At 45.7% G+C, this 115,343-nt stretch carries 111 protein-coding genes and 4 tRNA genes (2 of these 115 cut by a window edge); 32 read left to right on the forward strand and 83 right to left on the reverse strand.

Annotation, left to right across the window (positions count from 1 at the left end; all coding sequences use genetic code 11):
- The 3 genes from A7sIIA15_RS05980 to typA all read right to left on the reverse strand — a co-directional run.
- On the reverse strand, positions 1-161 hold the 5' end (the start) of the coding sequence (locus A7sIIA15_RS05980) for a hypothetical protein (protein WP_095686234.1). Its footprint begins 298 nt before the window's first position; only the first 161 of its 459 coding nucleotides appear in the window; its start codon is at positions 159-161; the stop codon falls past the left edge of the window.
- Positions 162-169: 8 nt separating this feature from the next.
- Positions 170-838 (reverse strand): hypothetical protein, encoded by a 669-nt coding sequence (locus A7sIIA15_RS05985; RefSeq protein ID WP_095686235.1) that lies wholly within the window; start codon positions 836-838, stop codon positions 170-172.
- 159 nt (positions 839-997) lie between these two features.
- Entirely contained in the window at positions 998-2,899 is a 1,902-nt protein-coding gene (typA, locus tag A7sIIA15_RS05990; RefSeq protein WP_095686236.1) for a translational GTPase TypA, read from the reverse strand.
- A 249-nt stretch (positions 2,900-3,148) separates the two neighbouring features.
- Here typA and A7sIIA15_RS05995 point away from each other — a divergent pair, with 249 nt between their 5' ends.
- The gene (locus A7sIIA15_RS05995; protein ID WP_095686237.1) at positions 3,149-4,576 is read left to right on the forward strand and encodes an esterase-like activity of phytase family protein; all 1,428 of its coding nucleotides are present in this window, start codon (positions 3,149-3,151) and stop codon (positions 4,574-4,576) included.
- A 52-nt stretch (positions 4,577-4,628) separates the two neighbouring features.
- On the opposite strand, the gene A7sIIA15_RS06000 is transcribed toward A7sIIA15_RS05995, so the two are convergent.
- Positions 4,629-6,113 (reverse strand): CoA-acylating methylmalonate-semialdehyde dehydrogenase, encoded by a 1,485-nt coding sequence (locus tag A7sIIA15_RS06000; protein ID WP_095686238.1) that lies wholly within the window; start codon positions 6,111-6,113, stop codon positions 4,629-4,631.
- 60 nt (positions 6,114-6,173) lie between these two features.
- Here A7sIIA15_RS06000 and A7sIIA15_RS06005 point away from each other — a divergent pair, with 60 nt between their 5' ends.
- Complete coding sequence (locus A7sIIA15_RS06005) at positions 6,174-7,526, forward strand: aspartate aminotransferase family protein (protein WP_095686239.1); 1,353 nt, start codon at positions 6,174-6,176, stop codon at positions 7,524-7,526.
- Here the strand turns inward: A7sIIA15_RS06005 and ychF are convergent.
- A complete protein-coding gene (gene ychF, locus A7sIIA15_RS06010; protein ID WP_095686240.1) occupies positions 7,523-8,596 on the reverse strand; it encodes a redox-regulated ATPase YchF in 1,074 nt (357 codons plus the stop codon). The two genes, A7sIIA15_RS06005 and ychF, sit on opposite strands and share 4 nt — an antisense overlap.
- Positions 8,597-8,647: 51 nt before the next feature.
- On the opposite strand from ychF, the gene A7sIIA15_RS06015 reads away from it, so the two are divergent.
- Positions 8,648-9,799 carry a DNA recombination protein RmuC gene (locus A7sIIA15_RS06015; RefSeq protein ID WP_095686241.1) on the forward strand — a complete coding sequence of 384 codons (1,152 nt, stop codon included), beginning with the start codon at positions 8,648-8,650 and terminating at the stop codon, positions 9,797-9,799.
- A complete protein-coding gene (locus A7sIIA15_RS06020; RefSeq protein WP_095686242.1) occupies positions 9,800-10,210 on the forward strand; it encodes a hypothetical protein in 411 nt (136 codons plus the stop codon).
- On the opposite strand, the gene A7sIIA15_RS06025 is transcribed toward A7sIIA15_RS06020, so the two are convergent.
- Positions 10,207-11,160: a 4-hydroxy-3-methylbut-2-enyl diphosphate reductase gene (locus A7sIIA15_RS06025; RefSeq protein ID WP_095686243.1), complete on the reverse strand. Its 954-nt coding sequence runs from the start codon at positions 11,158-11,160 to the stop codon at positions 10,207-10,209. The genes A7sIIA15_RS06020 and A7sIIA15_RS06025 overlap by 4 nt on opposite strands.
- Before the next feature lie 25 nt (positions 11,161-11,185).
- Here A7sIIA15_RS06025 and xseA point away from each other — a divergent pair, with 25 nt between their 5' ends.
- The 3 genes from xseA to A7sIIA15_RS06040 are packed head-to-tail and all read left to right on the forward strand — an operon-like array spanning position 11,186 to position 14,266.
- Positions 11,186-12,400 carry an exodeoxyribonuclease VII large subunit gene (gene xseA, locus A7sIIA15_RS06030; RefSeq protein ID WP_095686244.1) on the forward strand — a complete coding sequence of 405 codons (1,215 nt, stop codon included), beginning with the start codon at positions 11,186-11,188 and terminating at the stop codon, positions 12,398-12,400.
- 9 nt (positions 12,401-12,409) lie between these two features.
- Positions 12,410-12,607, forward strand: a complete 198-nt coding sequence (locus A7sIIA15_RS06035) for an exodeoxyribonuclease VII small subunit (protein ID WP_018225697.1) — start codon at positions 12,410-12,412, stop codon at positions 12,605-12,607.
- Positions 12,608-12,613: 6 nt separating this feature from the next.
- A complete protein-coding gene (locus A7sIIA15_RS06040; protein WP_095686245.1) occupies positions 12,614-14,266 on the forward strand; it encodes a fumarate hydratase in 1,653 nt (550 codons plus the stop codon).
- On the opposite strand, the gene A7sIIA15_RS06045 is transcribed toward A7sIIA15_RS06040, so the two are convergent.
- The 6 genes from A7sIIA15_RS06045 to A7sIIA15_RS07115 all read right to left on the reverse strand — a co-directional run bounded on the left by A7sIIA15_RS06045 (position 14,263) and on the right by A7sIIA15_RS07115 (position 18,425).
- On the reverse strand, positions 14,263-14,850 hold the full coding sequence (locus A7sIIA15_RS06045; RefSeq protein WP_095686246.1) for an aggregation-promoting factor C-terminal-like domain-containing protein: 588 nt from the start codon (positions 14,848-14,850) through the stop codon (positions 14,263-14,265). The two genes, A7sIIA15_RS06040 and A7sIIA15_RS06045, sit on opposite strands and share 4 nt — an antisense overlap.
- A gap of 232 nt (positions 14,851-15,082) precedes the next feature.
- Positions 15,083-16,399, reverse strand: a complete 1,317-nt coding sequence (locus tag A7sIIA15_RS06050; RefSeq protein WP_095686247.1) for a PhoH family protein — start codon at positions 16,397-16,399, stop codon at positions 15,083-15,085.
- Positions 16,400-16,537: 138 nt separating this feature from the next.
- On the reverse strand, positions 16,538-17,314 hold the full coding sequence (locus tag A7sIIA15_RS06055; RefSeq protein ID WP_095686248.1) for an isoprenyl transferase: 777 nt from the start codon (positions 17,312-17,314) through the stop codon (positions 16,538-16,540).
- Positions 17,295-17,594 (reverse strand): DUF3817 domain-containing protein, encoded by a 300-nt coding sequence (locus A7sIIA15_RS06060; RefSeq protein WP_095686249.1) that lies wholly within the window; start codon positions 17,592-17,594, stop codon positions 17,295-17,297. Before A7sIIA15_RS06060 ends, A7sIIA15_RS06055 begins: the two co-directional genes overlap by 20 nt.
- Positions 17,591-18,307, reverse strand: a complete 717-nt coding sequence (locus A7sIIA15_RS06065) for an SURF1 family cytochrome oxidase biogenesis protein (protein ID WP_095686250.1) — start codon at positions 18,305-18,307, stop codon at positions 17,591-17,593. Before A7sIIA15_RS06065 ends, A7sIIA15_RS06060 begins: the two co-directional genes overlap by 4 nt.
- On the reverse strand, positions 18,288-18,425 hold the full coding sequence (locus tag A7sIIA15_RS07115; RefSeq protein ID WP_190279125.1) for a hypothetical protein: 138 nt from the start codon (positions 18,423-18,425) through the stop codon (positions 18,288-18,290). The genes A7sIIA15_RS06065 and A7sIIA15_RS07115 overlap by 20 nt, the downstream gene beginning before the upstream one ends.
- A 14-nt stretch (positions 18,426-18,439) precedes the next feature.
- Here A7sIIA15_RS07115 and A7sIIA15_RS06070 point away from each other — a divergent pair, with 14 nt between their 5' ends.
- Together A7sIIA15_RS06070 and greA are read left to right on the forward strand one after the other, a co-directional pair.
- Positions 18,440-18,829, forward strand: coding sequence for a DUF4307 domain-containing protein (locus tag A7sIIA15_RS06070; RefSeq protein WP_095686251.1), 390 nt, complete (start codon positions 18,440-18,442; stop codon positions 18,827-18,829).
- Positions 18,830-18,868: 39 nt separating this feature from the next.
- The gene (gene greA, locus A7sIIA15_RS06075) at positions 18,869-19,345 is read left to right on the forward strand and encodes a transcription elongation factor GreA (protein WP_018225687.1); all 477 of its coding nucleotides are present in this window, start codon (positions 18,869-18,871) and stop codon (positions 19,343-19,345) included.
- On the opposite strand, the gene A7sIIA15_RS06080 is transcribed toward greA, so the two are convergent.
- On the reverse strand, positions 19,342-20,136 hold the full coding sequence (locus tag A7sIIA15_RS06080; RefSeq protein WP_095686252.1) for an ABC transporter permease: 795 nt from the start codon (positions 20,134-20,136) through the stop codon (positions 19,342-19,344). The genes greA and A7sIIA15_RS06080 overlap by 4 nt on opposite strands.
- Positions 20,133-21,116 (reverse strand): ATP-binding cassette domain-containing protein, encoded by a 984-nt coding sequence (locus tag A7sIIA15_RS06085; RefSeq protein WP_095686253.1) that lies wholly within the window; start codon positions 21,114-21,116, stop codon positions 20,133-20,135. Before A7sIIA15_RS06085 ends, A7sIIA15_RS06080 begins: the two co-directional genes overlap by 4 nt.
- Before the next feature lie 91 nt (positions 21,117-21,207).
- On the opposite strand from A7sIIA15_RS06085, the gene A7sIIA15_RS06090 reads away from it, so the two are divergent.
- A complete protein-coding gene (locus tag A7sIIA15_RS06090) occupies positions 21,208-22,431 on the forward strand; it encodes an MFS transporter (RefSeq protein ID WP_095686254.1) in 1,224 nt (407 codons plus the stop codon).
- On the opposite strand, the gene A7sIIA15_RS06095 is transcribed toward A7sIIA15_RS06090, so the two are convergent.
- From A7sIIA15_RS06095 to mfd, 9 genes are all read right to left on the reverse strand, one after another.
- Entirely contained in the window at positions 22,432-23,217 is a 786-nt protein-coding gene (locus A7sIIA15_RS06095; RefSeq protein WP_095686255.1) for a Bax inhibitor-1/YccA family protein, read from the reverse strand.
- Between the two features lie 94 nt (positions 23,218-23,311).
- A tRNA-Leu gene (locus A7sIIA15_RS06100) sits at positions 23,312-23,387 on the reverse strand.
- 31 nt (positions 23,388-23,418) lie between these two features.
- Positions 23,419-24,339 (reverse strand): Ppx/GppA phosphatase family protein, encoded by a 921-nt coding sequence (locus A7sIIA15_RS06105; protein WP_095686256.1) that lies wholly within the window; start codon positions 24,337-24,339, stop codon positions 23,419-23,421.
- Positions 24,330-24,875, reverse strand: a complete 546-nt coding sequence (locus A7sIIA15_RS06110) for a DUF501 domain-containing protein (RefSeq protein WP_223298247.1) — start codon at positions 24,873-24,875, stop codon at positions 24,330-24,332. The genes A7sIIA15_RS06105 and A7sIIA15_RS06110 overlap by 10 nt, the downstream gene beginning before the upstream one ends.
- A complete protein-coding gene (locus A7sIIA15_RS06115; RefSeq protein WP_223298248.1) occupies positions 24,823-25,221 on the reverse strand; it encodes an FtsB family cell division protein in 399 nt (132 codons plus the stop codon). Before A7sIIA15_RS06115 ends, A7sIIA15_RS06110 begins: the two co-directional genes overlap by 53 nt.
- A gap of 8 nt (positions 25,222-25,229) precedes the next feature.
- Entirely contained in the window at positions 25,230-26,507 is a 1,278-nt protein-coding gene (gene eno, locus A7sIIA15_RS06120; RefSeq protein WP_095686259.1) for a phosphopyruvate hydratase, read from the reverse strand.
- Positions 26,508-26,586: 79 nt separating this feature from the next.
- The gene (locus A7sIIA15_RS06125) at positions 26,587-27,237 is read right to left on the reverse strand and encodes a nucleoside triphosphate pyrophosphohydrolase (protein ID WP_095686260.1); all 651 of its coding nucleotides are present in this window, start codon (positions 27,235-27,237) and stop codon (positions 26,587-26,589) included.
- Positions 27,238-27,248: 11 nt separating this feature from the next.
- Positions 27,249-27,851 (reverse strand): putative periplasmic lipoprotein, encoded by a 603-nt coding sequence (locus A7sIIA15_RS06130; protein ID WP_095686261.1) that lies wholly within the window; start codon positions 27,849-27,851, stop codon positions 27,249-27,251.
- Positions 27,851-31,321 (reverse strand): transcription-repair coupling factor, encoded by a 3,471-nt coding sequence (mfd, locus tag A7sIIA15_RS06135; RefSeq protein WP_095686262.1) that lies wholly within the window; start codon positions 31,319-31,321, stop codon positions 27,851-27,853. The genes A7sIIA15_RS06130 and mfd overlap by 1 nt, the downstream gene beginning before the upstream one ends.
- Positions 31,322-31,431: 110 nt before the next feature.
- On the opposite strand from mfd, the gene ppc reads away from it, so the two are divergent.
- On the forward strand, positions 31,432-34,152 hold the full coding sequence (gene ppc, locus A7sIIA15_RS06140; protein ID WP_095686263.1) for a phosphoenolpyruvate carboxylase: 2,721 nt from the start codon (positions 31,432-31,434) through the stop codon (positions 34,150-34,152).
- Positions 34,153-34,335: 183 nt separating this feature from the next.
- Positions 34,336-35,184: a cytochrome b5-like heme/steroid binding domain-containing protein gene (locus A7sIIA15_RS06145; RefSeq protein WP_095686264.1), complete on the forward strand. Its 849-nt coding sequence runs from the start codon at positions 34,336-34,338 to the stop codon at positions 35,182-35,184.
- Here A7sIIA15_RS06145 and pth read toward each other — a convergent pair.
- The 10 genes from pth to rsmI all read right to left on the reverse strand — a co-directional run bounded on the left by pth (position 35,181) and on the right by rsmI (position 44,135).
- The gene (gene pth, locus A7sIIA15_RS06150) at positions 35,181-35,756 is read right to left on the reverse strand and encodes an aminoacyl-tRNA hydrolase (RefSeq protein ID WP_095686265.1); all 576 of its coding nucleotides are present in this window, start codon (positions 35,754-35,756) and stop codon (positions 35,181-35,183) included. The genes A7sIIA15_RS06145 and pth overlap by 4 nt on opposite strands.
- Positions 35,757-35,773: 17 nt before the next feature.
- Positions 35,774-36,394, reverse strand: a complete 621-nt coding sequence (locus tag A7sIIA15_RS06155; protein WP_095686266.1) for a 50S ribosomal protein L25/general stress protein Ctc — start codon at positions 36,392-36,394, stop codon at positions 35,774-35,776.
- A gap of 149 nt (positions 36,395-36,543) precedes the next feature.
- On the reverse strand, positions 36,544-37,524 hold the full coding sequence (locus tag A7sIIA15_RS06160) for a ribose-phosphate diphosphokinase (RefSeq protein WP_095658021.1): 981 nt from the start codon (positions 37,522-37,524) through the stop codon (positions 36,544-36,546).
- A gap of 3 nt (positions 37,525-37,527) precedes the next feature.
- Positions 37,528-38,946: a bifunctional UDP-N-acetylglucosamine diphosphorylase/glucosamine-1-phosphate N-acetyltransferase GlmU gene (gene glmU, locus A7sIIA15_RS06165; RefSeq protein ID WP_095686267.1), complete on the reverse strand. Its 1,419-nt coding sequence runs from the start codon at positions 38,944-38,946 to the stop codon at positions 37,528-37,530.
- A gap of 16 nt (positions 38,947-38,962) precedes the next feature.
- Positions 38,963-39,037: transfer RNA gene (locus A7sIIA15_RS06170), tRNA-Gln, on the reverse strand.
- Positions 39,038-39,089: 52 nt separating this feature from the next.
- On the reverse strand, positions 39,090-40,004 hold the full coding sequence (locus A7sIIA15_RS06175; protein ID WP_095686268.1) for a 4-(cytidine 5'-diphospho)-2-C-methyl-D-erythritol kinase: 915 nt from the start codon (positions 40,002-40,004) through the stop codon (positions 39,090-39,092).
- Positions 40,005-40,025: 21 nt separating this feature from the next.
- Complete coding sequence (gene rsmA / locus A7sIIA15_RS06180; RefSeq protein ID WP_190279126.1) at positions 40,026-40,868, reverse strand: 16S rRNA (adenine(1518)-N(6)/adenine(1519)-N(6))-dimethyltransferase RsmA; 843 nt, start codon at positions 40,866-40,868, stop codon at positions 40,026-40,028.
- Positions 40,865-41,725, reverse strand: a complete 861-nt coding sequence (locus A7sIIA15_RS06185) for a TatD family hydrolase (protein ID WP_095686270.1) — start codon at positions 41,723-41,725, stop codon at positions 40,865-40,867. The genes rsmA and A7sIIA15_RS06185 overlap by 4 nt, the downstream gene beginning before the upstream one ends.
- 5 nt (positions 41,726-41,730) lie before the next feature.
- Positions 41,731-43,296 carry a methionine--tRNA ligase gene (gene metG, locus A7sIIA15_RS06190; protein WP_095686271.1) on the reverse strand — a complete coding sequence of 522 codons (1,566 nt, stop codon included), beginning with the start codon at positions 43,294-43,296 and terminating at the stop codon, positions 41,731-41,733.
- Positions 43,293-44,135 carry a 16S rRNA (cytidine(1402)-2'-O)-methyltransferase gene (rsmI, locus tag A7sIIA15_RS06195; RefSeq protein ID WP_095686272.1) on the reverse strand — a complete coding sequence of 281 codons (843 nt, stop codon included), beginning with the start codon at positions 44,133-44,135 and terminating at the stop codon, positions 43,293-43,295. The genes metG and rsmI overlap by 4 nt, the downstream gene beginning before the upstream one ends.
- A 51-nt stretch (positions 44,136-44,186) precedes the next feature.
- Between rsmI and A7sIIA15_RS06200 the strand changes: the two genes are divergently transcribed.
- Positions 44,187-45,461 (forward strand): dolichyl-phosphate-mannose--protein mannosyltransferase, encoded by a 1,275-nt coding sequence (locus tag A7sIIA15_RS06200; RefSeq protein WP_095686273.1) that lies wholly within the window; start codon positions 44,187-44,189, stop codon positions 45,459-45,461.
- Here A7sIIA15_RS06200 and A7sIIA15_RS06205 read toward each other — a convergent pair whose 3' ends face one another.
- Genes A7sIIA15_RS06205 through A7sIIA15_RS06215 form a run of 3 tightly spaced genes read right to left on the reverse strand, consistent with a single transcriptional unit; the run spans position 45,462 to position 47,785 of the window.
- Positions 45,462-46,238 (reverse strand): hypothetical protein, encoded by a 777-nt coding sequence (locus A7sIIA15_RS06205; protein WP_095686274.1) that lies wholly within the window; start codon positions 46,236-46,238, stop codon positions 45,462-45,464.
- A gap of 48 nt (positions 46,239-46,286) precedes the next feature.
- The gene (locus tag A7sIIA15_RS06210; protein ID WP_095686275.1) at positions 46,287-46,865 is read right to left on the reverse strand and encodes a GNAT family N-acetyltransferase; all 579 of its coding nucleotides are present in this window, start codon (positions 46,863-46,865) and stop codon (positions 46,287-46,289) included.
- Positions 46,866-46,873: 8 nt separating this feature from the next.
- Positions 46,874-47,785 (reverse strand): molybdopterin-binding protein, encoded by a 912-nt coding sequence (locus A7sIIA15_RS06215; protein WP_095686276.1) that lies wholly within the window; start codon positions 47,783-47,785, stop codon positions 46,874-46,876.
- A gap of 68 nt (positions 47,786-47,853) precedes the next feature.
- Here A7sIIA15_RS06215 and A7sIIA15_RS06220 point away from each other — a divergent pair, with 68 nt between their 5' ends.
- Complete coding sequence (locus A7sIIA15_RS06220; RefSeq protein WP_095686277.1) at positions 47,854-48,402, forward strand: 5-formyltetrahydrofolate cyclo-ligase; 549 nt, start codon at positions 47,854-47,856, stop codon at positions 48,400-48,402.
- Here the strand turns inward: A7sIIA15_RS06220 and A7sIIA15_RS06225 are convergent.
- The 3 genes from A7sIIA15_RS06225 to A7sIIA15_RS06235 are packed head-to-tail and all read right to left on the reverse strand — an operon-like array spanning position 48,392 to position 51,911.
- Positions 48,392-49,537 (reverse strand): acyl-CoA dehydrogenase family protein, encoded by a 1,146-nt coding sequence (locus A7sIIA15_RS06225; protein WP_095686278.1) that lies wholly within the window; start codon positions 49,535-49,537, stop codon positions 48,392-48,394. The genes A7sIIA15_RS06220 and A7sIIA15_RS06225 overlap by 11 nt on opposite strands.
- Positions 49,537-51,384 (reverse strand): bifunctional copper resistance protein CopD/cytochrome c oxidase assembly protein, encoded by a 1,848-nt coding sequence (locus A7sIIA15_RS06230; RefSeq protein ID WP_095686279.1) that lies wholly within the window; start codon positions 51,382-51,384, stop codon positions 49,537-49,539. Before A7sIIA15_RS06230 ends, A7sIIA15_RS06225 begins: the two co-directional genes overlap by 1 nt.
- Positions 51,381-51,911 carry a copper resistance CopC family protein gene (locus tag A7sIIA15_RS06235; protein WP_095686280.1) on the reverse strand — a complete coding sequence of 177 codons (531 nt, stop codon included), beginning with the start codon at positions 51,909-51,911 and terminating at the stop codon, positions 51,381-51,383. Before A7sIIA15_RS06235 ends, A7sIIA15_RS06230 begins: the two co-directional genes overlap by 4 nt.
- Positions 51,912-52,024: 113 nt before the next feature.
- Between A7sIIA15_RS06235 and A7sIIA15_RS06240 the strand changes: the two genes are divergently transcribed.
- On the forward strand, positions 52,025-52,273 hold the full coding sequence (locus tag A7sIIA15_RS06240; RefSeq protein WP_095686281.1) for an FmdB family zinc ribbon protein: 249 nt from the start codon (positions 52,025-52,027) through the stop codon (positions 52,271-52,273).
- A 145-nt stretch (positions 52,274-52,418) separates the two neighbouring features.
- On the forward strand, positions 52,419-54,527 hold the full coding sequence (locus A7sIIA15_RS06245) for an MMPL family transporter (RefSeq protein ID WP_095686282.1): 2,109 nt from the start codon (positions 52,419-52,421) through the stop codon (positions 54,525-54,527).
- 12 nt (positions 54,528-54,539) lie between these two features.
- Here the strand turns inward: A7sIIA15_RS06245 and A7sIIA15_RS06250 are convergent.
- Positions 54,540-54,612, reverse strand: a tRNA-Arg gene (locus tag A7sIIA15_RS06250).
- A gap of 97 nt (positions 54,613-54,709) precedes the next feature.
- Between A7sIIA15_RS06250 and A7sIIA15_RS06255 the strand changes: the two genes are divergently transcribed.
- From A7sIIA15_RS06255 to A7sIIA15_RS06275, 5 genes are all read left to right on the forward strand, one after another.
- The gene (locus tag A7sIIA15_RS06255) at positions 54,710-55,921 is read left to right on the forward strand and encodes a saccharopine dehydrogenase family protein (RefSeq protein WP_095686470.1); all 1,212 of its coding nucleotides are present in this window, start codon (positions 54,710-54,712) and stop codon (positions 55,919-55,921) included.
- Entirely contained in the window at positions 55,884-57,581 is a 1,698-nt protein-coding gene (locus A7sIIA15_RS06260) for a GMC family oxidoreductase N-terminal domain-containing protein (RefSeq protein ID WP_095686283.1), read from the forward strand. Before A7sIIA15_RS06255 ends, A7sIIA15_RS06260 begins: the two co-directional genes overlap by 38 nt.
- Before the next feature lie 9 nt (positions 57,582-57,590).
- Entirely contained in the window at positions 57,591-58,361 is a 771-nt protein-coding gene (locus A7sIIA15_RS06265) for an SDR family NAD(P)-dependent oxidoreductase (RefSeq protein ID WP_095686284.1), read from the forward strand.
- Between the two features lie 107 nt (positions 58,362-58,468).
- Positions 58,469-59,077: a hypothetical protein gene (locus A7sIIA15_RS06270; RefSeq protein ID WP_095686471.1), complete on the forward strand. Its 609-nt coding sequence runs from the start codon at positions 58,469-58,471 to the stop codon at positions 59,075-59,077.
- An 88-nt stretch (positions 59,078-59,165) separates the two neighbouring features.
- Positions 59,166-60,533, forward strand: coding sequence for a GGDEF domain-containing protein (locus A7sIIA15_RS06275; RefSeq protein ID WP_095686285.1), 1,368 nt, complete (start codon positions 59,166-59,168; stop codon positions 60,531-60,533).
- Here the strand turns inward: A7sIIA15_RS06275 and A7sIIA15_RS06280 are convergent.
- The 6 genes from A7sIIA15_RS06280 to A7sIIA15_RS06305 all read right to left on the reverse strand — a co-directional run bounded on the left by A7sIIA15_RS06280 (position 60,499) and on the right by A7sIIA15_RS06305 (position 68,952).
- On the reverse strand, positions 60,499-61,869 hold the full coding sequence (locus A7sIIA15_RS06280; RefSeq protein WP_095686286.1) for a cryptochrome/photolyase family protein: 1,371 nt from the start codon (positions 61,867-61,869) through the stop codon (positions 60,499-60,501). The genes A7sIIA15_RS06275 and A7sIIA15_RS06280 overlap by 35 nt on opposite strands.
- A 93-nt stretch (positions 61,870-61,962) precedes the next feature.
- Positions 61,963-63,921, reverse strand: a complete 1,959-nt coding sequence (locus A7sIIA15_RS06285) for an alpha-amylase family glycosyl hydrolase (protein ID WP_190279128.1) — start codon at positions 63,919-63,921, stop codon at positions 61,963-61,965.
- 2 nt (positions 63,922-63,923) lie between these two features.
- Positions 63,924-64,775: a sugar ABC transporter permease gene (locus tag A7sIIA15_RS06290; RefSeq protein WP_095686288.1), complete on the reverse strand. Its 852-nt coding sequence runs from the start codon at positions 64,773-64,775 to the stop codon at positions 63,924-63,926.
- Complete coding sequence (locus tag A7sIIA15_RS06295; protein WP_190279129.1) at positions 64,772-66,310, reverse strand: ABC transporter permease subunit; 1,539 nt, start codon at positions 66,308-66,310, stop codon at positions 64,772-64,774. Before A7sIIA15_RS06295 ends, A7sIIA15_RS06290 begins: the two co-directional genes overlap by 4 nt.
- A gap of 99 nt (positions 66,311-66,409) precedes the next feature.
- Positions 66,410-67,669 (reverse strand): sugar ABC transporter substrate-binding protein, encoded by a 1,260-nt coding sequence (locus A7sIIA15_RS06300; protein WP_095686290.1) that lies wholly within the window; start codon positions 67,667-67,669, stop codon positions 66,410-66,412.
- Between the two features lie 167 nt (positions 67,670-67,836).
- A complete protein-coding gene (locus tag A7sIIA15_RS06305; RefSeq protein ID WP_095686291.1) occupies positions 67,837-68,952 on the reverse strand; it encodes a citrate synthase 2 in 1,116 nt (371 codons plus the stop codon).
- Positions 68,953-69,074: 122 nt separating this feature from the next.
- Here A7sIIA15_RS06305 and pdxH point away from each other — a divergent pair, with 122 nt between their 5' ends.
- On the forward strand, positions 69,075-69,740 hold the full coding sequence (gene pdxH / locus A7sIIA15_RS06310) for a pyridoxamine 5'-phosphate oxidase (protein ID WP_095686292.1): 666 nt from the start codon (positions 69,075-69,077) through the stop codon (positions 69,738-69,740).
- A gap of 79 nt (positions 69,741-69,819) precedes the next feature.
- Positions 69,820-70,974 (forward strand): MFS transporter, encoded by a 1,155-nt coding sequence (locus A7sIIA15_RS06315; RefSeq protein WP_095686293.1) that lies wholly within the window; start codon positions 69,820-69,822, stop codon positions 70,972-70,974.
- A gap of 60 nt (positions 70,975-71,034) precedes the next feature.
- Here A7sIIA15_RS06315 and A7sIIA15_RS06320 read toward each other — a convergent pair whose 3' ends face one another.
- Positions 71,035-72,300 carry an MFS transporter gene (locus A7sIIA15_RS06320; RefSeq protein ID WP_095686294.1) on the reverse strand — a complete coding sequence of 422 codons (1,266 nt, stop codon included), beginning with the start codon at positions 72,298-72,300 and terminating at the stop codon, positions 71,035-71,037.
- Between the two features lie 12 nt (positions 72,301-72,312).
- Between A7sIIA15_RS06320 and A7sIIA15_RS06325 the strand changes: the two genes are divergently transcribed.
- The gene (locus A7sIIA15_RS06325) at positions 72,313-72,501 is read left to right on the forward strand and encodes a DUF2530 domain-containing protein (RefSeq protein WP_029168574.1); all 189 of its coding nucleotides are present in this window, start codon (positions 72,313-72,315) and stop codon (positions 72,499-72,501) included.
- A gap of 1 nt (position 72,502) precedes the next feature.
- Here the strand turns inward: A7sIIA15_RS06325 and A7sIIA15_RS06330 are convergent, their stop codons facing one another.
- From A7sIIA15_RS06330 to A7sIIA15_RS06355, 6 genes are all read right to left on the reverse strand, one after another.
- Entirely contained in the window at positions 72,503-72,886 is a 384-nt protein-coding gene (locus A7sIIA15_RS06330) for a cold-shock protein (RefSeq protein ID WP_018207421.1), read from the reverse strand.
- A gap of 61 nt (positions 72,887-72,947) precedes the next feature.
- Positions 72,948-73,694 (reverse strand): DUF3027 domain-containing protein, encoded by a 747-nt coding sequence (locus A7sIIA15_RS06335; RefSeq protein ID WP_095686295.1) that lies wholly within the window; start codon positions 73,692-73,694, stop codon positions 72,948-72,950.
- 69 nt (positions 73,695-73,763) lie between these two features.
- The gene (gene groL, locus A7sIIA15_RS06340; RefSeq protein ID WP_095686296.1) at positions 73,764-75,386 is read right to left on the reverse strand and encodes a chaperonin GroEL; all 1,623 of its coding nucleotides are present in this window, start codon (positions 75,384-75,386) and stop codon (positions 73,764-73,766) included.
- A 117-nt stretch (positions 75,387-75,503) separates the two neighbouring features.
- Complete coding sequence (locus tag A7sIIA15_RS06345; RefSeq protein WP_095686297.1) at positions 75,504-75,767, reverse strand: DUF3263 domain-containing protein; 264 nt, start codon at positions 75,765-75,767, stop codon at positions 75,504-75,506.
- Between the two features lie 39 nt (positions 75,768-75,806).
- The gene (locus A7sIIA15_RS06350) at positions 75,807-77,153 is read right to left on the reverse strand and encodes a pyridoxal phosphate-dependent decarboxylase family protein (RefSeq protein WP_095686298.1); all 1,347 of its coding nucleotides are present in this window, start codon (positions 77,151-77,153) and stop codon (positions 75,807-75,809) included.
- Positions 77,146-78,627 (reverse strand): SDR family oxidoreductase, encoded by a 1,482-nt coding sequence (locus A7sIIA15_RS06355; protein WP_095686299.1) that lies wholly within the window; start codon positions 78,625-78,627, stop codon positions 77,146-77,148. The genes A7sIIA15_RS06350 and A7sIIA15_RS06355 overlap by 8 nt, the downstream gene beginning before the upstream one ends.
- A gap of 23 nt (positions 78,628-78,650) precedes the next feature.
- On the opposite strand from A7sIIA15_RS06355, the gene A7sIIA15_RS06360 reads away from it, so the two are divergent.
- Together A7sIIA15_RS06360 and A7sIIA15_RS06365 are read left to right on the forward strand one after the other, a co-directional pair.
- Positions 78,651-79,886 carry an NAD(P)/FAD-dependent oxidoreductase gene (locus A7sIIA15_RS06360; RefSeq protein ID WP_095686300.1) on the forward strand — a complete coding sequence of 412 codons (1,236 nt, stop codon included), beginning with the start codon at positions 78,651-78,653 and terminating at the stop codon, positions 79,884-79,886.
- The gene (locus A7sIIA15_RS06365; protein WP_095686301.1) at positions 79,886-80,662 is read left to right on the forward strand and encodes an alpha/beta fold hydrolase; all 777 of its coding nucleotides are present in this window, start codon (positions 79,886-79,888) and stop codon (positions 80,660-80,662) included. Before A7sIIA15_RS06360 ends, A7sIIA15_RS06365 begins: the two co-directional genes overlap by 1 nt.
- Here the strand turns inward: A7sIIA15_RS06365 and A7sIIA15_RS06370 are convergent.
- Both A7sIIA15_RS06370 and A7sIIA15_RS06375 read right to left on the reverse strand, forming a co-directional pair.
- Positions 80,643-81,155: a beta-class carbonic anhydrase gene (locus A7sIIA15_RS06370; protein WP_095686302.1), complete on the reverse strand. Its 513-nt coding sequence runs from the start codon at positions 81,153-81,155 to the stop codon at positions 80,643-80,645. The genes A7sIIA15_RS06365 and A7sIIA15_RS06370 overlap by 20 nt on opposite strands.
- Positions 81,156-81,179: 24 nt before the next feature.
- Positions 81,180-81,251 (reverse strand) — tRNA-Thr (locus A7sIIA15_RS06375).
- A 106-nt stretch (positions 81,252-81,357) separates the two neighbouring features.
- On the opposite strand from A7sIIA15_RS06375, the gene A7sIIA15_RS06380 reads away from it, so the two are divergent.
- Positions 81,358-82,275, forward strand: coding sequence for a Ppx/GppA family phosphatase (locus A7sIIA15_RS06380; protein WP_223298250.1), 918 nt, complete (start codon positions 81,358-81,360; stop codon positions 82,273-82,275).
- Here the strand turns inward: A7sIIA15_RS06380 and A7sIIA15_RS06385 are convergent.
- Both A7sIIA15_RS06385 and A7sIIA15_RS06390 read right to left on the reverse strand, forming a co-directional pair.
- Positions 82,272-83,171: an NUDIX hydrolase gene (locus tag A7sIIA15_RS06385; protein WP_095686303.1), complete on the reverse strand. Its 900-nt coding sequence runs from the start codon at positions 83,169-83,171 to the stop codon at positions 82,272-82,274. The genes A7sIIA15_RS06380 and A7sIIA15_RS06385 overlap by 4 nt on opposite strands.
- The gene (locus A7sIIA15_RS06390; protein ID WP_095686304.1) at positions 83,172-85,229 is read right to left on the reverse strand and encodes an RNA degradosome polyphosphate kinase; all 2,058 of its coding nucleotides are present in this window, start codon (positions 85,227-85,229) and stop codon (positions 83,172-83,174) included.
- A 108-nt stretch (positions 85,230-85,337) separates the two neighbouring features.
- Here A7sIIA15_RS06390 and A7sIIA15_RS06395 point away from each other — a divergent pair, with 108 nt between their 5' ends.
- Entirely contained in the window at positions 85,338-88,346 is a 3,009-nt protein-coding gene (locus tag A7sIIA15_RS06395; RefSeq protein ID WP_223298251.1) for a glycoside hydrolase family 2 TIM barrel-domain containing protein, read from the forward strand.
- Here the strand turns inward: A7sIIA15_RS06395 and A7sIIA15_RS06400 are convergent.
- From A7sIIA15_RS06400 to A7sIIA15_RS06420, 5 genes are read right to left on the reverse strand one after another with little or no spacing between them, the layout of a single operon-like run.
- Complete coding sequence (locus A7sIIA15_RS06400) at positions 88,338-89,123, reverse strand: SGNH/GDSL hydrolase family protein (RefSeq protein WP_095686305.1); 786 nt, start codon at positions 89,121-89,123, stop codon at positions 88,338-88,340. The two genes, A7sIIA15_RS06395 and A7sIIA15_RS06400, sit on opposite strands and share 9 nt — an antisense overlap.
- 4 nt (positions 89,124-89,127) lie before the next feature.
- Positions 89,128-90,120 (reverse strand): 23S rRNA (guanosine(2251)-2'-O)-methyltransferase RlmB, encoded by a 993-nt coding sequence (gene rlmB, locus A7sIIA15_RS06405; protein WP_095686306.1) that lies wholly within the window; start codon positions 90,118-90,120, stop codon positions 89,128-89,130.
- Between the two features lie 2 nt (positions 90,121-90,122).
- Positions 90,123-91,520 carry a cysteine--tRNA ligase gene (gene cysS / locus A7sIIA15_RS06410; protein WP_095686307.1) on the reverse strand — a complete coding sequence of 466 codons (1,398 nt, stop codon included), beginning with the start codon at positions 91,518-91,520 and terminating at the stop codon, positions 90,123-90,125.
- A gap of 9 nt (positions 91,521-91,529) precedes the next feature.
- Positions 91,530-92,648, reverse strand: coding sequence for a 2-C-methyl-D-erythritol 4-phosphate cytidylyltransferase (gene ispD, locus A7sIIA15_RS06415; RefSeq protein ID WP_095686308.1), 1,119 nt, complete (start codon positions 92,646-92,648; stop codon positions 91,530-91,532).
- 2 nt (positions 92,649-92,650) lie between these two features.
- Positions 92,651-93,133: a CarD family transcriptional regulator gene (locus tag A7sIIA15_RS06420; protein WP_018225626.1), complete on the reverse strand. Its 483-nt coding sequence runs from the start codon at positions 93,131-93,133 to the stop codon at positions 92,651-92,653.
- Positions 93,134-93,240: 107 nt separating this feature from the next.
- Here A7sIIA15_RS06420 and A7sIIA15_RS06425 point away from each other — a divergent pair, with 107 nt between their 5' ends.
- Positions 93,241-93,717 (forward strand): hypothetical protein, encoded by a 477-nt coding sequence (locus A7sIIA15_RS06425; RefSeq protein ID WP_095686309.1) that lies wholly within the window; start codon positions 93,241-93,243, stop codon positions 93,715-93,717.
- 4 nt (positions 93,718-93,721) lie between these two features.
- On the opposite strand, the gene A7sIIA15_RS06430 is transcribed toward A7sIIA15_RS06425, so the two are convergent.
- The 10 genes from A7sIIA15_RS06430 to A7sIIA15_RS06470 form a co-directional block, all read right to left on the reverse strand.
- A complete protein-coding gene (locus A7sIIA15_RS06430) occupies positions 93,722-94,465 on the reverse strand; it encodes a phosphoglyceromutase (RefSeq protein ID WP_095686310.1) in 744 nt (247 codons plus the stop codon).
- 9 nt (positions 94,466-94,474) lie between these two features.
- Positions 94,475-94,957 carry a type III secretion system chaperone family protein gene (locus A7sIIA15_RS06435; protein WP_095686311.1) on the reverse strand — a complete coding sequence of 161 codons (483 nt, stop codon included), beginning with the start codon at positions 94,955-94,957 and terminating at the stop codon, positions 94,475-94,477.
- Entirely contained in the window at positions 94,958-96,214 is a 1,257-nt protein-coding gene (gene mshA / locus A7sIIA15_RS06440) for a D-inositol-3-phosphate glycosyltransferase (protein ID WP_223298252.1), read from the reverse strand.
- 19 nt (positions 96,215-96,233) lie between these two features.
- Positions 96,234-97,145, reverse strand: a complete 912-nt coding sequence (locus A7sIIA15_RS06445) for an asparaginase (RefSeq protein ID WP_095686313.1) — start codon at positions 97,143-97,145, stop codon at positions 96,234-96,236.
- The gene (locus A7sIIA15_RS06450; RefSeq protein ID WP_095657969.1) at positions 97,145-97,645 is read right to left on the reverse strand and encodes a heme-binding beta-barrel domain-containing protein; all 501 of its coding nucleotides are present in this window, start codon (positions 97,643-97,645) and stop codon (positions 97,145-97,147) included. Before A7sIIA15_RS06450 ends, A7sIIA15_RS06445 begins: the two co-directional genes overlap by 1 nt.
- Positions 97,646-97,774: a hypothetical protein gene (locus A7sIIA15_RS07170; RefSeq protein WP_257789704.1), complete on the reverse strand. Its 129-nt coding sequence runs from the start codon at positions 97,772-97,774 to the stop codon at positions 97,646-97,648. It abuts the gene before it with no gap.
- 17 nt (positions 97,775-97,791) lie between these two features.
- Positions 97,792-98,691: a CAF17-like 4Fe-4S cluster assembly/insertion protein YgfZ gene (gene ygfZ / locus A7sIIA15_RS06455; RefSeq protein WP_095686314.1), complete on the reverse strand. Its 900-nt coding sequence runs from the start codon at positions 98,689-98,691 to the stop codon at positions 97,792-97,794.
- Positions 98,688-99,092 carry a Fur family transcriptional regulator gene (locus tag A7sIIA15_RS06460; protein ID WP_095657967.1) on the reverse strand — a complete coding sequence of 135 codons (405 nt, stop codon included), beginning with the start codon at positions 99,090-99,092 and terminating at the stop codon, positions 98,688-98,690. Before A7sIIA15_RS06460 ends, ygfZ begins: the two co-directional genes overlap by 4 nt.
- 112 nt (positions 99,093-99,204) lie before the next feature.
- Positions 99,205-99,654, reverse strand: coding sequence for a DUF4395 domain-containing protein (locus A7sIIA15_RS06465; RefSeq protein WP_095686315.1), 450 nt, complete (start codon positions 99,652-99,654; stop codon positions 99,205-99,207).
- Between the two features lie 184 nt (positions 99,655-99,838).
- Entirely contained in the window at positions 99,839-100,246 is a 408-nt protein-coding gene (locus tag A7sIIA15_RS06470; protein ID WP_095686316.1) for a thioredoxin family protein, read from the reverse strand.
- 17 nt (positions 100,247-100,263) lie between these two features.
- On the opposite strand from A7sIIA15_RS06470, the gene A7sIIA15_RS06475 reads away from it, so the two are divergent.
- Positions 100,264-100,944 (forward strand): winged helix-turn-helix transcriptional regulator, encoded by a 681-nt coding sequence (locus A7sIIA15_RS06475; RefSeq protein ID WP_095686317.1) that lies wholly within the window; start codon positions 100,264-100,266, stop codon positions 100,942-100,944.
- Positions 100,945-100,947: 3 nt separating this feature from the next.
- Positions 100,948-101,424 (forward strand): GNAT family N-acetyltransferase, encoded by a 477-nt coding sequence (locus tag A7sIIA15_RS06480; protein ID WP_095686318.1) that lies wholly within the window; start codon positions 100,948-100,950, stop codon positions 101,422-101,424.
- Between the two features lie 153 nt (positions 101,425-101,577).
- On the opposite strand, the gene A7sIIA15_RS06485 is transcribed toward A7sIIA15_RS06480, so the two are convergent.
- The 7 genes from A7sIIA15_RS06485 to A7sIIA15_RS06515 form a co-directional block, all read right to left on the reverse strand.
- Positions 101,578-101,943 (reverse strand): hypothetical protein, encoded by a 366-nt coding sequence (locus A7sIIA15_RS06485; RefSeq protein ID WP_095686319.1) that lies wholly within the window; start codon positions 101,941-101,943, stop codon positions 101,578-101,580.
- Positions 101,944-102,046: 103 nt separating this feature from the next.
- Positions 102,047-103,249, reverse strand: coding sequence for a cysteine desulfurase-like protein (locus tag A7sIIA15_RS06490; RefSeq protein ID WP_095686320.1), 1,203 nt, complete (start codon positions 103,247-103,249; stop codon positions 102,047-102,049).
- Positions 103,250-103,281: 32 nt separating this feature from the next.
- Positions 103,282-104,412, reverse strand: a complete 1,131-nt coding sequence (locus A7sIIA15_RS07120) for a glycoside hydrolase family protein (RefSeq protein WP_190279130.1) — start codon at positions 104,410-104,412, stop codon at positions 103,282-103,284.
- Positions 104,413-104,452: 40 nt separating this feature from the next.
- A complete protein-coding gene (locus tag A7sIIA15_RS06500) occupies positions 104,453-105,802 on the reverse strand; it encodes a transaminase (RefSeq protein ID WP_095686321.1) in 1,350 nt (449 codons plus the stop codon).
- Between the two features lie 9 nt (positions 105,803-105,811).
- A complete protein-coding gene (locus tag A7sIIA15_RS06505) occupies positions 105,812-106,579 on the reverse strand; it encodes an aldose epimerase family protein (protein ID WP_095686322.1) in 768 nt (255 codons plus the stop codon).
- Positions 106,580-107,482 (reverse strand): PfkB family carbohydrate kinase, encoded by a 903-nt coding sequence (locus A7sIIA15_RS06510; RefSeq protein ID WP_095686323.1) that lies wholly within the window; start codon positions 107,480-107,482, stop codon positions 106,580-106,582.
- A complete protein-coding gene (locus A7sIIA15_RS06515; RefSeq protein ID WP_095686324.1) occupies positions 107,479-107,970 on the reverse strand; it encodes a heme-degrading domain-containing protein in 492 nt (163 codons plus the stop codon). The genes A7sIIA15_RS06510 and A7sIIA15_RS06515 overlap by 4 nt, the downstream gene beginning before the upstream one ends.
- Positions 107,971-107,997: 27 nt before the next feature.
- Here A7sIIA15_RS06515 and A7sIIA15_RS06520 point away from each other — a divergent pair, with 27 nt between their 5' ends.
- On the forward strand, positions 107,998-108,927 hold the full coding sequence (locus A7sIIA15_RS06520; RefSeq protein ID WP_095686325.1) for an aldo/keto reductase: 930 nt from the start codon (positions 107,998-108,000) through the stop codon (positions 108,925-108,927).
- On the opposite strand, the gene A7sIIA15_RS06525 is transcribed toward A7sIIA15_RS06520, so the two are convergent.
- The 4 genes from A7sIIA15_RS06525 to A7sIIA15_RS06540 form a co-directional block, all read right to left on the reverse strand.
- Positions 108,924-109,964 (reverse strand): glycosyltransferase family 4 protein, encoded by a 1,041-nt coding sequence (locus A7sIIA15_RS06525; RefSeq protein ID WP_223298253.1) that lies wholly within the window; start codon positions 109,962-109,964, stop codon positions 108,924-108,926. The two genes, A7sIIA15_RS06520 and A7sIIA15_RS06525, sit on opposite strands and share 4 nt — an antisense overlap.
- Before the next feature lie 23 nt (positions 109,965-109,987).
- Entirely contained in the window at positions 109,988-112,627 is a 2,640-nt protein-coding gene (locus A7sIIA15_RS06530) for a metallopeptidase domain-containing protein (protein WP_095686475.1), read from the reverse strand.
- A gap of 298 nt (positions 112,628-112,925) precedes the next feature.
- Positions 112,926-114,593, reverse strand: coding sequence for an O-antigen ligase family protein (locus A7sIIA15_RS06535; protein WP_095686326.1), 1,668 nt, complete (start codon positions 114,591-114,593; stop codon positions 112,926-112,928).
- A 156-nt stretch (positions 114,594-114,749) separates the two neighbouring features.
- Positions 114,750-115,343 carry the final stretch of a beta strand repeat-containing protein gene (locus tag A7sIIA15_RS06540; protein WP_095686327.1) on the reverse strand. The gene runs 2,130 nt beyond the window's last position, so the window shows 594 of its 2,724 coding nt (coding positions 2,131-2,724); its start codon lies beyond the right edge, outside the window — the gene reads right to left on this strand; it ends in the stop codon at positions 114,750-114,752.

Below are 115,343 nucleotides of genomic sequence, written 5' to 3' on the forward strand. Positions count from 1 at the left end.
ATACCTGCGATGCTGTTTGCTCCACCATCTGAGGCAAAGAAGTGAATGCAGCTGCGCACCACAATGACAAACATGTAAATGGCCAAGAGAATGCGCACTGCGCGATAGCCACTAAATTCTGATGGATTCTTTGGAAGAACCTTTCTTATATCCAGTTTCATACCGTCTCCTAGAAAGTTGAACCGATTCTTGTTGGTTGGATGTTTTTGCCGTGCATTGTTAATGCAAGCCCTTTGTTGCTTAGTGAAATTGATTTAACACTCATACCTTTGGGTGCACTCAAAGTTCGCACGCTCTTACTTTTAATCTGGTCCTTAATCTCTGCAGGTAAAGAATCAGCAGGTATTTCATTACCGAAGAGTGACACGCCTTGAAGTTCAAAGTAGATCTGATTACCTGAATACTTTGGAACAAGGATTGCGGTTCCAAGACCGCCTGATCCAACAGATACTTGCAAGGTATTTCCTACAATTTGGGCATCATTAAAATCAGCTAATTGTGTGATTGTGGAGGCAGGAATGATTGCCGTTACATCCAGTGACCCGATGACATTTGGATTAGCCTTAGAAATATCTTGTGCATTGATTGCTAATGAAGGTTTAAAAGTAGAATCTTTCAAAGCATATTCACCAACATTGATGCGAATCGACTTGATTGAGTCGGACGCGATATTGCCAGGAATATCTAACAAAGGTATGGAAGCAGTTACATCTGTTGCCCTAGGCATAACTTCATACACTCTCGTAGTAATGCGTGAGGAGATAGTTTTCTCAACAGTAATAGCACCTGTAGCAAGGACTGCAACTAAGGCTATAGGTATTACTCGGCTCTTTTTCATTAACTCAAACTCCCCTTAGTTATCGATGTGGCAGTGTATAGGAGGAATTTGTGAATAAGTTTAAGAAAACTTATTGGTGAGAGTTTGAGAGCTTGGCACCGGCAATGAAAAAACCCCACACCAAATTAACGGTGCGGGGCTTTTCCTGTGAATTACCTGTTAGTTAGCGTTCAGGTTCGCCTTCTTCTGGCGCGCAGTAGTACGGGCACGCTCGTCACCATCAAGAACAACCTTGCGGATACGAACTACAGCTGGCGTAACTTCAACGCACTCATCTTCACGGCAGAACTCAAGAGCACCTTCCATGTTGAGCTTCTTAGGCGGAATCAAACGCTCTGATTCATCTGTGCCTGAAGCACGCATGTTTGTAAGTTTCTTTTCGCGAACACAGTTAACGTCCATGTCATCTGAACGAGAGTTCTCGCCAATAACCATACCTTCATAGACTTCATCGCCTGGCTCAACAAATATTGTTCCGCGATCTTGTGTTCCATAGAGTGCGTAAGAAGTAACTGTTCCCATACGGTCTGAAACAAGTGAACCTGTTCCGCGTGTACGGATATCGCCATACCAAGGCTCGTAACCATCAAATACGTGGTGGAGTAATCCTGTTCCACGAGTTTCAGTTAAGAACTCAGTTCTAAATCCAATAAGTCCACGAGAAGGAACCTTGTAGTCAAGACGGATCCAACCGGTTCCGTGATTAACCATTTGCTCCATGCGTCCCTTACGAAGTGCCATCAACTGAGTTAGAACACCTAGATATTCTTCAGGTGCATCAATTGTTAAACGCTCCATCGGTTCGTGGATCTTTCCATCAATCTTCTTGATAACTACCTGTGGCTTACCAACAGTTAGTTCAAAACCTTCGCGCTTCATGATTTCAACAAGAACGGCAAGCTGGAGTTCTCCGCGACCTTGAACTTCCCATGTATCAGGACGTTCTGTGTTTAACACGCGCAATGAAACGTTACCGACAAGCTCTGCATCCAGACGGCCCTTTACTTGGCGTGCTGTAAGTAGTTTTCCACTCTTGCCTGCAAGAGGAGATGTATTGATACCGATAGTCATAGAAATTGATGGTTCATCAACGATGATTAATGGCAATGCATGTGGATCTTCAAGATCTGCAAGGGTTTCACCCAAAGTAATCGTTTCAATACCTGCCACAGCGATGATGTCACCTGGGTGAGCTTCCATCGCTGGAACACGATCGAGTGCTTCAGTAATTAAAAGCTCTGAAACCTTCACGCGCTCGGTAGTTCCATCAGTCTTAATCCAAGTAACAGATTGGCCCTTTTTAATAACACCTTCGCGCACGCGGCATAGCGCCAAACGGCCAAGGAATGGGGAAGAGTCAAGGTTAGTTACGTGTGCCTGAAGTGGTGCACCTTCGTGATAGACAGGCGCTGGAATTGCGCTAAAGATTGTGTCGAACAAAACATCTAAGTTTTCTTCTTCTGGCATTCCGCCATCTGCTGGGCGCTTGAGTGATGCGCGACCAGCTTTAGCTGATGCATACACAACTGGGAATTCAATTTGTTCTTCAGTTGCATCTAGATCTAAGAACAATTCATATGCTTCATCAACAACTTCAGCAATACGTGAATCGGGACGGTCAACCTTGTTGATTAACAAGATAACGGGCAAGTTCTTCTCTAGCGCTTTGCGCAAAACGAAACGTGTTTGTGGCAATGGACCTTCTGATGCATCCACTAACAAAATAACGCCATCCACCATTTCAAGTCCACGTTCAACTTCACCACCGAAGTCTGCGTGGCCTGGTGTATCAATAATGTTAACGATTGTGTCACCGCGCTTAACCGCAGTGTTCTTAGCAAGAATCGTAATTCCCTTTTCGCGCTCTAGATCCATTGAATCCATCATGCGGTCATTGCTATCGTCTTGCTTCTTATAGGCAGCAAAAGCACCTGACTGCCACAACATGGCATCGACTAGAGTTGTTTTACCGTGGTCAACGTGGGCGATGATGGCAACGTTGCGAAGATTTTCGCGCTTTTTTACAGGCAGGTCTTTAAGATGCTCTTGAATCTTGGCCACGAAAACTACTTTCCTAGTGAAGCCAGCCGTTATCAGGCCCTGCCTCTATCCAACGATTTGGGTATTACAGAGGCCAATTCCATCGGCCACACGTAGATATTCTACCTTTTGCAGCGGATATGGACTAATTGCCCCACTCATGTGCTGATGTTTCATGCCTGTTAACCCTGCATTCAGGGTGTAGATGCAATTTGCACTCTTTTAGCGCCTATTTTCTCTCGGATACATACGGAGAACAAAGGAGAATTAATGAAAAAATTCATTTTGGCTTCATTAGCTGCCGTGGCACTTGTGGTGCCTCAGGCCGTTTTCGCAGCAGATGCACCAGTTTTAGTTTCGACAGCGGTACTGCCAGATATAACTCTTAAGTCAGCTTCAAATGCAGCAATCGCAGATTCAGTTGCTAATGATCAGGGCGTCTTACTTGGCGGACTTGGTTCAGATCTTTATCACATCCCAGGTGATGCGGCAGATATTTTCTACGCAATCACAGACCGCGGGCCAAACAATGACACAGTGCAACCTGACAAATCTGCAGGAACTGGATTCGTGGTTCCAACTTTCTCTCCACTCATTCTGAAAATTCAGATTTCAGGTTCTCAAGTAAAAATCCTTGAAACAATCGCGATTAAGACAAAAAGTGGCGCTGGCGCGACAGGATTGCCAAACATTAAGGGTTATGACGCGGTTCCAACAGATGTAAAGGGAATTACCGCAGACACTTTATACAACCTATCTGGTCTAGATGCAGAGGGTCTTGTTAAAACTGCAAATGGTGATTTTTGGATTGTAGATGAGTACGCCCCAAGTTTGGCTCAGCTCTCATCAACTGGGGCTATCAAGGCCCGCTATGTTCCCACTGGTTGGAAAGGAAACCCAACAAGCTTTAAAGCTGTGAAGTCAATTCCTTCTCTTTACCTCACTCGTAAGGCCAACCGTGGCTTTGAAGCGCTTGCACTGACACCAGATGGAAAAACACTATTTATCGGCCTACAAAGCCCGCTGCTAAATCCAACAAAGGCAGTTGGTGATGCAAGTCTTGCAACTCGTATTTTGCGCTTTGATCTTGGATCGAAGAGATTTACGGGAGAATTCGTATTTGGATTTGAAAAGGTTTCACTTGTTGATGCTAAAGCGACAAAAAACAGTGATTTAAAGTTATCAGCAATGGTGGCTCTAGATTCAAATACTCTACTGGTGCAAGAGCGCACAGATAACTCTTACTTGCTCTCAACAATCACAATTGATGAATCAGCAAATATCTTAGGAAGTAAGTGGGATTTAGCTGCTACATCACCATCGCTTGAGTCATACACCGGTGTTGGAACCAACGCTGAAGTTGAAAAGTTGATTGCTGCAAGCAACAAGAAGATTGTCTTTAACAGCACCTCAATTGCATCCATGCCGGGCAAGATAGAAGGCGTGGCAGTACTTGATGCCAACCACATCGTGGTCGTAAACGACAATGACTTTAACTTCGCATACAACACAACTTCAGGTTTGGTTGACATCGGAAAGTTGAAGACATCATTCCTGACTATCAAACTGCCAGTTGCACTTCCAACATATCCTGAAGCTGCGGCAGCCAAGTATGGAAAGAAGTGTTCGGAGGCTGGGCTGGAAGCCCCAGGCTTAACGTGCACGGCATTTCAGGGTGACCTACGCTGGAGAAAGTAATTTAAAGAGAAAAAGCCCCGCAGATTAATCTTTGCGGGGCTTTTTCTTTATCTTAATCATTTTGTGGGAAACCTAAGTTAATTCCACCATGGCTTGGATCTAACCAGCGGCTTGTAACAACTTTGCCGCGAGTAAAGAAATGAACACCTTCAGTGCCATGTGCATGTGAATCACCAAATAATGAGTTCTTCCATCCACCAAATGAGTAATAGGCCATTGGCACTGGAATAGGAACGTTAATTCCCACCATTCCTACTTCTACTTCATTCTGGAAACGTCGAGCTGCTCCACCATCATTGGTGAAGATTGCTGTGCCATTTCCATATTGATGTGAGTTAACTAAATTCAATGCCTCGTCATAGGTATTAACGCGAAGAATGCTTAAAACTGGTCCAAAGATTTCATCGGTATAGACCGACATCTTTGGGCTCACGTTATCGAGCAGAGTTGGCCCAAGGAAGAAGCCATCGCCATCAACTTTTAGATCGCGTCCATCAACAACAACTGTTGCACCTTCTTTAGCTCCGGCTTCAATATAAGAAGCAACTTTGTCACGGTGAACTGCTGTCACAAGTGGGCCCATGTCGCTGCCCTTTGTGCCATCGCCCGTAACAATGTTTGCCATACGGGATTTAATGCGTGCAACCAATGCATTTCCAATAGGTTCAACAGCAACGATTGCAGAGATTGCCATACAGCGCTCTCCTGCAGAACCAAAGCCTGCGTTAATGGCAGCATCGGCTGCTAGTTCTAGATCTGAGTCTGGAAGAACAATCATGTGGTTCTTAGCCCCGCCCAATGCTTGAACGCGCTTTCCTGCTTTTGTTCCAGTTTCATACACATAGCGTGCAATAGGAGTTGAACCCACAAATGAAATTGATTTGATTCCTGGGTGAACAAGGAGTGCATCTACAACTTCTTTATCTCCATGAACAATATTGAAAACACCATCTGGCAATCCCGCTTCTTTCCACAACTGCGCCATAAACATTGCAGCAGATGGATCTTTCTCAGAAGGCTTAACAACAACGGTGTTTCCGCAAGCAATGGCAACTGGGAAGAACCACATTGGCACCATTGCTGGGAAGTTAAAGGGAGAGATGATTGCAACTGGGCCAAGTGCTTGGCGGATTGAATAGACATCTACTCCAGTTGATACTTCCTCTGAAAATCCACCTTTGAGCAGATGCGGAATGCCACAAGCAAACTCAACTACTTCAAGACCACGTGTTACTTCACCTGCAGCATCACTTAATACTTTTCCATGCTCTGCAGTAATGAGAGCTGCAATCTTTTCTTTGTTTTGTGCAACTAACTCACGAAAAGCAAAAAGAACCTGTGTGCGCTTAGTCAGTGAGCTATGGCGCCATTCGGCAAAAGCTGCTGTTGCTGCAGACACGGCTGAATCAACGGTGGCAGCATTTCCAAAGGCCACAGTCCCCGTTACTTTTCCAGTTGCTGGGTTATAGATATCTCCCGAGCGTTCTGGCTTCTTGGTATCGAGGGCGCCGTTGATCCAATGCGTAATCTGAGTCATAGGTGCAATCTACTTCAGGCGTTAAGATGGCGCTACCTACTAGATAAAAGGCTAACTTTCATGAGTGCACCAAAGAGCGATCCAGCAAAGCAAGAGGCCGTAAGTGCTGCTGACCATAAATATGTATTTCACTCATGGTCTGCCCAAGGTGCAATTTCGCCTATGCCTATTGCAAGCGGTTCAGGATCTAGGTTTTGGGACCATGCAGGCAAAGTTTATTTAGATTTCTCTTCACAGTTAGTTTTCACAAACATAGGCCACCAGCATCCAAAAGTTGTTAAAGCTATTCAAGATCAAGCTGAAGTTCTAACAACTATCGCACCGCAACATGCCAATGATGCCCGTAATGAAGCAGCCCAGCGCGTTGTTGAATTAGCTGGCGATCACTTTGCAAAGGTTTTCTTTACTAATGGCGGCGCAGATGCGATTGAAAACGCTATTCGCATGGCCCGCTTACACACTCACAAGCACAAGGTGCTATCTACCTATCGTTCTTATCACGGCAACACAGGTGCTGCTATTAATGCAACTGGAGATCCACGTAGATTCCCTAATGAGTTTGCTTTTGGCCATGTTCACTTCTTTGGTCCATATCTCTATCGCACTAACTTCTGGGCAACAACTGAGGAAGAAGAGTGCAAGCGTGCACTAGAGCATCTTGAACAAACAATTATTTTTGAGGGTCCAGGAACAATTGCTGCAATCTTGATTGAATCAGTTCCAGGAACTGCTGGCGTGTTAATGCCACCTAAGGGTTATCTTGATGGAATCCGCGCATTGTGCGATAAATACAAGATTCTATGGATTGCAGATGAAGTCATGTCTGGATTTGGTCGCACAGGTAAGTGGTTTGCATACCAACATGGCGCAGCTGTTCCAGATCTGATTACTTTTGCTAAGGGCGTTACCTCTGGTTACGTCCAACTTGGCGGCGTAGTAATCAGCGATGCAATTTCAAAGACCTTTGATGAAAAGGTATTTCCTGGCGGCCTGACATATATGGGTCACCCATTGGCATGTGCAACGGCAGTTGCAACTATCGATGTCATGAAGGAAGAGAAGATGCTGGAAAACGCCACAATGATTGGCGAAACCATCCTTGGTCCTGGCTTAAAAGAGTTAGCTAAGAAGCACAAAGTTATTGGCGATATCCGTGGCGCAGGTGTTTTCTGGGGCGTGGATATGGTCTCTGATCGTGCAACGCATGAGCCACTAGCTCCATACGGTGCATCAAGTCCTGCAATGAATGAATTAGTGGCTGCATGTAAGAAGCATGGATTAATGCCATTTAATAACTTCAACCGCATTCACTTGTGCCCACCATGCAATATTTCAGTTGAAGATGCAAAGCTTGGTCTTGAGATGTTGGATAAGGCACTTAGCGAAATCGGAAAGTATTACACCGGCAATTAGACGTTGAACCTAAATTCAACAACATCTCCATCTGCCATTACGTAATCTTTGCCTTCCATGCGCACTTTTCCTTTAGAGCGCGCTTCGGCAACTGATCCCGCTTCCATCAAATCAGCAAATGAAACGATTTCAGCTTTAATAAAGCCCTTTTGGAAATCAGTATGGATAACACCTGCAGCAACTGGTGCGGTGTCACCTTTGTGGATTGTCCATGCACGACATTCTTTAGGTCCTGCAGTTAAGTAAGTTTGTAGTCCTAGAGTTCTAAAACCAACATGGGCCAAAGTTGCAAGCCCTGGTTCTTGCAAACCAATTGATTGCAAAAGCTCTAGCGCATCTTCATCACTTAGCTCTGCAAGCTCTGCTTCAGTCTTTGCATCTAAAAAGATTGCCTCTGCTGGTGAAACTAACTCTTGTAACTTCTTTCGAAGCTCTCCGTCATTTAATTCCGCAGCATCAACGTTGAAAACATAAAGGAATGGCTTTGCAGTAAGTAGGTGAAGCTCTGCTAGATCTTCTCGGTTAATTGAGCTTTGTGAAAGTGGGCGACCAGATTGCAACCATTCATTAGCAGCCTTTGCTGCCTCTAGTGCTGGTGCTTTCTCTTTTGCAATTCGTACTTCTTTTTCAAGACGTGGGATTGCCTTTTCAATTGTTTGCAGGTCGGCCAGGGCCAACTCAGTATTAATCGTTTCAATATCACTGGCTGGATCAATACGGCCATCGACGTGAACAACATCGCCATCGTTAAATACTCGAATAACCTGGCAGATCGCATCAGTTTCACGGATATTTGCTAAGAACTTATTGCCAAGGCCCGCACCTTCTGATGCACCTTTAACAATTCCTGCGATATCAACAAAGGAAAGAGCGGCAGGTAAAAGCTTTTGTGAGCCATAGATAGTTGCCAGCTTTGCCAAGCGATCATCAGGCACACCAACTACTCCAACGTTGGGCTCAATGGTTGCAAAGGGATAGTTAGCAGCCAGGACGTTGTTCTTGGTCAATGCGTTGAAAAGGGTGGATTTACCCACATTTGGCAGACCGACGATTCCGATAGACAGGCTCATAGTGGGTAGAGCCTACGCGGGATTGTCAGTGCAAACTGCCACGATAGGCCCATGCCCGCATACGTAGTAACCCTTCTTATAGGCCTGATGGCCGGAGCCGCTATTGGATATCTAGTTGCACGCCTTAAATCTGCATCCTCTGTTGCAGATCGTGCACTCCTAGATGATTACAAATCTCAGTTAGAAGCAGAGCGCAGCAAAACAGAGTCAGCCGTTAAGTTAAATGCAGAGCTCGTTGCAATGAAAGAGTCAGTTGAAAAACTCTCAACCCAAGCCAATGAGGCAAATCGCATTCGCACTGAGGCTGAAGCAAAGTTAAATACAACAATTCTTGAGATGCGCCGTGCCTCTGAATCCATCTTTGATGAAACAAAAAAGATTGCTGGCGCACTTTCTAACTCTCAAACCCGCGGCAAGTTTGGTGAAGCCCAACTTGAACTATTACTACAAGGTGCTGGCCTTCGCGAAGATCACGAGTATTTCCGCCAGAAATCAACGACTGATTCTGATTCATCAGGTATTCCAGATATCACTGTGAAGATGCCTGGTGGCAGTCATATCTTTATTGATTCAAAGTTTCCTTTTGATCGCTTCTTAGAAGCATTTGATCCAGCTAATGAGGCAGATCGCGATGAGTTTTTACAAGCTCACACTAAAGATTTGCTCAAGCACATCGAAGCCTTAGCAAAGCGCGGCTATCACAAGTCCCAAGGCTCTCCAGATTTCGTTGTTCTCTTTGTTCCTTTTGAGACTTTGTTATCTGAAGCCCTGCGCCTAGATTCAAATCTGCTGGAAAAGGCTTTTAAAGTAGGCGTAACTGTTGCCACACCAACATCGATGATGGCGCTACTTCGCACTATTGGCTATATCTTCACGCGCAATAAGTTGGCTGAAAACGCTGATGAGATTCAAAAGGTTGCAAGTACCTTCTTAAAAAACATCACTCTCCTACACACCAAGATTGTGGCAGTTGGTAAAGCTATTTCATCGACATCTAAAGCCTATGAAGATCTAGTACCAACGGCTGAAAAGACTGTCCTTAGCCCAGCCCGTCGCATTCATAACTTGGGTGTTACTGGCGATAAAGATAAACTGGCTATTGAATACCCAGAGGCACCAGCATCAGTTCGTGAACTCAAGAGTGATGAACTAGGCGATGATGACTTTATTGATGCAGAAGAGATAACAGATGGAGAAAAGTAAATGAGCACCGTAACTAAAATGGCGATTCAGGGCCCTGGACTTAAAAAACAAGGCATCGTCGTGCTGCAGAGCTTCTTTATTGGTTTCTTTACTTTCATTGAACTCTGGTTGCGCAGTGGTGTTGGAATCCTGACAGGTGCAATGATTCTTCTTTCATTCTATGGCGCACTTCGCTTTGGTCGCCCTGGCACAACCTATGTCTCTGTTGTTACTCCACCGCTGGCTTTTGCCGCCAACGCTCTTTTCTGGATCATGATCTTTGATGGCTTTAGACCATCCCGCGTTGGCATTGATTTCATTGCAGCACTTGCGAGCGTGGCACCGTTTCTTATCATCGGTGCTACCTATGGCTGGTTTGTTTATTTAAATGCAAAGGCAAAAACTAAGCCTTCTAAAGCCCGTAGAGATTAAATCCCAGCTGCTTTCATATCTTTTCGAAGCTCCGGTGGCAGCGCAAAGAGCAGTGATTCTTCCATTGCTGTAATTGTTTCAACATCGCCATAACCATGCTCGGCCAGGGTCTTTAAAACATCAGTAACTAAGATCTCTGGAACAGATGCACCACTTGTTAAACCAATAGTTTCAACTCCGCTAAACCACTCATCTTGAATCTCTTCGGCATAGTCAACTAAATACGATGCTTTTGCTCCATACTCCAGGGCTACTTCAACCAAGCGCACAGAGTTAGAAGAGTTTTTAGATCCAACAACAATGACTAGATCTGCTTGTGGGGCGATAGTTTTAATCGCTTCTTGGCGGTTTTGTGTGGCATAGCAAATGTCATCACTAGGTGGATCTTGAATCTCTGGAAAGCGCTCCTTCAAGATTGCAACAGCATCAAGAGTTTCATCAACGCTAAGTGTGGTTTGCGATAGCCAGACAAGTTTCTTTCCTGGAGTTGGTTCAACTGTGCGAGCACCATCTAGGCCATCAACAATTCTGACCTGACCAACTGCTTCACCTGCTGTGCCCTCAACTTCTTCATGACCGTGGTGGCCGATAAGCAAAATTTCAGCATCTTCTGCAGCAAAGCGTCTTGCTTCCATATGCACTTTAGTTACAAGTGGACAGGTTGCATCAATTGTCTTTAATGATCGGGCAGCTGCTTGTTCGTGAACGAGTGGTGCAACACCATGGGCTGAGAAAACAACGGTCTTGCCCTCTGGAACTTCATCAGTTTCATCAACAAAGATGGCACCTTTTGATTCCAAACTGGCAACAACGTGGACGTTGTGAACAATCTGCTTTCTCACATAGACAGGTGCTCCATAGAGGGCCAAGGCTTTTTCGACCGTGATAACAGCGCGGTCAACACCTGCGCAATATCCGCGGGGCGCAGCAAGTAGAACTCTCTTAGCCATGAGGGGAGTCTATTAGGCTGGGCACATGTTCGAAACTTCAAGTGAATCCCCCGCGCCTGTGCGGGTGGTCACTGAAGCAATAAAAGAATATGTAGATCGCCTTGGCCCTATCTGGGTGGAAGGTGAAATCTCAGAACTCAATGAACGCAGCGGCATGATGGCTTTTATTCGCCTGCGCGACCCCAGCGTTGATATGTCCTTATCGGTGATGTGTCACAAATCAGTTATTGCAGCGATTCAACCTCTGCCAGCGAATGCGCGCGTAGTGATGTATGCAAAGCCATCTTGGTATACAAAAAACGGCTCCCTTACTTTATCTGCCCGAGAAATCCGCCAGGTAGGTGTGGGTGAATTACTTGCCCGTCTTGAAGCGTTAAAAACTCTGCTTGCCTCTGAGGGATTATTTGATTCAGATCGAAAAGTTAGTTTGCCACTACTGCCAAAAAAGATTGGTCTTATCTGCGGTCGCAATACTGATGCAGAAAAAGATGTTGTTGAAAACGCTAAACGCCGCTGGCCCAGCGTTGAATTTGAAATCCGTGAAGTCACTGTCCAAGGTGCTGCGGCAGTATCTGAAGTATCTGAAGCGCTGCGCGAACTAGAGGCAAATAAAGATGTTGAAGTCATCATCATTACTAGAGGCGGCGGATCCTTTGAAGATCTACTGCCCTTTAGCGATGAGTCATTAGTGCGACTTGCAGCATCCTGTGTAACTCCGATTGTTAGCGCCATCGGCCATGAAAAAGATTCTCCGCTACTTGATCTCGTTGCAGATTTTCGAGCATCGACTCCAACCGATGCTGCAAAGCGGGTTGTGCCAGATATTGCCGAAGAGATAGAGATGATTTCAAAGCTGACCGATAGAGCCCGTCGCACATTGCTGGCTCGCATTGAAATGGAATCCACCCGCATTAAATCCTTCAAAGATCGCCCAGTAATGAAAGATCCTCACGTGATCATCACCTCTCGTGCTGAAATCATTGTGGCGCTTAAAGATCGTGCCCATCGCTCTTTTGCTGGCCATGTCAAAGTTGCTAAAGAAGAGTTAGTACAAATCAAGGCCCGTGTTCGAGCTCTATCACCACAGGCCACCTTGGATCGTGGTTACTCAGTAGTGCAGTTAGCCAACGGCGATATTGCCCGTGATGCAACGAAGTTAAAAGCAGGCGATGTTTTGCGCTTGCGCCTTGCAAAGGGCGAGACCAATGCCACAGTGACGCCGAATAATACAAAGGAGTAGATTTAGCCCATGAGTGAAAAGAAGATTTCTTACGAAGCTGCCCGAGATGAGTTAGCCGAAGTTGTTGAATCCCTTGAAGATGGCAGTGCCACACTTGAAGAATCACTCAAGCTCTGGGAGCGCGGTGAAGAGCTAGCCAAGATCTGTCAGGAATGGCTAGATGGCGCAAAGAAGAAGTTAGATTCTGCAAAGCCGGCGGCGAAGTAAAAAACAATGTCGCCTACTTTTTCCTACTCACAACTTCTCCCTCTTGGAAAAGATGAGACGAAATACCGTCTTGTCAGCAAAGAGGGCGTGAAAGTTGTAAAGCTAGGCGATAGGCAGTTTCTAGAAGTTTCACCAGAGGCACTGACAAAGCTAACGGCTGAGGCCATCCACGATATTTCCCATTACCTGCGCCCAGATCATTTGGCGCAGTTAGCAAATATCATCAAAGACCCAGAGGCTTCACCTAATGATCGCTTTGTAGCAACCGATCTTTTAAAAAATGCCAACATCTCTGCCGGTGGAATCTTGCCGATGTGCCAAGACACTGGCACCGCCCTTGTTATGGCTAAAAAAGGCCAGCACGTGTTAACTACATCGAATGACGAGGTTGCGATTTCTCAAGGAATTTATGATGCCTTTACTAATTTGAATCTGCGCTATTCACAGATGGCACCTGTAACAACCTGGGAAGAGAAAAACACTGGCAATAACCTGCCAGCCCAGATTGAAATCTATGCAGACAGTGAGCATGCCGATGAATACAACTTCTTATTCATCGCAAAAGGTGGCGGAAGTGCTAATAAGTCTTTCCTCTATCAAGAGACTAAAGCTATTCTCAATCCCAAGTCCTTTATGGCCTGGCTCGATGAAAAGCTGCGCTCTATTGGAACAGCTGCTTGTCCGCCGTATCACTTGGCAATTGTCATCGGTGGAACCAGCGCCGAACACACTGTTAAAACTGCCAAGCTAGCTAGTACTAAGTATCTGGATTCCCTGCCTACAAAAGGTGATGCCGCAACTGGTCATGGTTTCCGCGACCTTGAATTAGAGAAACAAGTACTAGAGCTGACTAGAACACTTGGAATCGGCGCCCAATTTGGTGGCAAGTATTTCTGCCACGATGTTCGAGTTGTGCGATTGCCAAGGCATGGTGCATCTCTTCCTATCGCCATTGCAGTTTCCTGTTCAGCCGATCGCCAGGCCAAGGCCAAGATCACTAAAGAGGGCATATTCCTTGAGCAATTAGAGCAAGATCCAGCCCACTTCTTGCCTGAAACAACTGATGAGCATTTAAATGATGATGTTGTGGCCATTGATTTAAATCAATCGATGGATGCCATCCGGGCCCAGCTTTCTAAATACCCTGTAAAGACTCGACTTTCTCTCACTGGCACATTGGTCGTTGCCCGCGATTTAGCTCATGCAAAGATTAAAGAGGCGATGGATGCCGGTGCTCCAATGCCAGAATATTTAAAGAAATACGCGGTCTATTACGCAGGTCCTGCAAAGACTCCTGCCGGCTATGCCTCTGGTTCTTTTGGTCCAACAACTGCAGGTCGCATGGATTCCTACGTTGAGTATTTCCAATCCAAGGGCGGCTCACATGTGATGCTGGCAAAAGGAAATAGATCAAAGGCTGTGACCGATGCCTGCAAAACCAATGGTGGTTTCTACCTAGGTTCCATCGGCGGTCCTGCTGCCAGATTGGCACAAGATTGCATCAAGAAAGTTGAAGTTCTAGATTATGAAGAGCTAGGGATGGAAGCTGTCTGGAAAATCGATGTAGTGGATTTCCCAGCATTTATTGTTGTGGACGATAAAGGAAATGATTTCTTTGCCGAAACTTCAAAGCCATTAACTATTGGAACTAAGCCTTAGTAGTAGTTCCTAGATTTAAAGAATGACCAGGCCTTGCATGGAGTGTCATAGCGCATGGTGATGTAGCGAATTCCCCAACGGATCTGTGTGACTGGGTTTGTTCGCCAGTCTGTTCCCACCACACTCATCTTCTCAGCTGGAAGAGCTTGAGCAATTCCATGAGCACCTGAGCGATAGTTGTGGGCTTTGTAGTTCCAATGGCTCTCTTTAGTCCAGAGCGAGTCCAAACACTCGAACTGAGATTCACTGAATCCATATTCCTGGGTCAAAATAATCTCAGCTACTTCTTTAGCTCCCTCGGGGGTGCGGGCCATTTCAACTGAAGCGCTAATCGATGAAACCAGAGCTAAATCTGAAGAGAACACTGCGCCCACTGATGTCGAAGCCAAACTGATTGAGCCGTATAAAGCTGCAGCGCTATCGATGGGATTGGCGGCAGAGGCTAGGGCTGTTGCATCGCCTTGAATTTCAACGGTAGAGGTCATAGGAAATTCCAGACCATAAGCACTTGGAAGGGCTGAGGATAAAAAGAGCATGGAGGCAACGATGCTCCAGATCGCAACACTCTTGCGCTTGATCGTCATAGCTCTACTCCTTACCTCTCACCCGCATCACCTGACCGCAAGCCATCAGCCTCGATTTGAGGCTTCATAACTAACGGGGAATGGCTTTAGCGTGGCGCCTAGGACTGACATCGGCAAATCTAACTAGGCCTAAGTCGCAGATTCACAGAGAAGGTGAAGCTGTGGATGGGGTAAAACCGCAGGTCACTTAGGGGAATGTCCGAATTGCCCTAAATGTGACTGTGACTTTCTTTTAGCCCGGTAATGGACCTTCCAGCATCTCGGTCACAAGGGCGGCAATCGGCGAGCGCTCGCTACGAGTCAGGGTCACGTGGGCAAAGAGTGGATGGCCCTTCAAAGTTTCAACAACTGCCACCACACCATCATGGCGACCGACTCGAAGGTTGTCCCTCTGGCCGATGTCATGGGTCAAAACGACTCTGGAGGCGGTGCCGATTCTTGAAAGCACGGTCAAAAGAACTCCGCGCTCCAAAGACTGAGCTTCATCAACGATGACAAAGGAGTCATGAAGGGAACGTCCGCGGATGTGGGTCAGCGGTAGAACCTCAATTAAGCCTCGGTCCACGATCTCATCAATAACTGGCTGGCTAACTAAAGCACCCAAAGTGTCAAAGACTGCCTGGGCCCATGGCGACATCTTCTCGCCCTCACTGCCTGGCAAGTATCCAAGTTCCTGACCGCCCACGGGATAGAGGGGCCGGAAGATAACTACCTTTTTATGGATGCGCTTTTCCATCACTGCTTCAAGACCTGCGCACAACGCCAACGCCGACTTACCAGTTCCAGCCCGTCCACCCATAGAAACAATTCCAATGGAGTCATCCAAAAGCAGGTCTAGCGCAATGCGCTGTTCGGCGCTTCGCCCATGCAAACCAAAAGCTGAACGATCTCCTCTAATCAACTGCAACTGCTTATCGGCTGTCACACGGGCCAGCGCACTGCCACGATCTGAATGCAAAACAAGACCGGTGTGAATTGGAAGGCTATGGGCCGCTTCATGGTCGGCCCGATCAGAGGAATACAAATCATCAATAACTGATGAGCCAACGGTCAGCTCTTCAATTCCCGTCCAGCCACTATTGGCAACAAGTTCTGCCAAATACTCTTGGGCCTCAACTCCCACCGATGATGCTTTAACGCGAAGCGGTAAATCTTTAGAAACTAAAACAACGTTCTTGCCATCTGACATTAAGTTTTTAGCTATAGCCAGGATGCGAGTGTCATTGGTGCCATCTCGCAAAAAGCCATGAGGCAAAGTGGAAAGGTCGGTGTGGTTGAGTTCCACAGAAAGGGTTCCACCCTCAGGAGTAATAGTCAGAGGTTGATCAAGTCGGCCATGGGTAACTCTTAAATCATCAAGGGCGCGAAGGGCTGCGCGGGCAAAGTAGCCCAGTTCTGGGTGATCGCGTTTGGTCTCAAGTTCGCCAATAACAGCGATAGGAATGATTACTTCATGTTCGGCAAATCTGTGCAGGGCACCAGGATCAGCTAGTAAAACGCTGGTATCTAAAACAAAAGTCTTTCTAGAGCTTTGACTCTTAGCAGCCAATGGCTGGACTCCTCATTTTTAGTTGTATTCGGGGGATGCTGCTTCGGATATGTAAAAAGGTAGAACAACTTGAGGCTAACTCTGTGGCAACACGCGCCTTGAAAAAGTTAAATCTTGTAGAAGTTTTGGGCGAAAATCTCAACTGCCGAAACGGCGTTGTCGAAGTGAATAGGCACGTAGAGCACGTAAGAAATCCACCCGGCGAAAATCTGGCCAATACGCCTCACAGAAGTAGAACTCAGATAGCGCGCTTTGCCACAAAAGGAATCCACCCAGGCGTTGCTCTCCAGATGTTCTAATCAACAGCTCTGGATCTGGTTGGCCTGCGGTGTATAAAAACTTAGAAATATCATCTGCAGTCATCTTCTCTTTAGCTTGATCGAGAGAATGACCTGACTTTTCCTCTTCACCCAGATATGACTTAACTGCATCGACAATCTCACGGCGCCCGCCATAGCTAATAGCCACGTTTACTTCCACGCCATCATTTCGGATGGGCTTTAATCCTGCGAGCTTTTCTGAAAGCCAAGGTGGCAAAAGATCTAGCGCGCCCACAGCTTTAATATTCCAACGACCCGTTGCCGCTAACTCATCGACAGTGTCGCCAATAATTTTGAGGAGCTCTTCAATCTCATCAGAGCTTCTTTTGAAGTTATCAGTAGATAGCAACCACAGCGTCACAACCCGAACTTCGGCATCATCACACCAACCCAAAAACTCAATAATTTTGTTGGCCCCAGCTTTATGGCCATTGGGGTCGCTATTGCTGGGATTGGCTTTTGCCCACCTGCGATTGCCATCAAGGATGACACCAACATGGTGAGGGGTCTTAGTGAAATCTAAAGCTCGAACTAACCGCCATTCATAGAGCGGATAGAGCGCAGATTTTATAAGTTTACGAATAACGGCGAACAACTCGACGTTCTGCAATCAGTGAGGCAACTGGAAGTGTGCCGGCAAGAAGTAGCCAGAGAATCTTGCGTATTGGCCACTTGGCCTTTACTGAAAATTGAAGAGCCACAATCACGTAAGCGAAATAGACCCATCCGTGAACAAATGGAATCCAGGCAACTGCAGCCTTCCACTCTGGGTTATTAAACAGATATGCCACGGGCAGATCTACAAACCACAAAAGTAAGGACATAACGCCGGCAATAATGGCCATTACTCTAAAACGCGCAAGGCTTGATTTCATGGCTTAACTCTACGGCGATAGAAGGGAAGGTAAAGCACCACCGCTGCCATGAGCCACCAGATCACCACATACGAGATGTGTTGCCAGTAATAGCCTGGGATTTTAGAAGTGAGCTTCTCTGGGGTTAGGCGCTGACGAGTGAACTCAGCGCCGTTTCGTGATTCAGAAGTTGCTATTACATAGCCATCAAATAAATCTAAATCAGTTAATCCCACAATCACTGAACTATCTAGGCGCGAAATCGCACCATCTCCATTGATAAAACGATCTTCGGATTGAGAAGCACGTAGCTGCCCCTTGATATCTATCACCATGGCCATTGAAACATCTGGGTTAAGCAATCGCTCTGACCACAAACCTTTCACCACCAAAATCCCTTGATTGGTGCCAACTTGCAGCAAACCAACTTCCCAATCACTGACCTGCCCATCACCATCGGCTTGGTTAGGTGCTCTATACGTTGCGACATAGTTTCCTGAAATCTGCACCATACGATTAAAAGCCTCTGGCTGCAGAGGCTGCCTTGCGGTGGCAATAGATGTCAGTGGCACGATATTTGTATCCACTTGAGTTGCAGTTACCAAACTTTCCTTTAATGCTTTTGCTCTATCTAATTGCCACAGGCCAAGTGCGAAAAAGATGACTACTACAAGCAGGACTGCTAAGCCTTGAGCTATTTTGGAAAGAAGAGAGTTACTGGTCTGCGCCGTCATCGCTTCGATCAACACCCATAAAGCGCTTATAGAAACTGCGCATCAAGAAAACTACAGCGATAATTAGAATCGAAATCGTTAAGGAGCCGGCAACACTCATCTCAAAGTTTTTTTGCATGGCATAATCATGTCATGCAATCGGGCTCGCAGTTCTCCTACGAGGATCGCTATGGCGTGCGCCCAGCCAAGCGGTGGGTGCTCCCGGCCACAGTTATCGCAGCTATAGGAATCAGCTGGCTGGTGTGGGTAGGACTTCACCATTCAAACCCGGATATCCGTTCCTCAGTTATTTCATTTACTGCCACAACTGATCGCGAAATGTCTATTAGATATGAAGTAGTCAGAAAAGATAAAGACCAGGTTTTAACATGCACATTGGTTGCCAGAGATTACGATAAAACTGTCGTTGGGCAGATTGAGGATGAGATCGGGCCGGGTCTTGCAGTGGTGCAGAAAAACACTGAGATTCCTACGCGTAGCCAAGGCGTTAACGCTGATGTGGTTGCCTGCAGGATTAAATAAGTTGTAGGCATCTACGCCCACCTAGTACCTTTACGCCTTATGAGCGCACAAACATGGTTAACGCAGGAAGCTGCAGATCGTTTGCGCGCCGAATTAGAAAACCTAGAACAACATGGCCGCAAAGATGTCACAGCAAAGATTGAAGCTGCACGTGCTGAAGGTGACTTAAAAGAAAACGGTGGTTACCACGCAGCCCGCGATGAGCAGGGCAAGATGGAAGCGCGCATCCGCCAGCTCAAGCAGATGTTAGAAAATGCTCACATTGGAACTCCACCAGCTGCCGCCGATGGCAAAGTTGGCGCAGGCATGGTTGTAACAGCAGAGATTGCTGGAGATGAAATGAAGTTCTTACTGGGCTCACGCGAAATTGCTTCAGGAGACCTCGATGTTTATAGCGAGAAATCACCACTTGGTGCTGCAGTAATGGGCGCAGAGATTGGTGCAAGCGTTTCATACACCGCACCTAATGGGCGTGAGATTAAAGTAGTAATTAAAGCTGCTGAGTTTTATTCTTAATTGGAAGTGTTTTTATACTTTCTAATACTCAGTGGAATAAATATCGCCATCAAAAGCACCATATAGAGCAACGATGTTTCTAGTGGGTGCTGGCTTGGCCAAGAGTTAGCTGTTGCCCCAAACTCATTTTTAAGACCAAATAACTGACGGCAAGCTGCAACCATTGTTGAAACAGGGTTCCATTCCGCAAAGTACTGAAGCGCTTTAGGCATTCCAGTAGTTGGTGCAAAGGCATTTGAAAGAAAAGTCAGTGGGAAAGTAACTAAGAAGCCCACACTCTGCACAGTTCGTGCCTCTTTAACGGCTAAGCCAACATAGATACCAATCCATGAGAGGGCATAACCAAACATAAACAGGAATAAGAAAGCTAAGAAGATTGAAAGAGCGCCTGATGTTGGACGCCAACCAACTGCATATCCAGCAGCTGCCATAACAGTTAAGACAAGAATGTTTAAAAGTGCATCACCAAAGGTGCGACCAATAACTACTGCGCCTCTTGAAATTGGCAATGATCTAAAACGATCGATCAGGCCCTTCTTCATATCTTCAGCTAAGCCAACTGCAGTTGCTGCCAAGGTGAATGCAACGGTCTGAACGAAGATTCCAGGCATCAATAGCTGGACATAACCACCGGGTTGACCAGTTTCAATAGAGCCACCAAATACAAAGCGGAAAAGGAGTACAAACATCACTGGCTGAATCGTTGAGAAAACAAGAAGTTCAGGGATTCGGGCAAGCTGGAGCAGTTGTCGCTTAGTAATTGTCATGACATCGCTGATGACGTATTTCATTTCTTGCCCCCTCTCTTTTTCTTTACGGGCTGGGCAATAACTTCATCTTCTGCCACATGGCCGGTAAGAGATAAGAACACATCATCTAGTGAAGGGCGCTTGAGAGCAATATCAAGGGGATGGATTTTCGCCTCATCCAGAGCGCGCAACGCCTCCATAAGAGCAATCGAGCCAGTTGAAACTGGTGCTGAAATTGTGCGCACATCCGTATGAATTGCACTTGTGCTGATTCGAGAAACAATCTCTTGAGTTTTGGTGATATCAGCGTTCTCAACGGTTATCTCTAAGCGTTCTCCGCCGACTTCCTTTTTCAAAGCATCTGAAGTTCCACGGGCAATTACTTTTCCGTGATCAATCACAGCAATCTCATCAGCTAACTGATCGGCTTCTTCTAGGTATTGAGTTGTAAGTAGAAGTGTTACGCCGCCTTTTACTAGTTCCTGAATCACCTCCCACATCTCTTGGCGACCACGTGGATCAAGGCCTGTAGTTGGTTCATCGAGGAAGAGAACTTTTGGTTGCACAATTAAAGATGCAGCTAAATCTAAACGGCGGCGCATTCCACCAGAATAAGTTTTGATGGGACGGCGTGCACTATCAGTGAGTGAGAATCTCTCAAGCAATTCATCAGCACGTTTAATGGAGGCAGTTTTGCCTAAGTGATACAAACGACCAAACATTACTAAGTTATCCCAGCCAGTTAATGTCTCATCAACTGCTGCATATTGACCTGATAAACCAATTAACTCACGTACTTTGTCAGGATGCTTGGCTACATCGATTCCTGCAACAGTTGCAATGCCTGAATCAGGTTTTAATAACGTTGCGAGAATTCTCACAGTTGTTGTTTTGCCTGCACCATTGGGGCCTAATACGCCTAAAACGGTGCCTTCTTCAACATCAAGAGAGAGATCATCTAATGCTTTGACCTCGCCGTTGCGATAGGTCTTGACTAGATGTTCGGCTATTACTGACTTCACCCACTAATCTTACCCTTATGTCCAAAAACTCCCCAATAAATGCATCCCATGCTGCAGCAGGTGGAGATGCAGCAGGAAAAGCACTGGGTTAATGCAATCTCCATTTAAGGACCTACCGCGTGAAGTATCCATACTTGTCGCGGCATCCTTTTTTGTAGCAGTTGGCTTTGGCATCGTATTACCGGCAATCCCAGTTTTTGCTAAGTCTTTTGGGGTAAATAACGCTGCAATTGGCTTAATGGTCTCTGCTTTTGCAATCACTCGCTTTGCCTCTGGATTAATCTCTGGCACCTTGGTCGATAAGTTTGGTGAGCGCGCAGTCTTTTCATCTGGCGTGTTTATGGTTGCACTCTTCACATTCTTAGCTGGCCTTTCACAAAGCTATGAACAACTTCTCTTTTTCCGCGCAGCGGGTGGTCTTGGTTCATCAATGTTTTCTGTGGCTGCAGGTTCTGTGATTCTGCGATCTGTTGATGATGCAAATCGTGGTCGGGCACAATCGGTCTATCAAGGTTCCTTTCTTCTAGGTGGTATCGCTGGTCCTGCCATTGGTGGATTACTTTCAGTAATCTCCCTTCGAGCACCCTTCTTTGTCTATTCAGGACTATTACTGTGTTCTGGAATGGTTGCATTCTTTTTCCTTAAAGGCGACAAGATAGGAAAAGAAGATAAGAACGCAGACATATCTGAGCACACCACTGTGCGCGAAGCGTTAGCTATGAAGCCTTACCGAATCGCACTTGTATTGTCATTTATTGGTGCTTGGGTCTTCTTTGGATTGCGCGCTTCAATTTTGCCAATCTTTGTTACAGAAGAGTTGAACTCCACAACCGCAGTTGTTGGTTATGGCCTTGCCCTCTCTGCAGTGGTTCAGGGCGTAATTCTCCTGAAAGCTGGCAGATACTCTGATGAAAAAGGGCGCCGTGCTGCATCAATCATCGGTGCACAAGTTGTCTTGCTCGGAGTTCTCTTACTTACATTCTCAGTTAACTTCTGGATGTTTTTGCTTTCAATGGCAGTTCTTGGATTTGGCGGGGCTTTTATTTCAATCACTCCTGCCAGCATCGTGGGCGATGTTATTAAGGGCAAAGGCGGTAAGGTAATTGCTATCTTCCAAATGGCAGGTGATGCCGGAATGATGGTTGGACCAATCATTATTGGCGCTGTTTCAGATCTCTTTTCCTATCGCGCAGCATTTGGTATGTCAGCTGCCATCTTTGTTATTGCACTTGTCTTGGTCTATCAAATACCAGAGACTAGAAATGTAGAAGGGCCCCAGGTTAAAAACCTGAGGCCCCTCGATGAAGATCTGTAATTAGTCGTTGCCGCGCAAGATTGAAAGCAGACGCAGAACTTCTAGATATAGCCACACGATTGTGACCATCAAACCAAAGGCAGCACGCCATGACTCTGATTCTGGAGCTCCGGCATTGATTCCCTTTTGAATCTGATCAAAATCTAGAATCAAGAAGAAGCTAGCAAGAACCATTCCACCTGCAGCCATGATTAAACCAAGACCACCGATGTTATAGATGCTTGCACCAAAGAATGAACCAACAAATGAAAGCAGTGCCAGTACTAAGTAACCGATTAATGCAGTCATGAGCACCTTGGTGAACTTAGGTGTCACACGGATGCGTCCGCTCTTATAAGCAAAGAGCATTCCAGTGAATGCACAGATAGTTACGATGATTGCTTGGCTAACAATTCCTGAATATGCAGAGTTGTATATGTTGCTAATTGTTCCAAGTGCTAAACCTTGAAAAGCTGCATAGGCAATTGCTAACGCTGGCTTAACGGTTTTGCTAAAGCTGTTGACCATGGCAAGTGCGAAACCACCAAAGACACCGAGCATCATTGCCCCGCCGCCTAGGTTAAGTGTCCATGCAACTGCGCCAACGGAAACTAGAACTGCAAATAAAATTCCTGTGCGAGTGACTACATCGTCAATCGTCATGCGACCTGTGCGCAGTGAAGATGCAGCAGGTGCGTTATAAAGATCTTCCATCGCTGCTGGGTCTGAGTTAATTGTGCTCGGATCAAATGCAGCGTATCCACGCTGATTAAACGCCCGTCCAAGAACAGGGTTTGAACTGCGCATATCTTTTCTCTCCTTTTGTAGTGCCACCAGAACCTCTGGTGGTTTTCATGCATAACAAGTTTAGGGCCTGGAAGATTCCCGGGCGATACGAAGATGGTGCCCCGAGTGGGGGTCGAACCCACACTGGGAGGATTTTAAGTCCTCTGCCTCTGCCATTGGGCTATCGGGGCCACGTGCAAGGGGTAAATCTACCCTGCTTTTCTAAGCGCCCTTTCCAGCTAATGAACGGGCTATTCCATCCAAGATATCTGATTCAGATGCCACAAATTCACTTGCCCCAGTTGCGCTCATGATCTCTGAAAGAACTAACGCACCTGCAGGAATCACATCTACTCGACCTGGATGCATATAACCAAGAGTTAAACGTTCTTCTCGGGTTTTGGTTAAAAACATTTGTGAAGTTTCATGAACTTGCTGGGCAGTAATTCTGGATAAGTGAATTGCGTAGCGGTCATATTCAGATAAATTCAACGCCGCAGCTGCAACTGTGGTTGCTGTGCCGGCAACTGCGATTAAGGTCTTGGCTTTTGTAATAGGAACGATGCTGGCAGCCTTTGCAATCGCCTCAACAATATCGGCTCGTGCTGCATCTACTTGTGATTGTTGTGCAGGATCATGTGCAAAGTGGCGCTCAGTCATTCTCACACAACCGATGTTGACTGACTTTGCAGATTTAACGCTTGTTGTGCCAAAAACAAACTCAGTTGATCCGCCGCCAATATCAACGACAAGAAAAGGACCATCAGATGGATGGAAATCTTGGATTGCTCCAGCAAAAGAAAGTGCTGCTTCTTCATCCCCACTAATTACTTCAGGTTCAATCCCCAAGCGTTCGCGCACTCCATCAACAAAGAGATGCCGATTAGTTGCATCGCGTGTGGCACTTGTTGCACAAAAACGAATCTTTTCAACTCCGCGCTTTGCAATCTCTGCTGCGAATTTATCAACAGCTGCCAATGTGCGAGTAATTGCATCTGGGTGGAACTGCCCGGTTTCATCAACTCCTTGGCCTAAGCGAACGATCTCCATTGTGCGCAGAACTTCACGAAAGCTCTCGCCCTCAATATCTGCAATCAGTAAACGTATTGAGTTAGTGCCGCAATCAATGGCTGCTACTCGCATGGATTGCCTTCCCACCACTTGGGCAGTTTTGCTAGCGCTTCATCGCCTAATGGGTTCACATCTGGGCCGGCTGAAAGTGAGTGGGCAATAAGTGAGTGCAGGCATTTCACGCGATTTGGCATTCCACCTGCAGATACGTTTTCTACTTCAGCAACATCAATACCAAGAGCTGATCGAGCTGCAATGTAGTCATCATGAGCTGCGTGATAAGCCCCAGCAAGTTCGGCGTCAGTTTCTAATCGCTCATTCATCTGACCCATTAAGCCCGTTGTTTCAAGGGTTGAAATTGCTGCAGTTAAACGCGGGCAGGTTGCGTAATAGAAAGTAGGGAAAGGCGTGCCATCGGCAAGACGCGGTGGTGTTTCAACGACTGCGGGTTTGCCACAAGGACAGCGGTAAGCAATTGCATGAACGTCACGAGGTGTGCGGCCCAATTGAATTTCAATGCAATCTAAATCTGCTTGTGTGACTTCGCGCAAAGCATTAACCCGCTTCTGTAATGGATGCGATAAGTCTTGAATACCAAGGTTGGCCATCTGTTAGGGAGTTGGCGACCTTAGTGCCCTCATCTGTATTTGATGCAGTTCCATTTTCAGTCACTATGTATTGACGCTCTCCAGGTAATACAAAGTGCAAACGCTCACGAGCTTGAGATTTAATGTATTCAGGGTCTTGCCATAAGAGAAGTTCTTGGCGCGCGGCTTCTAGCGCTTTGTTATCTGAAGCTAACTGTGAATTAAGTGCGCTGATTTGTGCTCGCTGGGTGAAGTAGTGCTTCACGGGAGGTGCAATGGCTAGAGCCAATATAAAAAATATTGTCCATAACGCCAATGCACGCCCCGAATTGCGCCGACTTCTAAAACTTAATTGTCGACGCGCCACAAAATCACTTATGCCTTAAAGCGTGGAAAAGCATCTCTGCCGGCATAACGTGCGCCTTCAGCAAGCTCTTCTTCAATGCGTAGTAGTTGGTTGTACTTAGCGACGCGCTCAGTACGTGCAGGTGCACCTGTCTTAATCTGTCCACAGTTAAGTGCCACAGCTAAATCAGCAATTGTTGTGTCTTCAGTTTCACCTGAACGATGGCTCATCATTGAGCGGTAGTTAGCACGGTGTGCCATCTCAACTGCATCAATAGTTTCAGTCAACGTTCCAATCTGGTTGACCTTAACAAGTAGAGCATTGGCAGTTCCGCCTGCGATTCCGCGGGCAAGACGCTCTGGGTTCGTTACGAATAAGTCATCTCCCACGATTTGAATGCGTGAACCTAGGCTCTTAGTCATATCAGTCCAGCCAGCCCAGTCTTCTTCATTGAGTGGATCTTCAATTGAAACGATTGGGTAGGCATCAACGAGTGAGGTGTAATAAGCAATCATCTCTGCAGATGTCTTTGAGGCACCTTCAAATGTGTATTTGCCGTTGTCGTGGAACTCTGTTGCAGCAACATCCATTGCAAGTGCAATCTCTTTGCCTGGCTTAAATCCTGCGATTTCAATCGCTTCAAGAATCAAATCGAGCGCTGCGCGGTTGCTCTCAAGGTTAGGCGCAAAACCACCTTCATCACCAACAGATGTTGCTAAGCCACGCTTTTTAAGAACTGATTTGAGTGCGTGGTAAATCTCAGCACCCCAGCGAAGTGATTCGCGGAATGTTGGTGCACCAATTGGCGCAATCATGAACTCTTGAATATCTACGTTTGTATCAGCATGTGCTCCGCCATTGAGGATGTTCATCATTGGCACAGGAAGAACATGTGCATTTGGTCCACCTAAGTAGCGAAAGAGTGAGAGATCAGCAGATTCAGCAGATGCTTTAGCAACTGCTAGTGAAGCACCAAGAATTGCATTGGCACCCATGCGTGATTTGTTCTTAGTTCCATCTAAAGTGATCATGGCATCATCAATTAAGCGCTGATCTTGGGCATCAAAGCCAATAATTTCTGGTCCAATTTCATCATTAACAAATGCGATTGCCTTTTCAACACCTTTACCTAGATAGCGCTTTCCACCATCTCGAAGTTCTGCGGCTTCAAATGCACCTGTTGATGCACCACTTGGAACTGCAGCGCGTGCTTGTGTTCCATCTTCTAATTGGATTTCGACTTCAACCGTTGGGTTTCCACGGGAGTCTAGAATTTCACGAGCTCCGAGAGCTTCGATTATTGCCATTGAGTTTCTCCTTCGTCACTTACACATTTTGTGCCGTAGACCTCAACGCTGAAATCGCACAATCTTTACTGGACTAATCCTACCGTGCCTCGATAGCGCTCACTTGTTCGCTTAACTTCAACGCCTCTTTGCGCAGGGCCGCCTCAGCATCTATTCCATTGGCGTGGGCCCATGCAATAACGGCCAGCAATGCCTGACCTACGGCGCCTTCATCAGCATCCCCACTTATGTCAGCAAGTGATGGGGTGTGCAGATCAACGTTGTATTTTTCGGCGCGATATAAAAGCTTTTCAATTAAGGGCAACGCTGGCTGTGCCATTGCGATCCCATCAAGGGCTGATGTGCGGCCCTTTTCTTTCTTTTTAATATCTTCCCAGTTTTGCAAAACATCTTCTGAAGTTTTTACTTCAACTCCAGCAAAGACATGAGGATGGCGCCTAATCAACTTATCAGCGATGCCTTGAGCAACATCTTCAATTGAAAATGGATCACTTGGATGATCTTCGGCTATACGTGCATGGAAATAGACCTGTAGTAATACATCGCCGAGTTCTTCGCGCATATCAACGCGATCACCACCTGCTACAGCATCGACAAATTCATAGGACTCTTCTAACAGATACTTAAGAAGTGACTCATGCGTTTGTTCTGCATCCCAAGGACAACCCCCAGGAGAGCGCAGTTGGTTCATAACCTCAACTAAGCGTTGAAGCTGTGAACCCTGCATCATCGCCTAAATCTTTACTCTGTTGGAGTTACAGCAGTACCTGCTGCATCTGAGGCAACAATGTCGGCAATTGTGGGATCCCACTTGCCATAACGTGGGTTAACAGTCACACCTAGTTCTTTAGCTTTAGCAACAACAAGCTTTGAAATTTGTGCACCCATGTCAGCTTCACTTACTCCTGCAGCTGTTAGTGCTTGAGTAATCTTGTCTGAAAGTGAAATCGCTTCGATGTATTGATCAAAATCCTTTGGAGCAATTCCTGCACCAACAAGTGCGTTTGGAAGTGCTTCTTCCCCACCTACCTGGTCAATAATGCTTTGGCGGCGTGTATCAATTTCTGCCTTTGAGACTGAAAGTTTGATTTCTTTTCCAACTTCACGCAGTAGAGCAGTCAACAAGTGAAAACGAAGTTGACCACGGTTGAGAACTTCACCAGTTTCTAGTTGCATTTGTGAAGTGTCAACACCTTGGCGCGCAGCAAGAATTGCATCAATGCTGCCTTGCACTGTGGCTTGTGAAATCTTTGTACTGCCTAGAGTTGCTGCAGAACCAACTTGGGAACATCCAGTTAGTAGGAGCGTGGTTGCAACGGCTACAAGGGCCAGAATCTTCTTCACTATGAACTCACTTTCGGTGCTTCGCTAAGTTGGTTAACTGCCTCGACGACCCAGGCCAGAAGAGAAGTATCCACTATCTCAGGCTCATTCTGAGACGGATTCCACGCGGGGCCTTTGGCTAATGCAACTAAAACGGTGCGAGTAGCCGGTTTATAGAGTGAACCTGGATATAAACGTGACAGACGCAACTGTCGTGACTCAGGCAGAGTTAAGGGAGCTAATCGCAAGTATTTTCCTTGAATAACTACTTCAGTTAATTTGGCAATCTTTGCTTGTGCTCGAAGTTGGGCAACTCCCAACAGTGCGACAGCTTCCTCAGGTAATTCTCCGAAACGATCAAGTAGTTCAGCGCGAATTGATTCAACATCTAGCGGATTTTTCACATCAGCTAAACGGCGATAGAGATCAAGACGCAATCTCTCCCCCGGAACATATTCACTAGATAAATGGGCATTAATTGGAAGTTCGACTTTGCACTCTGAAACCTTTTCTTCGGTTTCAATAATTCCCTGTTTGTAATCTTGGACTGCCTCGCCGACCATGCGCATGTATAAATCAAAACCAACATCTGCGATGTGGCCAGATTGTTCTCCGCCCAAAAGATTTCCAGCTCCGCGAATCTCTAAATCTTTAAGTGCTACACGCATTCCAGAACCCAGTTCAGTATTTGCCGCGATAGTTGTTAATCGATCATGGGCTAACTCTGAGAGTGGTTGGTCGGCTGGATATAAGAAGTAGGCATAAGCACGTTCACGGCCACGACCCACACGCCCACGTAGCTGATGAAGTTGAGACAGACCAAACATGTCAGCCCGTTCAACGATGAGTGTGTTGGCATTCTGAATATCTAAACCACTTTCAACAATTGTTGTGCAAACAAGAACATCAAAGTCACGGTTCCAGAAAGCCAGAATCACATCTTCGAGTGCGCCTTCACTCATCTGTCCGTGTGCCACACGAATACGCGCCTCTGGCACTAACTCTTGCAACCTAGCTGCTGCGCGATCAATGCTTTCAACGCGATTGTGTAAGTAGAAAATCTGTCCATCACGTAAGAGTTCACGGTGAATAGCAGCAGTTATCTGCGCCTCTTCTGCTGGGCCCACATAAGTAAGGATTGGGTGGCGCTCTTCAGGCGGAGTAGTAATCGTGGACATTTCACGAATGCCAGTTACTGCCATCTCAAGAGTTCTAGGAATAGGTGTAGCCGACATAGCTAATACGTCCACAGTGGTTCGAAGCTTCTTTAAGGATTCTTTCTGCTCCACACCAAAGCGTTGTTCTTCATCCACGATAACAAGACCTAAATCTTTAAAGGCCACATCGTTAGAGAGAATTCGGTGGGTTCCAACAACAACATCAACAGTTCCTGCAGCAAGGCCATCAATAACCTCTTTGCTCTCTTTGGCGCTGTTAAAGCGAGACATTCCTGCAACCTTTAATGGAAAGCCTGCATAACGTTCAGCAAATGTCTTTGTGTGCTGTTGTACTAATAATGTTGTTGGAACAAGGACAGCTACTTGCTTTCCATCTTGCACCGCTTTAAAGGCTGCGCGAATTGCAATCTCGGTCTTTCCATAACCCACATCACCACAGATGATGCGATCCATGGGATATGGACGCTCCATATCGGCCTTGACATCATTAATGGTTGATAGCTGATCAGGAGTTTCAATGTATGAAAAAGAATCTTCTAATTCGCGCTGCCAAGGTGTGTCAGGTGAAAAGGCAAAGCCTGGAGAACTTGTGCGGGCTGCATATAGGCGAATGAGTTCGCCTGCGATTTGGCGCACAGCTTTACGTGCACGGCCCTTAGCTTTTTGCCATTCACCACTACCAATACGGTGCACGGTTGGTGTTTCACCACCGACATATTTACTGACTTGCTCAAGTGCATCTGTTGGAACAAATATGCGATCACCTGGTTGACCACGCTTGGCAGGTGCGTATTCAATGATTAAGTATTCGCGGGTTACTCCAGCAACTGTGCGCTCTAATAATTCAACATAGCGTCCAATTCCATGTTGTTCATGCACAACAAAATCACCAGCACGAAGCTCTAGTGGATCAATAGCCTGCTTTCGCTTTGTGGGCATGCGTTCTGAATCTTTAACGCTTCCCTTACTGCCAGTTAAATCTCGCTCAGTCATGAAAAGGATTTGATGGGCTGCGCTTTCAAAACCATGAGCAATGATTGAGGTTGTTAAGTGAATTGTTCCTTTTGTAGGTGTAGCTAGTAACTTCTCATTTATCTGCACTGGTAAATCAGCAGATCTGAATATTCCTGCATATCTCTCAAGCATTCCGTGACCATGAGTTGCAAAGACCACTGTGAAATGAGATTCCACAGCATTTCGTAACTGTTCAATAGTGCGCTCAATGTCCCCGCGCATCGGATCTATCGCGTTGTAATCTAAGAACTCTGTGTCCTCGGCTAAATCGCTACCAAATGGTGAAAGAGAACCTGTGGCCACCTTGTGCTCAGAAATCTCTGCGCTTAACTCTTCCCACGACATATATGTTCCAGAGCCATCGTGAATCGGTGCTACTGCCCCATGTGCTGCATTACTCCATGACGCATTTAAGAATTCTTCATTTGTTGCGAGTAAATCAGAAGCTCTTGATTTAATCCGCTCTTCATCTATGAAAATAATCTGGGTGTTAGATGGCATTCTAGAAATAATCGTTTCAGTCTCATCAATAAGCAAGGGAATGAGTGATTCCATACCTTCAAAACTAACGCCTTCGCTAATCTTTTCTAGGAGCTCTGCTGCTGCCGGCAAAGAATCTTTTAGTTCAATGGCACGGTGTCGAATTTCTTTCATAATGAGAAGTTCTCGGCAAGGATAAATCTGAATGGCACCAACAACTGGCTTAAAGGTGCGTTGATTAGCCACTTCAAAATAGCTCATATCTTCAATCTCATCACCAAAGAAATCGATACGGATTGGATAATCTGCAAGCGGTAGGAACAAATCTACGATTCCACCGCGCACAGCGAATTCGCCTCGGCGTTCAACTAAATCGGTGCGTGTATAGGAAAGTGATGAAAGGTGGCGAACAAGTTTATCCAGAGATTGTTCTTTACCAATTTCTAACTCTAAAAGTGCATCCTTACCTAATGTTGCAATGATGCGATGGATGGCACCGCGAACAGGTGTAACAACAATTGGAAATGCAGATTGTTTTTTCTCTAACTCATAAAGAGTTTGAATTCTCTTAGCAACGGTGTCACTTCGCGGGCTCAAGCGCTCATGCGGCAGGGTTTCCCATGCAGGGAACTCAACAACATTGTTATGTAGCTCGCGAAGTTCATTAACAAGATCTTCACTGCTGCGGCTAGAACTTGTAACAACAAGTAAAGGGTGATCGGCAGCGCGAGCTGCCAATAGAAATGGATATATCGGTGAAGGTGCCACGATATGAGATGCCTCTAACTGCGTTGGCAGCGAAGAAATTAAGCCACGCACAAGTACACCTCCCTATAAACGCCGTTAGGCCCCGTTCCCAAAAGGGAGGGGGCTAATGGCTTCATTCTAATTTGTTCGCACCACCTGCGGCGACCTGAGAGGATTACCCAATGAAATCCAGCGGATCGGGCGGTGCAGTAGCAGCAGATGATGCTGCTTTGCGTAGCGATGTCCGCAAACTCGGTGATTTACTGGGCCAGACCTTGGTGCGCCAAGAAGGTCCTGAGCTTTTAGAGCTCGTTGAAAATGTGCGCAAAGCTGTCCGCGAAGGTCAAGGCGAAGAATTACTCGCATCTTTATCTGTTGAAGATTCAGTGCAGTTGGTGCGCGCATTTAGTACATATTTCAATTTAGCAAACGTTGCAGAGCAAGTTCACCGTGCACGTGTTTTAGCCGAAGCTCGCGCTGATGGCGGATCATGGTTAGCACGCGCTGTAGATAAAATCGAAGCAGCTTTAAAATCTCAAACACCTGGGCATGAATTAAACAGCGAAGAGATTTCTGGCTGGATTAATGAGATGTCAGTACGCCCAGTCTTTACGGCCCACCCAACTGAGGCGGCTCGTCGTTCAGTTCTGAGTAAATTGGGACAGGTTGCAGATTTACTCGAAGATGGACGCAATCCTTCTCAAGCAGATCGCTTAGCTGAAACTATTGATTTGCTCTGGCAAACCGATGAACTTCGTGTTGGCCAACCCGAACCACTTGATGAAGCCATGAATGCTCTTTATTACTTGGATGATTTATTCCTGCAAACAGTTCCTGAAGTTCTCAATGACTTTGCACGTGAAATGAATCGCATTGACGTTGTTGTTCCTGTGACAGCACGTCCGCTTTCTTTTGGCAGCTGGATTGGTGGAGATAGAGACGGTAACCCAAATGTGACCGCACAAGTCACTAACGATGCGATGCTTCTACAGGTTGCGCATGCAATTCGCGTAACAATTGACACGATGAATTCACTGCGCCAAGTACTTTCAATCTCAACAAGAATCATTGGCGCTACGCCAGAGCTAACTGCTTCGGTTGAGCAGGATTTAAAGCACATCCGCGAATTTGAACCACGTTTCTTGCGCCTTAACGCTCAAGAGCCTTATCGCTTAAAAGCCACAGCAATTGTGCATCGCCTTGCATTCACACGTGAACGCCATGCAAAAGGTGCTGCCCATGTTGCTCATCGCGATTATGCAGATACAGATGAGCTTCTTAAAGATTTAATGCTCATGCGTGATTCACTCTTTGCTCATAAAGGTGAACTCATTGCAACAGGCCTACTTGAGCGCACAATCCGCACAGTTGCAGCCTTTGGAATTACCCATGCCACTATGGATGTTCGTGAGCACTCTGATGCTCATCACCACGCTTTAGCGCAGGCATGCGGTATTGCCGGATACATTGAAAAACCACATGAAGAAAAGTTTGAAATCCTCACTGGATTCTTAGCAGCTGATAGCAATCTTGATATCACTGGTTTAGATGCCAATGGTCAAAAAACCCTTGATACTTTCTTTGCTATTGCAGATCTCATTGATCGTTTTGGCTCACAGGCAATTGAGACATACATCGTCTCTATGACTAAGGGCGCTGATGATTTAATCGCTGCCGTTGTTCTTGCCCAACAGGCTGGTCTAGTTAATTTGAAGAACAAGAAAGCACGCATTGGCTTTGCTCCGTTGCTAGAAACAGTTGCAGAACTGCGGGCAGCAGGTGAGATTCTTGAAAAGCTTTTAAGTAATCCCGCCTATCGTGCACTTGTGGCACTACGCGGAGATGTCCAAGAAGTGATGTTGGGTTATTCAGATTCTAATAAAGATGCAGGTATTGCAACTAGCCAGTGGGAAATCCACCGAGCACAACGCTCTTTGCGCGACATCGCAATGAAGCACGGTGTGAAACTGCGTTTGTTCCATGGTCGCGGCGGTTCTGTTGGCCGTGGTGGTGGACCAACATATGAAGCTTTAGTTGCACTTCCTTGGGGTTCAGTTGATGGTCAAATCAAAATGACTGAACAAGGCGAAGTAATTAGCGATAAGTACGCACTTGCTTCCCTTGCCCGTGAAAACATTGAATTAACTCTGGCCGCTTCATTAGAAGCAACAGTGCTCAACCGTGGGCCACGTCAATCAGTTGCAAATCTACAAAGCTGGAATGAATGCATGCAATTGGTTAGTGATCGCTCATTTACTGCTTACCGCGCACTTGTTGATCACCCGGATCTACCTGCTTATTTCTACGCATCTACTCCAGTAGAACAACTCGGAAATCTCTTCTTGGGTTCACGTCCATCGCGTCGACCTGATGCAAGCAGTGGCCTTGGTTCACTTCGCGCTATCCCATGGGTATTTGGATGGACACAATCACGCCAGATTGTTCCTGGATGGTTCGGTGTGGGATCTGGATTAAAGGCAGCACGCGAGGCAGGTAAAACAGATGTTTTGCAAAAGATGCTCGGTGATTGGCACTTCTTCCACACTTTCATTAGCAATGTTGAAATGACTTTAGCTAAGACTGATTTAGCCCTTGCGCGCCGCTACGTTGAAACTTTGGTCCCTCAAGAGCTTCATCATTTCCTCGATCAGATCCAGGCTGAGTTTGATTTAACTGTGGAAGAAATATTGAAGTTAACGAATAAGAAATCATTACTGGGAGATCAAGAAATCTTGGCTCGCACATTACAAGTCCGTGATGCTTATCTTTCACCAATCCACTTGCTGCAAATCAACTTGCTCAAGCGCGTGCGCGATGCTGGAGATTCTGCAGACCCACTATTGCGCAGAGCTTTGCTGCTCACTATTAACGGCGTTGCTGCAGGACTTAGAAATACAGGTTGATTGAGAATTAAAGGCGTTACTTCTCATATTGAAAGTTTGGGGCTAGCACTCATAAATTCTTAGAGCAATAGCCCTTTATGTTTTTAAAGCCTACAATCCTGGGGGATTTCTCAGATGGATTTGCTTATTAATTCCCACACGGCTACTGTGAAAATACATATGAGCCTTAAGGGAGATTATTAAGTGTTTGATTTGATTACAGGATTGCCTATTCATCCACTCATTAGTCATGCCGTGGTTGTGCTTGTTCCGTTGGCTGCAGTTGGCGCCTTAATACTCACCTTTAGAGTTACATGGCGAGCTACTTACTTGCCCCTAGTTTTAATAGCAACCTTACTTTCACTCATGAGTGCTTATATCGCCACCCAATCTGGTGAAGCTTTATCTTCAAGGGTGGGCTTACCCAAATCTCATTCAATCTTAGGTGAGCGCTTAGCTTTAGCCGTATTGATATTTTCCATCACACTTTCCACTTGGTTTGTAATTGAAAGATCAAAGAGCTTGCGCACCAAAATGCCTAAGTTAATGCAACAACTTGTTAAAGCGTTGGTTCCAGTTACTGCGATTATGAGTTTGACTCTCACGGTTTTGGTGGGTCACTCAGGAGCTGAGACAACCTGGAAATCTAGAATTGCCCAAACACAGGCAGTTACATTAGAAAATTCTGCCTCAACCGTAGTTGCTCCAGCTGGGGGTGTGAATTTATCAACCTCTGAAGTTAAAAGCCATAACTCAAAATCTGATTGTTGGAGCATTGTTAATGGCAAGGTTTACAACCTGACTACCTATGTTCAGAGTCATCCGGGTGGGGCAGGCGTTATTGCAAGTATTTGCGGAAAAGATGGCACTAACGCATTTACTAACCAACACAATACCCAAGGTAAACCAAACTCTGTGTTGAGTGGATTCTTATTAGGCTCTGTCGGTGAATCAATAACAAAAGAGACAGTACAAAAAGTTATTGCGCCACCAGCTTCGAGCAAGGGGAATGAATCTAACGAAGAATCTGATGAAGAAGGCGATGAGGATTAAGAGTTATAACGCGTTTGTGTTCGCTCTAAACCTTCATTAATCAAAGATTCAACAACATCTGCCCCACGAACAATAAATTCACCTAAATCTTTTTGTTCCACTTTTGAAAAAGCTTTTAATACGAAATCACCTGGATCTTGTTCGCCCATAGGACGGCCAATTCCTAATCTCACGCGGTAATACTCTGCGGTGCCAAAAGCTGAAGTCATTGATTTAAGACCGTTGTGGCCATTGTCCCCGCCAGCGATTTTGGTGCGGATGGCTGCAAAAGGAATATCTAATTCATCATGGAGTGCAATAACTTTTTGTGGTTCCACAGAATAAAAGTTAGCAAGGGCTTTAATCGGCCCACCAGTCTCATTCATAAATGAATGTGATTTAGCAACAATAACTGGGTGCGCATCAACACCAACACCTAACTTAAAGGCTGCGATGTGTGTGCGGGATTTGTGTGAAGATAATTTAACGTTGTGGCGACTAACTAATTCATCAATGACCATCTGGCCCACGTTGTGACGGGTGGCAGCGTATTTATCGCCTGGATTGCCCAGGCCCACTACCAACCACGTCATAACGGTAAGCGTAAGGGTTAAGCGTCCTTCTTTTCTGCATCTGCTGCAGGTGCTGCCGCATCAGTTGCTGCTGCTACTGGAGCAACAACCTCTTCAACTGCTGTGGACTTCTCAGACAAGTGAACAACGATTGTCTTTGGATCAGACTCAAGTTCAACGCCTGCTGGAAGCTTCACATCTGATGCATAACGAGATTCACCAGAGTGCATTCCTTCAATACTTACTTCTAGGAAGCTTGGGATTGCTGTTGCTTCAACGCGAACTTCAATTGAGTTGTGAACGTGCTCAAGGATTCCATCGCGATCGTGCTCACCAATTGCGTGAACAGGAACTGAAACAACAACCTTCTCACCGCGACGAACTAGAACTAGATCGACGTGCTCAAGGATTTGCTTGAGTGGGTGGCGAACAATTGCCTTTGGAAGTGTGAGTTCTGTCTTTCCATCAATTGAGATGTCAAGCAATACGTTTGACTGCTTCAGAGCAACGCCGAGTTCGCGTGCTGGAAGTGTGATGTGTTGTGGCTTTTCACCGTGACCGTAGATGACGGCAGGAACCAAACCATCGCGACGTGCACGACGTGATGCGCCCTTACCAAATTCGGTACGACGTACGCCGTTGATGCTGATTTCTGCCATTTTAAATCTCCTCTAGATAACTTCGGTGTCTGCACAAAGTTCCGATGAGGAGTTAAGTCCTTAAGCCGTCGATTACGGAAGTAAATTCTTACCCTCGCCGGAACAAAGCGAACAATATCTGCGAGGGGCGCTTTGAAGCAAATCCCCGCTTAGGAATGCCCGTCAAAGAGGGAGGTGACCGATCCATCTTCAAATACCTCGCGGATGGCGCGGGCTAGAAGTGGAGCAATCGATAGGACTGTGAGTCCATCAAATTTTTGATCTTCTGAGATCGGCAGAGTATTTGTCACAACAACTTCTGAGGCTCGAGAGGATCGTAGGCGCTCAACTGCTGGACCTGAGAAGACAGCATGTGTTGCGGCGATGATGACATCTGCTGCGCCTGCATCAAAGAGAGCTTCGACTGCTTTAGTAATTGTGCCTGCAGTGTCGATCATGTCATCGATAACTACGCAAGTCTGTCCTTGAACATCACCAACCACACGGCCCGTTGTTGATTCATTTGGGATGCGTGGATCACGGGTTTTATGAATAAATGCGATTGGGCAACCACCGAGTAGATCTGACCAACGCTCTGCAACTCGTACTCGACCAGAGTCTGGAGAGACGATTGTTAAGCGTGTGCGATCTACTTTGCTACCAACATAGTTAGCCAGCATTGGAAGTGCGAAGAGATGATCTACAGGACCATCAAAGAAACCTTGAATCTGTGAAGTGTGTAAATCAACGCACATCAATCGATCAGCACCTGCAGTTTTAAAAAGATCGGCCATCAATCGCGCAGTAATTGGTTCGCGTCCACGACTCTTCTTATCTTGACGTGCATAACCATAAAAAGGTGCAACAACTGTGATGCGCTTTGCAGATGCGCGCTTTAAAGCATCGACCATGATGAGTTGTTCCATGATCTGCTTGTTCACTGGAGTTGTGTGGCTTTGAATTACAAACGCATCGCAACCGCGAACTGATTCTTCGAAGCGAACAAAGATTTCGCCATTTGCAAAGTCATATGCTGAAGTTGGGGTAAGTGGAATACCAAGCTCTGATGCAACTTCATCAGCTAATTCAGGAAATCCGCGGCCTGCAAAAAGACGTAATCTCTTTTCAGAAGATAAACGGATCTCGCTCATTTATTAGCCCTTCTTCTCTTTAGCTTCGGCGGCCTGTGCTGACTTGGAACCAGCGCGCTTGCGCATGACCCAACCTAATACATTTCTCTGCTTAGCTCTGCCAACTCCAATCGCGCCTGCAGGAACATCTTCAGTAATGACAGATCCAGCGGCGGTATATGCCCCATCTCCCACAGTTAGTGGTGCAACCAACATTGTGTCGCTACCGATTCGGACATGATCTCCGATAGTGGTGTGGTGCTTCTCAACCCCGTCATAGTTAACAAAGATTGTCGCAGCACCGATATTGCTGCCTTCGCCAATGGTGGCATCGCCAACATAGGAAAGATGTGGAACTTTTGAGCCGGATCCAACTGTTGCATTCTTCATTTCAACAAATGCCCCAGCCTTAGTTGCATCACCAAGGACTGTTCCTGCGCGCAAATATGTAAATGGGCCAACAGTTGAGCCTTCGCCAATGACGCTGTCGGCAGCGATTGATTCAAGTACAGAAGCGCCTTCTTTTACTTGGCAGTTGGTCAGGGTTGTGCGAGGCCCAATGGATGCGCCCTGGGCAATAGTTGTTGTTCCATAAATTGCACTGCCTGGATGAATAGTCACATCTGAAGAGATTGTGGCAGTTGCATCAATCCAGGTTGTTGTTGGATCAATAATTGTCACACCGGCGCGCATCCATTCATCATTAATGCGATCGCGAAGAAGGGCTGCAGATTCAGCTAACTGAACTCGGTCATTTACGCCAAGAATTTCAGTGAAATCATCAATCATGATTGCTGCAACTGATGCACCTTCACCTTTTAGGATTCCAATAACATCAGTTAAATACAGCTCGCCTTGGGCGTTGGAGTTATTGAGCTTTCCAATAGAGGCCGCTAAAGCTGCTCCATCAAAGGCATACACACCAGAGTTAATCTCAAAGATAAAGCGCTGATCATCTGTGGCATCTTTTTCTTCAACAATTTTTAAGAGCTCATCAGAATCATCTCGAATAATGCGGCCATAACCTGTTGGATCTGGGTGTTCTGCAGTTAGAACTGAGGCTGCAAACTTTCCTGCATTATGTGCAGCGATAAATGCAGCAAGTGATTCACCGGTAAGCATGGGTGTGTCACCAGCTAAAACCAATACCGTGCCTTTAGGTGTTGAACCTGCGAGCGCTAACTGCGCAGCATGTCCTGTGCCACCACGGCGCTCTTGAAAGACTATTGACGCCTTTGGTGCAATGTGAGAGATATGTTCTTCAACTAATTCACGGCCAGAGCCCACAACAATGCGAACTTCTTTAGCTTTTAGGTGATCAACTGCGTGTAAGACATGTCCAAGTAACGAACGTCCTGCAACGCTATGGAGAACTTTGGCTTTTGCCGATTTCATCCGTGTGCCTTCGCCAGCTGCGAGAACGATCACGGTTTCTACGGTCACAGGTGAATCCTATCGGTGGCTCCGCCACCAGGTATCGATCCTGGACCCTGGGCTTCAAAGGCCCATGTGCTAGCCACTACACAATGGCGGAACACGTATTCTCCCTCATAAATGGGCATGGTTGTGACCACATTGCACCTTCTTTACGAGATTACTTTTGCCCCAGCCACTGGGCCATATGCGCGAACAACGCTGCCCACTACTCCGCTAGAGGTCAATGCCACCGTTAAATCAAGTCCAGCTTCCTCATCGGCAACTAGAAAAGCAACGGTTGGCCCTGATCCTGAGACTAACGCCCCTAGCGCTCCATACTCCTGGCCTACATCTAGAACCAATCGCAAAGCTGGACGCAATGAACATGCTGCTGGTTGCAAATCATTAATTAAGTGCGCACCTACTGATTCTGCATCAGCTGCAAGTAATGCCTGCATGAGAGCTTCGTTTGTTTGTGGTTCAACAATTTCAAGTCCAGTTCGCAAGCGATCACACTCTGCATAAACGGCAGGAGTTGATAAACCATGTGTGGAAAGTGCGAGTACCCAGTGATAAGTGCCGCGAGATAGTGCAGAAGTTAACTGATCACCATGGCCCGTGCCAATTGCAGTTCCACCATTTAACATGAAGGGAACATCGCTACCTAACTTTGCGGCAATATCTGCCATCTCTTCACGGCTCATGCCCAGTGAATATAAATAATCAATTGCAACGATTGTTGCTGCAGCATCTGCGCTACCGCCAGCCATTCCACCTGCAACTGGAATGGATTTCTTAATTTCAATGTGTGCATCAATTTCAATGTCATATTCTTCTGCCATCAGCGCTGCAGCTTGAGCCGCTAAGTTATTAGCATCTGCTGGCACACCATGGGTCTGTTCCCCAGTAATTGAAACAGTAACGCCAGATTTTGGTTGTCCAAGAGAAAGTGTTACTTCATCAAAAATCGAAATGGCTTGAAATACCGAAACAAGATTATGGAAACCATCTTCCTCACGCGGGCCAACTGATAGTTGCAGGTTGACCTTTGCCGGCACCCGAACCGTCACGTTTTTTATTGGCATGGTTTGACCTTAATACGTTGGCTAGAAAATGTCAGGTGCAACGGCTGCGATGGCACAAAAACCAGCGATCTCTAAAGCTTCACCGCGAAGGGTTGGGTCAATCTTTGCGCGCATAAGAATCTCTTCAGCCGCAGAAGAAGAGCCATAGAGGCTAGAAAGAGCCGAACGCAGCATCTTTCTGCGCTGAGCAAAGGCTGCATCAATGATTGTGAATACTTTGCGACGTAGTTCTTCATCCCCAGGTGTTTGCCGTCTGGTGAATGAGACAAGTTTTGAATCAACGTTAGGTGCTGGCCAAAATACTGAACGCGAGACAGATCCCGCACCTTTTACTTCTGCCCACCAGGCTGCTTTAACCGAAGGGATTCCATAATCTTTTGTGCACGGCTTTGCAGCTAAGCGATCGGCAACTTCTGCTTGCACCATAACCACGCCTGTGCGCAGTGATTCAAACTTTTCAAGCAAATGCAGCAGCACAGGAACTGAGACGTTATAGGGCAAATTTGCTACTAACACCGTTGGGTTAACTGGCAAAGTTTGAATAGTGAGTGCATCTTGATTAAGGACAGTCAGATTTTCTGGATGTTCAAAGTGATTTGCAACTGTTATCGGAAGTTGACCAGCTAAACGCGGATCAATTTCAACTGCCACAACCGATGCAGCGCTTTCAAGTAAAGCTAAGGTCAAAGAACCTAGACCTGGGCCAATCTCAAGTGCGATATCAGTTGGGCCTACTGCTGCTGTGCGCACAATCTTTGTGCAGACATTTGAGTCAATAACAAAGTTTTGTCCAAGGGATTTAGAAGGCTTTAAATCTAACGCCGCTGCAAGCTCGCGGATTTGCGCTGCTCCTAATAATGTCATGAGGCAAATGAGCCAAATAAACGCTCGGCGTTATTGCCAAGAGCTGTTGCTAACTCGCCAAGATCTGCATCTCGCTCAGTAGCCATTGCCCGCACAATGTTTGCAATCTGAGCAGGAGTATTAAGTGCTCCGCGATGTGGCATAGGTGCAAGGAAAGGAGAATCTGTTTCAACGAGTAGTTGATCAATGGGAACTAACTTCACTGCCTCGCGCAAGGCAGGGGCATTTTTAAAGGTCAACGTGCCAGCAAATGAGAGGACATAGCCACGCTCTATGCAAGTCTTTGCCATCGCTACATCACCTGAAAAGCAGTGAAAGATAACCTTTTCTGGGGCTCCAACTTCAAGTAAGACTGAGAGAACATCATCGTGTGAGTCACGATCATGAATAACTAAAGCCTTGCTAGTTTTCTTAGCTAACTCAATATGCCACTTAAAGGATTCCTGTTGGCGTGCACGAAGCTCTGGTGGTGTGCGAAAGTAATCAAGTCCTGTCTCACCAATTGCCCGAACACGTGGATGCTCTGCCAATTGAGCAATCACCGCCCAATCAGCTTCTAGGTTCTCAACTACTGGTGCTTCATTCGGGTGCAGAGCAACGGCTGCTAAGACTGAGGTGTTCCACTTTTCTGCTGCAGCCACACACCAAGCTGATTGCTCTGCCGAATAACCCACTTGCATAATTCGATCAACGTTTACGCTTTTAGCTTCAGCGATTACTTCTGCCACCTCAGGTGAATCTGGCGCAGTATCAGTAATGATCTCCATATGCGCATGCGCATCAACTGTTGGAGCAGGAAGTGGTTCTGGTAGAGGTGCCCGCTGACGATCTATATCGCGGTTGTGGCGATCAGCCATATTTGTTAAGCGTTGGTTTCTAAGCGAGGGAAAAGCACTGGAGTTTTAGTAATCGTGGCACCTGGTGGTAATTGCCCCCACGTTGCAACATCAGAGATCTTTTGCGCACCAAGATCTCCTAATGATGCTTGAGCACCCAAACTGCTCCATAAAATCTCACATGTTTGTGGCATCACTGCATTGAGTAATACCGCAAGTGCGCGCAAAGACTCTGCTGTGTTATACAAAACATCTTCAAGGATCTGTTGGTTAGCAGGATCTTTAGCAAGAATCCATGGTTCTTTCTCTGTTACATAACCATTTACTTTCTTGCAAAAATCCATAATCGCAAGGATTCCACCTTGGAAATCTAAGTCACAGATTGCGGCATCGGCCTTTGTTGCTGCCTCTTTTAGCGCGCTCTCAAGCCCAGCATCATTGCTTTTAGCTGGCAATACGCCACCGCAATACTTCTCAACCATTGCTGCTGAGCGAGATGCGAGGTTTCCGAAGTCATTTGCAAGCTCTGATGTGTATCTGGCAGACATGTCTTCCCATGAAAAAGAGCCATCGGTACCAAAAGGAATAGCACGTAGGAAGTAATAACGGAAAGCATCAACACCAAAGTGATCTGTGATGTCTTTTGGTGCAATTCCAGTCAACTTACTCTTACTCATCTTTTCGCCGCCAACTAGTAGCCAGCCATGAGCAAATACCTTCTTAGGAACATCTAAACCTGCAGCCATAAGCATTGCTGGCCAGATAACAGCGTGAAAGCGCAAAATATCTTTACCAACTAAGTGAACATCTGCTGGCCAAGTCTGAGCAAATTTCTTGCCGCCTTCACTATCTAGTGCATCAGTTAAACCAACTGCAGTTGCATAGTTAAGAAGTGCATCAAACCAAACATAGACAACCTGGTCAGTATCCCAAGGAACAGGGATTCCCCAGTCAAAAGTTGAACGAGAGATTGAAAGATCTGTAACGCCACCTTCTAAGAATGAAACAACTTCATTGCGCGCACTTTCAGGTTGGCACGCATCTGGGTTCTTGCGGTAGTGCTCGAGCAATGGTTCGACGAAAGCTGAAAGTTTAAAGAACCAGTTATTTTCATTGACTAGTTCAATTGGCTTGCTATGAATTGGGCAGCATTTCTTACCATCAATTTCAATGAGGTCGCCAGGAAGCTTGAACTCTTCACAACCAACACAATAAGGACCTTCATATTTTCCTGCATAAATATGACCAGAGTCTTTAAGGGATTGCAAGAACTTTTGAACACGTTCTGTATGGCGCTTTTCAGTTGTGCGAATGAAATCATCATTAGCAATATTGAGCGCCTGCCAATTAGGTTTCCACGCATCTTGTACTAAGCGATCAACCCAGGCTTGTGGGGCAGTGTTATTTTCCTCTGCGGTGCGCATAACCTTTTGGCCATGCTCATCTGTGCCAGTTAAAAACCAGACTGATTCACCTTTTTGACGATGCCAACGAGTTAACACATCACCGGCAACCGTCGTATAGGCATGGCCAATATGCGGTGCATCGTTGACGTAATAAATCGGCGTCGTTAGATAAAAGGACTTAGTCACTTGCTCATCTTATTCGCATCGACCACTGCGGCATAAACCAACCGCTTTGCAATTGAGAATTCAGCGGCAACAGAGGCGATAGCCCCTTTGCGATCCATGCCTGCAGCTTCAAATTCACGAACTCGGGCCACCATTTCATCAGCAGTCATTGCTGCTGAATCCAGGACTGCGCCTTGAATTACGAGAGTGATCTCACCAAGAACTTCATTGGTCTCTGCCCACGTTGAAAGTTCAGAGAGTGTTCCACGGATTGTCTCTTCATAATGTTTTGTCATCTCGCGACAAATTGCACCTTTGCGTTCTGCGCCAAAAACAGATTGCGCATCTGAGAGAGAATCAGCCAAACGATGTGGGGCTTCAAAGAAAACCATCGTGCGCTCTTCATGGCGCAGTTTTTCAAATGTTGCTAATCGTGCTCCAGCGCTGCGTGATGGAAAACCTTCAAAAGTAAATCGGTCAGTTGGTAATCCAGATAGAGCAACAGCCATCGTTACTGCGCTGGGTCCTGGAATAACAGAGACTTCAAGACCTCGAGCAATAGCTTCGCGCATCAACCTAAAACCAGGATCACTTATCGTTGGCATACCTGCATCTGAAACAACTAGAACATGAGCGCCAGCTGCTAATTCATTTAACAGTTCAGCAGTTCGCTCATCTTCATTGCCTTCAAAGAAGGAAAGTATGCGGGCCGTGAAAGTAACTCCAAGATCTGAACACAAACGGTGAAACCTTCTGGAATCTTCAGCGGCAATAATTGTGGCATCTTCGATGGCCGTTTTTAAGCGCGCGCTTGCATCGGCTGGATTACCCAACGGGGTCGCTGCCAATATCAATGCCATGGGTCCATCATCTCAGTAATTTCGCAGCGATTTGCGCATACGATTACACACATGATTGCCGCTATCGCCCCGATCCTTATAGCGATTGCCTCCCTTGCGATTCGATTAATCAACCTGGCAACACCTAAGGGCTTTGTTTTTGATGAGGTCTATTACGTTGATGGAGCTAGAGATTTCTTGAAATACGGCGTGGAAGTTAGTGGCTCAAAGCCGGAGTTCATTGTGCATCCCCCAGTTGGTAAATGGCTTATAGCAAGCGGTATCCAACTCTTTGGCGATAATGAATTTGGTTGGCGCTTTGCCACTGCAATCATTGGAACACTTCTCATTCTGCTCTTTGCCCGCTTAGTTCATGTGCTGTTTTACTCACCGCTATTAACTGCCATAGGTGCATTCTTAATGGCGTGTGATGGATTAGTGCTTGTTCATTCAAGAACTGCATTACTTGATTTGTTCTTAACTTTCTTTGTTCTCTTAGCGATTTATCTCTGGCACCAACAAAGACATTGGTTGGCAGCAATTGCAATTGGTTTGGCGATGGGCTGTAAATGGAGCGCTGTTTATTTCTTGGTCGCGATGGTTTTCGTCTCTCTCTACAAGATTTTTTCGGAGCACCCTTCTAAAGATTTAATTCGACCAACAGTAATGAAATTCATTCAATACGGATTCCTCCCTGTCGCTGTTTACATCACTTCATGGGCTGGTTGGTTTCTCAGTGATCGTGGTTGGGATCGTCAATGGTCTTCAAATTCATTTGCATCATGGATTCACTACCACTCACAGATGTTGGGCTTTCATACTGGTTTGACCGAGAAACATTCTTACCAAGCAAATCCTTGGAGTTGGATGATTATGGGAAGACCAACTTCCTTTTTCTATGAATCACCAAAGGGTTGCGGCAGTGATAACTGCGCACAGGAAGTGTTAGCAATTGGTACACCGCTTCTATGGTGGGCGGGAACAATTGCTGTTTCAGTTGTTATTGGTTTTTGGTTACGCAGCTTGTTTAAGCGTACGACTGAGCCTGCCTTAAATTTGATTGTGCTTGGAATGGCTGCTGGTTACCTGCCATGGTTCTTCTTCCAATCCCGCACAGTATTTACTTTCTACGCAATAGTTTTCGAGCCATTCATGATTCTGGCTCTTGTGTATTGCGCAAAACTATTGCTTGATAGCTCTTTAAAGGCAGGTATCTCGCAAGGTTTAGTTGCAGCTTTTGTAACAGTAATCCTTTTAAACTTTGTGTATTTCTACCCAATTTTCACAGGCGAAATAATCACATACGAAGCATGGTTGCAACGTATGTGGATGAATTCTTGGATATAGCTATTCGTTAGAAGCGCGGGCTTGCTTAAGACGCTCAACTGCTTCATCAGCTAGTTGTTGATCAAAGATTTCATCACGTGAAGGTGAAGCAGCGGCTAGCGCTTCACGCTCTAAGCGCTCTTGTTCTTCACTCCAAGCCCCAGGAATAGTTAAATCAATAACGCGCTTAGGAATAATTGCCTTAGGTGCACTGACATAGGTTGGAGCTGGTACTTCTGAAGGTTCCCACGTTTGGCGAACCGCTGCAGTTCCCTTTGGCAATATAACAACACCTTTGAGTTCACGCTCTGAGAGTGGAATCCAATGTTCTTGTGAAGCCTTAGGTGTTACTACTTCAGCCAAGTTTGTTGCTGAAACACCAGTTGTGCGACGGTGAAGTTGCTGCACACGTCGGTATTGAATCTTGTCGGCAATTGTTTGACGACGAACGCTTGCAACATAAATCAAAATTCCAGTTGCAGGAACCAATGAGTAAATAAAAGGCATCGTATTCATGAAACCACCCACAAGTGTTGTAGTTAGGGAACCAGTTAAAACAAAAAACATAATGCGTCTGCGCATAAGGAGTTGTGCGATTTTTGCTTCACGATCTAAATCAATATGAATTGATCCGCTTCCAGAAGTTCCATGTGGCGATGAAGTTGCGACAACAATCAATGCACTCTTAAATCGCTCAACAGATTTTCCAGAAAACTCGTTGCGGTCATGGATCCAACGGGGTGCAAAATATGCGACCCACATACCGATGATCGCTAAATAGATAAGTCCGGAAGCCATGATGGACAAAGATAAAGGATTGGACCTGCAGAACTTGGGATTTAGAGCCTACTTAATGGCGGGATTTTCTTTTACGAATACGACATGGTCTCGCCAATTTCCAGCGATATGTAAATAACGGGGACGTTCACCTTCAAAGATGTAGCCAGCTTTCTCAGCTACTCGCCTTGAGGCTGCATTTTCTGGCCGTAAATTGATTTCAATTCGATGAAGATTCAGCGCAGAAAATGAATACTCAGTTAGAGCCGTTACCGCTTGCGTCGTAAAGCCCCTATTTGAATAGTTCTTATCAATCCAATATCCAATATGGCCACCTCGCATTGCGCCAAGAATTACTCCCCCGAGTGAAATCTGCCCAATTAAATTGCGCTGATGCCAGATAGCAAATGAAAATGAGCGGCCACTTCGAGCCTCAGAGTTAAGGGTTCGCACCATTTCAAAGTAAGAAGGTAGACGGCTGGCGTTTTCTGCCGCATCCCCAGGAATCAAGGGAATTGTCGCCTCCCAGGGAGATAACCAATCACGATTTTCAGCACGGACATTATTCCAACGAGGGCGATCTCTAAATCTCAATGCCTGCAGAGTTAGATCTTCACTCTTTAGTACTACCGGCCACGAATAAGTCATCAGAGGACTTAAATGTATCTGCGCTCTAAAATTACAACAGTTACTTCATCGCCAGCTTTTAAACTTACATCTTTTTCACCCACGGCGATAAAAGCAGATGCATCTGAAAGTGTTGAGATTTCCTCTTGATGCGTCAGTGGAGTTACCGATTTCCCATCTTCAGACAGGGCGGCGCGAATATAGGAGCGCATACCTTCGCTAGATTCAATCGCTTTTTCTAACTTAGCCTTAACACTTGGACGATGGATTGTTGCTGCGCCTAACATCGTGCGAATCATTGGGCGAACAAAGAGTTCAAATGAAATATAAGCCGCGATTGGATCTCCAGGAAGAGTAATAATCGGAGTCTTGTCAGGACCAATAAGTCCAAAGTTATGTCGACCGCTCATCTCTATTGCCATGTCCACCGTAGTAATTTCGCCCATGTTAGAAATAGTTCGTGTGATCAAGTCAAATGAATCATCATGGCGCTCACCGCTAATAATTATTAAGTCAGCACGTACTAATTGGTCTTCAATTAAGTTCTGTAGCTGGGCTTCATCATCTGGGATTGAGTGCACGCGATAAGCAACTGCGCCAACTTCACGCACAGCAGTTGTAAGCATCCACGAGTTAGTCTCGAATTCTTCATCATCTTTAAGTGTCTTACCTGGTTCAACTAAATCTGGACCAGCTGACATCACCACAACACGTGGGTGTGGTCTTGTTGGTAAGTGATCGAGCCCGATTGATGCAGCTAAGCCAATCTGAGTTGAGCGGATTCTAGATCCGGCTTTCATTACCAAGCGCTCTCCTGCAAAGACATCTTGTGACAACGTCGCGCCATGGGCATCAAGTAATGGCATTTCAAAAGAATCAAGAGGTTTGCAAATCGCTATAAGTGAGGTCAAAAACTCATCTACCCGCGTGTGCTCTGCCATAATCACACCATACTTGTTGTGGTCATCAATCTTTGGGATTTAGGCGTGGAAAGCGGAGGGCGGAAGCAATGAATCAGAACACACTCAAGAAGCAGTTGCGAGATCGCTATCGCCGTGAACGGGTTCAAAAGTTCATTCCTACCAATTTCAATGTAATTCTGAAAGCTCCAGAAATAGTCAGTGCCACAACAATTTGCTCATACTTTTCATATGCCCAAGAACCCAGCACAGATGAAATCAACAAAGCATTCTTGGCAGATGGCAAAAGACTTTTACTCCCCCGAGTCAATGGATTAATCATTGAATGGGTTCAATGGGATGGAAATCCAACAAATTTGAAGACCACCAAAAACCTGACTGAACCAACTGGACCAGCTGTTACAGACACGAGTGATGTTGGTGCAGTGATCACACCTGCACTTCGAATTGATCAAGAGGGTTATCGAATGGGTCAAGGCGGAGGGTTTTATGATCGCGCATTACCAACTTTGCCTGGTTGGAAGATTGGTTTAGTTCATGCAGGTGAATTAACGAGTGAAACTTTGCCTCGAGAATCTCATGACATACCGCTAGATGCTGCAGCAACACCTTCACTCATCGTCAGATTTAAGCGTTAGGTAAATTGCGCGCCATAACTATTCGCTGAATTTGATTAGTTCCCTCATAAATCTGGGTGAGTTTGGCATCTCGCATCATTCGCTCAACTGGATAATCTGACACATAGCCATAGCCGCCCAAAATCTGGACCGCATCAGTTGTTACCTTCATTGCCACATCACTAGCAAAACACTTACTTGCCGCTGAGAAGAAACGTAGGTCTTTTTCATTGCTCTCACTCTTTGATGCAGCAACATAAGTTAACTGACGTGCAGCTTCAATATTCATCGCCATATCTGCCAACATGAATTGAACGCCTTGGAAGTCGAAAATCTCTTTACCAAACTGCTTGCGCTCATGTGAATACTTGGTCGCAACATCAAGTGCGCCTTGGGCAAGGCCTAGAGCTTGAGCAGCGATAGTGATGCGTGTGTGATCAAGTGTGTTCATTGCTAGTGCAAATCCTTCACCAATTTCGCTGATGCGGCGATCATCTGCAAGCTTGACGTTGTCGAAATAAACTTCACGGGTTGGTGATCCTCTAAAGCCCATTTTCTTTTCTGGTGCACCGAATGAGACACCTGGATCAGATTTTTCAACTACGAACGCAGTGATTCCTTTAGAGCCAAGGGATGCATCGCCTTGAGCAATGACGGTGTAAAACTCTGAAATTCCGGCATTTGAAATCCACTTCTTGCTTCCATTGAGAATCCATCCATCTCCATCGCGCTCAACCTTTGTGCGAAGGGCAGATGCATCAGAGCCTGCATCAGATTCAGATAAGCAATATGAAAAACCTTTACCTTGTGCCAGTTGTGATAACCAGCGTTGCTTCTGATCTTTATTTCCACCCAGCATCAATGGAAGTGAACCAAGTTTGTTAACTGCTGGAATAAGTGATGAAGCGCCGCAAACACGTGCAACTTCTTCAATGATTATTACAACAGCAAGTGCATCTGCACCATCTCCACCGAATTCAGTTGGAACATGGGCTGCAGCTAGACCTGCCTTTTGTAACGCATCTGCTGCCTCTTGTGGGAAGCGATGATCTTCATCAACAGCTTTTGCAAAAGGAGCAATTTCCTTTTCTGCCAAAGCGCGAACGCTGGCACGAAGATCTTTATATTCGCTGGGAATATCAAATAAGTTTTCCATTAGGGTTCATTTCTATCGCGTTGGGCTAAATCATGCAAATACTTGTTATAGGCGGCTAACTCATCTGGCTGACCCATTGCTGCAGATCGTGCGGCATTTTTATCAATTCGGATTGCTTCGCGTGAATCATCCCTAACCCAGCTTACAAAAGTGGCAACCAGAGCGAGAAGTATCGGAACCTCACCCATCGCCCAACCTATTGATCCACCCATGCGCTGATCGGCAAGTAGATCAGTGAGCCATGGTGATTGAAGAGACCCGAAGTGGCCACCATCAATGAGTGTTGTAGTCGACATCAATGCCACTGAGAAGAAGGCATGAATACTCATTGCCGCAAAGAGAATTACGATGCGAACTAAATGTGGAACTCTTCGAGGGTTTGGATCGATTCCAATAATTACATGGAAGAAAAGAATTCCAGCGAGTAGGAAGTGAATGTTCATAAAGAGGTGGCCCACGTGCGATTGCATCATCGAGCCAAATAAATCTGTGAAGTAGAGAGCAAAGAGTGAGCCATCAAAGATAGCCAAAGCAACAATTGGGTTGGTATAGAACACAGCTAACTTCGAATGAAGTGCGGCAAGCAGAGAACCTCTCACACCGCGCTCTTCACTATTTCTACCCTGTGGCAAAGTGCGAAGCGCTAATGTGATTGGCGCTCCAAGCACAATTCCAATCGGTGCAATCATTCCTAAAATCATGTGAGCAACCATGTGATATGAAAAAGCAAAGTTTGCATACAAACCAAGGCCACCACTTGTTGCAAAATCTATTGCTGATATTCCAAGGGCAAATGAGATTGTGCGGCCCACAGGCCACTTGTCACCGCGCTTTGTAAGAACAACGACACCCTTTATATAGAGTGCAACGGCTGTTACCAAGATTCCAATCATTAATGCATCTGGTTCATAACTAAACAAAATTCGACCCCATGTGGGTTCAGCAGGAGTAGAAATTCCTGCAATGGCTAATGCTGGATCAAACTTGGCTGGCTCTGGTCTTGATGGTGCCTGACTTGAAGATAACCATGCACCCATTGCAACGGTTGCAACCATTATCAAGCTCTCTGCAAAGATTAAGCGCGCAAAGCCTTTCCAATTAATAGAGCTGCGCAAAGCCAAATTCTTACGATGTAAATATCCAATAATAATTAAGGTAATCGTTAGAACTACTTTGCCAATTACTACCCATGCATATGCACTGTTCCAGGCCTCTTTGAAATTCAAGCGGGCCCAAGCATTTGCAGTTCCACTTAATACAACAGCAATGGCGGCCCATAAAGCTAATTGGCTAAAGCGTGGAACTGCTACTGGCCTATCCTCTGGTTCCAAAATCGCCAACGTTATTACTCCGCCTACCCAAAGAGATAGCGCAACTACGTGAATTACCAAGGAACCAATAGCTAGCCCATGTGAACCACTTGATGCTGAGTGGCTTTGAAATACAGGTGCGACTAATCCAATGAAGGTAAGGATGAGTAGGGCGATAACTGTGAGGATTTTGTTCACTCGAATTGCTGCAAAGGTGATAACTAGGGCAACAAGTGTTTGAAATAGTAAGTACTGGCCTAAAGTAATTTGTGTGAGGAAAGAGCGCAGAACTGTTGAATCTAAAGCAAATGATAATGGTTGGTCGAGAATCGTTGCTAACGTAAAGAGAATTACTCCGATACTTCCTATGGTCCAAGTGAGGCCTGAAATCCAGAGCATTGTGCGAAGCTTTTTAGCTGAAGTTGAAAGTTTTCCATGGGAATCAAGAAGCAGGAAGCCCATCGCCAATAATGATCCAACTACTGCAAAACTGCCAATAAGGGATAGATATTTAAAAATTGTGCTTAAAGCAATCATCGTTCCCTAAAGAGTTTTCGCGCATAGAGCGCGAGTGCAATCAAGACAAAAAACGCCATAATCAAAAGAAAAATGATAAATATGTTTGTGCCCCAACTACTACTTGCAGGTGTTTGCGATTCTGTTGGAGTGGGTGATGGTTCGTTAGGTGTGATCACAGTTGGTGCAGAGAAATTAAATGTGAATGATCCTTCTAACGGAACTTCACCTTCTGAATACAGTGTGTATGAAACTCTATAAATTCCAGAATCAACAAGAGGTTTCAACCCAATAGTTGCTGAAACATCAGTAAGAGTTAAAGTTCCATCATCAACTCGCACACCGGCTGGATCTGTAACCACTATTTCATTTGCATCAGGAAGTAATGCCTTCTGAGTTGTCAGAGTTACAGACATAGGAGCTGTGGTCACTGTTGAACCACTTATTGGTGAAGTAGTAATAAGTGAGTTTGCACTCGCTGGCATCATGCCAAGAACGCTAATAAGGGTAAAAGCGGCCAAGAATTGGCGGACTCGAGTGATTTTCACTTAGATCTCCTTCACAACTTGGACCTTAATTCGCGCCAATCGTCTCACTTCTTTAGACTTGGCTTCTACCCCAAAGGGTTGAAATATGGCCGAATTCAAAGATTGGAGCGCTAGTGCCTACTTACCAATACGCATGTAACGCTTGCGAACATGAATTTGAAGCCTTCCAGTCCTTTAGCGATGCCTCACTCACCCAATGCCCAGAGTGCAAGGGAGAAATCCGTAAGGTCTATAGCGCCGTGGGTGTTGTATTCAAAGGCTCCGGATTTTATAAAACTGATTCTGCAAAAAAGACAACAGCAAGTGAACCCGCTAAATCAACTCCTGCAGCTGCGCCAACTCCGGCAGCTAAGGCTGATTAGTCCTGGTGGTGGGGCGGCTTATCTGACTTAATTTCTTCTTCGCGTCGTAATTGTTCTGCCGCGGCTTCAGGATCGATCTCATCTGATGTCACATTAGGAAAGAGATCACTCATAGTTTTAAGTCTACATCTAAGGAGTAAGAAACGTGTTTGAGAAGCTTGGAAAGTTCATCGTTAAGCGCAGCAAGCTAGTCCTTTTGTCCTTCATTATTACAACAATCATCGCTGGCGCAGTCGGCTCCTTATCCTTTGGACGCTTAGATTCAGGTGGTTACTCAGACCTCAATAGCGATTCAGCTAAGGCTGCTAAGTATGTTGTTGATGTATTTGGTGCAGAAGAGCCAGTTGTAGTGATGGTTGTGGACTCTGCAAGTTCAACAATCGATGATCCAGCTGTTGCAAGCACAGCAATTGAAATTGAAAAGAAGATTCAAAACCATGAGGGAGTCTCAAAAACTTTCTCCTACTGGTCGACTGGTGGATCACCAACCATGAAATCTAAAGATGGAAAAGCAGGCTTCATCTTGGTGTATTCCGACATTGATGCCTTTGATTGGGATGCCCTCAGTGCCGTAGGCGCATCACTACAGGAAGAGTTTGATGGCAAGTACAAGAATGTTCAGATCTACGCATCTGGTGCAGGCGTTATTACTTATGCAATCAACCACAAGATTGAAAAGGATTTGATTCTCGCTGAATCAATTGCGATTCCACTTACATTCCTCCTTCTTGTATTTGTCTTCGGTGCCCTCGTAGCATCTGCAACACCTTTATTTGTCGGTGTGACTGCCATCCTTGGATCTTTCTTTATCATTTACCTACTAACGCTATTTACTAACGTCAGCGTCTTTGCTCTCAATCTCATCACTGGCCTTGGATTAGGCCTTGGTATCGATTACGCACTTCTCATGGTCAATCGATTCCGAGAAGAACTCCATAACGGCCACAGTGTTGAAGAATCTGTAGTCACAACTGTCGCTACAGCCGGTAAGACTGTTTTCTATTCAGGCCTCACTGTTTTTGTAACGATGGCCTCACTGCTCTTCTTCCCACTTGAGTTCTTGAAATCATTTGGGTACGCAGGCGTTTCGGTCATTACATTTGCAGTGATCGGCGCAGTAATTGCTCTGCCAGCACTTCTTGCCGTGCTTGGTGAAAAGGTTGATAAGGGAGTTATACGTAAGAGTGCAATTACTCCTAAAGAAGATGGTCGCTGGGCTCACACTGCACGCAACGTTATGCAGCGTCCCGTTCCAGTTGTAATTGCTTGCTTAGTTGTCTTAGGAATTATGGCAGCTCCTGTTACTAATATTTCGTTTGCTCAAGTTGATTCAAGAGTTCTACCTGCATCAAATCCAGCTGCTATTGCAGCTGAAGTAGTTGATACCCGCTTTGACGGATTGATTGGAAGTCCGATTGAAGTTGTAGTACCAAATGGTGTTGGGCGTGAAAGTGAAATTACTGCTTTCTTGGACAAGGTTAAAGGTATTGAGGGCATCGTCCGTGTTGGTGAGATTGAGGTTTATAAGCAAGACATTCGAGTTCAAGTAATTTCTTCTGTGCCATCGCGAAGCACTGATTCAATGAAGGTAATTCATGACATTAGAGATCTTGAACACCCTGCTGGCACACTCATTGGTGGAGCTGCAGCTGACTTCACAGACTCTCAAGATGGAATCGCTAGAACATTGCCTTTGGCTTTGGGATGGATTGCACTGACTGTGTTAATTCTTATCTTCATCTTTACCGGTTCAATCATCTTGCCGATTAAGGCTGTGATTTTAAATGCGCTTTCATTAGTTGCGACCCTGGGTGCAATTACCTGGATATTCATTGATGGACACTTAAAGTGGTTGGTAGGTGATTTCACCGTAACCGGCACTTTGGATACAGGATCAGTGATTCTGGTAGCAGTAGTTGTGTTCGGACTATCAATGGACTACGAACTATTCCTGCTCTCACGAATTCGTGAAGAACATTTAAGCGGTAAGAGCAATGTTGAATCTGTTGCAGTTGGTCTACAGAGATCTGCTCGAATCATTACTGCTGCTGCACTCTTATTAGCCGTTGTTTTTGCTTCCTTTATGACAAGCGGCGTTACATCTATCAAGATGTTGGGCTTTGGAGTTGCACTTGCAGTTATTTTGGATGCAACATTGGTGCGCGCTCTTCTTGTTCCAGCACTTATGCGTTTATTTGGTGAACGTAACTGGTGGGCACCTAAGTGGATGCAGAAATTTACTCTTAAGCATTAATTAAAAATAACGTGTCCCCGGCGGGAGTTGAACCTGCGACCTACCGCTTAGGAGGCGGTTGCTCTATCCACTGAGCTACGGGGACTTAGATTGTGCAGGGGCAATCTTGTCATGAATTAATGACAAGGCTAGACTGGTTAAAACAATCGAAAAGGATGTTATTTCCTCATGTGGGGCCAGCAATGAAGGCGCTAGTTATAGGCGCGGGCGGAGTTGGCAGAGCTATTGTCAATATCGCTTCTCGCAAGTCATTTATTACATCCATGGTTATTGCAGATCGCACGCTCTCTCGTGCTGAAGAAGCAGTGGTGCGCGTAAAGGACTCCAGATTTTCAGCAGCCGAAGTTAACGCTGCCGAACTTGAAGATATCCGAGCTCTCATTCGTAAAGTGAAACCAGATGTTGTAGTCAACGCTGTTGATCCACGTTTTGTGATGCCAATTTTTCTAGCCTGTGAAATTGAAAGTACTAACTACATTGATATGGCGATGTCTTTATCCCGACCACATCCTCACTATCCAAACTCAGAAACTGGCGTAAAGCTGGGAGATGAACAGTTTGCCCGTGATTGGAACTGGAAAGAGCGCGATATCTACGCACTAGTTGGGATGGGTATAGAGCCTGGAATGAGTGATGTCTTTGCACGTTATGCCGCAGATCATCTTTTCTCCGTAATTGATTCGATAACAATTTTCGATGGCTCTAACTTAACTGTTGAAGGTTATGAATTTGCGCCTTCATTTTCAATCTGGACAACAATCGAAGAATGCTTAAATCCCCCGTTGGTTTGGGAAGATGGCCGTGGTTGGTTTACAACAGAGCCATTTAGTGAAATAGAAACTTTTGATTTCCCTGAGGGAATTGGTCCTGTCGAGTGCGTAAACGTTGAACACGAAGAAGTTGTCTTAATCCCCCAAAAAGTTGATGCCAAGAAAGTTAACTTTAAATACGGCCTTGGTGCCCAGTTCATTACAACCTTAAAAACCATTCATATGCTCGGTATGGATCGCAAAGAAAATGTTGACGTCCAGGGAATCTCAGTCTCTCCTCGCGACCTACTCGCTGCTTCTTTGCCAGATCCTGCAACGTTGGGTTCCCGCATGAAGGGCAAAACTTGTGCAGGTGCATTAGTAAAGGGCCTAAACAAAGAGGGAAAGCCTTACGCTTGTTATATGTATAACGTCATTGATAACGAGTGGTCTATGGCCGAATACGGAGATCAAGCAGTTGTATGGCAAACAGCGGTAAATCCAGTAATTGCAATGGAGTTAATCCATAAAGGGATCTGGAAACCTGAAGGAGTTGCAGGCCCTGAATGGTTTGATGCAAAGCCATTTTTAGATTCACTTGAATCCTATGGAACTACATGGAAAATCCGTGAAGAAAACATTTGATGTTGTTGTAATTGGATCCGGCTTTGGTGGATCCGTATCTGCACTACGCCTTAAAGAAAAGGGTTATAGCGTTGCCGTGCTTGAGGCAGGAAAGCGTTTTCGCGATAAAGATTTCCCAAAAACTTCATGGCGAATAAGCAAATTCCTGTTTGCTCCAAAGCTTGGGCTCTACGGAATTCAGCGCATCCATGTATTGCCTGATGTTCTAGTTTTAGCTGGCGCAGGTGTCGGTGGTGGATCTTTGGTTTATGCCAACACTTTGTATCAACCCGGAGATAAATACTTCACTGACAAACAGTGGGCATCAATTACTAACTGGAAAGAAGAGTTAGAGCCTTGGTATGACCAAGCTCGTCGGATGTTGGGCGTAATAGAGAACCCATATTTTTCTAATAGCGATAAAGCTATGAAAGAAGCTGCTGAAGCAATGGGTGTGGGTCACACATTCAAGATGGCTCCACTTGGAATCTATTTTGGTGATGGCAAAGGTGTTGCAAGTAAAGATCCATTCTTTGGTGGTGTTGGCCCTGATCGCAACGGATGTATGCAATGCGGTGCTTGCATGAGTGGATGCAGATTCAACGCAAAAAACACATTACCTAAAAACTACTTAGGGCTAGCTGAAAAAGCTGGAGCTCAAGTTTTTCCAATGACGACTGCCACAAAGATTGAGAAGTTGGCTAACGGTGAGTGGAAGATTTCAACCCGAAAAACTGATGACTGGTTGGGTGAGAAGGGCACAGTATTTTTCGCTAAAGATGTAATTCTCGCCGCTGGAACATTCAACACACAAAAACTGCTCCATAAGATGAAAGATGACCAGGTACTGCCAGCGATCTCTGATCGTTTAGGTGATTTGTCTAGAACTAATAGCGAAGCTCTTACAGGTGCGCTGATGCAAAATACTGATATTGATTACAGCGATGGCAGCGCTATCACTTCTTCCTTCTTCCCTGATGAAAACACCCACATTGAACCTGTTCGCTACGGCAAAGGTTCTAATTTAATGGGCTTGCTACAAACCATCATGACCGATGGTCATTCATCACAAGATCGACGAAAGCAGTGGTGGAGGCAGTTTGTAGCTAATCCAAAACTTCTCTTTAAGATTTTGAATGTGCGACGTTGGAGTGAGCGAACAGTTATTGCACTAACGATGCAAAATGTTGACTCATCGGTCTCTGTTCGAGGAAAGAAATCAATCTTTGGGTGGCATTTAACTTCAACCAATGATCCTGAGCACCCAAACGCCACATATATTCCAGCAGCTAACGAGGCCGTTAGACACATTGCACAAAAGCAGGGCGGAATAGCAGGCGGACACGTTGGCGATCTCATAGATGCCCCATTTACCGCCCACTTTGTTGGTGGTTGCGTCATTGGCAGTGATCAGAGTGAGGGAGTAATTGATCCTTACCACCGTGTTTGGAACTACCCAACACTTCACATTGTTGATGGTTCAACAATTACTGCAAATTTAGGTGTGAATCCATCGTTAACAATTACTGCTCAAGCAGAACGTGCTTTATCGTTCTGGCCAAATAAAGGTGATGTAGATTCAAGACCTGCACAAGATCAGCCATACAAGAGATTAAATGCAGTTGCACCACGCGCACCATTTGTTCCAGCAGGGGCACTGGGCGAACTACGAGTTAACTAGGAGATTTACATGCAATCGTGGGCTTTAGTAACTGGTGCAACCGTTGGAATTGGTGAGAGCTTCACACGATTACTTGCAAAAAATGGTTACAACATAGTTTTGGTTGCCCGCGATTTACCAAGACTTCAAGAGCGAGCAAAGGGCCTTGAATCAACCTTTGGGGTAGCAACAAAAGTGATTCAGGCAGATCTAGCAACTGATGCAGGCTGTAAATTAATTGAAGATTTCATTACAAATAATCAAATAGACGTCCTCATCAATAATGCCGGCTTTGGACTCAACAAAGCTTTTACGATGAGTCAATTAGATGCTGAGCAGCAAATGCTTGATGTTCTTGTGCGAACCCCTATGCGCCTGATGCATGTTGCACTTCCTGGAATGAAAGAGCGCAACAAAGGTGTCATTATCAACGTCTCATCAGTTGCCGGATGGATTGCAGGTGGAACATATAGTGCTTCAAAGTCTTATCTAACAGTTCTCTCTGAATCACTTCACACTGAGCTTGCAGCAACGAATGTGAAAGTCAGCGCGCTCTGCCCTGGCTTTACGAGAACTGAGTTTCACCAGCGCGGAGGCATGTCGATGAAAGGTCTACCCGCCTTCATGTGGCTCAACTCTGACAAGCTTGTTGCAACCGCTTGGAAGGAAGCGATCGCTGGTAAAGCAGTTAGCGTCCCGGGTTGGCAATACCAACTCCTGAGCTTTGTGGTGCACAGCGCCCCTCGTGCTTTGGTGCGAAAGATTGGCATGAACGTTCGCATCAAACAGCGCCAAAAGTAATCCCTGACCATTTTCACAGTGAATTCATTGGCTTCACGGCCGGGTTATCAGGAGCTTTTAACTTTGGGTTGGCTAAGATTCGTTCATATCCAATGGAGGTTTTTCTGATGCGTAAACTCGCTTCTCTCACACTTGCACTAGTCGTCGCTGGTGGAGTCATGATTGCTACCCCTGCTACTGCCGCTGCCAAGATTTCAAATGGCGTTGCCTGCAAGAAGCTCAATCAAACTACAACAGTAAGTGGCAGTAAGTACAAGTGTGCAAAGAACCCATTGTCTACTAGTACAAAACTGACCTGGCTTTCACTGGACTGCCTCAATTCAGCTGCAGCTTTTGTAAAGTCACAGAAAGATTCAGTTGTCCTTACAACAAATCTCACTGCTCAGATTCCAGTGATTGATCTTGGAATTACAACTGAGACAGCAAATAAGGCTGAAACACAGAAGAAGCTTGATGACACTAATTTGCGTCTGACTGCTGCTAAAGCAAAACTAGCTGCTGCAGTCTCTGATGCAGATAAGAAGGCGTACACATCTGCTGTATCTGCGTGGACATCAGCGGTTCGTCTATACACTTCTCAGCTCAATAAAATCACTTTAAACATTCGCAAGCTTGAATCAGCTAAGTTAGCTGCAACAACTCAGCCAGCTCAACTCAAGGCTGATGTTGCTAATACAAAGGCGAATGCACAACTCATCTGCACAAAGGGCTTCTAAAGCCAAACATCTGTAGGTAAAAGCCCCGTTAGAAATAACGGGGCTTTCCCTATTCATTTTGTGTTTTTGTCTGTCCTAGATTGAGAAGATGACTGTACGGATTCTTCGCATAGTTGCTCCCTCGCTTCTGCTCCTACATTTCTTAACTCATTTTTCACCAATAAATGGTTCACAACTAGTCGAGCTCTACCTCTATAACTCCATACCTTGCCTTGCAATCATTGTTGTTGCCATGGCACCACGGATATCAGATCCACTCTCTAAGTCTTTACTCATCACCGCAATCTCTCTCTGGCTTTTCGGCTCAGTTCTAGCCAGCACCGCCTCCTACTATTCATTACCTGAAGTAAATTCACTGATTTCAAATACTTCCTATCTGCTTTTCTATCCCTGCGCTGTTATTGCACTGCCCCGCCTTATAAATTCAAGTAGAAAATCAACTGTCCTTGAGATCTTTGATGCATCTATCGTTGGACTGGGCCTAGGAGTTTTAGGGACAACATTTGCACTCAAGCCGGTATTGCCCCACTTTGGTGGCAAATTAGGTGATGCCCTCTTTGCATTAACTTTTCCAGTATGTGATTTGATTTTAATATCTATAACTATTGCCACTATCGCATCTCATGGCTGGTCAAAGCGAAGTCTTGTAGTTTTTGCTGGCGTACTTGCATTCACTTGCACTGATTTCTTCTTCCTATGGCAACATCTCAATGGAAACTATTCCTTCGGTTCAATTGTCGATGATGGCTGGTTACTCGGGCTTCTACTTCTTGCTGAAAGCACATGGCATCCAGGCAAAGATGAAGAATCTACTGCATCAGTAAATCCAATCTTTATTGCGCTCTCAGTTTTCTTAAGTGCCACTCTTTTAGCCCTTATAGCAATTAAACCTGGATACTTTCCAACCTTTATTTTGTTTCCAGCCGTTAGTACTTTGATGCTGGCATTTATCCGTATGACAATCGCCCTCAAGCAAGCAAGAAACATCGGACATGAGCGAATACTGGCGCGCACTGATGAGTTAACAGGATTGCCTAACCGCCGCCGCCTCATAAGTGAAATAGAAAGCTTTGTAGGAAAAGATGGATCGCTTTTATTGCTTGATCTAGATGGATTCAAACCCGTCAATGATTTATATGGCCACACAACTGGCGACAAAGTACTGCAACAAGTCTCTCGACGCTTTGCCCGTGCGCTACCTTCAGGAGCGTTACTAGCACGCCTTGGCGGGGATGAATTTGGTGTGTTAATTGAAGGTGCTTATGAGCACTCCATGGATATTGCACTAGCGCTGCGGGCCACGTTGAGTTATCCCTTTGATATCGATAGCCAACAGATCAACATAGATGTCAGCATTGGGGTGGCAGAAAATACTGGTTCACCTGACTTGTTGCGAAGGGCAGATGATGCGATGTATCGAGCTAAGCGCGAGGGTCTAGGGGTTTGTCGGCTTTAATCTCTTTTAGGCGTTCCAAAGATTCCAAGCGCTCTATTGCATGATCAACTAATCGCTCTGGATAGCCCTTGCTGTATCCATCTAAATAGAGCCATGGTTCATGTATTTCGGCCGCAGATAAATGCGCAAGCTCTGGCACATACTTTCGAATGTAATCCCCATTTTCATCAAAGCGTTTGCCTTGCTCAATTGGATTAAAGACTCGGTAATAAGGAGATGCATCTGTGCCGGTGCCTGCTGTCCACTGCCAACCATGAGCATTAGATGCAACATCATAATCAACTAAGTGATCAGCAAAGAATCTCTCTCCTAGCTGCCACTCAAGATGTAGATCTTTAACTAAGAATGAGGCAACAACCATTCGGGTGCGGTTATGCATCCAGCCTTCTTGTATCAGTTGGCGCATGGCTGCATCAACAAATGGATAGCCAGTCTTTCCTTCACACCAGGCTTTGAATTGAGCACCAGGCTCGTCATATCGCATGTCAGCAAAGCGAGGCGCGTAATACTCACGATCAGTCATTGGATTGTTAAAGAGAACATCAGCATAAAACTCACGCCAAGCAATCTCTTTGCGGAAAGTATCGTGGGCTTTGCTTTCTCCCAAGTTTTCAAGAAGTGTGCGCGGATGAATCTCACCAAACTTTAGATATGAACTCATCTTTGAAGTTCCATCTATGCCTGCAAAATTTCTGTTCTCATCGTAAGTATCGAGGCCCTTTTTGGTGAATTCTTTAAATCGAGATAACGCTGCTGCTTCTCCCGCTTTTATAATTTCAACACCTTTTGGTAGTGGAAAATCAGGAAAACTACGGTATTCAGAAGTTGGTTGCACAAATTTCATACTCTTAGGTGTTTTTGCTGGCGCGCGCCAACCATGAGTTCGCCATGCTCTATAAAATGGCGTGTAGACCTTGTATGGGGTTGCATCACTAGGTTTTAGAACTCGCCCAGGTGTAACAGCATATGGACTTCCCGTGCGAACTAACTTAATTCCCGCAGCTTCCACTCTTGCATCACGCTCTGCGCCATATCGCTCATACTCTGCAGAGATGTGAACCTCTTGAACATCATATTTTTTTATCAGCGCAGTTAGTACTTCAACCTGATCGCCCTCAATGATGTGCAGATTATTACCAAGTGACTCATCCAAACTTCTTAATGATTGAGCCATATAAGCCAATAGCTTTGCACCGGCCTCTTTAATCTGAGTTTTATCAAGAATAAAAAGTGGAATTACTTGCTCTGATGATTCAACTGCGGCCAATAAGGCAGGATGGTCGTTGATTCGAAGATCTCGACGAAACCAGATAATGGCTACTTTCCCTTTTGGCATGGGTAGATTTAACCAGTAGGAAAGAGATTAAGCGCACCCAAATCCGTAGGCGTTGCATCAATTTCTGGCGCTGCATTACTTACGTATAGATCACTACCGTCGTGGTGCGGGGATGGTGAGGCTTGTATACGGTAGCTCATATTTTTTCCCCTTCGAATTAATGACTTCTGCGCGAAGTTCTAGTTTTTGTTCTGCAAACTCAAGCGGATCGATGTAAACGATATAAGGCGAGTTGGTATCTGTGCCCAGTGAAATCCATGGCTTATCAGCAGCAGTTCTAGCGGAAAACGTAACCTTCAAAAGATCTTTAGAGGTAACTGCTGCTTTTGTTTCGTAATATCCAGTCAGAAAATCCATCTTTGAAGTTAACTTTCCAACCTTTACATCAGTCTTATCAATGCCCTTATTGGCCTTTAAAACCACTGTAGATAGGGCCGGCACAGTAATTGTCACAACCTCACTCTTATTAACAACAGCCGGCTTACCCAATAGAGCTTTCCATCCACCAGTTGAAGTTGCAGTGTTAATCGATGCTTTGATTGCCTTGGTTGAGCTATTAAAAGCAACTAGGTACTCACGATTTTCTGACTCATCTTTCTTTGAAATCACCAATAGCTCGTCTTTGGCGTATCTAACCTGCATAGATGAGTTAGCTAACCCTGGATTTGATCCTCTTAAGGCTGATAAAACTTTGAGGTATTTAGCAATTGGGTGTGAATCTGTAATTGAAAAAGCATCACCTGTACCAATGGGATTACTTCCTACACGTGCTTCAGTTTTCCAAATTCCAACTTTCGTCGAAAACATATCTTGGCGTGCTAACTGATCAGAACCTGAACCTGTACCAATCATTCCAACTTCATCACCGTAATAAACCGAAGGGATACCACGAGTTAAATACATGAGCGCATGCCCTAGCAAGGTTCTTGGTAGTAGTTCACTGGCCTTGTTAATTCGCTTTGACTCAATAATCTTGGCTGCACGTCCCATGTCATGATTTCCTAGGAAAGTCACAAGGTTACTGGCATCTGATGTAGCAGTTGTATACAGGTCATCATAAGCAAAGAGGTTTTCTACAACTGTTGCATCAGAATAACCAGCTGCGAACTCTGCCGCAGTCCGTTGGAATGGGAAATCTAGAACAGTTTGAATCTTGTTTCTGCGAACGTAATTCATCAGATTAATCGGGTTAACATCCCACACTTCACCAAAGATTGTGAAGTTATCAATACCTACTGATTTAGCAGCAGCATTAATCTGTGGTGACCAGTTTTTGAAGAAAGCATCATCAACGTGGCGAGCTGTGTCGACTCGAAATCCTGAGATTCCATAGTCCCTAATCCATTGTCCATACACATCAGCCCAGCCGTTATAAACAACTGGTTTTTCAGTTGCTATGTCATCCAAACCAAAGAAATCACCCGTTTGAATACAGGGGCCATCTCCCCAACAGTTACTCATTGATCCTACGTTGTGATAATTACTTAAATCATTGAGCCAGGCTGGGTTCTTGGCATTGAGTAAATCACTCGATAAGTAGGCGGTTTTATCGTTATAGGAAATCACATCACCTGTGTGGTTTGTAACGATATCTAGAATCAGCTTGAGATTTAACTTCTTGGCACAGGCAGCAAATGCAACCATATCTGCCTTAGTACCCAAGTGTGGATCTACATTTAAGAAATCAACGCCCCAATATCCATGATAGCCAGCACCGTTTGGAGTCGGCTTTTGTTGGACAACAAGTGGAGTAACCCAGATAGCAGTAAAACCAAGTTTTTTGATGCGAGCTAAACCGTTATCGCCATCACTGCATGTTCCAGTTAAACCCTTTAAATCTCCACCATGAAAAAATGCGGTATCTCTTGGGTTGTAACCCGGGAACGAATCATTTGATGTATCACCGTTAAGATAGCGATCAGGAAAAACAAAATAGATTAAATCTTTAGATAGACCTACTTTTACTGGATCAACTACTGGGGCAGCAAAAGATGTAGAGGCAAGCCCAATTAGAAGTGATGTAACTACAAAGAGTACAAACCTCTTTTTCAAGATTAACCCTTAACCGATCCTGCGGTTAATCCACTCACAATGTATTTCTGTAACGACAAGAAGATAATCACAATTGGTATGGAAGCCAAGATTGATCCCGCAGCAAATGGGCCCCAGTTTTGTGAGTACTGACCGCCGATGAACTGTTGCAATCCAACTGCCACAGTTCTACTTTCCATATCAACTAAGAACAAGCGGGCCAAAATAAACTCATTAAAGGTTCCAATAAAGCTCAGTAGTGAAACAACAGCTAATACTGGTGCGGCCAATGGCACGAAAATGAGCCAGAAAGTCTGCACTTCTGATGCTCCATCAATCTTTGCTGCCTCATCTAGCTCTGCAGGAATTGAATCAACAAAGCCCTTGAGTAACCAGATGTTCACGCCCATCGCTCCGCCTAAATAAACAAGAAGCAGGCCTGCACGAGTTCCTAATCCGATTGACGGTGCGAATGAATAAACGCGCTCCATAATCACATAGACGGCAGAGATGGCCAGGATTGCTGGAAACATCTGCACAAGAAGCAGTAGCTGAATACCTTGTTTGCGTCCCTTGAATTTAAGGCGGCTGAAGGCAAAGGCTGATGCCGAACCGATAATTACTGAAAGAACTGCAACAGAGCCTGCAATTACTAGAGAGTTCTGCACCCATGACAAATAAGGAATTGTGGGGTTATTAAACAAGAGTTGATAGTTCTTAAATGAGATTTCTTGTGGAATAAATGAGGTCAGCTGCAAACTTCCAGATGAGGCAAAGGATGAAATCACAACTAAGTACAAAGGAAAGAGAGCAAACAAGCAGATAGAGATGGCGATGATGTGTCGCCATGAGTCATGCCTTAACCATTTTTTCATCCGAATGTCTCCAATACCTTGGATTTTTTCAGACTATAAAGAGAAATGGAAGCAACGAGCACGAAGATGATGAGTGAAATAGCACTGGCAAGACCAAGATCTTGCGTGCCAGTTCCAAAGGCAATCTTGTAGGTGTAGCTAATCAAAATATCTGTGGCTCCTGCAATTTCTCCATCTAGTTCATTACGTGGGCCACCACCTGTGAGTAAGTAAATCAAATTGAAGTTATTGAAATTAAATGCAAATGAGGCAATCAATAGCGGTGAAAGAATCTGCAGTAATAGAGGCAAGGTAATCTTGCGGAAGATCTGACGTGGGTTAGCACCATCTATAGCTGCCGCTTCAAGTAATTCGCTTGGAATAGCTTGTAGTGATCCGCTTGAAATTAGATAGAAGTAAGGGAATCCCAGCCAAAGGTTTACAAGAATCACTGCTACACGTGCAAAATTGGGATCAGAGAACCAGGCAATATCACTTCCAAAGAGTGTATTGATTGCTCCAAACTCGGTGTTAAACATTCCACCCCAAATTAAGATACTCATAACACTTGGCATCGCATATGGAAGCACCAAGATAGAGCGATAGATTCGACGGCCAAATATTGGTCGATTCAAAGCAAGTGCAAGCAAGAGACCCAAAGCAAATGTCGTTAAAACAGTAAGCAAGGCAAATGCCACTGTCCATATAAAGACTCGAACTAATGGTTCACGCACCCGGGGATCAGTGATGATTTTTGAGTAGTTTTCAAACCAGATAGGTGCTCGCCAACCTGGCTCCAAGATTGCAGTTTTATCATCTACGAGTGCGTAGTTTCCACGACCGTTATCGCGATAAATGCTGCCATTTACTAGATTCCTAAATTCATCAGTTACAGGTAAGTATTCCAAGACCTGTCGAGAGACGATTCCTGCTTCAAAGCCTTCAAGTGCAATGAAGTACTCACCTTCATATTGAAATTGGATTTTCGAGAATGACTTATCCGCGCTTGCCATTTGAGCATCGGTCAAGATTGAGAAATTCGGAGCAGTGATTGCAACACCATATTCATTAAGGGTTACATCATTTGCTGCCACAGGAATTCGTGAATCTGCTGTGGAGATGAAATATTTTAAGTTAGTAATGTCTGAAATAAGAATTGCTTCTTTACCATCATAGGTTCCCAATTTGATATCAAATGATGTTCCAGATGGATCGGCTTCAATTCCACGGATCTTGACCTGAACTATTGCTTCTTCTTTAGAGATGATGTTTCCAGTTTTATAGTTAAAGCCTGACATCGTCACCGTATAAAGAATTGGCCCAATAACAAAGGCAATGAGTAGCAAGATGCCGGGTATAAAGAATTTAAGTGGAATGGAGATTTTGGTTAAATATGTCAGAGCTAAAGCAAGAATAGTTAGAGCTAAAAACGCGGAGATTACATACTCTCTTTGAGCAAAAGCGCTCTGTGCCAACATCAGCAAAATAGCTGAGGCAAGGCCAACGATAATGATCTTAAGCAAGAGGGCTACTTTGCCTCTTATTAAGTAAGTCATTCTCATTGGTCCTAACTCAGTTTATGAAAAGAGTAATGCGGGCGAGAATCTCGCCCGCATTACTCGACTTCAGTCTTTAATTTGGGTAACCCAAATTATTTATAGATCGGCCTTACCGGCTTCGACGTTTACACGCCAGATTGAAGCTAGCTTAGATGCTTCTTTAACTGCATCCTTGCCGTCGATTAGTACTGCGGTCCAGTAAGCAGGAGCTGAATCCCAGTAGTTAGCGCCACCCTTATTTGTATTTAGGAATGCGCCGATCTGTGGAATACCAGCAAGGCTTGCTGCAGAACCGAATCCACGCTGCGCAGCTGAAACGGTTGCATCAGCTTGAGCACCCTTTTCTGCTGGTGGGCGCTTCTCTTGAGCCTGGTAGCGAACCTGTCCATCAGTTGATGCAAAGAAGTTAGTAAGAAGTGACTTAGCGCCAGCTTCTACTCCATGCTTTGCAGCAAATGTTGTTAGAAGTGCACCGCTAACAGAACCGAACATCTTTCCGTAAGTGCCTTCTTTAACACCTGGAACTGGCATGAGATTCATTGTGAATCCCTTTGCTACGTAATCTGCCCATTCCCAGTTACCAATAACTGCGTAAGGAACTGTTCCTGCAAGGAAGTTGTCCTTGCAACCTGTATCTGTTGCTGGGAAGAAGCCATTGCTCTTCTTTCCATCCATCAAATACTTGCGAACGTTGCTACCAAATGTTGTTGCGCTGAATGTACGTCCGTAAACGATTCCACCGCGTGAGTTGAACTGGTATGCATCTGCGCCGAGTGCTGAGAATACTGAGTGAGCTCCCCATGACATTCCGCCGCCTGCAACGCAAAGTCCAGCCTTAAGACCCTTTGAGGCCTTGAGTGACTTGTAGTTTGTAACCATTTCACCAAAAGTCTTTGGTGCTGATGAAACAAGCTTGGTGTTGTAGATCATTGCAACGTTGTTGATGTCTACAGGAACGCCGTAAAGCTTGCCCTTGTATGTTAAATCAAGGAACTGTGTTGGATTGAAACGTGCCTTAACTGCAGCAGTTAGAGCTAGTGGTGCCAACTTTCCGCTCTTAGCTCCAGTTGGAACCCAGTCATTTCCACCAACAACAATGTCAGGTCCTGATGCATCAGTTGCTTTATCAAAAGCATCCTTAAGTGCATCAAAGCTTGAGAAAGTTACGACCTTAACTGTGTAACCAGAAACCCAGTCACCCTTAGCTGCAATTACCTTAGTTAGGTTTGGCCCGCGAGATTCATCTGCCCACACAACGATTTCTGTGGCAGCACTTGCTGATGGTGCTACAAGTGTTGAAACTGCAAGCGCGAATGCTGCGAAAACTCCAGCAAATCCGAAACGCTTTGTATTCATTTATATCCTCCATGGATGGAAATCACGCATACGAGGGCATGCGCTATTGAGGCTATTCCACACGTGTACAGGCGGGTAATCAAATTAGAAAGGCCCAACAAGGCCCTAGAGAGGGCGGTTTTATCCGATTGTTATAAAGGGTCACCGTTGCAGTAACCCTTGCAGACTTACTTGTGAAGCTGCTCTACCGTGCCATCCCAGCCCTTTACGGCCTCAGGTTTGCGAGGAGCCTTACCGATATAGCGAGCCGATGGGCGGATCAAGCGGCCAGTGCGCTTTTCTTCCAAGATGTGTGCAGACCAACCAGCAGTGCGTGCAGCTGTAAACATTGAAGTAAAGAGATGCGCAGGAACTTCTGCAAAGTCCAAAATGATTGCTGCCCAGAACTCAACATTTGTTTCTAGAACACGATCTGGTTGACGCTCACGTAGTTCCTTAAGCGCTGCTTGCTCTAGCGCTTCTGCAACTGCATAACGAGGTGCGTTTAATTCTTTAGCGGTACGACGCAATGTGCGAGCACGTGGATCTTCTGCGCGATAAACGCGGTGACCAAATCCCATAAGTCGTTCTTTGCGATCTAGCAATCCTTTTACATAAGTAGTTGCATCGCCAGTCTTTTCAACTTCATCAATCATATGTAATACGCGTGATGGTGCACCACCATGTAGTGGACCTGACATTGCACCAATTGCACCTGATAACGCAGCTGCAATATCTGCACCAGTTGATGCAATAACGCGTGCAGTAAATGTCGAAGCATTCATTCCATGCTCTGCAGCAGAAACAAAGTAAGCATCAATTGCGCGAACGTGTGCTGGATCTGGTTCCCCGCGCCAGCGAATCATCATGCGCTCAACAACTGTGTGTGCTTTATCAATTTCAGATTCTGGAACAGCTGGTGCAATTTGACCACGGGCAGCTTGTGCTAAGTATGAAAGAACCATCACAGATGCACGTGCAAGGTTGCTGCGAGCTTCTGCATCATCAATATCTAGAAGTGGTTTCAATCCCCATGCTGGTGCCAACATCGAAATTGCTGCCTGCACATCTACGCGCACATCACCTGAGTGCACTGGCAAAGGAAACTTTTCAGCATTTGGAAGACCTGGATTAAATTCATCATCAACTAGTAGTCCCCATACGTTTCCAAATGAAACGCGTCCGACTAGATCTTCGATATCAACTCCGCGATAGCGAAGCGCGCTACCTTCTTTGTCGGGCTCAGCAATTTCAGATTCAAACGCAATTACACCTTCAAGACCTGGCTTGAAATCATCTGACACGGTGAGCTCCTTTAAGCGAAGTGAAGTTTCCTGCACGCCCAATTCTGCCCCTAAGAAAGGGGTGCTGGCGACCACGCGGCCATGAGGATGCGTTCAGAGCCAAAGTGAGGTTCGATACATCCATGGCCGAATATGAGTTTTCTCGCGAAGAGATCCGTGCGATGCGCCGCTCCTATGGAGAGGCTGGCCTAGAGCATTTAGATGCAGACCCATTTAGCGCATTTTCTGAATGGCTGCGCCAGGCCCATGAGAACCCAATGATCGTTGAAGCAAATGCAATGGTGCTCTCAACTCTGGGCGATGATTCTTCCATTTCTACCAGAACAGTATTGCTCAAAGATATCTCTGATGGTGGATTTACTTTCTTCACTAACTACTCATCGCGCAAAGCTCATGCAATGGAGAATAACGAACACGTCAGTTTGCTCTTTCCCTGGTATGCGATGGAGCGCCAAGTTTCAATTAGTGGGCTAGCTGCAAAAGTTTCCCAACAAGAGTCCGAAGATTATTTTGCAACAAGACCTTGGGGTTCACAGATTGGTGCATGGGCAAGTCATCAATCATCACCACTTTCATCGCGTGAAGAGTTAGAACAACGCTATGAAGGTGCTGCACAGAAATGGCCTGAAGGAACAACAGTTCCATGTCCACCACATTGGGGCGGATATCGAGTTACTCCATTAACTATTGAATTTTGGCAGGGTCGTTATTCACGTTTGCATGATCGTTTGCGATTTGAGAGAGATAACACCAACTCAAAGTGGGAATTGAACAGGTATTACCCGTAGTTCTGCCCCAATAACAGCACATGCTTTCACCACATCATGGATTCTTGGTGTTACGTGCATATCTGCGCTTTAATACACCGTGCCTAAAACCTTTCAGCGAGATCGCTTTTTCTGGGTCGTCGCTACTCAAACAGCCATTGTTAACTTCTACTTAGGCGGCTTTGGGCCAGCACAATCACTGCTTCGCGCTGATCAAGGAACTTCACTGACTATTGCAGGTCTTCATGGAACAGCTATGGGAGTTGCATCCATTGCAGCTGGTTATGCCAATCCACATCTTGCACATAAATTCGGTCGTGCAAAGTCACAGTGGATTGGCCTTGGAATCTTCTTATTTGGGCTTTTACTCTTTGTTATCTCACCACCTGTTTTTCTCACAATCCCTGCAACGTTGATTGCCGGTTTTGGAACATCGATGGTTATCAACACGATGCTCTCTTCCATGTCTCACCATTATGGAAAAGCTGCAGAGGTTGCTATCCCTCAGGCAAATGGAATTGCATCTGTTGGCTTTGTAACTGGCACTGCTCTCATTGGAACAATTGCATCGCTCTACCCAAACTTTTGGCGCTTAGGCCTACTGCTCGCACTACCTGTGGGATTGATTTTGGTTCTAGTTGGCCGTGAAAAGAATGCAGAAGATCATGTTCCAGATGAGAGTGGCCCGCAAAGCGGAAAGTTATCGGCAAAATATTGGTTAGCTTGGGTTGGTTTTGTTGCATGCATTTCATCTGAGTTTGCAACATCATTTTGGTCGGCGGCTCTATTAAAAGATCGCGTTGGCTCCACTGCTGCTATCTCAACTGTTGCAATTGTTGCACTTGGAACTGGAATGGGAGTCGGCCGCTGGTTTGGTGGTTTAGTGCTAAAGAACTTCAAACTTGATAACCAACTCTTAGGTTTAATCGCACTGCAGTTCATTGGTTTTACTGCCTTTTGGTTCTCCCACTCAATGATTATCAGCCTCATCTGTCTCTTTGTTATTGGCTTAGGTATCTCGATGCAGTTTGCATTGGCTGCAATCCGTCTCGTGAGCTTTAGTGATAATCGCCCAGATTTAGCTGTTGGCAAGTTATCTTTGGCTGCTGGAATCGCTATTGGTGGAGCGCCATTTTTACTAGGTTTCTTAGGCGATAACTTCGGTATTTCACGTGCTTACATCATGGTGCCAGTACTTATTGCAATCGCATTTGTAATTACTGTTCTAACACCATCACACAGCGAGAAGGCATAAATGATGAGTTATAAAACCCGCCGTATTGTGACCCTTGTCGTGCTCTTTGGTTTAATACTTTTAATTGCGATTAGCGGACTTTAAAACCGCAGCCACAGAAATATCAGCTGGCACATCAACCCGATCTTTAAACTTAAACCAAATAACAGTAGTTGCAATTAAACAAATGGCACCACAGGCGGCAATTGTTGATCTAATTCCAATTGCTTCTGCCATCAAACCAATTACTGGTGATCCAACTGGAGTTCCACCCATGAAAATCAAAAGATAGATACCCATTACTCGCCCGCGAATTGCTGGGTCACTATTTACTTGAACAATGGAGTTTGCAGTAATCATGGTTATAAGAGCAGTGACACCACAGATCGGTAGGAAGATTGCATAGGCGGTGTAGTTAGGCAATATTGAAAGCACCAGAATCGCTAGTGCAAAAGCCCCTCCAGCTAAGATAACAAAGCGGGTCTTTCGAAAGCGTTCCAAGCGTGCAGATGCAATGGCACCTGAAAATGAACCAATAGCCACAAAGGTTCCAAGTAATCCATATGCAGCAGGTCCCTTGCCAAACTCTTGTGTTGCCATAAGAGCGTTAAAGATTTGAAAGTTCAGGCCAAAGGTTCCAAGGAAGAAAACTATCAACATAACCACGTAAATATCAGGGCGGGCTAATGCATAGTGCAGGCCTTCTCGCACATTGGTCTTCGACTTCGGTCGATCTTGATGGAAAAACTCTTTCTCATTCATCGCCATTAACGCACCGATAGCAAAAAGATAGGAGGTTCCATTAACTAAGAAGGATGGCCCAGTGCCAAAAGCAGCGATAAGTAAGCCTGATAGGGCGGGTCCTACTAAGCGCCCAGCATTAAAGTTTGCAGAGTTAAGACTTACTGCATTGGGCAGATCATCTTGACCCACGATGTCAGCAGCAAAGGTTTGGCGAACTGGTGCATCTATAGCAGTTGAAATACCAAGCACGGCAGCTAATGCAAATACATGCCATAGCTCCACCTGGTTTGTCATGACGAGTGTTCCTAGTGTGATTGCTGAAAATGCACCTAGGGCGTTGGTTCCAATTAAAAGTTTACGTTTATCAAAACGATCAGCAAAGGCGCCGCCATGGAGTGAAAAGAAAAGAAAGGGAGTGAATTGAATTGCTGTGACAATTCCTAGATATGTTCCGCTGTTTGTAAGTTCTAGAACAAGCCAGTCTTGGGCAACGCGCTGCGCCCAACTTCCAATATTGGAGATGGTACTGGCAGGAAAAAGTATCCGGTAATTACGGTGGCGAAATGATCGCCAATTACCATCCACTTTTACGTTAAATCCCATTACTCTTCTCTCATGGCATCAAATATCGGTTCTGTTGTAACCCTAGTATCAATTGGCGTAATTTGCTGGGTGATTGCCTTTGTCATTGCGTTAGCAGTTGGCGCAGATGCGAAAGTCATTTGGACATGCCTATTCGGAGCAGGCCTAGGCCTAACTGGTATTCGTTATTCAATTCGCCGCAATAAGCGCAGCGGAATTTAATTTAAGCCTCTAGAGCAGATGCAATACCGCGCAATACGCGGCCTAAACGCTCTGCTTCAACTGCTGATGGATGGCGGCCTTGGCGCAAACCATTTCCAACACGATCCAAAATCTTGATTGTGTCTTCAATCATTGCAGCTAAATCATCAGTGTTAGCACGTGAGTTTTCAGCAAGTGATGGAGGTGCATCAATGATGTGTACTGAGAGTGCTTGTGGTCCACGACGCGAGTCAGCAATGCTGAATTCAAGCTTTGTTCCAGGCTTAACTGTTGCAACGCCTTCTGGAAGAGATGAAGCAGCTAGATAAACATCTTCGCCTTCATCATTGGCAATAAAACCGAAACCCTTTTCTAGGGAGAACCATTTAACGCGTCCTGTAGGCATGGGGAGGGCTCCTTGATTATTTCGTGTCTTCGTTTATGCCGCGGGGGTTGCGGTCAGGGCTTTAGTTTATCACCAGGTCAGTGAAGGTCGCTTCCGAGTGAGCGCCGCATCCATGATCAACAGAGACCACGCGTGCATCATCGGGCGAGATTGCATTTGCACACACGCCAAAGGTTGCGCGCAGTGAGCCTGCGATTGGAAGAAAGAATCCGCATGAATGACATGGCTTAGGAGCAGCTTGTGCCAATGGTGCTTGTGGTCCACGGTCCCCGTCATACCAACGCTTAGCAGCTTGATCGCGACCTTCAATAGACATTACTCGTGCACGACCAAAACCTAATTCAACTGCCATTGCAGTATCTAAATCTTCATCCTGTGGCAACGCTGATTGTCCAGGAACTAAACGTGCATCATCTAGTGAACTTGGAACGATGTCACCAACGCCAACATCACCTGGCAAAATGCGATCGCGATAAGGAATCCACTCTGGGGCAAGTAATGCATCTGGCCCAGGAAGAACAACTAAATCACAAACAGTTGGCGTTGCATCCGCATCAACCTTTGCAACAGTGACACACCAACGCCAGCCTTTATAGCCAGCGAGGTTTGCATTAAAAAGATATGTGGCAACGCGGTTCTCATCATCAAACTCAACGCTAATAAATGAACCAACATGATCACGCTTTTCTGCGTGCTCAAAGATTGCAGTATGGGCAAGATTTTTTGCATCAAAAGGAGCAGGTGTGTTTGACGCAGCCTTCTTTGATGTCTCCTTTGGCGTTTTTTTCGCCAATGATTTCTTTGCCATGTATATAGGGTAAAGCAGAACGCCGCCCTCGCGTTAATCGAGGACGGCGTTACGCGTAATTTGTGGGCTTTAGAAGTCCATATCTCCGCCACCTTGTGGCATTGGTGCTGGATTCTTTTCTGGCTTATCTGCAATCACTGCTTCAGTTGTGATGAACAGGGCTGCGATAGATGCAGCGTTCTGTAGCGCAGAACGTGTGACCTTAGCTGGATCAATAATTCCAGATTTGATCATGTCCACATATTCACCAGTTGCAGCGTTGAGACCTTGTCCTGCTGGAAGATTACGAACCTTCTCAACAACAACTCCGCCTTCAAGTCCTGCGTTGATTGCGATTTGCTTGAGTGGAGCTTCGATTGCGAATTCAACAATCTTTGCACCAGTTGCTTCATCACCAGTTAAACCAGTGAACTTCTTAAATGCTGCTGTTGCTGCTTGGAGAAGTGCAACGCCACCACCGGCAACAATTCCTTCTTCAACTGCAGCCTTTGCATTGCGAACTGCATCTTCAATGCGGTGCTTGCGCTCCTTGAGTTCAACCTCAGTTGCAGCTCCAGCCTTGATAACAGCCACGCCACCAGCAAGCTTTGCAAGACGCTCTTGCAACTTCTCGCGGTCATAATCTGAATCGCTCTTCTCAATCTCTGAACGGATCTGTGTGACGCGGCCCTTAATTTGTGCCTCATCGCCAGCGCCTTCAACGATTGTTGTCTCATCCTTGCTGATAACAACCTTGCGAGCGCGACCCAATAGTTCAAGTCCTGCTTGATCTAGCTTGAGACCAACTTCTTCAGAGATAACAGTTGCACCTGTAAGAATTGCAATGTCTTGAAGCATCGCCTTGCGACGATCTCCAAAGCCAGGTGCCTTTACTGCTGCTGAGCGGAAAGTTCCACGGATCTTGTTCACAACAAGTGTTGCCAACGCTTCGCCTTCAACATCTTCAGCGATAATCGCAAGTGGCTTACCTGATTGCATAACCTTTTCAAGAACTGGTACGAGATCTTTAATATTTGCAATCTTTGAGTTCACGATCAATACGTATGCATCTTCTAGAACTGCTTCCATACGATCCTGGTCAGTTACAAAGTAAGGAGAGATATAACCCTTATCAAAGCGCATACCCTCAGTGAGCTCTAGCTCTAAACCAAAAGTATTTGACTCTTCAACAGTGATAACGCCTTCTTTGCCAACCTTGTCCATCGCTTCAGCAATCATCTCGCCGATAGTTGCATCTGCTGCAGAGATAGATGCTGTTGCTGCGATCTGTTCCTTTGAATCAACGGCTTTAGCCATAGACAAAAGCTCAGCAACAATCTCTGTCACTGCCTTTTCCATACCGCGCTTAAGGGCCATTGGGTTTGATCCGGCAGCCACGTTACGAAGTCCTTCACGCACTAGGGCCTGGGCCAAAACAGTTGCTGTAGTTGTTCCATCGCCTGCGACATCATCTGTCTTCTTAGCAACTTCCTTAACTAGCTCTGCGCCAATCTTTTCCCATGGATCATCTAAATCAATTTCTTTAGCGATGGAAACACCATCGTTAGTAATAGTTGGGGCGCCCCACTTCTTCTCTAGGACAACGTTTCGTCCGCGAGGTCCTAGGGTCACTTTGACCGCATCGGCCAAGATATTCATTCCGCGCTCTAATCCGCGGCGGGCTTCTTCATTAAAGGCAATCTGCTTTGCCATGAGTTGTGCTCGCTTTCATGTAATCGTTCAGTTAGCGGGGGCTTTATCACTCGCACCCCGAGAGTGCTAACGCCAAATCTACGGGAGTTATTTCCCAGGCGCAAAACGGTGGGGGGCTTAGCGGGCGATGCGGGTGTTCATGCGGGCCTCGCGCAGGCGGCGTAGGCGCTTCACGAGCATGGGAGAGGCAGCTAGAGCATCATCACGATCGATTAAGTCATTAAGAAGTTGGTAGTAACGGGCAGCCGATAGGTCGAAAAGCTCCTTGATTGCTGCCTCTTTAGCCCCTGCATAGCGCCACCAGCTAGCTTCAAAATCCAGAATACGGACTTCAAGGTCGCTCAGGCCAGTATGAATGGCGGACTCTTCTTGCGCGGACATGAGGGAAATCGTATCGGGTGAGCGCGAAAAATGTGGGATTTAAAGGGTGGAAAGAATCAATTTAATATCGCTGATTTTTGTCCATGGATTAACAATGGCAAAACGCAGAATTGCTTGGCCTTTGTGTGATGAGGGTGGAATAAAACCGATTTGATCAGAAAGTAATTTGTCAGACCAGCTTTGATAATCACTTGCCGACCAACCTTTGCGTGTAAATGCAACGATTGAAAGTTCTGGTTCACACACTAAATCTAAATCTGGATGCGCTTTTACTAATGCAGCAGCTTGATGGGCAACTGTTAATGATTGCTCCATCGCTTCGGTATATGCATCGGTGCCATAGGCAGCAAGGGAAAACCAAAAAGGTAATCCGCGTGTGCGACGAGTTAATTGAATTGCATAATCAGATGGCGACCATGCACCATCTTTTAATGTGTCTAAATAAGAAGCATGTTGTGAGTGAACTTGGCGGGCAAGTTCGGGTTCGCGGTAAATAAGTGCGCAAGCATCATATGGAGCAAATAACCATTTGTGTGGATCAACGATTAAAGAATCAGCAGCCTCTACGCCATCAAAGTGTGAACGAACTGATGGAGCACACAATGCTGCTAATCCATACGCCCCATCAACATGAAACCAAATCCCCCGCTCATGGGCTGCGCTACCAATGCCTTGTAAGTCATCGATGATTCCAAGATTTGTTGTTCCGGCAGTTGCAACAACTGCAAACACGCGATGTGTTGTTGTGGCATGCAGATGATCAATGGCATGGGCAACTGCCTCCCCCATTAACTTTCCATTAGCTGCAACTGGCACCTTTAAAACATCAACATCCATCACATTTGCAGCGCTAACAATTGAAGAGTGGGCTTCTTCGCTGCATGCAATCACCCAACGAGAAGCACCTGGGTGCTTCTTTCGTCCCTGTGCTCGTGCCACAACTAGGGCTGAAAGATTTCCAATTGTTCCACCCTGAACAAAAACTCCACCAGATTCTTCTGGCAATTGTGCTAAGTCAGAAATCCAACGCAGGGCTTGGTTTTCAGCAAATACAGCCCCTGCTCCTTCTTGCCATGAACCGCCATAGAGCGCACTTGCACCAACAACTAAATCAAAAAGGTTTGCATACTCACTGGGAGCAGATGGGATAAAAGCTAAGTTGCGTGGGTGATCAGTTGAAATACAGGCTTTAGCTAAAACAGATGTGAAAACTTCTAAGGCCTCATGGCCGCCTAGACCGCGGGCAGTGATGGTGTTTCCCACTTCGCTAAATAAATCCTCAGCAGTTCTAGGGCCATCCAGTGGTGGATCATTTTTTAAGCGATCGAGACTGTATGCCAAAACTTCAGCAGCAAGAGCTTCTACCTCTGGGGTGAACTCATGCACTGCTTCGTGCTTTCTTCACAATGTTTCGCAGCATTGTTGGAAAAACAAAGAAGTGGAATGGTGCAACTGCATACCAATACATCTGACCCCCAAGTCCACGAGGATTAAAAGTTGCCTCTTGAACAATCTTTGTCTTGCCGTTAATGGTTGAGACTGTGAACTCTAACCATGCTTTGCCAGGTAAAACCATTTCAGCATAAAGTTTTAATCGCACGCCTGGATCTAGCTCGTCCACTCTCCAGAAATCCAAACTCTCACCCACGCGCAAGAAATCAGGATCTCTGCGGCCGCGCCGTAATCCAACTCCGCCAAAGAGGAATCGATCTAAAACTCCACGTGCCCACCATAAGAAATCTGAACCAAACCAGCCGTTATCACCGCCGATTCGCTCAATCTGTTGCCAGACCTTCTCTGCAGGAACATCGGTGATTGTTTCTCTGCGATCACGCAAAACCATTTCACCTGCCCACTCAGGATCTCCTTGAGCTTTTTGCCACGGCGCCATTGGCATCGCTGCATCTGACCAACGTGTCTCAACGCCATGGGTTGTAATCTTTGAAAGCGCTAGAGAAATAGCGTTTTCAACATCAATTAAACCCTCTACAGGTTTTGGAATGAGTGCATCAATTGATTTCGCTGGATCTGCAACAACTTCACTAATGAGCGATCCCACAAGTGGTCTGGCAAGAGCGGTTGGCACAGGTGTTACTAAACCAATCCATAGACTTGAAAGCCCAGGTGTTAACACAGGAACTTTGATAATCCAGCGCTTTTTTAATCCTGATAGTTTTGCAAACTTTTGCATCATGTCGGCATAAGAGAGTACTTCTGGGCCACCAATATCAAATACACGATTTACTGGTGTTTCAAGCTTTGCAGCAGCCTTTAAGTAGTAGAGAACATCTCTAATTGCAATTGGATGTGTTTTATTCATAACCCACTTTGGTGTGGTCATAATCGGTAAGCGGTGAGTTAAATGGCGCAACATTTCAAAACTAGCAGAGCCTGATCCGATAATGATTCCAGCACGCAGCTCCATGACTGCAACTGAAGTAGTTGCTAGTGATTGTCCAGTCATCGCTCGAGAGGCTAAGTGCTTACTAATGTTTACATCGTTAGCGATTCCACCTAAATAGACAATCTGTGAAACCCCAGCACGCTCTGCAGCTTGAGCAAAATTCTTTGCCATCTGAGATTCAATCTCGTCAAAGTTTGGCCCTAAGTTAATTGAGTGCAAGAGATAGAAAGCGGTGTGAACACCAGTTAGCGCCCGGTCCATGTCAGCGATGTTTTCAGCACTGCCCTCACAAATATCTACTTTTGAAGCCCATGGTTGGCCAAGGATCTTGTATTTATCACGCACTAAAATTCGAACATCGTTATTTTCTTCAACTAGCGTGCGCACTAAACGGCCACCAACGTAGCCAGATGCACCTGTAACTAGGTACTTGCGGTTTTGATTGGGCATGGACATGACGTGAAGCCTAGACTTACTCCATGGAAAAGACATCTCTTAAGCCTCGGGTTGTAATACTCGGTGCTGGCTTTGGTGGGCTCACTGCCGCCAAGGCTATGGCAGATACAGCCCATGTCACAGTGGTTGATCGCCACAACTTCCAAACCTTTTTGCCACTTCTTTATCAGGTCTCGACAGCAGGTCTTGCAGCAGATCACGTTGCTCATCCAATTCGCGGTGCGCTTAGAAAAAGTGGAGTCCAGTTTCGAATGGGTTCTCCAATATCTGTGGATCATAAAAATAAGACTATTAAATTAGATAGCAGTGAAGTTTTAGCCTTTGATCAACTCATTGTTGCACTTGGTTCTGTCACAGCAGATTTTTCAATCCCAGGAGTTGCTGAGTATGCACTTGGAATGAAGAGCGTGAGTGAGGCATTAGCTATTCGCGCAGAAGTTATGCGCCGATTTGAAGATCTCTGTCGCTTCGAAGATGACACTAGTTTTTCAATCTCAGTTGTAGGCGGTGGACCAACTGGAGTTGAGATGGCTGGGGCCTTTGCTGAATTAGTTCGTGGTCCACTTAAAAATGATCAAGCCCATGCCGCAGCGCATATTCGAATTAATCTTATTGAAGCAGGCCCTCGAATCCTGCCTATGTTTTCAGAGAAGTTATCAGCTCGTGCTAAAAAAGATTTAGAAAAACTCGGCGTGAATGTCCTCCTCAATACTGCTGTTGCTGAATTAAAGCCAAGATCTATCATCGTTAAAGATGGTAATGAAATTGCTTCAGAGGTAACTATTTGGGCAGCTGGCGTTAAAGGTGAGCCTGCTGGTGGATTATTGAATCTGCCACTAGTCAGCTCGCGCATTGATGTTGATCAGAATTTGCAGGTGAAGAATTACCCAGGCATCTTTGCAATCGGTGATATCTCAGGTTTTGTAGGAAAAGATGGACGTTTTCTTCCTATGGTTGCACCTGTTGCAATGCAGCAGGGCCGCTTTATTGCAAAGCAAATTAAGCGCTTAGCTGATGGAAAAGCGCTAGAGGCTTTCAAATACATTGATAAAGGTTCTATGGCCACCATCGGGCGCCACAAAGCAGTTGTTGAAGTAAAGAATTTCCGCATGTCTGGAATTCCTGCTTGGTATGCCTGGCTTTGGTTGCACTTGTTCTACTTGGTTGGTGGCCGAAACAAGATTGGCACAATGGCCGACTGGACCTGGAACTACCTAACTTTTGATCGCGGTAATCGCCACATCATGGATTCGCAGTAATGCCTGAATATATAAATCTTCGAAACCATCAGCTCTATAATTACGAGTGGGATAACGATGGCGAAGCCGTTGTTTTACTTCATGGTGGCTTGAGTAAAACATCTAGCTGGGATTACTTGATGGTCCCACCCCTTGAAGATGAATTTCATGTCTTTGCATACGATCGCACAGGCCATGGTTTCACCGGTGATCAACCTGGAAGTCTCCACTTTGAATTTCAATGCCAAGAAGCAATTGCATATTTAGAAGATGTTGTTAAGGAGCCTGCTCATCTGATTGGCTATAGCGATGGCGGAATCATTGCGCTCATGGTTGCAATAAAGCGACCTGAGTTAGTGAAATCAATTGTGGCAATTGGGGCGAATTATCATTACAGCGCACCACTAAAGGATTTCTTGGAAGCCCGAGTGTCTGAAGAAGACCAAGCTGAATACAACTTAATTTCACCTGACGCTCCGCACACTCTGCTTGAGAAAATCAAGCGAATGAATGAGATTTGGACAACAGAGCCTGATATTTCCTTAAGTGAGATCGTTTCTATTCAGTGCCCTGTTTTAGTTATGGCAGGTGATGACGATGTCATCGCTCACGATCACACAATTTCCCTCTATGAAGCTTTGCCGCTTGGACAGTTAGCAATTATCCCTGGAACTTCACATGGGCTAGTGAAAGAAAAACCTGCACTCTTAATCGCGGTGATTATGCAATTCTTAGAGGATTTGAGCTATCCGATTACTCGCGATCCAATTCGACGAACTAACAATCAATCGGAGTAATTTTTCCTGTCGCAACGTCATAAATTGCACCGCCCACTGAAACACCCTTATTAAGTAAACGGTAATTGCGAACTGCATTCACATCTTCAATCAAAGAAGCCTTCTGATCGGCAACAGTTTTAAACTCAAGCTCTGATGTGTCAATGCCGTATTTGGTATCAATCTCACGGTGAATTTCTGCTTCATCCACTTGTGCCATTCGGCAGTTGGTGTGAGGCATGATCAAGATTCTTTTAACACCCAACAAATACGTGGCCAAAACCAGAGTACGTAAAACGTCATCAGTCACACGCGCTCCAGCATTACGCAAGATCTTGGCATCGCCAGAGTTCATACCAATAACTGAAAGCGGATTAATGCGTGAATCCATGCAGGTGACAATTGCTAAGCCTTTTTGGGCTGTGCCAGTTAGACCTGAGTATTTGAAAGTCTTGATGTATTCATCATTGGCTGCCAACGCATCGGCAAATTCATCAAAAGGAAACTTTGACATCATCGCCTACTTCCTTTAACCACGAGCCCCCCGTCAGGATTGAACTGACGACCTGCGCATTACAAGTGCGCTGCTCTACCACTGAGCTAGAGAGGCCTACGTGCGAACACGTATCGATCTTTCGACCAGCGGCAATTATGGCAGTGGAATGCAAAAACTTAAAATCGTGGGTTCGACCCAGCCTCAGCGATAGGTTGTGCCGGTGAGATTAGGCGTTCTAGATGTGGGCTCAAATACCATCCATTTGCAGGTGATGGATGCCCACCTGGGTGCCCGTCCAGAACCTGCAACTAGTTTTAAAGTTGAACTTCGCCTGACTGAACATCTCGATGCTGCTGGCTCAATCACTCCGCAAGGAATAGATCTACTACATCAAGCAGTTGGCGATTCAGTTGCACATGCCAATGAAAATCAAGCTGATGAGATTTTGGCTTTTGCAACGTCGGCTATTCGTGATGCAAAAAATGGTCCAAAGATTATTCAAGAGATTAATCAACGCCACCAGATTGATTTACAAATCCTCACCGGCGATGAAGAAGCTCGCATGACTTTTCTGGCTGTGCGCCGCTGGTTAGGTTGGTCTGCTGGAAAACTTTTGATGATTGACATCGGTGGCGGTTCACTTGAAATTGCATCTGGCGTTGATGAAAACCCAGAAGCGACTTTGTCTTTGCCGTTAGGTGCAGCGCGATTAACTCGAGATTTCTTGAGTGGGGATCCCTATAGTTCAAAAGGTATTAAGTTTTTAGAGGATTTTGTGAGCAGCAAGCTAGAAGATGAACTCCCTGCAATTCTTCGTACGCATGATGCCGATCGATGTGTTGCAACGAGCAAGACTTTTAGAACTCTTGCCAGATTATCTGGCCATATGTTTAATGAAAATCCAAAGTATTTAGAGAGTGCAAACTTAAAGGCAATGGTTTCAAAGCTTGCAGATATGACTGATAAATCTCGAGCTGAGCTTCCAGGAGTTTCAAATAGCCGCGCCAAGCAAATTGTTGCTGGAGCGATAGTTGCACGCGCAACAATGAACACTTTAGATCTAGATCGCGTGGAAATATGCCCGTGGGCGTTGCGTGAGGGTGTTGTATTACGTAGGTTGGACTGGCTTAATAATTAAGCTTTAGGTGCTTCAACCCAGTCAATAGCAATGATTTCACCATCTCTGTAATGCAAAACCCATGCTTCGCCTGGTTCTAGCTTTTGATCAAGCTGCTTGAAGTTCTTCTTACCAATCAACTTCTTCAAAAGCTTTGGCAAAATAGGGTTATGGCTGCAGACAATGGCGCTCTTGCCTTGATCCATTAAATCTTGTGCATAATCAAGTGGCGCTTCTTTATCTTTAGCAAAGCCATGTTCACTTAAATCAGCAGAGTAAATCGGATTGATACTTAAAGAGCGAGATATCGGTTCGATAGTTTCAATACAGCGCTGGGCATCGGATGAATGAATCTCTTGAATTCCATAAGGCAGGTAGAGTGAAAGCATTCGTTTGGATTGGATCTGTCCGAGTTGAGCTAACGGTCGATCTCCGTCATCTCCATCCCAATCTTCTCGCTTAACAGCTTTAGCGTGGCGCAGAAGAACAAGTGGTGTTGTACCAGAGTTGAACTCTAGGAAGAAGTCCACAAGTGACTTGTCATCTTCTAACGTTAATTTCTTCTTGGCATCAGCTGGTGATAACCAAAGTATTTGGTCAACTTCGTGCAGATCAGTAGTTCCTGTTGGTTCCCCTACGGCTTGAGCTGACCAATACTTAACAATCTTTCTAATACCATCAACTTCATATGTAACATCACCGATCTCTGGACCAAATATTGGTGCATACCCAGTCTCTTCCATAACTTCGCGATATGCGCAGCCAATCATCGTTTCATTAGGATCTAATTTTCCCTTTGGTAATGACCAGTCGTCATAACGAGGACGGTGGATGATTGCTAACTCGAGCTTCTTCTTTCCTACTTCGCGCCAGAGAACTGCGCCAGCGGCATAAATCACTTCTCTATCTGGGCTCATTTAGCGCTCCCTTGAGTAGGTGTGAATAAAGGCGGAGTGCACGTCAAGTAGGGCTTGTCCCTTACTGTTCTTAGAGACTCTCACCCAATCAATTCCAGAGAGTTTCCAGCTAGAACTATCTGCGCTCAAACCTAAATCTAAAATCTCTTGCAGGCGATTTTGGTGCTCTTTCTTATCGATTCGCACCAAACTCTCCACGCGGCGATCAAGATTGCGCCCCATTAAGTCGGCACTACCAATCCAATACTCATGATCTCCGGCATTGGTGAAATGGAAGATTCGTGAGTGCTCTAGAAAACGACCAAGAACTGATTTGACTGTAATAGTCTCTGAAATTCCTTTGATGCCAGGTTGGACTGCGCAAATTCCTCGGACTAACAATTCGATCTTCACGCCAGCCTGAGATGCTTCATAGAGTTTTGCAACAAAACCTTCATCAAGAATTGAGTTGAGTTTGAGTTGAATTCCAGATGCCTTGCCAGCTTTATGGTTCTTGATCTCGCGGTCAATTCTTTCGGTAATTCCAGATCGAAGTGTTGATGGCGCAACAAGAAGTCGTGAGTAAGTTGACTGCGGTGCAAAGCCAGAGAGTTGGTTAAAGAGTTTAGTTAAGTCTTCAGTCAACTCTGGATCAGCACTAAGAATTCCTAAATCTTCATAGATGCGAGCAGTCTTTGGGTTGTAGTTACCTGTTCCCATGTGGCAGTAGCGACGAAGTCCATTTGGCTCATCACGGATAACAAGTGAGAGCTTGGCATGTGTCTTTAGACCCATGAGCCCATAAACAACGTGGACACCAGCTGCTTCTAACTTACGAGCCCAGCGCACGTTGGCTTGTTCATCAAAGCGCGCACGAATTTCAATAACTGCTAAAACTTGCTTGCCTGCTTCTGCCGCTTCTATTAAAGCTTCAACAATGGGTGAATCACCTGAAGTTCTATAGAGCGTTTGCTTAATGGCCAAAGTCTGTGGGTCTTGGGCAGCATTTTGTAGGAACTGCACCACCGAAGAAGTAAAGGATTCATAGGGGTGGTGGAGCAATATTTCACCTTGACGGATCGCGGCAAAGAATAGGTCTGGATCCTCTTGATCCACTTCAGCAAGCGCTTTGGCAGTTCTGGATCTAAATCGATCAAACTTTAAGTCAGGGAAATCAAGGTCAGCAATCTTGTTCAGTGATGTTAAATCAAGGGGTGCCGAAATATGAATCACATTTTCTGGATTAATCTTTAACTCATTTGATAGACGAGTAACTAACTTCTCATCGACTTCGCTTTCAATTTCTAAGCGAACAGGTGGACCAAATCGACGACGAGCAAGTTCTTGCTCAATTGAAGTTAAAATATCCTCAGATTCTTCTTCATCAAGATCCATATCTTGATTTCGTGTAATTCGAAATGTGTAGTGATCTTGGATTATCATTCCAGGGAAGAGTTCCTGGAGGTGAATTGCAATCAAATCCTCTAGCGGTAGGAATCTAGTGGAACCTGTCTTTGCAGTGGCAATAAAGTGTGGCAAAATCTCAGGGACCTTAACACGAGCAAAGAACTCTTCATGAGAAGTTGGATTCTTAACTATTACCGCTAAATTCAAAGAGAGCCCTGAAATATATGGAAATGGGTGTGAAGGATCAACCGCTAATGGAGTTAAAACTGGGAAAATACGGTCTTGAAACAACTTTGTGACATAGCCACGCTCAGTATCGTTGAGTTGATCCCAATGGACAAATTCGATTCCCTGTTTCTTAAGTAAAGGCTCAATCTCCTTGTGATACACATTTGATTGACGTTCCATCAAAGCATTTGTGCGAAGAGAAACCTGTTTCATTAACTCCATTGGAGTAAATCCAGCAACATTTGCTGCAGTGACACCGTTTTCTAACTTACTCATCAAAGTTGCCACACGAACCATGAAGAACTCATCAAGATTTGAGGAGAAAATCGCCAAGAATCTGACGCGTTCTAGCAAAGGCATCGTTGGATCTTCGGCCAACTCCAACACCCGCTGATTAAATGAAAGCCAACTCATTTCGCGGTCGGTGATATTTTGGAGCTTCATGGGGAAATTGTGTCCTTGTTAAGTGAATTCTAAGTGTCTGGACTAAGGCTATCAGGCTAATCAAGGGGGATTAGGCGCCAATCTAGGCTCAATGGCAGACTTGCGCCCATGATGACGAATTACTGGATGAGTCCAGAAACAACTGCAGTAAATCGTCTACCGATGCTCAATATCGAGCATTTAGAAAAAATCAGCCTCGATGGAACTTGGCGCTTTCAACTTCTACGTTCTCCACGTGAGCCATTAGGTCGCAAGTGGGCATCAATCCCAGTTCCAAGTTTATGGACGATGCAAGAAGAAAGTAATGTGTTTTTTGATAAACCCATCTACACAAACACTCAAATGCCTTTTGAAGAACAACCACCATTTGTTCCAGAGGAAAATCCACATGGTGTGTATGAGCGAGATTTCGATCTTCCAGATGGCTGGATGGGCAAGCGCATTGTTTTGCACCTCGGTGGTTATGAATCTGTAGCAGTTGTATTCATCAATGGCGTTGAAGTGGGTCTTACTAAAGATTCACGCCTTGCTGCTGAATTTGATGTTACACGTTTTGTTAAGCGTGGCAACAACGTTGTGCGCATTGATGTTACAAAATGGTCTGATGCAACTTTCATTGAGGACCAAGACCAATGGTGGCATGGTGGAATTACCCGTTCTGTAAAACTCTTTGCAACTAATAAGGTTTTCATTGAACGCTTCTACACAACTGCAGGTCTTGAAAAAGATTGCACCACAGGAACTCTTGATATCCGTGCTCACATCGCCTCAATCGATAACATCTCAACGCACAACTACACCTTGCGTGCATCGATTGAAGAGCTTCCAAAAGTTAAAGCGGCAAACCTTGAATCAACGCTAAAGACTTTCCAATCCCCTAAATGGACTGAGCGTGCTGAAGAGTTAAAGGCTAGAAGTGATGAGTATTTCCATGGCAAGTTTTGGAATGGCAATATGCCAGCAGATGCCAAGAAAGCTATTTTGGAAAATGAACCATGGCCAGCGGGCAAAATCCATCTAAATACCCGCATTCCTAAAGTTAAAGCCTGGTCAGCAGAATCACCCAATCTCTACACCCTCCACGTTGAACTCATCGATCCTGATGGCAACATCGTTGAAGTCTCACAACAAAAGATTGGCTTTCGCTCTGTTGAAGTAAAGGGCCAGGACTTCTTAATTAATGGCCAACCTGTGATGTTCTATGGCGTTAACCGCCACGATTTCAACCGTTACACAGGCCGCGCACTTACTCGTGAAGATATGCGTGAAGACTTACTAGAACTCAAGCGTTGGAACTTCAACGCCGTTCGCACATCCCACTACCCCAACGATGCAGCTTTCCTAGATCTCTGTGATGAGCTTGGTTTCTATGTCATCGGTGAAGCAAATATTGAATCTCACGCATTCATTGCATCTATCTGTGATGATGCAAAGTACTTAACTGCATTCGTAGATCGTGTTGGCAGAATGATTCAACGCGACATTCACCACCCATCAGCAATCATGTGGTCACTTGGCAATGAATCAGGTGCTGGAACCAACCATGAAGCAGCTGCAGCATTTGCTCGAAGCTTTGATCCATCACGCCCACTTCACTATGAAGGTGGCATCCGTGGTAACTGGATGGGTTCACACTCACTCACTGATGTTATTTGTCCGATGTATCCAGCTGTTACTGCAATTAAAGAGTATGCAACTTCTGCAAAAGCAGATCGACCATTGATTATGTGCGAGTACTCCCACGCTATGGGTAATAGCAATGGAACTCTTGCTGAGTATTGGGAAGTTATTGAAACAACGAGAGGTCTGCAAGGCGGATTTATCTGGGAGTTCTGGGATCACGGTCCAGTTCAAACAATGCCAGATGGATCAAAGCGCAACGCTTATGGCGGCGACTACGGTGAGAAGAAGCATGATGGCAACTTCTGCTGCGATGGAATGGTTTTCCCAGATCGCACCGCTAAGCCTGCAATGGCTGAATTTAAGGCTATTGCCGCCCCAGCCAACATCAGCGCAGTAAAGGCATCAACTGGTTCTTTCAAAATCTTTAACAAGCACTTCTTTAAAGATTTAAGCGAGTATGAAGTGAGCTGGACTATCACTCGTGATGGCCTCATCATCGATAGTGGCAAAGTAAAGCTGCCTAAGGTTGCACCACGTAAGACTGTTGCATTTAAAGTTTCATCTAAGCACCTATCTAAGGCCAATGGACCAGGTGAGCGCTTTATTACTTTCACCATCATCAACATTGATAGCACCCCATGGGCTCCAGCATTTACTGAAGTTGGCTGGAATCAAATGGCTCTACCGTCACGTGCTCTAACAATTAAGAGCGCAAAAGCATCTGATGAATACACAAATGTTCTAGATGACTACGGTCAGATTGTTTTGCCACGCGGAGTTGTTGCACCGACGCTAACTCTTTGGCGCGCACCAACTGATAACGATCGCATCGGACACATGGCAACTAAGTGGAACCGTTGGGGCTTGCGCGATATGGATCGCACCGACTGTGTTGTTTCACAAAATCGCACCAGCACTAAAGTCACAAACACGTGGCAGACAAGTACTGGAATTAGCATTAAGCACGTTCAAGTAATTACTCCTGTGGCCGATGGCTTTAGAGTCAAAGAATCTGTAACGCTACCTAAGGTGCTAACAGATGTTGCACGAGTCGGTGTTAACTTTGAATTAGATGGCGCGCTCACTGATGTGACCTGGTTTGGTTCAGGTCCTCATGAGTCATACCCAGATCGAAAGATTGCTCGTATTCATCGCTTTGTTTCTAGCGTTGCAAACCAATACATTCCATATGTCAGGCCACAAGAAAATGGTGGACACACCGCAGTGCGATGGTTTGAAGTAACAGATGCAACTGGACATGGAGTTCGAGTCCAAATGGGTAAGCCATTACAGGTCTCTGTAACGCCTAATAGAGCAGTGGATTTAGCTGATGCCACCCATGATGTCGAAGTAAAAGCATGTGGCAACGTCGTTGTTCATATCGATGGAGCACATCGTGGAGTTGGAACATCATCATGTGGTCCAGATACTTTGCCTAAATACAAAATCAAACCAGGCCTACACACCTGGGAGTGGACGCTTACTTCAATCTAAATTCAGTGGCCAACCAATGGCAATTGGATATTTGCAGCTTCGACCATCTCCTGATGATTTACCGCGTGCACGTCGCCACATCCATGGCAGAGCAAAAGTAATAAACCACAAAATAGTCACTACTACTTTAAATACCTTAGGTTCAGGCTTTGCCGGTGGCAAAGGATCACGCCACCCAGCATCAAAGGGAAGTTCTAGAAGTTCAAGTACTGCATCTGCAACACGTTCATGACCCAGAGCATTTAAGTGCAAGCGATCAAAGGCTAAAAATCTCTTATCGCTAAATGCTGGTTCTTCATTTGCATCAGCAATGATTGCGCCAACTTCTTGTGCAACGGCTCGAACATTTCGATTAAACCCACCAAAGCGCTCTTCCCACATCTTGGCAGAGCGTCCTGAGTTTCCTGTGCGCTCTAAAACAGTAAAGAGCAAAATCGTTGCACCTGATGCAGCCAAACGTCTCACGGCATCGGCATATTGTTTTAAAACAATCTCAGCTTTGTATCCAGGTCGAATAACATCATTTGCACCGGCGTGAAAAGAGATAAGAGTTTCAGGTCCAGTTACTTGGGCTAACGCAGCTTCAATTTGTTCATCTAAAACTTGTCTAACAAGTTTGCCGCGAATAGCTAAGTTGGCATAGGTGAAATCTGGATGGGCTTTTGCCATGCCATCTGCAACGCGATCTGCCCAACCACGGTAGTTGCCATGTAGTTTTTCATCAGACATACCCTCGGTATAGGAATCACCGAGTGCGATAAAACGAGTGTAAATCACCTGCTTACCCCTTACGGCGTGCCTGATCTATATGAAAGAGCGCAATTGATGTTGCAACTGAAGCGTTCAAAGACTCAGTTGATGCACTAATTGGAATAGAGATTACAAGATCGCACTTCTCGCGAGTTAAACGTGCAAGGCCTTTACCTTCACTGCCAACAACAATCATGATTGGCTCTGCAGCAATCTTCATTGAAGCAATGGTGTCTTCTGATTCTCCATCTAAACCAACAACAAAGAGGCCCATCTTCTTAGCTGCATCAATAGTGCGAGCAAGATTTGTTACCTGTGCAATTGGCATACGGGCAGCTGCCCCAGCTGATGCCTTCCATGCAGATGCAGTCATTGCAGCAGCGCGGCGCTCAGTCATCAGAACACCTGCTGCGCCAAATGCTGCAGCGCTTCGAACAATGGCACCTAAGTTACGTGGATCTGTAACACCATCGAGTGCAACAACGAGTGCTGGATTTTTAGCACGAGACATGATTTCTTCAAATGATGAGTACTGGTAAGGCTTAATAGCAAGAACAATTCCCTGGCTATTAGGTGAGATTCCTTCAACTTCTGCGCGGTGTGCTTCGCGAATTGGTAGACCTAAGTGAAGTGCTAACTTTAATGATTCAGCAACACGATCATCAACATCAATGCTGCGAGCAACTAATAATTCTGTTGCTGGAACTGCCTCACGTAATGCTTCTAGTACTGCGTTACGACCTGCAACGATTTCACCTCTTGGACGATCACCACGTAGTGCACGAGAAGGTGCAGAACGAGTCATCGTTGTTGCGCGCGGAGAAGTTGAACGCGTAGAAGGAGAACGAGTTGCCTTTTTCTCAGCAGCTTTCTTGCGCTTTGCAGCTGCGTGATAAGGACGATCTTCAGCTTTAGGAGTTGGGCCTTTGCCAGTTAAACGCTTCTTATTCTTTCCACCAGTACCTGCAGATGGACCCTTTTTTGATTGGCGAATTGCGCCTTTGCGTGATGAATTGCCGGCCATGGTTAACTCTTTTCTCCCATTGACCAACGCGGCCCTTGTGCTGTGTCCTCAATTGTAATTCCTAAAGCGAGTAGTCCATCACGGATGGCATCTGATGCAGCGAAATCCTTACGCTCACGTGCAGCTGCCCTCTCTTTCAATGCCAACTGAATAACTCCATCTAGTGCTGCGCTGACATTTCCTGATGCGCTTTGTGGGTAATTAGTATCAAAGGGATCACAGCCCAGAATCTGCAAAGCACCGCGGATTTCATTGGCATTCTTTGCAATTGCCTTTTTATCACCATCAGTAATTGCTTGGTTTCCAAGACGTAGGTTCTCAGAGATTGAAGCCAATCCTGCTGGCACAGCTAAATCATCATTCATTGCCGCGCAAAAGGCATCGGTAATTGTTGGCTCTGGCTCTGTGCCAAGAAGTTCAACTGAGCGAGTTAAGAAGTTTTCAATACGACGAAATGCCACAGCTGATTCATCGAGGGCTGCCTCTGAGTACTCCAGCATTGAGCGATAGTGCGCACTACCTAAATACCAACGTAGTTCAATTCCACGAACACGCTGCAAGATAGTTTCAACTTGCAAAGTGTTTCCAAGAGATTTACTCATCTTTTCACCGGCTTGTGTAACCCAGGCGTTATGTAACCAACGGTTAGCAAATTTATATCCAGCTGCCTCTGATTGTGCAATCTCATTTTCATGGTGAGGGAAAACTAAATCTAAGCCGCCGCCATGAATATCAAATGCCTCACCAAGATAGGCGTGCGCCATTGCAGAACATTCCAAGTGCCAGCCAGGACGACCTGCTCCCCATGGTGTTGGCCATGATGGATCTCCAGGCTTTGCAGCTTTCCATAGTGCGAAATCGCGTGGATCTTTCTTATATGTTTCATCAGCATCTGCAGCTGGTTGTAGATCATCAAGCTTTTGACCTGAAAGAGTTAAATAGCGCTTCAACTTGCGCACCTCTAAATACACATCACCATTACCTGGGGCATAGGCAGCGCCATTAGCAATAAGTTTTTCCATCAATTCGATCATCTGAGTGATGTGGCCAGTTGCCCGTGGTTCATAGGTAGGTGGCAAAACATTTAAGGAGGCAAAGGCTTGCGTAAAGATGCGCTCATACTTCATGGCAACTGCCCACCATGGTGATTTCTCGTGAACAGCTTTGTGCAAAATCTTGTCATCAATATCTGTGACGTTTCTAATGAAAGTAACGTCATAGCCAGACCAGGTAAGCCAGCGGCGCAAAATATCAAAGTTAACTGCGCTTCGAACATGGCCAATATGTGGATGTGATTGAACCGTTGCACCGCACACATACATAGAGACTTGACCCGGGATCAGTGGCTTAAAAACGCCCACTTCACGGGTTGCTGTGTCATAGAGATTGAGTGCGGACATTTGCTAATTCTACTGCTTAGAAACCAGAGCAGTTGCAATGGCTGCGATGCCTTTGCCTTCACCAGTTAAGCCCATGCCATCAGTTGTCGTTGCAGAGACTGAAACCTGCACGCCACCCAGAGCAGATGAAATCGCTGCAATTGCTTCAGCTCGGCGCTTACCGATCTTTGGACGATTACCAATGATCTGCACACTCACATTAGAAATAGCAAAGCCTTCTTTTTTCACTAGCGCTGCGCACTCTTGCATTAATCGCGTTCCAGAAGCACCTGCATACTCAGGGCGATCAGTTCCAAAATTACTTCCTAAATCTCCTAAACCAGTTGCAGCAAAGAGGGCATCACAAATTGCATGGGCAGCAACATCGCCATCAGAGTGTCCTTCAACGCCTTGCTCATCTGGCCAGTGCAAACCAGCCAGCCACATATCTCTTCCCTCACCAAATGCATGTGCATCAGTTCCAATACCGCTGCGAATCTCTTTGCCTAAACCTAAGTGTGAAAGGGCGGTGTTTAAATCAGCAGGAGTAGTGATTTTTGTTGCTCGCTCTTCACCTCTAATTACTTTTACTTTTCCGCCAGCTGCTTCAATGAGTGCGGCATCATCTGTTGCCTCACTTGCAGATGCGTGTGCATCACGAAGAGCTGAAGTTTTAAAACCTTGTGGAGTTTGAATGCTCACCAGCGTTGCGCGATCAGGAGTTGAAACAACAAAGCCATCGCTATCAGTTACTTTGATTGTGTCCACAACAGCCAAGGCTGGAACCACTGCCACTTCACCGTTCTGGAGTTGGGCAATAACACGGGTTGCTAAATCAGTACTAGCTAGTGCTCTGGCAGCATCGTGAACTAAAACGTAATCACCAGTTGCAACGGCCAGGCCGTTTCTGACACTGGCAGAGCGTGTGGCACCACCTGTAACAACAACAATGCCATCACCGAGTAGTTCACTGATTTGTTTTTCAAAGCCGATAGGGGTGGTGACAATGATTTGATCAGCAACAGGGGCTAAGGATGAAACAGCATGTTCAAGCAGAGTGCGATCTGCTAATTGGATAAGAGCTTTAGGAATGCCTGCGCCAAATCTTTCACCACTGCCAGCGGCAGCGATGATGGCGCTAATAGACATTGTTAGGAAGCGAGAACCTCGTCAAGGATTACTGCAGCCTTTTCTTCATCAGTGCGCTCTGCAAGAGCTAGCTCTGAGATAAGGATCTGCTTCGCCTTGGCGAGCATGCGCTTTTCACCAGCTGATAGACCACGGTCTAAGTCGCGGCGATACAAATCGCGAACAACTTCAGCAACCTTAATAACATCACCTGAGGCGAGCTTTTCTAGGTTTGCCTTGTAACGACGTGACCAGTTAGTTGGCTCTTCTGTGTATGGCTGGCGCAACACGTTAAATACACGGTCTAGGCCAGCAGAATCAACGACATCGCGAACGCCGACAAGATCCACATTTTCTGCAGGAACTCGAACGGTTAAATCGCCTTGAGCAACTTTTAACACTAGGTAGGTCTTTTCCTCACCCTTGATCACGCGAGTTTCAATAGCTTCGATTAATGCAGCCCCGTGATGAGGATAAACAACGGTTTCGCCGACCTTAAATGTCATGTGATGCCCTTCGCTAGAGGGTCAATTCTACCAGCAATATCGCAATGAGAAAACCTGGCTATAACCAGCGTGAAACACTGCTTATATGATGTGAGACAATTGCGCCTATGCGCCGCGTACTAATTGCATTCTTCATTGCAACATTAACCGTCTCACTCAGTGGATGTGGCGCCGGATTAAACGCTGAAACTCGAAATCTCAAGCAAGTTACTGATGGTGTTGAGGCAACAGTAAATACTGACGGTAACAATATTAAGGTAGTTAATCTCCTCGTCGTTGAAACTGCCGAAGGCGCTGGCGTATTAGTGGGAACTCTCGTTAATTCTTTAGATCAAGAAGATGCACTGCTCGGTGTGGCAATCAATGGTCAGATAGCAAGTCTTACTGGAAGCAATGTTTTAGCTAAAAACAAACCAGTTATCTTTGAAGGCCCAAGTGCCAACATTAAGGCTGTTGTGCCAGTACTTGGTGCTAAAGCTGGTCAAAGAGTGCAAGTAACAATGTTCTTTGCCCGTGCCGGTGAAGTGACAGTGCAAGCAATTATTCGTGACCAGCGAGATGACTACGCTGGCATCACTGCTTAAAAACTTACTTCTTTCCCTGGTTAGCAACTGCAGCAATAGCCTCTTTAGCTGCCTCAGGATCTAAATACTCTCCGCCCTTAACAGTTGGTGTTAGATCAGCATTGAGTGTGTATAGGAGTGGAATTCCAGTTGGGATATTTAATCCAGCAATATCAGCATCGCTAATTCCATCGAGGTGCTTAACCAATGCGCGCAGTGAGTTTCCATGGGCAGTCACAAGCACTCGCTTGCCGGCCTTAAGGTCCGGAACAATTGATTCATGCCAGTACGGCAACATGCGCTCAATGACATCTTTAAGGCACTCAGTCTTAGGGGCGCTGATGTCGGCATAGCGCGCATCTTTAGCCTGTGAAAACTCATCATTGTCATCAATAGCAGGTGGTGGCACATCAAAAGAGCGGCGCCATAGCTGGAACTGTTCTTCGCCATATTGAGCAAGAGTCTGGGCTTTATCTTTTCCTTGAAGGGCCCCGTAGTGACGCTCGTTTAATCTCCATGAGCGCTTAACTGGAATCCAGTGACGATCACATGCATCTAAGGCTAACTGAGATGTGTGAATAGCACGGCGTAGTAATGATGTGTGAAGAAGATCTGGAAGTAATCCTCGCTCAGCCAATAGCCCACCACCACGGCGCGCTTCATCTTCACCCTTTGCAGAAAGGCGCACATCGACCCAACCTGTAAAGAGATTCTTGGCATTCCACTCTGATTCTCCGTGGCGCAAAAGGATTAGTTCGTAGCTGCTCATAGCCTCATCCTAAACCAAATGTTTGAAAGCATCTAAATTGGCCAGTGACTCCCCGCGTGAAACGCGCCAAGCCCACTCACGGCGAATTGCATTAGCAAATCCAAGTTCAATAAGTGGATTAAAGGATGAATCAGAGATTTGAAGCACTGATCCCACTAAACGATCAATCTCACGATCAGTAACAGCTGATAGCGGCAAGCGCCCCACAAGGAAAATATCTCGCACTTCATTGATAGCAAAAGCAATTCCATAGAGGGATGCATTCTTTGCCATGCACCATGCATGCACCGCCGCCTCATTGTCATCAGGCTTTCGGATAACGAAGGCGTTAATACTTAAAGAATGATCACCAACTATGAGTGCAAGGTGAGTTTGTAATTTCTTCTCCCCTGGCAATGTAACCAGGAAAGTATGTGCATCTTTGCGCTCAAACTCTAAATCATGAGAATCAAGGAACTCTTCAATAGTAAAACGTGGGTCGATCGCAGCCATTTACTCTCCTGCGATTTTGCGCGCTGCGTTATTTTCAGTAATAACAAGGTCATAAATATCTAGCGTGCCACGGGCCGTTGTGTCCCAACCAAAGTGGGATGCATGCTCAATGGCACCCATTGATAAAAGCACGCGGCGCTGTGGTTCAAGTAAAAGACGCGCAATAACTGAAGACCAGGCCTTTGCATCATGGCCATCAACTAGAACACCAGAAATACCATCGGCCACTGCGGTGCGAAGGCCGCCAACAGCTGTTGCAACTACTGGTGTGCCACAGGCCTGTGCTTCAAGTGCAACTAAACCAAAGCTTTCTGAATAACTAGGAACGCATACTAAATCTGCTGCGCGATACCACTGTGGCAGATCAGCACGTTGTGTGGGAGGCATGAACCTCACAACATCATCTATTCCAAGCCATGTAGTTAACTCCTGCAAACGCTCTACTTCTTCAGTATTAGCACCCGAAGCTCCGCCAATAATGTTGATAACTAACTTGGGGCGAAGATGTGGTGAGTGCTTAACAAGTTCAGATGTTGCACGGATCAAAACTTCAGGACCCTTATGTGGCTGAATGCGACCCACAAAGCTCACAACTAAAGCATCTGCATCTATTCCAACAAACTCACGGGCTCCTACTTTTCCTTCTCCTGGGGTGAATGTGTAGAGATCAACACCCGGTGTAACAACATGGACGATATCTGGACAGGCATCATAGAGTGAAACAAGGCTGGCAGCTTCAGCATCAGTGTTAGCAACCAGGGCCTGTGCTGCAGCAACCACTTGAGTCTCACCCTGCACGCGAATCATTGGCTCTGGGCTTTCACCTTCAGCTAAGTTCAAATTCTTCACTCGTGCCATTGTGTGCATGGTGTGAACAAGTGGAATACCTAGCTCTTTAGATGCAGCCATAGCTACTTTGCCAGAGATCCAGTAATGAGAATGGATAACGTCGTAGTTTTCTTCTTTAAGAATACGTAAGAACTCTTTAGATAAACCATTGATGTGGGCAGGTAGTTCTTCTTTAGTTAACGCCCCGTGACCACAGGCAAAGTGTCGAACGCGCACACCTTTAGAGATTTCAACAATCTCTGCTTGATCAGGATTAGTTCTGCGAGTGAAGATATCTACTTCCACACCCATGGCAGCCATGCGCTGGGCAGCTTCAACAACATAGATGTTCATGCCACCAGCATCACCAATACCTGGTTGATCCAGAGGTGATGTGTGCACCATCAAGGTTGCAATGCGCCCGTTCATGCTTTAAGGGTACGGGCAATTAGAAGGTTGCGCGAATGCTCCCCACGCTCTTGCCTCCACCGTATGTACTTTCTTCGACCTCGCCCGCTTCCACGCCAAGAATCTTTAGCGCAGCTGCAGTAACTGCAGGCAATGCCCGCGAAGTTCCATCACTGATCTTGATGGCTAATGTGCGCCCATCTGGCATTGATGCAACATTGAAACCTTCTGCGCCATCTTTCATAAACAGACCTTCAATGTTTTGCATCATTCTCGTTGCAAGACGACCTTGACCTGAAACCATTTCTGGAAACTCTCTACAAGCTGCCGCAACGCTTTGGTGCACAGGATCAGTTGAAATAGTTAATTGACGAACTGCTCTTGCTAAACCAAGCAGAGAAAACATAAATAGCGGAGCCCCACAACCATCAACGGTGGTGTTACTAATTCTTTCACCACTCATCATCTCTACTTCTTTAGCAATAGCTAATTGCAGTGGATGCTCTGGGCTCAAATAAGAATCAATAGGCCAACCATTGATATGACACGTCAGAATCATTCCTGAATGCTTACCGCTGCAGTTCATGGCAAGTCGTGTGGGCTGCGCCGTTCTGCGCAGCTCTTCATCTAATGGTCTATCCATCACACATTGCAGTGAATGCTCATCTAAATCAGCCTTTGCCAATATGGCGAGCGCTCCGCTTTGGTGCATCTGTGTGCCAGCATGGGAAGCGCACACCAGAGCCAATAAACGTGGTTCTAAATCAAGGCCTGCGCGCACCATCGCTGATGCTTGAATAGATTTAAGTGAAGAGCGTGAATACATAGGCAGAGTTGGATCGCCTTTTTGAAAAGCGATTGAGCCATCAGCATTTAAAACAACAACGTGGCCTGCATGAACAGATTCCACTTTCCCGCCTCGTGTTACTTCGGCTAGGACTTCACCTAACATCATTCGGCTGAACGTGGCAGAGATGACCACACATGTGCTTGGAGCTCTTGTCCCTCAGCTGCCATGTCATAGGCATAAAAGAGTTCACCAGCAACAAGACCATAGAGGCGAACACCTGCTGTAACAATCTTGGCAGAAGGCGCGGAATAGCCCTGATCCATTACTAATTGAATCTTGGGACCATCAAAGGTTCCAACCCAACCTTCAGTAATTCCAGTTGAATGTGAAATCAATACCTCTAAAACATTATTAGGTTGCACGCGCCAAAAACCTACTTCAGATGCACCCGGGCGAACTATCTCTCCATCAGCATCTAATATCCATGAGCGAGAGAAGTAATTGAGAAAATTACGTCCATCATGATTAAAGACAACTTCATGGGCAAACTCAAAGCCTTCGATATTTGGATACTCACCACGGCCCTTGCCGCGCCATGTGCCAACTAGCCAGGCAAGTGGATTTAAATCTGGATGCAATCCTTCAGGGATTGTGAAAACCATTTATGGACGTCCTCTAAATTTGGGCGAGCGTCTGGCCTGTGATTGACGTCCGCGAAATGCGTAAAAGATGAGCGCGATACCAAAAGCGATGGCCACTAAGCCAAGGATTACTGAGGTAAGAAGCTCCACGCGCTAAAGCGTAGCGGTTAAACAATAGGTTGCTGCGCTGCTGCAATTCCATCAACGCTTAGCGTGGCATCCAACGGTGTATTTCGCTTCACGATAGCAAGGGCAATAGTGCCCAGTTCATGGTGTCTTGCCACAGTGCCAATAAAACCAACTACAACGCCATCATTTTCAATCTTTGTCCCGGTTGCTGGAAATCCCACATCACTGCCATCGAGGTGGAGCATGGTTAATCTGCGAGGCGGATTACCTAAGTTAAATACCTTGGCCACAGTTTCTTGTCCCCGGTAGCAACCCTTATTCATATGCACAGCGCCATTTAAGACACCGATCTCATTAGGAATTGTTTTGTGATCAGTTTCAAAACCAATACGTGGACGTCCTGCAGCAACGCGCTCGGCATCAAGTGCCCATGTGCCCACTTGTGTAGCCACAGCGTTAAAAGCCTGTGCCATCTGCGCAACTTCTGCTCTTGGCACTAATGCAAAAGGTCCACCAATATCTGTTGTTGCACCTGGTGCGCGAAGAACAGCAAACTCACTTGTTGCATCCCGCACATCTACCTTGAGCATGAATCTCATTTTGCTCAGGTATGCAACCAAAGCCTCTGCATAGCTGGCATCCAGTACAAGAAAAGTGGTTGTTCCATCATCAACTAAGTTGAATTGATACTCAACGTGGCCCTGTGGATCCAAAATCATTGCAGGCTTCCAGATACCAGCCTGAAGATCTGTTAAAAACTGTGTTGTTAAATCATGCAACCACTTCAGGCGATCTTCGCCATCAACTGCAATGACTGAAAGATGTGAAAGATCTGCCCAGGCAGTTCCTGCCTCGATAGCTCTTTGTTCTTTTACTGGTTCACCAAAATGCCAAATTGCGCCTTTATCAGGACCATCTTCAACTAATACCGCACTCATTGACAGTTAGAGCAGGTTCCATAGATTGCAAAGTGTGAAACATCTGTCTTAAAACCATAGTCATCTGAGAGTGCGTTAACAAAAGTAGAAGCAACATCTAATGGTGCATCTCCTACAGCCTCACACTTTCCACACACTAAGTGCAGATGGGTCAGCTCTTCAGCTGCGTGATAAGTAGCACCGCCATGGCCTAGGTGAGTGTGTTGAACTAAACCAACATTTTCTAGAGTTTCTAGGTTGCGATAGACAGTTGAAAGATTAATTCCTGGATGGGTCAGACGTACCTTCTCTGCCACTTCTTCAGGGGTTGAATGCCCAAGTGCGCGCACAGCAGCAAGGACTAGTTCACGTTGTGGTGTTAAACGTAATCCTTTATCGCGCAGTTCGTGCTTATCAGCCATGTGCATACCTTACTTTGTCTTAGATTACTTTGCGCACCTGGGCTTAAAAACCCCCCGGTAACTACGCCCAGGTGCGCCAAAGTATCTTTTTAAAGGCTTAACGCTAGAGACGTTAAGAGGCTTGTGGTTTTCTTGCGCGCAGGAGCAACAAATACATCTCGCAACCTAGGCAGAAGTTAAATGCAGCGTTAAGGAAGGCTGCTGCAAGTGCAAATGAAACGGCAACTACAAAGAGTCCAGAGATTCCGCTAATTGATCCAGCGATTGCAACGAGTGCAAATATCAGGCCAACACTTTGTGCAAACTGCGGTGGGCGCACATCTTCGGTAATGACTGCGCTCTTTAAACGTGGCTTAACAATGTTTTTGAAGATCAGCGCATAGGGAGTGAACTGTGGACCACGAAAGGCACCGATTGCAAAAACAATTGCCTGCGCAACGATAACCCAGAGGTTAGAAGTTGCTAGGGCGGTCGCTAAAACTGCCGTTGTAATCACTGCGCCAAAACGTGGTCCACGAGCATCAATCACCGTGGATTGCTTAATCTGAGTTTCTTGTGTCATTTCTTATCTCCTTGGTAGACGAATAGTTAATTGTTTAAATGAAAAACAATTACATTCGGCACAAAGAACCAGCCAGGCGACCGTAATCAACGACACGGCGCTTGGTGAAGAAGCTGGCTAATGACATAGTGCAAATAGTAAAGAAGGTAGTTCACTAACGCGAGTTGCGAGTTATTTGCACAAACTATCTAATGGCAGCAAGGGCATTAAGGACTTGTTCACGCTTAGGTGCACCCACAGCCCGCCCCACTTCATTGCCCTTGGAATCAAGGATCAGGGTAGTTGGCGTGCTCAAAATGTTTAATTGACGCACTAGCTCTAAATGATCTTCTGCATCTATATCTATGTGAACAACATCGTCTAGATCTTCAACAACGTTTTCTAGTAGCGCTCTGGTTGCCCGGCATGGTGTGCAAAAGGCTGAAGAGAACTGAACCAGGCTGGCTCTTGAGCCAAGGGGTGCGCCAATCATCTGGGGAGTAATCACACCGGCCCGCTCTTTAGCCTTTACTACGCCCCTTGAGCGCTGATACCAAAAGCCATATGCGCTAGCTAGCGCCAGCACAATAAGGATTGGAAGCAACGATTTCACGAGGGTAGTCTGTACCAATGGCCAAGGTTCTGCTACTTACGAACACTCATGGTGCTAGTGCTGAAGTTTTACCGGCACTTGGTTTGCTCCAGCACAGCGTTCGCATTTTGCCCGCAGAAGCATCTGTTCTAGTAGATGCACCAGAAGTAGATGTTCTCCTCATCGATGCTCGCCGTGAACTACCGGCTGCAAAATCTTTGACCAAGCTCATCACAACAACTGGAATTGGTTGCCCGATCATTGCAATTACTACTGAAGGTGGTCTTTCTGCATTTAATGCAGACTGGGGCATTAGCGATGTCATGCTCGACACTGCTGGACCTGCAGAAGTAGATGCTCGCATCCGTATTGTTTTAGGCAAGCAAGCTGCCTCTGATCTTCACAACGACCCACACAGCGGTGAGATTAGAAGCGGTGATGTTTCAATTGATGAATCCACATACACCGCCCGCCTTAAGGGTGAAGTTCTTGATCTAACTTTTAAAGAGTTTGAACTACTCAAATACTTAGCTCAGCACCCAGGCCGAGTCTTTACACGCGCTCAACTTTTGCAAGAGATCTGGGGCTATGACTACTTCGGTGGCACACGCACCGTTGACGTTCACATCCGTCGCCTTCGCTCAAAGCTAGGTCCTGAGTTTGAAGCAATCATTGGAACCGTTAGAAATGTGGGATATCGCTTCACTGTCGATGCATAAACTATGCGTCATATTCTAAAACTCCATCGCGATCTCACCAGCGATTCACTTCCGCAACGCACACACGACTACACCATCGAAACATTCAACACCGCTACCCATAAACAACAATGGCTAGATTTAAACAATCACATCTTTGCCCACCACCCAGATCAAGGTAATTGGGCAATGGCAGATCTAGATAACAGAATTAAAGAGGACTGGTTTGATCCCCAAGGTTTCTTTCTTGCAACCGAAAAAGGAGTAATTGAAGGCTTTGTCTGGACCAAGATTCACCAAGATCTAGTTAATCAAGATCCAGTCGGTGAGCTCTATGTTGTTGGCACAGCCCCTGCCCACCACGGCCGCGGCATAGCACGAGCACTCTCGGTTGAGGCTATTAACTACTTTGTTACTAAGGGTTTAAAGCATGCGATGTTATATGTCGATGCTGATAATGAAAAAGGATTAAAGCTCTATCAATCGTTAGGGTTTAACTAAAGTCACTCTGAGTAATTATGTTTTCCACTACTATTTCCCCAAAGCCCAAGAGAGATCCCTAGCGAAAGCTATATCGCTTGGGCCTTCTTCTTTTCATGTACAAGAAAAAAGGAGCCAGGGGAACTGGCTCCTTTTTTACTTTCTCAACTCTTTTTAAGGACGAGCTGGTTTCACTGGCTTGGCAGGAATTCCTGCTCTAGCAGTTGCCACCGCGGCTTTCAAAGCATCGCGTGCAGCTTTCTTAGCTTCAGGTGTTGTTGCGCCAGAACGTGCAGCTTCAAAGGTAGCTCTTGCGGATTCAATCGCTGGCTTTGCAGTTGCAACTGCAGCTTGACGTGCTGTTTGTGCAGATTTAAATGCTGCGCGAGCTGCATCGAATGCTGCTTTTTGTTCTGGTGTTAATGCCACTTTCTTCACTACTGGTGTAGTTGGTTCAGCAGCTTGTGCCCCCGAGACACCCACAAGTGCAAAGAGTCCTGCAGTAGTTGCCACTGCAACAATGCGCTTTAACTTGATCATGAAATCCCCTCATCTCTTCCACAACCTCTTGCGGATAAGTGAAAAATAGAACAAAACTCTGTGGTCAAGCTCTGGCACTCTTGTGAGTTGTTTGTGAAAAAACCTACGCAGTAAGCTCTTTTAAGCCTGCAATGAGGCGATCCACATCATCCCTCGTTGAGTATGGCGCTAAGCCTGCGCGCAGCGCGCCAGCATCACCTAAGCCAAGTGCTCTTGAGACCTCTAGGGCATAGAAGTTAGAGGCAGGAAGAGTGATGCTTTTTTGCGCCATAGCTTTATAGATATCAACGCTGTCATGGCCTGCAAAAGAGAAATAGATTGTTGGTGTGCGGTGCTTTGCTTTTCCATACAAAGTTACTCCGGATAATGATGCAACAGAGCTCTCTAGATACTCCAGAAGTTCATCTTCATATTTTTCTAGCGCGTTCATAGAGTTAACGATCTTCTCGCGTCTAGTAACACCATTACCTGGTGCCATCTCGGCAATAAAGTTCACTGCTGCAATACATCCAGCCATGAGCTCATAGGGCAATGTGCCGAACTCAAAGCGCTCTGGGACGATATTGGTTGCAGGCAATAACTTGTCATTAGACAGAGTCTCTAGAAGTGCTGGAGAGGCTGCTAGGGCCGCACAGTGTGGTCCCATTAACTTATAGAAAGAGAAACCAAAGAAATCTGCGCCAATATCTTTAACACTAATTGCTGCATGTGGTGTTAAGTGCACGCCATCAACATAGAACAGCGCTCCCACCTTGTGCACAGCAGCCCCAATAGCCTTTAAATCAGGTCTAGTACCAATGGTGTTACCAGCACCTGTTATTGCAACAAGCTTTGTCTTAGACGATAAAACCGCTTCGACTGCGCCCACGCTAATCTCAGTTGTCTTGGTATCTAGCTCTGCCCAACGAATCGTTGCCCCAACAGCCTCTGCTGCTTGAATCCATGGACGAACATTTGAATCATGATCTAGGCGTGAGACAACTACTTCATCCCCTGGTCCCCAGTTCTTCGCCAGTGTGCGAGAGAAGTCATATGTGAGTTGTGTCCATGAGCGTCCATAGACAACACCACGTGGATCAACATCGATGAGATCACCGACTGCTTCTCTAAAGCCCACCACATACTCTTCAGCGTTCTTCTCACTCTCGGTATTGGTATTTCGATTAGAGATCGGCTTAGTAATTGCGTGAGCAATTGCTGCTCCAACGACTAACGGAACTTGAGATCCCCCAGGGCCACAAAAGAATGCAAGGCCGGTGTTAAGTGAAGGAAAGTGGGAGCGGATCTTGTGGACGTCGTATGTCATGCGGAGCAGGTTATCAGCAAGGCTCTAATTACTTAAGCCTTCTTTTTATAGCCAGCTGGGCACTTGGGCTTAACACCTGTGACTTTCTTTGTTGTCTTTCCTTTAACGCAGGTAATCGTTGTTTTCTTGGCGGTAGTTGTTGGTTTAGCAACGACAGGTACAGGTGTTGGTGAAGGTGTTTCTGTGACTGTCGGTGTTGGAGTTGGTGTTGCACTCACTGTTGGGGTTGGTGTTGGAGTAGGAGTAGCAACAGCTTCTTTCCATGTGAGCACCGCGCGCTTGAGAATGTAATTGCGATTAACAATCATGCCTGGTTCAGAAGAAACATAGTAAATACGCCAGGTATTTGTGCCTGTCTCATAACCAGTTGGATCAAGTGCTGATTCACTGCTACCTGAAATAGGAGTGGGATGGACATCCCACGTTAATCCATCTTTTGATGTGGCCATATACAAATACTGTGTTCCAGCACCTGGTCCAGTAGATGTCATCATCACCCAGTCACCATCAACTGCTCGCAAGATATCTGTATCAACATAACCGCCTGTTAATCGAACTCCTGCATCACGCACAAAAGAGCTAGCAGTTGTGTCAGTTGATGTCGCACTGACTATAGATTCAGGCAACCCAGGCTTGCCAGTTGCTTTATCTGAAAGCACCCAATAGACCCGCACGCGTCCATCTGGAAGCAGCACAGCATCTGGAACTCCCCAAGCCTTTTCATTTTGAGAAACACTTGATCCAGCAACGTTTAACTCAGATGTTGTTCCATGAGCCAATGAGCTACCTGTGATGGTTGCAAACATGATTCTTTTCCCACTAGGACCCATTTCAACGAAAAACACTTTGCGTGTTCCATCTTTAAGGGTCACAACTGTTGCATCAGAGCCAAAGCGTGAGGAGAGAGTTTGGCGGGTACAGGTGCCTGCTTCTGTGCAATCAACAACCATGATGGGATCTGGAAGTGCATCAGGGGATGCAAACCACAATCGATCTAAACCTGTACTTGTTTTTTCAACGTAAGGGCTAACGCCTTTGAGATTTAGATTCACGCTCTCAGTTGTAAGAGTCCAAGTTCCACCGCTTATCTGAGCAGTTGCTGGAGAAACTAATACGCCTGCGGACAGGGCATAGGCTGCAATAAGAGCTACGTAGCGCTTCATTGTCCAAGTGTGAAGCAGGGTTAATTAACTCGTCAATAGGTTATTGGACGAGTTCTGCACACATCGCCCTAAAGGCATGCGTATGGGCATCCACATCAGCCTCACTGGTGTCTGGACACATCAGCGCCATGTTATGGAAAGGCGTAATCAAAAAGCCATCATTGAGCATGCGCAAGTGAATGTATTGCTCTAGTTCAAAATCTCCAGCGTTATTAGCATCAGCCCCAGTTACTGGGGCGCTTTTGCCAAACATGTATTCACCACGTGCACCTAAGCGATTACAGGTCCATGGCAAATCAAACTCTTTGATAGCTGCGTCCACACCATCAGACCAGCGTGTGCCAAGTTGGATCATGTGATCAAAGTTCTTTTGAGTAAGAACTTCACTTAAAGTGGCTCTCATAGATGCTAGAGAAAGAGCATTACCGGCCAACGTTCCACCAATGCCACCCGTATCAATGATTTCAAGCTCCACCATGCGCTTAATGTCATCAGCGATTTTGTGAGTCATTCCAAAAGTTCCTGTTGGTATGCCACCTGCAATTGCTTTACCAATAGTTAAAAAGTCTGGCTTTAAGCCACGATCTGCCGTCATTCCACCTGGGCCAACGGAGATCGTATGTGTCTCATCAATAATCAAGATGGTGCCGTATTTCTTAGCTAGCTCTTGCACTGCCTCCAAATAACCTGCTTGTGGCAAAACAATTCCCACATTAGTCATTGCAGGCTCCATCAAGATAGCTGCAACATCCCCGTGAGCTAAAGCTTTTTCCATCCCTGCAATGTCATTGAACTCCACAACCCGAGTTGTTTGATCCAGTGCAACTGGTGCTCCAATGTTTCCTTCTCGGGCAACTGTGTTGCCAAGAGAATCTAGCGTTGCAAAGGTTTCATCTACTGAGCCGTGATAACAACGATCAATAACTACGATCTTTGAACGTCCTGTAATCATGCGGCTATAGCGAATCACGTGGCGGTTAGCATCGGTGGCAGAGACTGTGAACTGCCAGAGCGGTAAAGAAAAGCGCGCAGCAAGCTCGCCTGAGACAATGGCAGCATCTTGTGTTGGCAGCATTGCTGTGATGCCTTTGCCCACTTGTTCACGAATAGCTGCAACTGTTGCATCAGGTGAGTGCCCAGTCATTGATCCTGTATCACCTAAACAAAAATCAATATAGGTATTGCCATCCACATCGCTAAAGCGTGCTCCTTTAGCTTCCTTTACAAAGACTGGATAAGCACCTGGCCACTTAGCCATCCACGACATTGGCACACCGCCAGGCATGTTCTTTTGCCCAGCTTTAAACATCTCTCCTGATTTAGGGTGTAGTGCAAGAAAGCGTGCATCTTCTTTTGCACGCAAAGTAGCTAAACGCTCACGATTAATCATGTTCGTAGTCTATTCAAGTGATTCAAAAACAAATAAAGCTTCGATGTAGTTCTCACCACTAATACCTAGGTTTTGCGCATCAGGGGGCGCTGTCTGAGGCTCTAAACACACACCTTCACTATCTTCTGTGTAAACAACCCACCAAGGTGCATCGCACTCAATAGAAATCCTTGCCACATCTTCCCAAACAACTGCTGGCGTGCCTTTAATGCCAGTAAAGGCATCATCCCAAGGCTGGGGCGTTGGCGCACTTCTCTTTCCTGTTGGTATTCCATCACTGCCACGAATAAGCATCTCTGTGGCTGCAAACTCAATCTCAGCACTGCCCCCACGATCTAAATCTCTAGCAAACCAGGGATGAAAACCCATCCAAGCAGGTAGGCCGCAACCATTAGGTTCATATTCAAGTGACCAACGAATTGCATCATCTAAAACCTCTATAGATTGCTCAACAGTTGCACCGTTATATGGCGCTGGCAGATGAAGCAGTGATCTACCAGGACCAATCTCTTGCCAAGAAGAGATAAGCCCAAACCCATGCAGCGCATGGGGTGGATCAATTGTTGCTGGTAGTTGAAACTCTTGTCCGCTTGCATCTTTAATCAAACCTTCATTAATGCGACCAGCCCACGGCGCCATCGCATACCAACCAGAAGTATGCACTTGTCCTCTAAAGGGCACAGCAAATTCATTATCGCGCCACTTTAGTGAGGTAATACGAGCACCATTGTCATTATCAATCGCAATCTGAAACTCCGCATCATCAATAAACTCCATTTACTTCTCCATTGCATCTACTAATTCGTGCGCTCGTGGAGGTTGTGCGCCAGCACGTGAACAAGTAATACCAGCAGCAATTGCTGCTTTGTGTAACAAAGCATTTAGAACCTGACCCTGCAAACCATGCACGGAATGCTTAATAATGCCCTCCACAACAATTGCGCCAACAGTGTCACCTGCACCCACCGTGTCCACAACGTCCACCTTCACACCATCTACTTCTTCCATGCCGTTGGCTGTGAAGCCAATAAGCCCCTTTGCACCGCGTGTAATAACCACGCAGCTCACTCCCGCTTCAATCCAGCGATGAGCAACAACATCTAAAGATTCACTTGGATAAAGCCATGCAATGTCATCATCACTCACTTTCACAACAGAAGAAATACTGACCCATTTCTCAACAGCAGCAGCGTATTTAGCTCTATCTGCCATAACAGAAGGGCGAATATTGGGATCAAAGACAATCGGTGCAAATTCGCCTACTTTAACTGCCCAATCAAAGAGAACGCTTGCCCCAGGCTCAATGATTGTTACGAGTGTTCCTATGTGTAATACAGAAGGCTTTAAACGCTCAGGATCAGGCAGCCAAGAGGAATTGAAATCAAAAGTAGCGGTGCCATTGATAAGAAACTCATATGAAGCAGAGCCCTTTGAATCTAAAGTAACGGTTGCCGCGCAGGTGGGTTTATCACTTGTAAGAGATAGTCCTAATCCCACACCATCTCTGTTCAATTCCTTTTTTGCACTCACACCGTAGGCATCAGTTGAAATACCGTCAATAAAATCAACTTCGTATCCTAAGCGCGCGAGCGCTTTGGCAGTATTTGCTGGTCCACCGCCGACTACAGGACCTGTTGGCAAAATATCTATTAGTACTTCACCACACACCCAGATGCTCACGGTAGTTCGCCTTTGCGAGCTAAAAACTCAGTGAGTACTTCCACGCCCAACAAGTGATCTTGCACCTGAGGCAAACCACTAATCAACAAAATTCCCATGCAACCAAAACCTGCAACGTTAAGTGGCAGGCCACCGCCGTGAATCGCATGAGTCTCTTCTGGTAATCCTTTAGTGGCATACCAATCAATGCCTTGTTCTTCAGCTAATACTCGCTCAAACATTGTTGAGTTACCTGTTGCTAACACAACGCGCGCTTTGCGCGCGATCCATGAATCATTATCAGGAGAGGATCCTGGAAGGGATGCGTGAAAAACAACCCACTCTTTTAATCGCACTTCAACTGCGATGGGCACAGAGCGCTCAAAGCCAAGATCAAGTGCGATCTCGCCAATTTCTATTGCCTCTTTTTGGGACAGGGAAGGAAGTTCTAAGGTTTTAGCCTCTAGAGCCAACCCTGCACTTGTGAACCCGCCCGTTGTTTCGACCACGCGCTAATTGTGCCTTACTGTGCGTGCATGATCACTATCCCAGAAACCGACCTCGTAGTTCATCCGCTGTGCCTTGGCAGCAACATCTTTGGCTCCAATGCCGATGAAGCCCAGTCCCATGCAGTGATGGATGCCTATAGCGCACATGCCGGTAACTTCATCGACACTGCCGATATGTATAACCAGTGGGTAGAAGGGCATGTGGGTGGTGAATCAGAATCAGTTATTGGATCGTGGATGAAAAAGTGCAACAACCGCCAATCAATGGTTATTGCTACCAAAGTCTCAAAGATGGATAAAAGACCAGGGCTATCTGCAAAGAACATCTTTGCAGCCTGTGAAGAATCTTTAAATCGTCTTCAAACAGATTACATCGATCTTTACTACAGCCACGCAGATGATGAGACTGTTGCGTTGGAAGAAACTCTGGGTGCTTATGCCCAGCTCATCGCGCAAGGCAAAGTCCGCTACATCGCTGCCTCTAACTTCACACCAGCACGCCTGCGTGAATCAATAAAGTTCAGTGAAGATAACAACATCCCCGCATATGTTGCCGTTCAAGATCTCTATAACCTCGTTGATAGAAAAACCTATGAAGGTGAAATGTCACAAGCTGTTTCAGATCTTGGAATCTCCAATATTCCTTTCTATGGCATCGCTAGAGGATTCCTCACAGGCAAATACCGCCCAGGTGTTACTGAAGTTGATTCAAAGCGAGCAGCTGGTGCCCGAGAATATGCAACTGATAAGAACTACGCAGTGCTTACTGTTATGGATGAAGTTGCAAAGAACCACAACGCATCACTGGCAGCCGTTGCACTTGCCTGGCTTCGTGCTCAACCAAGCGTGAGTGTTCCTATTGCATCGGCTAGAACTGTGGAACAGGTGGAAGAGATTATTCAGGTGGTGGAGTTGAGTAAGGAAGAAGTGGAAAAGCTGAATGGGGTTTCTGCTTAGTCACTGGAAGGAATACGCCAGAACCACACAAAAGCACCTAACCAATAAAGACCAGCTAGAACCACACCTGGTGTGCCAAGGGTGGTGCTGTAGAAATAAACAACTAAAGCAATCCCAACAAAGCTAGCCTGCATACCCCACAGGCAAAAAGCAGTGTTTGTTTTGCTAATTCCTTTGCGCATTAAGCGATGGGATAAATGATCTTTGCCGCCAGTAAATGGGGATATGCCACGTCGTATTCGTGAAAAGACAACTATGCACGTGTCCAAAATAGGAACTGCAAGCAAGATAGGCAAAATAGCTAAAGAGTTGATTTGCGGTGAGATTCCGGGATCAAGGCGAATCGTTAAAACAGCAACCAAAACTCCGAGGAAAAGAGCTCCAGCATCACCCATATAAATCTTGGCAGGAGATTTGTTCCATAGTAAGAAGCCCACAGTTGCACCACATGTAACACAAGCTAGGGCAGTGATAAGTTCTTGACCTTGATTAGCTGCAATAAGTGCAATACCAAAAGTTGAAACAGCAACAGTGCCAGCAGCACCGCCATCTAAATTGTCAAAGAAGTTAATTGAGTTGCATATTGCAACTATCCAAATAATGGTTATAACGTTATTGAGTAATTGATTAGCAGATGGCATAGGGTTGAGTTCAGCGTTGAGCATAAAGATTGCCACAAGAATTGCAACTACGGTTTGTGCGATTAATCTAGGCAGGGCTGGTAGGCCTTTGATGTCATCAATTAAACCCATTAAACCTAAAACCGCTGCTGGAAGAAGTGCGTATGTGATTAAAGGAAAGTTTGTTTTTGTGTTATCAGAATAATAAATTGCACCATAGGTAACAATGATGATGCTGAGCGCAATTGCCACTCCACCTAAATATGGAACCGGCTCTTTTTGGGTCTTGCGCTCCATGTTGGGTAGATCCATCACACTGAGTTTGATTGCTAAGGCTCGAACTGGCCAGGTTAAAAGACCGGCGAGCACAAATGCGGATACACCAAGAATCACAAACTGTATTGAGGTAATACTCACGGGGATGAGTATATGACGGGGTTTTAGCCCTTAAGGCGAGAGGCCATCGTGGCGGCAACTTTCAGCCACTTTGCCACCTGAGCATCGCTAAAGCCCTCAGTATTCATCACATAAAGGCCTGTAAACATGTCCCCATTGAATTGATAGAAACCTAGAAGAGTTCTACCCCGTACACCTGAATCGATATTTGTATACACAAATACTCGATTAGATTCGCCCATAACACCAGCTGGAATATTTGTTAAGGTTTTAAATTCATAGGGGACTAGCGCTCCAGTTGGATCCTTATATCCCTTTTCACTTTGGCACTGAGCTAGAACCTTTACTAACTCCTTTTGCGCGGCAGCGGCAGCTGCAGCTGATGAATAGCGCACTACTTCTGATGAAAGAAAAGCAAATGTGCTGCCTTCTTTTGTGGCAGCAACCTGGCGGCGCTCTACGCGCTCTTTCTCTGAAAGATACACACCATTACATAAATCTAACGATGGATCTTCAAGAGTAGTTCCTCTGCCCATAGGCAGCACAGTCCACTCTTGGCTGAAATCACTTGCGCGGAATCCAAACTTTGCCAGCTTTATTTGCTTCTCATCACTAAGGGAAGGATCACTAATTGCAGGTGCGCGATCGAGATCCTTTAAAGAACCAAGTGTGGTTGTGAAGGAAGATAGGCCAATTAAGACAAAGTTTGAACCTGTTACACGCACAACTTTTTTACTTGGCCCAACATCAATAGTTGCACCAATGCGCAGCTTGGCAACCTTGCTATCTGCAACTGTGGCAACGGTTTTATTACCCACAGACACTGTGGCAGCACCAGTTCCCATCAAAACATCGTTTTTGCCAGAGATGGTCAATGATGCCGTGCACTTACCAACGCACTTAATGGCACCTGTCCCATAAGCAGCCCCTGCTGGGCTCCACTTACCAGTCTTTGAACTCTTATCACCTGCAACTAACTTACCTGTCACAGATAGATCGCCAGCCTTGCCGTTACCTAAGCAATCAAAAACTTGAGCCAAACCAGTAACAGTTGCTCCAGCTGCAACCTTTATGACAGGTGCGTTTTTAACGGAAGAGCTCTGAATAACCAAACCATCTTCATCAACAACATTCACCTGACAGATTCCACTGCCAGCATCAGTTGCACCCTTCCAGGTGAGTGAGAGCTCATTTGCCGCCGCCCCAGTTAAGACAAAATCATTGGTGACTACAGGATCTGCGCGATCGATTACAACTTTTTGCGACGTTGACCAATCACTTTTATTTCCCACAATATCGATTGAGCGCATTGCAAATGAGTAAGTGCCTTCAGGAAGATCTCTTAGGTAAAAAGTCTTCGGTGCAATAAAGGGAGACAAATATGTTGGCAACCAACCATCGATATCTGAAGCTTTAAGTGTTTGCACAACACCATCAATCTGACCTTCAAAGCCAACAATCGCTGTGTCTGCATCTTCCCCACCTGGTCCGAGAATGACCATGTTAGGAGAGCTCCACTGTGCAACTGGAATCACGTTTGGCACTGGAGGAGGTGTTGTGTCAGCTTTCTTTGTAATGGTGACAACAGCGCCAGTCTCTGAAGCAACCGCGCTAAAGGAGACGTTGCCAGAGTAAGTCTTTGCAGTCAGCGCAGTCATAGAACCACCAACAGAGCGTGAATCTTTGTATTGATATGTATCTAGGTTAAGCATCCACACATCAGTGCCTAAAACTGAGCCAAATTCAGCTGCTTCAGCATCTTCTGGGTTAGGTGAGACAATGGCTGAAATTGGCGGAGGATCAAGGCGATAAATAGCAAGGCCTGGCTTATATCCAACGCCATCTGTCTTGCGTCGGTACTCAATCCAATATGCAGCCCTGCCATCACGAATAAAGACTGCCTTAATTCCATTAGCAAAATCACTCGGTGCAAGGTTAATAACCTCAGATTGCCACACCTGTTTAATCTGAGAGTCATCTATATATCCCATACGCCACTGGTGGTAAGTATTAAGTGGTGATGTTGTATCAATATTGCCCATCACATCAATAGTTCCGCCGTATTCAACACCCTTACAGGTCTCACCCCACGGTCCATCGTATGCAGCGTTATCGCATCTTAAAAAGTTTGAGTGACCCAAACCAAAGTTATGGCCAAGCTCGTGTGTAATAACAAATGAAGAAGCGCTGTCATGCAAAATTAATGTACCACTCTTGCTCTTTGCACCACCCAACTGAGCACGACCAGACCAAACACACCCAGCCTTTGGCGCAACTACAACTAAGTAGCGCTCTGAGTAATCTGTAATTCCCAAACGTGAATACGCTTCTGGGCGAATCGATCTCATGAACTCAGATGATGCAAATCCAATACATGCCATTTTTGAAACCAAGGTGATTTGGGTTTCTAAAACCTTGCCAGTCTTAAAAGAGACAGTGCGATCCTTGGTGTCTCCAAACATCGTCGTGTACTTTTTCCAGTCAGCGTTCACTTCGGTATCTATAACTGAAGCAACCTTCTTGGCATCACCAGCAGGTGCTGGCGCTCCTGCCCAAGTAACCTCAACAACATCGATGACACGCTCATCAACTGCATATGCAGGTGCTAAACCAATTGATACAAATCCAAAAACTGCTGCGAAAATTAAGATCAACCGATTTCGTAGCTGGCTTTGCGGGGACATAGTGAGCATCCTAAATCTCCCACGAACTTTCTTCATGTCGAGTCACAGCAAATACCCGATAAAGCGCCAATTCAGGCTGCCCAAACCATTTCACAGACTACTCACCGCCAACGATGACCGCAGTTGCCATGGAATCACAGAGCCAACCCAAAGGACCAGTCATAGTTGGGCTCTGCCAAATAATGGCGCCTCCCAGTCGGTGCCAGCCGATGAATGCTTATAGATACGCGTTGGCTGGGTCATGGACCTATTAGAACGCAGAAGGCTGAGAACTAACTGAGGAAAAACAAGCAAATTTCTATATTTGCTTGTTTTTCGGATCTAGTTCTCTCATTTTTGCCTTAATCTCAGCAGTTTGAGCATCTGGCACCTCCGGAAACTCACTTAGTAATCGCCAAAGAATGTAACTATCTGGGAAGTTTTTCAAGCCAACCTCAAGCACATCTAATGCCTCTTTATCGAATTTATTGTTTTTAAGGACTGATGCAACTTGATATATTCTGAATGGTTCTAAAGGAATCAATTTCGCAGAATTCGCAATCCTATCAACTTGACCGCTCTCAAGTGCTGACCTAAATTTTATTGATGAAATCATAGGTTGTGATCCAACCAAGAAACCTAATGTTCCAGTGATGAATACAATTAAAACATATTTGGGTTGTAATACATTCTTGCTCTTTGTCTTACCAGACTCGTTCTTCTGAGCTTCTTTAGACTTATTCCTGGTTGAAATTTCATAACCGATCAAAAGCCCTGATAAAACCCAGCCGATAAAAACTAGGGCGAGTTGGTTTATGCTAATAAAGCTTTGAACTTGATAGGAAACCCACGCGCCTACTAATGCCGAATGACTTGAATTGAATTTATTTTGACGCATAATTACTCGAATAATTGACAAGGTAGTAAAAGCCATCAAACTAACATAAATACCTAAAAGTAGCAGCCCTCCATTCGATGAAAAGTCAAGAAGGACATTGTGTGCAACATCTGAGACGCTATCAGGACCAAACTCAGTTGCTGCTCGAGAAGTACGCGCACGCCTGAACCAATCTCCATAATTATCCAAACCAACACCCCATAATGGATGCTCTAATGTCATTTTCAAGCCAGCTTCCCAGTAAAAAATTCGGGCTGAAACTGAGCGTTTGTATAAAACATCGCCTAGCGGACCGTAATTAAATACCCCCAACGCAACAAGAGACCCAAAGAAAAGCATAAATACTGTGACAAGGTGGGTAAACTTCTTTTGTCCTATTTCTTTAATGTAAATCCAAATTACGATTGCAACTCCCGCCAAAAGATTCAGGAGCCCTTGTTTGGAGTTGGTCTGATAAATTGTAAAGACTAAGGCCAACAAGAAGATTCCTGCGGATATTTTCGCCTTGCCGGTACCGGTATTAAACATGCTAGTAAAGACTATTACGCCACAAATGCCTAGCAATGCTGATTGAAAATTTGGATTCCCAAGAAAGCCAATTACAGGGCTGAAGATATTATCCCACGGAACTGGATCTAAACCGAGAAACTGAATAACTCCATAGATTGTTGCAATCAGGCCAACCAAATAGAACATCTTGTTAAATTTGATCAATGACTCTTCATTACTAACCAGTGCCGCAGAAAAAAGAATGACTGAGAGTGAAATATATGTCAGAAGCCCAGTGTTTCTTCCAAAGGTTCCATAAAATTGTAATCCTAAATTGGCTTTTGAAAAGATAAAAACCATAAGTAAATCTAGGTTGAATACTGACAATAAACCTAAGGTTACCCTGAAGCTTGAGAATTCGATTGAGCTTCTTGCCGCAATCAGAATTCCGAAAATAACAAAAGCTACTACTACCAAAACAGCGAGTTGCGGGGTATTAATTGGATCAATAGCCGAATATGGGAGAATTGAGATTGGAATTAAGATTAGGCCTGCAAGTATTATCTTTGTGAGTAATTCCCGGATACTTTGGTCGAGCACTTTCCAATTGTAGTCCGGAAATGACGCTGGCAATGGATTGCTTCCTTTTTCAGCCTATGAAAATTCACTTTCCTTCTGTTTTTAAAGCCGAAACCCGGCCCCCACCTAAGTGGGAACCGGGTTTCGGTTCTAGATCTTTATCAGATCAAAGGGGGCTTACGCCTTTACCTTCTTCTGGATCTTGATTACTAGGTTTGTCAACGCTGTCAACTGGGACTTTAGACCAGAGATCAGTGAGGCAACCTGAGCAGATAGTGCAGCTACTGCATCTGCAGCATCTTGTGCTGCAGCTGTTGCTGCATCTGCTGCTTCTGCTGCAGCATTCGCTGCATCAGTTGCTGCATTTGCTGCATCAGTTGCTTCTGCTGCTGCATCAGTTGCTGTTTGACCTGTGTCAGTACCTGCTGCAATTGCTGCAGTTACTGAGTTGACACCAGCTGCTGAGAATGAAGCACCAACGCCCTCTTCAGCTACTAGTGCAGTTCCAGCTACTGTTGCAGTCAATGCATCAGGTGCTGTTCCACCATCAACGTTACCTGCTAGAGCATCTGTGTAACCGTATGTTGCAGATGGTGTATCTGCAGCTGAGGCTACCTGGTACTTCACAACAGAATCAGCTGATCCTGCGTTGAAGATGAACTCAGCAACACCTGTAGTTGAATCAACCACAACTGGCGCTGCTGTAATTGCGTTAGCTGTAGGAGCTCCGCCACCGAATAGGCCGTTACCTGTGCGTGTACCGTAGATACG

This window comes from Candidatus Planktophila vernalis (assembly GCF_002288185.1).
Taxonomy (GTDB): domain Bacteria; phylum Actinomycetota; class Actinomycetes; order Nanopelagicales; family Nanopelagicaceae; genus Planktophila; species Planktophila vernalis.

Bases quoted from the DNA above. Each gene is read 5' to 3' on its own strand.
- A7sIIA15_RS06040 (WP_095686245.1), top strand. From the start codon at position 12,614: ATGTCGCCTACTTTTTCCTACTCACAACTTCTCCCTCTTGGAAAAGAT.
- A7sIIA15_RS06345 (WP_095686297.1), bottom strand. From the start codon at position 75,767: ATGTCCGCGCAAGAAGAGTCCGCCATTCATACTGGCCTGAGCGACCTT.
- eno (WP_095686259.1), bottom strand. From the start codon at position 26,507: ATGGCAATAATCGAAGCTCTCGGAGCTCGTGAAATTCTAGACTCCCGT.
- A7sIIA15_RS05995 (WP_095686237.1), top strand. From the start codon at position 3,149: ATGAAAAAATTCATTTTGGCTTCATTAGCTGCCGTGGCACTTGTGGTG.
- A7sIIA15_RS06095 (WP_095686255.1), bottom strand. From the start codon at position 23,217: ATGCGCAGTTCAAACCCTGTTCTTGGACGGGCGTTTAATCAGCGTGGA.
- A7sIIA15_RS06450 (WP_095657969.1), bottom strand. From the start codon at position 97,645: ATGGTTTTCACAATCCCTGAAGGATTGCATCCAGATTTAAATCCACTT.
- A7sIIA15_RS06215 (WP_095686276.1), bottom strand. From the start codon at position 47,785: ATGGCAGAGCACACGCGGGTAGATGAGTTTTTGACCTCACTTATAGCG.
- A7sIIA15_RS06295 (WP_190279129.1), bottom strand. From the start codon at position 66,310: ATGACTTACTTAATAAGAGGCAAAGTAGCCCTCTTGCTTAAGATCATT.
- A7sIIA15_RS06005 (WP_095686239.1), top strand. From the start codon at position 6,174: ATGAGTGCACCAAAGAGCGATCCAGCAAAGCAAGAGGCCGTAAGTGCT.
- A7sIIA15_RS06445 (WP_095686313.1), bottom strand. From the start codon at position 97,145: ATGTTAGGTGAAGTCCTAGCCGAAGTAACACGAGGCGGGAAAGTGGAA.
- A7sIIA15_RS06255 (WP_095686470.1), top strand. From the start codon at position 54,710: ATGAAGGCGCTAGTTATAGGCGCGGGCGGAGTTGGCAGAGCTATTGTC.
- A7sIIA15_RS06230 (WP_095686279.1), bottom strand. From the start codon at position 51,384: ATGATTGCTTTAAGCACAATTTTTAAATATCTATCCCTTATTGGCAGT.
- A7sIIA15_RS06395 (WP_223298251.1), top strand. From the start codon at position 85,338: ATGATGACGAATTACTGGATGAGTCCAGAAACAACTGCAGTAAATCGT.
- A7sIIA15_RS06125 (WP_095686260.1), bottom strand. From the start codon at position 27,237: ATGATGCAGGGTTCACAGCTTCAACGCTTAGTTGAGGTTATGAACCAA.
- A7sIIA15_RS06335 (WP_095686295.1), bottom strand. From the start codon at position 73,694: ATGGCAAAGAAATCATTGGCGAAAAAAACGCCAAAGGAGACATCAAAG.
- A7sIIA15_RS06420 (WP_018225626.1), bottom strand. From the start codon at position 93,133: ATGACATTTAAGGTCGGCGAAACCGTTGTTTATCCTCATCACGGGGCT.
- A7sIIA15_RS06355 (WP_095686299.1), bottom strand. From the start codon at position 78,627: ATGTCCATGCCCAATCAAAACCGCAAGTACCTAGTTACAGGTGCATCT.
- A7sIIA15_RS06430 (WP_095686310.1), bottom strand. From the start codon at position 94,465: ATGAGCAGCTACGAACTAATCCTTTTGCGCCACGGAGAATCAGAGTGG.
- A7sIIA15_RS06465 (WP_095686315.1), bottom strand. From the start codon at position 99,654: ATGACACAAGAAACTCAGATTAAGCAATCCACGGTGATTGATGCTCGT.
- xseA (WP_095686244.1), top strand. From the start codon at position 11,186: ATGTTCGAAACTTCAAGTGAATCCCCCGCGCCTGTGCGGGTGGTCACT.
- A7sIIA15_RS06290 (WP_095686288.1), bottom strand. From the start codon at position 64,775: ATGAAAAAATGGTTAAGGCATGACTCATGGCGACACATCATCGCCATC.
- A7sIIA15_RS06300 (WP_095686290.1), bottom strand. From the start codon at position 67,669: ATGAATACAAAGCGTTTCGGATTTGCTGGAGTTTTCGCAGCATTCGCG.
- A7sIIA15_RS06520 (WP_095686325.1), top strand. From the start codon at position 107,998: ATGATCACTATCCCAGAAACCGACCTCGTAGTTCATCCGCTGTGCCTT.
- A7sIIA15_RS06060 (WP_095686249.1), bottom strand. From the start codon at position 17,594: ATGAAATCAAGCCTTGCGCGTTTTAGAGTAATGGCCATTATTGCCGGC.
- A7sIIA15_RS06045 (WP_095686246.1), bottom strand. From the start codon at position 14,850: ATGACGATCAAGCGCAAGAGTGTTGCGATCTGGAGCATCGTTGCCTCC.
- A7sIIA15_RS06435 (WP_095686311.1), bottom strand. From the start codon at position 94,957: ATGGCTGCGATCGACCCACGTTTTACTATTGAAGAGTTCCTTGATTCT.
- A7sIIA15_RS06325 (WP_029168574.1), top strand. From the start codon at position 72,313: ATGGCATCAAATATCGGTTCTGTTGTAACCCTAGTATCAATTGGCGTA.
- A7sIIA15_RS06275 (WP_095686285.1), top strand. From the start codon at position 59,166: ATGACTGTACGGATTCTTCGCATAGTTGCTCCCTCGCTTCTGCTCCTA.
- A7sIIA15_RS06385 (WP_095686303.1), bottom strand. From the start codon at position 83,171: ATGAGCCCAGATAGAGAAGTGATTTATGCCGCTGGCGCAGTTCTCTGG.
- A7sIIA15_RS06500 (WP_095686321.1), bottom strand. From the start codon at position 105,802: ATGATTAATCGTGAGCGTTTAGCTACTTTGCGTGCAAAAGAAGATGCA.
- A7sIIA15_RS06175 (WP_095686268.1), bottom strand. From the start codon at position 40,004: ATGCCAATAAAAAACGTGACGGTTCGGGTGCCGGCAAAGGTCAACCTG.
- A7sIIA15_RS06210 (WP_095686275.1), bottom strand. From the start codon at position 46,865: ATGACTTATTCGTGGCCGGTAGTACTAAAGAGTGAAGATCTAACTCTG.
- A7sIIA15_RS06185 (WP_095686270.1), bottom strand. From the start codon at position 41,725: ATGGCTGATCGCCACAACCGCGATATAGATCGTCAGCGGGCACCTCTA.
- A7sIIA15_RS07120 (WP_190279130.1), bottom strand. From the start codon at position 104,412: ATGAAGCGCTACGTAGCTCTTATTGCAGCCTATGCCCTGTCCGCAGGC.
- ppc (WP_095686263.1), top strand. From the start codon at position 31,432: ATGAAATCCAGCGGATCGGGCGGTGCAGTAGCAGCAGATGATGCTGCT.
- A7sIIA15_RS06365 (WP_095686301.1), top strand. From the start codon at position 79,886: ATGCCTGAATATATAAATCTTCGAAACCATCAGCTCTATAATTACGAG.
- A7sIIA15_RS06370 (WP_095686302.1), bottom strand. From the start codon at position 81,155: ATGTCAAAGTTTCCTTTTGATGAATTTGCCGATGCGTTGGCAGCCAAT.
- A7sIIA15_RS06000 (WP_095686238.1), bottom strand. From the start codon at position 6,113: ATGACTCAGATTACGCATTGGATCAACGGCGCCCTCGATACCAAGAAG.
- A7sIIA15_RS06490 (WP_095686320.1), bottom strand. From the start codon at position 103,249: ATGACATACGACGTCCACAAGATCCGCTCCCACTTTCCTTCACTTAAC.
- A7sIIA15_RS05985 (WP_095686235.1), bottom strand. From the start codon at position 838: ATGAAAAAGAGCCGAGTAATACCTATAGCCTTAGTTGCAGTCCTTGCT.
- pdxH (WP_095686292.1), top strand. From the start codon at position 69,075: ATGGCCGAATATGAGTTTTCTCGCGAAGAGATCCGTGCGATGCGCCGC.
- A7sIIA15_RS06020 (WP_095686242.1), top strand. From the start codon at position 9,800: ATGAGCACCGTAACTAAAATGGCGATTCAGGGCCCTGGACTTAAAAAA.
- A7sIIA15_RS06160 (WP_095658021.1), bottom strand. From the start codon at position 37,524: ATGAGCGAGATCCGTTTATCTTCTGAAAAGAGATTACGTCTTTTTGCA.
- A7sIIA15_RS06425 (WP_095686309.1), top strand. From the start codon at position 93,241: ATGCGCCGCGTACTAATTGCATTCTTCATTGCAACATTAACCGTCTCA.
- ygfZ (WP_095686314.1), bottom strand. From the start codon at position 98,691: ATGAGTGCGGTATTAGTTGAAGATGGTCCTGATAAAGGCGCAATTTGG.
- A7sIIA15_RS06205 (WP_095686274.1), bottom strand. From the start codon at position 46,238: ATGGCTTCCGGACTTATCTATTTAGCGATCATCGGTATGTGGGTCGCA.
- A7sIIA15_RS06260 (WP_095686283.1), top strand. From the start codon at position 55,884: ATGGAACTACATGGAAAATCCGTGAAGAAAACATTTGATGTTGTTGTA.
- A7sIIA15_RS06530 (WP_095686475.1), bottom strand. From the start codon at position 112,627: ATGTCCCCGCAAAGCCAGCTACGAAATCGGTTGATCTTAATTTTCGCA.
- A7sIIA15_RS06090 (WP_095686254.1), top strand. From the start codon at position 21,208: ATGCAATCTCCATTTAAGGACCTACCGCGTGAAGTATCCATACTTGTC.
- A7sIIA15_RS06485 (WP_095686319.1), bottom strand. From the start codon at position 101,943: ATGATCAAGTTAAAGCGCATTGTTGCAGTGGCAACTACTGCAGGACTC.
- A7sIIA15_RS06390 (WP_095686304.1), bottom strand. From the start codon at position 85,229: ATGAAGCTCCAAAATATCACCGACCGCGAAATGAGTTGGCTTTCATTT.
- greA (WP_018225687.1), top strand. From the start codon at position 18,869: ATGAGCGCACAAACATGGTTAACGCAGGAAGCTGCAGATCGTTTGCGC.
- rsmI (WP_095686272.1), bottom strand. From the start codon at position 44,135: ATGGCATTGATATTGGCAGCGACCCCGTTGGGTAATCCAGCCGATGCA.
- A7sIIA15_RS06320 (WP_095686294.1), bottom strand. From the start codon at position 72,300: ATGGGATTTAACGTAAAAGTGGATGGTAATTGGCGATCATTTCGCCAC.
- A7sIIA15_RS06225 (WP_095686278.1), bottom strand. From the start codon at position 49,537: ATGGAAAACTTATTTGATATTCCCAGCGAATATAAAGATCTTCGTGCC.
- A7sIIA15_RS06015 (WP_095686241.1), top strand. From the start codon at position 8,648: ATGCCCGCATACGTAGTAACCCTTCTTATAGGCCTGATGGCCGGAGCC.
- A7sIIA15_RS06475 (WP_095686317.1), top strand. From the start codon at position 100,264: ATGGCCAAGGTTCTGCTACTTACGAACACTCATGGTGCTAGTGCTGAA.
- A7sIIA15_RS06270 (WP_095686471.1), top strand. From the start codon at position 58,469: ATGCGTAAACTCGCTTCTCTCACACTTGCACTAGTCGTCGCTGGTGGA.
- rsmA (WP_190279126.1), bottom strand. From the start codon at position 40,868: ATGACATTATTAGGAGCAGCGCAAATCCGCGAGCTTGCAGCGGCGTTA.
- A7sIIA15_RS06070 (WP_095686251.1), top strand. From the start codon at position 18,440: ATGCAATCGGGCTCGCAGTTCTCCTACGAGGATCGCTATGGCGTGCGC.
- A7sIIA15_RS06065 (WP_095686250.1), bottom strand. From the start codon at position 18,307: ATGACGGCGCAGACCAGTAACTCTCTTCTTTCCAAAATAGCTCAAGGC.
- A7sIIA15_RS06155 (WP_095686266.1), bottom strand. From the start codon at position 36,394: ATGGCAGAAATCAGCATCAACGGCGTACGTCGTACCGAATTTGGTAAG.
- ispD (WP_095686308.1), bottom strand. From the start codon at position 92,648: ATGTCTATTAGCGCCATCATCGCTGCCGCTGGCAGTGGTGAAAGATTT.
- ychF (WP_095686240.1), bottom strand. From the start codon at position 8,596: ATGAGCCTGTCTATCGGAATCGTCGGTCTGCCAAATGTGGGTAAATCC.
- A7sIIA15_RS06265 (WP_095686284.1), top strand. From the start codon at position 57,591: ATGCAATCGTGGGCTTTAGTAACTGGTGCAACCGTTGGAATTGGTGAG.
- A7sIIA15_RS06110 (WP_223298247.1), bottom strand. From the start codon at position 24,875: ATGGCCAACCTTGGTATTCAAGACTTATCGCATCCATTACAGAAGCGG.
- mshA (WP_223298252.1), bottom strand. From the start codon at position 96,214: ATGAACGGGCGCATTGCAACCTTGATGGTGCACACATCACCTCTGGAT.
- A7sIIA15_RS06105 (WP_095686256.1), bottom strand. From the start codon at position 24,339: ATGCGAGTAGCAGCCATTGATTGCGGCACTAACTCAATACGTTTACTG.
- A7sIIA15_RS06360 (WP_095686300.1), top strand. From the start codon at position 78,651: ATGGAAAAGACATCTCTTAAGCCTCGGGTTGTAATACTCGGTGCTGGC.
- A7sIIA15_RS07115 (WP_190279125.1), bottom strand. From the start codon at position 18,425: ATGCAAAAAAACTTTGAGATGAGTGTTGCCGGCTCCTTAACGATTTCG.
- A7sIIA15_RS06460 (WP_095657967.1), bottom strand. From the start codon at position 99,092: ATGGCTGATAAGCACGAACTGCGCGATAAAGGATTACGTTTAACACCA.
- A7sIIA15_RS06505 (WP_095686322.1), bottom strand. From the start codon at position 106,579: ATGGAGTTTATTGATGATGCGGAGTTTCAGATTGCGATTGATAATGAC.
- A7sIIA15_RS06330 (WP_018207421.1), bottom strand. From the start codon at position 72,886: ATGCCTACAGGACGCGTTAAATGGTTCTCCCTAGAAAAGGGTTTCGGT.
- A7sIIA15_RS06080 (WP_095686252.1), bottom strand. From the start codon at position 20,136: ATGAAATACGTCATCAGCGATGTCATGACAATTACTAAGCGACAACTG.
- A7sIIA15_RS06220 (WP_095686277.1), top strand. From the start codon at position 47,854: ATGAATCAGAACACACTCAAGAAGCAGTTGCGAGATCGCTATCGCCGT.
- A7sIIA15_RS06035 (WP_018225697.1), top strand. From the start codon at position 12,410: ATGAGTGAAAAGAAGATTTCTTACGAAGCTGCCCGAGATGAGTTAGCC.
- A7sIIA15_RS06480 (WP_095686318.1), top strand. From the start codon at position 100,948: ATGCGTCATATTCTAAAACTCCATCGCGATCTCACCAGCGATTCACTT.
- A7sIIA15_RS06280 (WP_095686286.1), bottom strand. From the start codon at position 61,869: ATGCCAAAAGGGAAAGTAGCCATTATCTGGTTTCGTCGAGATCTTCGA.
- rlmB (WP_095686306.1), bottom strand. From the start codon at position 90,120: ATGGCCGGCAATTCATCACGCAAAGGCGCAATTCGCCAATCAAAAAAG.
- groL (WP_095686296.1), bottom strand. From the start codon at position 75,386: ATGGCAAAGCAGATTGCCTTTAATGAAGAAGCCCGCCGCGGATTAGAG.
- A7sIIA15_RS06025 (WP_095686243.1), bottom strand. From the start codon at position 11,160: ATGGCTAAGAGAGTTCTACTTGCTGCGCCCCGCGGATATTGCGCAGGT.
- cysS (WP_095686307.1), bottom strand. From the start codon at position 91,520: ATGTCCGCACTCAATCTCTATGACACAGCAACCCGTGAAGTGGGCGTT.
- pth (WP_095686265.1), bottom strand. From the start codon at position 35,756: ATGACGTGGTTGGTAGTGGGCCTGGGCAATCCAGGCGATAAATACGCT.
- A7sIIA15_RS06200 (WP_095686273.1), top strand. From the start codon at position 44,187: ATGATTGCCGCTATCGCCCCGATCCTTATAGCGATTGCCTCCCTTGCG.